Annotated in this window: 95 protein-coding genes, 2 pseudogenes and 1 riboswitch (1 of these 98 only partly in view); of the genes and pseudogenes, 41 read left to right on the top strand and 56 right to left on the bottom strand. The window is 73.5% G+C overall.

The genetic code is table 11. The features are described from left to right. On the bottom strand, nt 1-251 hold the 5' portion of the coding sequence (locus AB0K65_RS08755; RefSeq protein ID WP_365715040.1) for a VTT domain-containing protein. Its footprint begins 520 nt before the window's first position; only the first 251 of its 771 coding nucleotides appear in the window; it begins with the start codon at nt 249-251; its stop codon lies beyond the left edge, outside the window. A 68-nt stretch (nt 252-319) separates the two neighbouring features. Between AB0K65_RS08755 and AB0K65_RS08750 the strand changes: the two genes are divergently transcribed. From AB0K65_RS08750 to AB0K65_RS08730, 5 genes are all read left to right on the top strand, one after another. Next, on the top strand, nt 320-1018 hold the full coding sequence (locus AB0K65_RS08750) for a DNA alkylation repair protein (RefSeq protein ID WP_365715039.1): 699 nt from the start codon (nt 320-322) through the stop codon (nt 1016-1018). Nucleotides 1019-1103: 85 nt separating this feature from the next. Continuing rightward, nucleotides 1104-1277 carry a hypothetical protein gene (locus tag AB0K65_RS08745; protein ID WP_365715038.1) on the top strand — a complete coding sequence of 58 codons (174 nt, stop codon included), beginning with the start codon at nt 1104-1106 and terminating at the stop codon, nt 1275-1277. Nucleotides 1278-1370: 93 nt separating this feature from the next. Further along, a complete protein-coding gene (gene tuf / locus AB0K65_RS08740) occupies nt 1371-2549 on the top strand; it encodes an elongation factor Tu (RefSeq protein WP_365715037.1) in 1179 nt (392 codons plus the stop codon). A gap of 378 nt (nt 2550-2927) precedes the next feature. Next, on the top strand, nt 2928-3776 hold the full coding sequence (locus tag AB0K65_RS08735) for a patatin-like phospholipase family protein (protein ID WP_365715036.1): 849 nt from the start codon (nt 2928-2930) through the stop codon (nt 3774-3776). A 70-nt stretch (nt 3777-3846) separates the two neighbouring features. Next, nucleotides 3847-4638: a fused MFS/spermidine synthase gene (locus AB0K65_RS08730; protein ID WP_365715069.1), complete on the top strand. Its 792-nt coding sequence runs from the start codon at nt 3847-3849 to the stop codon at nt 4636-4638. Between the two features lie 47 nt (nt 4639-4685). Here the strand turns inward: AB0K65_RS08730 and AB0K65_RS08725 are convergent, their stop codons facing one another. Both AB0K65_RS08725 and AB0K65_RS08720 read right to left on the bottom strand, forming a co-directional pair. Continuing rightward, nucleotides 4686-6086, bottom strand: a complete 1401-nt coding sequence (locus AB0K65_RS08725) for an MFS transporter (protein WP_365715035.1) — start codon at nt 6084-6086, stop codon at nt 4686-4688. A gap of 87 nt (nt 6087-6173) precedes the next feature. Beyond that, nucleotides 6174-7265: a hypothetical protein gene (locus AB0K65_RS08720; protein ID WP_365715034.1), complete on the bottom strand. Its 1092-nt coding sequence runs from the start codon at nt 7263-7265 to the stop codon at nt 6174-6176. Between the two features lie 106 nt (nt 7266-7371). Here AB0K65_RS08720 and AB0K65_RS08715 point away from each other — a divergent pair, with 106 nt between their 5' ends. The 3 genes from AB0K65_RS08715 to AB0K65_RS08705 all read left to right on the top strand — a co-directional run bounded on the left by AB0K65_RS08715 (nt 7372) and on the right by AB0K65_RS08705 (nt 11701). Beyond that, nucleotides 7372-7824, top strand: a complete 453-nt coding sequence (locus AB0K65_RS08715; RefSeq protein WP_365715033.1) for a DUF4442 domain-containing protein — start codon at nt 7372-7374, stop codon at nt 7822-7824. A 197-nt stretch (nt 7825-8021) separates the two neighbouring features. Next, nucleotides 8022-10910, top strand: a complete 2889-nt coding sequence (locus AB0K65_RS08710; RefSeq protein ID WP_365715032.1) for a glycoside hydrolase family 3 N-terminal domain-containing protein — start codon at nt 8022-8024, stop codon at nt 10908-10910. Between the two features lie 107 nt (nt 10911-11017). Continuing rightward, nucleotides 11018-11701, top strand: a complete 684-nt coding sequence (locus AB0K65_RS08705; protein WP_365715031.1) for a DedA family protein — start codon at nt 11018-11020, stop codon at nt 11699-11701. 205 nt (nt 11702-11906) lie between these two features. Here the strand turns inward: AB0K65_RS08705 and AB0K65_RS08700 are convergent, their stop codons facing one another. Beyond that, the gene (locus tag AB0K65_RS08700; RefSeq protein WP_365715030.1) at nt 11907-12446 is read right to left on the bottom strand and encodes a gamma carbonic anhydrase family protein; all 540 of its coding nucleotides are present in this window, start codon (nt 12444-12446) and stop codon (nt 11907-11909) included. Nucleotides 12447-12643: 197 nt separating this feature from the next. On the opposite strand from AB0K65_RS08700, the gene AB0K65_RS08695 reads away from it, so the two are divergent. After that, nucleotides 12644-13483, top strand: a complete 840-nt coding sequence (locus AB0K65_RS08695; protein ID WP_365715029.1) for an acyltransferase — start codon at nt 12644-12646, stop codon at nt 13481-13483. Between the two features lie 104 nt (nt 13484-13587). On the opposite strand, the gene AB0K65_RS08690 is transcribed toward AB0K65_RS08695, so the two are convergent. Continuing rightward, complete coding sequence (locus AB0K65_RS08690; protein ID WP_365715028.1) at nt 13588-14457, bottom strand: DMT family transporter; 870 nt, start codon at nt 14455-14457, stop codon at nt 13588-13590. Nucleotides 14458-14574: 117 nt separating this feature from the next. Here AB0K65_RS08690 and AB0K65_RS08685 point away from each other — a divergent pair, with 117 nt between their 5' ends. Continuing rightward, nucleotides 14575-15147, top strand: coding sequence for an XRE family transcriptional regulator (locus tag AB0K65_RS08685; protein WP_365715027.1), 573 nt, complete (start codon nt 14575-14577; stop codon nt 15145-15147). A gap of 44 nt (nt 15148-15191) precedes the next feature. Continuing rightward, nucleotides 15192-15755 (top strand): YbaK/EbsC family protein, encoded by a 564-nt coding sequence (locus AB0K65_RS08680; protein ID WP_365715026.1) that lies wholly within the window; start codon nt 15192-15194, stop codon nt 15753-15755. A gap of 6 nt (nt 15756-15761) precedes the next feature. Here the strand turns inward: AB0K65_RS08680 and AB0K65_RS08675 are convergent, their stop codons facing one another. After that, nucleotides 15762-16184, bottom strand: a complete 423-nt coding sequence (locus AB0K65_RS08675; protein ID WP_365715025.1) for a CoA-binding protein — start codon at nt 16182-16184, stop codon at nt 15762-15764. Between the two features lie 204 nt (nt 16185-16388). On the opposite strand from AB0K65_RS08675, the gene AB0K65_RS08670 reads away from it, so the two are divergent. From AB0K65_RS08670 to AB0K65_RS08660, 3 genes are all read left to right on the top strand, one after another. Then, a complete protein-coding gene (locus AB0K65_RS08670; RefSeq protein ID WP_365715024.1) occupies nt 16389-17015 on the top strand; it encodes a YigZ family protein in 627 nt (208 codons plus the stop codon). Between the two features lie 275 nt (nt 17016-17290). Further along, a complete protein-coding gene (locus tag AB0K65_RS08665) occupies nt 17291-18460 on the top strand; it encodes an exonuclease SbcCD subunit D (protein ID WP_365715023.1) in 1170 nt (389 codons plus the stop codon). Then, the gene (locus AB0K65_RS08660) at nt 18457-21744 is read left to right on the top strand and encodes an SMC family ATPase (RefSeq protein WP_365715022.1); all 3288 of its coding nucleotides are present in this window, start codon (nt 18457-18459) and stop codon (nt 21742-21744) included. Before AB0K65_RS08665 ends, AB0K65_RS08660 begins: the two co-directional genes overlap by 4 nt. A 290-nt stretch (nt 21745-22034) precedes the next feature. Here the strand turns inward: AB0K65_RS08660 and AB0K65_RS08655 are convergent, their stop codons facing one another. From AB0K65_RS08655 to AB0K65_RS08645, 3 genes are all read right to left on the bottom strand, one after another. After that, nucleotides 22035-22481, bottom strand: coding sequence for an Lrp/AsnC family transcriptional regulator (locus tag AB0K65_RS08655; RefSeq protein ID WP_365715021.1), 447 nt, complete (start codon nt 22479-22481; stop codon nt 22035-22037). A gap of 147 nt (nt 22482-22628) precedes the next feature. Continuing rightward, nucleotides 22629-24332 carry a DUF885 domain-containing protein gene (locus AB0K65_RS08650; protein WP_365715020.1) on the bottom strand — a complete coding sequence of 568 codons (1704 nt, stop codon included), beginning with the start codon at nt 24330-24332 and terminating at the stop codon, nt 22629-22631. A gap of 48 nt (nt 24333-24380) precedes the next feature. Further along, complete coding sequence (locus AB0K65_RS08645; RefSeq protein WP_365715019.1) at nt 24381-24878, bottom strand: Lrp/AsnC family transcriptional regulator; 498 nt, start codon at nt 24876-24878, stop codon at nt 24381-24383. Between the two features lie 60 nt (nt 24879-24938). Between AB0K65_RS08645 and AB0K65_RS08640 the strand changes: the two genes are divergently transcribed. Continuing rightward, nucleotides 24939-26156 carry a PLP-dependent transferase gene (locus AB0K65_RS08640; RefSeq protein WP_365715018.1) on the top strand — a complete coding sequence of 406 codons (1218 nt, stop codon included), beginning with the start codon at nt 24939-24941 and terminating at the stop codon, nt 26154-26156. On the opposite strand, the gene AB0K65_RS08635 is transcribed toward AB0K65_RS08640, so the two are convergent. The 5 genes from AB0K65_RS08635 to AB0K65_RS08615 all read right to left on the bottom strand — a co-directional run bounded on the left by AB0K65_RS08635 (nt 26068) and on the right by AB0K65_RS08615 (nt 35037). After that, entirely contained in the window at nt 26068-27492 is a 1425-nt protein-coding gene (locus AB0K65_RS08635; protein WP_365715017.1) for a GNAT family N-acetyltransferase, read from the bottom strand. The two genes, AB0K65_RS08640 and AB0K65_RS08635, sit on opposite strands and share 89 nt — an antisense overlap. Nucleotides 27493-27568: 76 nt before the next feature. Continuing rightward, nucleotides 27569-30316, bottom strand: a complete 2748-nt coding sequence (locus tag AB0K65_RS08630; protein ID WP_365715016.1) for a DUF6493 family protein — start codon at nt 30314-30316, stop codon at nt 27569-27571. Continuing rightward, nucleotides 30313-31683 carry an SWIM zinc finger family protein gene (locus AB0K65_RS08625; protein WP_365715015.1) on the bottom strand — a complete coding sequence of 457 codons (1371 nt, stop codon included), beginning with the start codon at nt 31681-31683 and terminating at the stop codon, nt 30313-30315. The genes AB0K65_RS08630 and AB0K65_RS08625 overlap by 4 nt, the downstream gene beginning before the upstream one ends. A gap of 174 nt (nt 31684-31857) precedes the next feature. Continuing rightward, complete coding sequence (locus AB0K65_RS08620) at nt 31858-33453, bottom strand: alkaline phosphatase D family protein (protein ID WP_365715014.1); 1596 nt, start codon at nt 33451-33453, stop codon at nt 31858-31860. A 216-nt stretch (nt 33454-33669) separates the two neighbouring features. Continuing rightward, nucleotides 33670-35037 carry a PLP-dependent aminotransferase family protein gene (locus tag AB0K65_RS08615; RefSeq protein WP_365715013.1) on the bottom strand — a complete coding sequence of 456 codons (1368 nt, stop codon included), beginning with the start codon at nt 35035-35037 and terminating at the stop codon, nt 33670-33672. Nucleotides 35038-35499: 462 nt separating this feature from the next. Here AB0K65_RS08615 and AB0K65_RS08610 point away from each other — a divergent pair. Then, nucleotides 35500-36336 (top strand): annotated as a pseudogene (locus AB0K65_RS08610) (DMT family transporter); the annotation flags it as partial. A gap of 60 nt (nt 36337-36396) precedes the next feature. Here the strand turns inward: AB0K65_RS08610 and AB0K65_RS08605 are convergent. Continuing rightward, nucleotides 36397-37227 (bottom strand): alpha/beta fold hydrolase, encoded by an 831-nt coding sequence (locus tag AB0K65_RS08605; RefSeq protein WP_365715012.1) that lies wholly within the window; start codon nt 37225-37227, stop codon nt 36397-36399. A gap of 126 nt (nt 37228-37353) precedes the next feature. Between AB0K65_RS08605 and sigJ the strand changes: the two genes are divergently transcribed. Next, on the top strand, nt 37354-38238 hold the full coding sequence (gene sigJ, locus AB0K65_RS08600; protein ID WP_365715011.1) for an RNA polymerase sigma factor SigJ: 885 nt from the start codon (nt 37354-37356) through the stop codon (nt 38236-38238). Nucleotides 38239-38516: 278 nt separating this feature from the next. Then, nucleotides 38517-39257, top strand: coding sequence for a GntR family transcriptional regulator (locus AB0K65_RS08595; RefSeq protein ID WP_365715010.1), 741 nt, complete (start codon nt 38517-38519; stop codon nt 39255-39257). A 212-nt stretch (nt 39258-39469) separates the two neighbouring features. On the opposite strand, the gene AB0K65_RS08590 is transcribed toward AB0K65_RS08595, so the two are convergent. Continuing rightward, nucleotides 39470-40627: an ROK family transcriptional regulator gene (locus tag AB0K65_RS08590; RefSeq protein WP_365715009.1), complete on the bottom strand. Its 1158-nt coding sequence runs from the start codon at nt 40625-40627 to the stop codon at nt 39470-39472. Between the two features lie 300 nt (nt 40628-40927). Between AB0K65_RS08590 and AB0K65_RS08585 the strand changes: the two genes are divergently transcribed. Continuing rightward, nucleotides 40928-41359 carry a hypothetical protein gene (locus AB0K65_RS08585; RefSeq protein ID WP_365715008.1) on the top strand — a complete coding sequence of 144 codons (432 nt, stop codon included), beginning with the start codon at nt 40928-40930 and terminating at the stop codon, nt 41357-41359. Here the strand turns inward: AB0K65_RS08585 and mug are convergent, their stop codons facing one another. From mug to bioB, 14 genes and pseudogenes are all read right to left on the bottom strand, one after another. Next, complete coding sequence (mug, locus tag AB0K65_RS08580; RefSeq protein ID WP_365715067.1) at nt 41360-41920, bottom strand: G/U mismatch-specific DNA glycosylase; 561 nt, start codon at nt 41918-41920, stop codon at nt 41360-41362. Further along, nucleotides 41917-43356 (bottom strand): adenylosuccinate lyase, encoded by a 1440-nt coding sequence (gene purB, locus AB0K65_RS08575; protein WP_365715007.1) that lies wholly within the window; start codon nt 43354-43356, stop codon nt 41917-41919. The genes mug and purB overlap by 4 nt, the downstream gene beginning before the upstream one ends. A 435-nt stretch (nt 43357-43791) precedes the next feature. Next, entirely contained in the window at nt 43792-43941 is a 150-nt protein-coding gene (locus AB0K65_RS08570) for a hypothetical protein (RefSeq protein WP_365715006.1), read from the bottom strand. Nucleotides 43942-44456: 515 nt separating this feature from the next. Further along, nucleotides 44457-46076: a cation acetate symporter gene (locus AB0K65_RS08565; protein WP_365715005.1), complete on the bottom strand. Its 1620-nt coding sequence runs from the start codon at nt 46074-46076 to the stop codon at nt 44457-44459. Continuing rightward, nucleotides 46073-46471 carry a DUF485 domain-containing protein gene (locus AB0K65_RS08560; protein WP_365715004.1) on the bottom strand — a complete coding sequence of 133 codons (399 nt, stop codon included), beginning with the start codon at nt 46469-46471 and terminating at the stop codon, nt 46073-46075. Before AB0K65_RS08560 ends, AB0K65_RS08565 begins: the two co-directional genes overlap by 4 nt. 935 nt (nt 46472-47406) lie before the next feature. Next, nucleotides 47407-48222, bottom strand: a complete 816-nt coding sequence (locus tag AB0K65_RS08555) for an SGNH/GDSL hydrolase family protein (RefSeq protein ID WP_365715003.1) — start codon at nt 48220-48222, stop codon at nt 47407-47409. A gap of 183 nt (nt 48223-48405) precedes the next feature. Continuing rightward, nucleotides 48406-49422 (bottom strand): hemolysin family protein, encoded by a 1017-nt coding sequence (locus tag AB0K65_RS08550; protein ID WP_365715002.1) that lies wholly within the window; start codon nt 49420-49422, stop codon nt 48406-48408. After that, entirely contained in the window at nt 49419-50759 is a 1341-nt protein-coding gene (locus AB0K65_RS08545) for a hemolysin family protein (protein WP_365715001.1), read from the bottom strand. The genes AB0K65_RS08550 and AB0K65_RS08545 overlap by 4 nt, the downstream gene beginning before the upstream one ends. 282 nt (nt 50760-51041) lie before the next feature. Continuing rightward, a pseudogene (locus AB0K65_RS08540) lies at nt 51042-51458 on the bottom strand (GNAT family N-acetyltransferase); the annotation flags it as partial. Between the two features lie 113 nt (nt 51459-51571). Next, nucleotides 51572-52237, bottom strand: a complete 666-nt coding sequence (locus tag AB0K65_RS08535) for a class I SAM-dependent methyltransferase (RefSeq protein ID WP_365715000.1) — start codon at nt 52235-52237, stop codon at nt 51572-51574. Nucleotides 52238-52304: 67 nt separating this feature from the next. Further along, nucleotides 52305-52649, bottom strand: coding sequence for a VOC family protein (locus tag AB0K65_RS08530; protein ID WP_365714999.1), 345 nt, complete (start codon nt 52647-52649; stop codon nt 52305-52307). An 18-nt stretch (nt 52650-52667) separates the two neighbouring features. After that, nucleotides 52668-53384, bottom strand: coding sequence for a dethiobiotin synthase (gene bioD / locus AB0K65_RS08525; protein ID WP_365714998.1), 717 nt, complete (start codon nt 53382-53384; stop codon nt 52668-52670). A gap of 51 nt (nt 53385-53435) precedes the next feature. Next, complete coding sequence (locus tag AB0K65_RS08520; protein ID WP_365714997.1) at nt 53436-54716, bottom strand: adenosylmethionine--8-amino-7-oxononanoate transaminase; 1281 nt, start codon at nt 54714-54716, stop codon at nt 53436-53438. Continuing rightward, nucleotides 54709-55980, bottom strand: a complete 1272-nt coding sequence (gene bioB / locus AB0K65_RS08515; RefSeq protein WP_365714996.1) for a biotin synthase BioB — start codon at nt 55978-55980, stop codon at nt 54709-54711. Before bioB ends, AB0K65_RS08520 begins: the two co-directional genes overlap by 8 nt. Nucleotides 55981-56124: 144 nt before the next feature. On the opposite strand from bioB, the gene AB0K65_RS08510 reads away from it, so the two are divergent. Continuing rightward, nucleotides 56125-57306, top strand: coding sequence for an 8-amino-7-oxononanoate synthase (locus AB0K65_RS08510; RefSeq protein WP_365714995.1), 1182 nt, complete (start codon nt 56125-56127; stop codon nt 57304-57306). A 213-nt stretch (nt 57307-57519) separates the two neighbouring features. After that, on the top strand, nt 57520-57972 hold the full coding sequence (locus AB0K65_RS08505) for an ATP-binding protein (protein ID WP_365714994.1): 453 nt from the start codon (nt 57520-57522) through the stop codon (nt 57970-57972). A gap of 177 nt (nt 57973-58149) precedes the next feature. Here the strand turns inward: AB0K65_RS08505 and AB0K65_RS08500 are convergent, their stop codons facing one another. Together AB0K65_RS08500 and AB0K65_RS08495 are read right to left on the bottom strand one after the other, a co-directional pair. Next, the gene (locus tag AB0K65_RS08500; protein ID WP_365714993.1) at nt 58150-58626 is read right to left on the bottom strand and encodes a C40 family peptidase; all 477 of its coding nucleotides are present in this window, start codon (nt 58624-58626) and stop codon (nt 58150-58152) included. A 3-nt stretch (nt 58627-58629) separates the two neighbouring features. Further along, a riboswitch (cyclic di-AMP (ydaO/yuaA leader) is annotated at nt 58630-58802 on the bottom strand. A 513-nt stretch (nt 58803-59315) separates the two neighbouring features. Continuing rightward, the gene (locus AB0K65_RS08495; RefSeq protein ID WP_365714992.1) at nt 59316-60305 is read right to left on the bottom strand and encodes an ABC transporter permease; all 990 of its coding nucleotides are present in this window, start codon (nt 60303-60305) and stop codon (nt 59316-59318) included. A 107-nt stretch (nt 60306-60412) separates the two neighbouring features. Between AB0K65_RS08495 and AB0K65_RS08490 the strand changes: the two genes are divergently transcribed. The 8 genes from AB0K65_RS08490 to AB0K65_RS08455 all read left to right on the top strand — a co-directional run bounded on the left by AB0K65_RS08490 (nt 60413) and on the right by AB0K65_RS08455 (nt 67386). Further along, nucleotides 60413-61033, top strand: coding sequence for a helix-turn-helix domain-containing protein (locus tag AB0K65_RS08490; RefSeq protein WP_365714991.1), 621 nt, complete (start codon nt 60413-60415; stop codon nt 61031-61033). A gap of 140 nt (nt 61034-61173) precedes the next feature. Beyond that, nucleotides 61174-61476, top strand: a complete 303-nt coding sequence (locus AB0K65_RS08485) for an urease subunit gamma (protein ID WP_365714990.1) — start codon at nt 61174-61176, stop codon at nt 61474-61476. A gap of 16 nt (nt 61477-61492) precedes the next feature. Next, nucleotides 61493-61822, top strand: a complete 330-nt coding sequence (locus tag AB0K65_RS08480; RefSeq protein WP_365714989.1) for an urease subunit beta — start codon at nt 61493-61495, stop codon at nt 61820-61822. Beyond that, nucleotides 61815-63536, top strand: a complete 1722-nt coding sequence (locus AB0K65_RS08475) for an urease subunit alpha (protein WP_365714988.1) — start codon at nt 61815-61817, stop codon at nt 63534-63536. Before AB0K65_RS08480 ends, AB0K65_RS08475 begins: the two co-directional genes overlap by 8 nt. A gap of 10 nt (nt 63537-63546) precedes the next feature. Next, complete coding sequence (locus tag AB0K65_RS08470) at nt 63547-64209, top strand: urease accessory UreF family protein (RefSeq protein WP_365714986.1); 663 nt, start codon at nt 63547-63549, stop codon at nt 64207-64209. 16 nt (nt 64210-64225) lie between these two features. Continuing rightward, on the top strand, nt 64226-64912 hold the full coding sequence (gene ureG / locus AB0K65_RS08465; RefSeq protein WP_365714985.1) for an urease accessory protein UreG: 687 nt from the start codon (nt 64226-64228) through the stop codon (nt 64910-64912). Next, a complete protein-coding gene (locus tag AB0K65_RS08460; RefSeq protein WP_365714983.1) occupies nt 64909-65652 on the top strand; it encodes an urease accessory protein UreD in 744 nt (247 codons plus the stop codon). The genes ureG and AB0K65_RS08460 overlap by 4 nt, the downstream gene beginning before the upstream one ends. 198 nt (nt 65653-65850) lie before the next feature. Further along, nucleotides 65851-67386, top strand: coding sequence for an alpha/beta hydrolase (locus AB0K65_RS08455; protein ID WP_365715066.1), 1536 nt, complete (start codon nt 65851-65853; stop codon nt 67384-67386). Between the two features lie 55 nt (nt 67387-67441). Here AB0K65_RS08455 and AB0K65_RS08450 read toward each other — a convergent pair whose 3' ends face one another. Then, nucleotides 67442-68479, bottom strand: coding sequence for an NAD-dependent epimerase/dehydratase family protein (locus AB0K65_RS08450; RefSeq protein ID WP_365714982.1), 1038 nt, complete (start codon nt 68477-68479; stop codon nt 67442-67444). Between the two features lie 63 nt (nt 68480-68542). Beyond that, nucleotides 68543-69265 (bottom strand): lysophospholipid acyltransferase family protein, encoded by a 723-nt coding sequence (locus tag AB0K65_RS08445; RefSeq protein WP_365714981.1) that lies wholly within the window; start codon nt 69263-69265, stop codon nt 68543-68545. 148 nt (nt 69266-69413) lie between these two features. On the opposite strand from AB0K65_RS08445, the gene AB0K65_RS08440 reads away from it, so the two are divergent. After that, complete coding sequence (locus AB0K65_RS08440; protein WP_365714980.1) at nt 69414-70346, top strand: DUF3048 domain-containing protein; 933 nt, start codon at nt 69414-69416, stop codon at nt 70344-70346. Nucleotides 70347-70361: 15 nt separating this feature from the next. On the opposite strand, the gene AB0K65_RS08435 is transcribed toward AB0K65_RS08440, so the two are convergent. The 5 genes from AB0K65_RS08435 to AB0K65_RS08415 form a co-directional block, all read right to left on the bottom strand. Beyond that, nucleotides 70362-70568, bottom strand: coding sequence for a hypothetical protein (locus tag AB0K65_RS08435; RefSeq protein ID WP_365715072.1), 207 nt, complete (start codon nt 70566-70568; stop codon nt 70362-70364). A 105-nt stretch (nt 70569-70673) separates the two neighbouring features. Next, nucleotides 70674-71624, bottom strand: coding sequence for a cytochrome c oxidase assembly protein (locus AB0K65_RS08430; protein ID WP_365714979.1), 951 nt, complete (start codon nt 71622-71624; stop codon nt 70674-70676). 128 nt (nt 71625-71752) lie between these two features. Further along, nucleotides 71753-72778 carry a 6-phosphofructokinase gene (locus tag AB0K65_RS08425; protein ID WP_365714978.1) on the bottom strand — a complete coding sequence of 342 codons (1026 nt, stop codon included), beginning with the start codon at nt 72776-72778 and terminating at the stop codon, nt 71753-71755. Between the two features lie 177 nt (nt 72779-72955). Then, nucleotides 72956-73684 (bottom strand): glutamine amidotransferase, encoded by a 729-nt coding sequence (locus AB0K65_RS08420; RefSeq protein WP_365714977.1) that lies wholly within the window; start codon nt 73682-73684, stop codon nt 72956-72958. Nucleotides 73685-73703: 19 nt separating this feature from the next. Further along, nucleotides 73704-74951 carry a MurT ligase domain-containing protein gene (locus tag AB0K65_RS08415; RefSeq protein ID WP_365714976.1) on the bottom strand — a complete coding sequence of 416 codons (1248 nt, stop codon included), beginning with the start codon at nt 74949-74951 and terminating at the stop codon, nt 73704-73706. Nucleotides 74952-75077: 126 nt separating this feature from the next. Between AB0K65_RS08415 and def the strand changes: the two genes are divergently transcribed. Beyond that, nucleotides 75078-75644 (top strand): peptide deformylase, encoded by a 567-nt coding sequence (gene def, locus AB0K65_RS08410; RefSeq protein WP_365714975.1) that lies wholly within the window; start codon nt 75078-75080, stop codon nt 75642-75644. A 116-nt stretch (nt 75645-75760) separates the two neighbouring features. On the opposite strand, the gene AB0K65_RS08405 is transcribed toward def, so the two are convergent. Further along, on the bottom strand, nt 75761-76408 hold the full coding sequence (locus tag AB0K65_RS08405) for a TetR family transcriptional regulator (protein WP_365714974.1): 648 nt from the start codon (nt 76406-76408) through the stop codon (nt 75761-75763). A 163-nt stretch (nt 76409-76571) separates the two neighbouring features. On the opposite strand from AB0K65_RS08405, the gene AB0K65_RS08400 reads away from it, so the two are divergent. Then, nucleotides 76572-77801, top strand: a complete 1230-nt coding sequence (locus tag AB0K65_RS08400) for an acyl-CoA dehydrogenase family protein (RefSeq protein ID WP_365714973.1) — start codon at nt 76572-76574, stop codon at nt 77799-77801. Nucleotides 77802-77896: 95 nt separating this feature from the next. Here the strand turns inward: AB0K65_RS08400 and AB0K65_RS08395 are convergent, their stop codons facing one another. Then, a complete protein-coding gene (locus AB0K65_RS08395) occupies nt 77897-78364 on the bottom strand; it encodes a VOC family protein (RefSeq protein WP_365714972.1) in 468 nt (155 codons plus the stop codon). Between the two features lie 171 nt (nt 78365-78535). Between AB0K65_RS08395 and AB0K65_RS08390 the strand changes: the two genes are divergently transcribed. Beyond that, nucleotides 78536-79900 (top strand): cytochrome P450, encoded by a 1365-nt coding sequence (locus AB0K65_RS08390; RefSeq protein WP_365714971.1) that lies wholly within the window; start codon nt 78536-78538, stop codon nt 79898-79900. A 147-nt stretch (nt 79901-80047) separates the two neighbouring features. On the opposite strand, the gene AB0K65_RS08385 is transcribed toward AB0K65_RS08390, so the two are convergent. The 4 genes from AB0K65_RS08385 to AB0K65_RS08370 all read right to left on the bottom strand — a co-directional run bounded on the left by AB0K65_RS08385 (nt 80048) and on the right by AB0K65_RS08370 (nt 84952). Then, nucleotides 80048-80836 (bottom strand): putative protein N(5)-glutamine methyltransferase, encoded by a 789-nt coding sequence (locus tag AB0K65_RS08385; RefSeq protein ID WP_365714970.1) that lies wholly within the window; start codon nt 80834-80836, stop codon nt 80048-80050. 182 nt (nt 80837-81018) lie between these two features. Next, nucleotides 81019-81504 carry a glutathione peroxidase gene (locus AB0K65_RS08380; protein WP_365714969.1) on the bottom strand — a complete coding sequence of 162 codons (486 nt, stop codon included), beginning with the start codon at nt 81502-81504 and terminating at the stop codon, nt 81019-81021. A gap of 58 nt (nt 81505-81562) precedes the next feature. Further along, nucleotides 81563-82426 (bottom strand): acyl-CoA thioesterase II, encoded by an 864-nt coding sequence (locus AB0K65_RS08375; RefSeq protein ID WP_365714968.1) that lies wholly within the window; start codon nt 82424-82426, stop codon nt 81563-81565. A 12-nt stretch (nt 82427-82438) separates the two neighbouring features. Next, complete coding sequence (locus AB0K65_RS08370) at nt 82439-84952, bottom strand: DUF3516 domain-containing protein (protein ID WP_365714967.1); 2514 nt, start codon at nt 84950-84952, stop codon at nt 82439-82441. 131 nt (nt 84953-85083) lie between these two features. Here AB0K65_RS08370 and AB0K65_RS08365 point away from each other — a divergent pair, with 131 nt between their 5' ends. Then, a complete protein-coding gene (locus tag AB0K65_RS08365; protein ID WP_365714966.1) occupies nt 85084-85875 on the top strand; it encodes a metal-dependent hydrolase in 792 nt (263 codons plus the stop codon). Nucleotides 85876-86281: 406 nt separating this feature from the next. Beyond that, the gene (locus AB0K65_RS08360; RefSeq protein ID WP_365714965.1) at nt 86282-87373 is read left to right on the top strand and encodes a hypothetical protein; all 1092 of its coding nucleotides are present in this window, start codon (nt 86282-86284) and stop codon (nt 87371-87373) included. Nucleotides 87374-87608: 235 nt separating this feature from the next. Here the strand turns inward: AB0K65_RS08360 and AB0K65_RS08355 are convergent, their stop codons facing one another. The 5 genes from AB0K65_RS08355 to AB0K65_RS08335 all read right to left on the bottom strand — a co-directional run bounded on the left by AB0K65_RS08355 (nt 87609) and on the right by AB0K65_RS08335 (nt 96903). Next, entirely contained in the window at nt 87609-89390 is a 1782-nt protein-coding gene (locus tag AB0K65_RS08355) for an ABC transporter ATP-binding protein (RefSeq protein ID WP_365714964.1), read from the bottom strand. Next, nucleotides 89387-91282, bottom strand: coding sequence for an ABC transporter ATP-binding protein (locus AB0K65_RS08350; protein ID WP_365714963.1), 1896 nt, complete (start codon nt 91280-91282; stop codon nt 89387-89389). Before AB0K65_RS08350 ends, AB0K65_RS08355 begins: the two co-directional genes overlap by 4 nt. A gap of 496 nt (nt 91283-91778) precedes the next feature. Then, nucleotides 91779-93200 (bottom strand): Gfo/Idh/MocA family oxidoreductase, encoded by a 1422-nt coding sequence (locus tag AB0K65_RS08345; RefSeq protein ID WP_365714962.1) that lies wholly within the window; start codon nt 93198-93200, stop codon nt 91779-91781. Nucleotides 93201-93423: 223 nt separating this feature from the next. Further along, nucleotides 93424-96363: an FAD-binding and (Fe-S)-binding domain-containing protein gene (locus AB0K65_RS08340; protein WP_365714961.1), complete on the bottom strand. Its 2940-nt coding sequence runs from the start codon at nt 96361-96363 to the stop codon at nt 93424-93426. A 63-nt stretch (nt 96364-96426) separates the two neighbouring features. Then, entirely contained in the window at nt 96427-96903 is a 477-nt protein-coding gene (locus AB0K65_RS08335; protein WP_365714960.1) for a MarR family transcriptional regulator, read from the bottom strand. A gap of 94 nt (nt 96904-96997) precedes the next feature. Here AB0K65_RS08335 and AB0K65_RS08330 point away from each other — a divergent pair, with 94 nt between their 5' ends. Both AB0K65_RS08330 and mltG read left to right on the top strand, forming a co-directional pair. Continuing rightward, entirely contained in the window at nt 96998-98890 is a 1893-nt protein-coding gene (locus AB0K65_RS08330) for an ABC transporter ATP-binding protein (RefSeq protein WP_365714959.1), read from the top strand. A 286-nt stretch (nt 98891-99176) separates the two neighbouring features. After that, entirely contained in the window at nt 99177-100034 is an 858-nt protein-coding gene (mltG, locus tag AB0K65_RS08325; protein WP_365714958.1) for an endolytic transglycosylase MltG, read from the top strand. A 198-nt stretch (nt 100035-100232) separates the two neighbouring features. Here mltG and AB0K65_RS08320 read toward each other — a convergent pair whose 3' ends face one another. Further along, on the bottom strand, nt 100233-101324 hold the full coding sequence (locus AB0K65_RS08320) for an NAD(P)-binding domain-containing protein (protein WP_365714957.1): 1092 nt from the start codon (nt 101322-101324) through the stop codon (nt 100233-100235). A 215-nt stretch (nt 101325-101539) separates the two neighbouring features. Between AB0K65_RS08320 and AB0K65_RS08315 the strand changes: the two genes are divergently transcribed. Then, nucleotides 101540-101962, top strand: a complete 423-nt coding sequence (locus AB0K65_RS08315) for a YjbQ family protein (protein ID WP_365714956.1) — start codon at nt 101540-101542, stop codon at nt 101960-101962. A 71-nt stretch (nt 101963-102033) separates the two neighbouring features. On the opposite strand, the gene AB0K65_RS08310 is transcribed toward AB0K65_RS08315, so the two are convergent. Then, complete coding sequence (locus AB0K65_RS08310; RefSeq protein ID WP_365714955.1) at nt 102034-103278, bottom strand: metallophosphoesterase; 1245 nt, start codon at nt 103276-103278, stop codon at nt 102034-102036. Between the two features lie 204 nt (nt 103279-103482). On the opposite strand from AB0K65_RS08310, the gene AB0K65_RS08305 reads away from it, so the two are divergent. Then, a complete protein-coding gene (locus AB0K65_RS08305; protein WP_365714954.1) occupies nt 103483-105444 on the top strand; it encodes an acyl-CoA dehydrogenase family protein in 1962 nt (653 codons plus the stop codon). Between the two features lie 38 nt (nt 105445-105482). Here AB0K65_RS08305 and AB0K65_RS08300 read toward each other — a convergent pair whose 3' ends face one another. The 4 genes from AB0K65_RS08300 to AB0K65_RS08285 form a co-directional block, all read right to left on the bottom strand. Next, entirely contained in the window at nt 105483-106136 is a 654-nt protein-coding gene (locus AB0K65_RS08300) for a DUF4232 domain-containing protein (protein ID WP_365714953.1), read from the bottom strand. Nucleotides 106137-106428: 292 nt separating this feature from the next. Then, nucleotides 106429-107988, bottom strand: coding sequence for a mucoidy inhibitor MuiA family protein (locus tag AB0K65_RS08295; protein WP_365714952.1), 1560 nt, complete (start codon nt 107986-107988; stop codon nt 106429-106431). A 6-nt stretch (nt 107989-107994) separates the two neighbouring features. Then, the gene (locus tag AB0K65_RS08290; RefSeq protein WP_365714950.1) at nt 107995-110094 is read right to left on the bottom strand and encodes a DUF4139 domain-containing protein; all 2100 of its coding nucleotides are present in this window, start codon (nt 110092-110094) and stop codon (nt 107995-107997) included. Between the two features lie 247 nt (nt 110095-110341). After that, nucleotides 110342-111601 (bottom strand): FAD-binding protein, encoded by a 1260-nt coding sequence (locus tag AB0K65_RS08285; RefSeq protein WP_365714949.1) that lies wholly within the window; start codon nt 111599-111601, stop codon nt 110342-110344. Nucleotides 111602-111837: 236 nt separating this feature from the next. On the opposite strand from AB0K65_RS08285, the gene AB0K65_RS08280 reads away from it, so the two are divergent. Both AB0K65_RS08280 and araB read left to right on the top strand, forming a co-directional pair. Then, complete coding sequence (locus tag AB0K65_RS08280; RefSeq protein WP_365714948.1) at nt 111838-112920, top strand: aldose epimerase family protein; 1083 nt, start codon at nt 111838-111840, stop codon at nt 112918-112920. 570 nt (nt 112921-113490) lie between these two features. Then, nucleotides 113491-115197 carry a ribulokinase gene (araB, locus tag AB0K65_RS08275; protein ID WP_365714947.1) on the top strand — a complete coding sequence of 569 codons (1707 nt, stop codon included), beginning with the start codon at nt 113491-113493 and terminating at the stop codon, nt 115195-115197. The last annotated feature ends 146 nt before the right edge of the window (nt 115198-115343 follow it).

The raw sequence follows: 115343 nt of genomic DNA, 5'->3' as shown, positions 1-115343 counted from the left end.
AGGATCGGCCGCGGCACGAACGCCGCCGTGCACAGCCCGTACGCCAGGCCGAACAGCACCGCGGCCCCCGCGCCGCTCACCTGCGGCGGCCACCCCTCGGCGAGGAGCCGCTGCGGCTCGTACAGCACCACCGCCGTCGCCGCGCTGACGAGCACCACGGCGAGCAGGGAGAGACGCGACCAGGGGGAGAGGAGAGCCCGGGAACAGCGAAGCGCGAGAGAGCCCGGCGGCCGGGTGACGGGGGCGAGCATCCGGGGAGCGTAACCGACGAGCCCTTGTGATCGCCGTGATGTCCGTCATCCGCCGTAGGGTGAGACGCATGACCATCGCCGTGCCCGACAGCGCCCTCGCCGACGCCGTGCTGGCCCGTCTGACGGAGATCTACCCCACCGCCGCGAACCCCTTCCGGGCGCAGGAGCAGATCGCGTACATGAAGGGGGTCGCGCCCTTCCTCGGTCTGCGCACCCCCGAGCGGCGCGCCCTGTCCCGCACCGTGCTGGACGGTCTCGCACGCCCCGACGAGCAGGACTGCACGGCCGTCGCCCTGCGCTGCTTCGCCCTCGCCGAGCGCGAGTACCACTATTTCGCCGTCGACTATCTGCGCCGGTACGTCAAGAGCTGCTCCTCGGACTTCCTGCCGGTCGCCCGCCAGCTCGTCACGACCGTCTCCTGGTGGGACACCGTCGACCCCCTCGCCGCCCACGTCGTCGGCGGGCTCGTGGCCGCCGACCCGGCGCTCGCGGACCGCATGGACGAGTGGATCGACGACGACGACCTGTGGGTCGCGCGGGCGGCCCTTCTGCACCAACTCCGGTTCAGGGACGCCACCGACGCCCGGCGCCTCTTCGCCTACTGCATCCGCCGGTCCTGGAACACCGACTTCTTCATCCGCAAGGCGATCGGCTGGGCCCTGCGGGAGTACGCCAAGAGCGCCCCCGGCGAGGTGCGCGCCTTCGTCGAGGAGCACCGGATACGGCTCTCGCCCCTCTCCGTACGCGAAGCCCTCAAGAACCTCTGACAGCAGGCTCCTCGGCGGTCACGTCGGTCCCCGGCGACGCGAAAATCGTTCGACGCCGACCGCCCGTCCGGCCATGATCGTGGACATGTCCCGGTACGCCTTCCTCGCAGCACGGCCCGCAGTCGCGGCCGCGCCGAAGGCTGCCGTCGTTCCCCTCGCCTTCTTCGCTCCTGACGCGCTCTTCGCGCTCTTCGCGCCCTTCGCGTTCGTCGCGTTCTTCGCGCACTCCGCCGCGGCGCTCGACGGCGCCCGAGGCTGACCCTCCCCGGATCGTCCGGCGGACCCCGCAGGGGGAGGGTCGGTCCGGCCCCGGGGTCCCCTCACGCTTCGAGCTCAAGGAATGAGCGAAACCATGTCCAAGACGGCATACGTGCGCACCAAGCCGCACCTCAACATCGGCACCATGGGCCACGTCGACCACGGCAAGACCACCCTGACCGCCGCCATCACCAAGGTGCTCAGCGAGCGCGGGACCGACAGTCCCACGGCCTACGTCTCCTTCGACCGCATCGACCGCGCGCCCGAGGAGGCTCAGCGCGGCATCACCATCAACATCGCGCACGTCGAGTACGAGACCGACACCCGTCACTACGCCCATGTCGACATGCCGGGCCATGCCGACTACGTCAAGAACATGGTCACCGGCGCGGCCCAGCTCGACGGGGCGATCCTCGTCGTCTCGGCGCTCGACGGGATCATGCCGCAGACCGCGGAGCACGTCCTGCTGGCCCGTCAGGTCGGCGTCGATCACATCGTCGTGGCCCTCAACAAGGCCGACGCCGGGGACGACGAGCTGACCGACCTGGTGGAGCTGGAGGTGCGGGAGCTGCTGACCGCCCACGGCTACGGCGGCGACTCCGTCCCCGTCGTGCGCGTCTCCGGCCTCCGCGCCCTGGAGGGCGACCCGCGGTGGACGGGGGCGATCGAGGCGCTGCTGGACGCGGTGGACACCTATGTGCCCATGCCCGTGCGCTACGTGGAGGCGCCGTTCCTGATGTCCGTCGAGAACGTCCTCACCATCACCGGCCGCGGCACCGTGGTCACGGGCGCGGTCGAGCGCGGCACGGTCCGCGTCGGCGACCGCGTGGAGGTCCTGGGCGCGGACACCGAGACCGTCGTCACCGGCGTCGAGACCTTCGGCAAGCCCATGGAGTCCGCGGAGGCGGGGGACAACGTGGCCCTGCTGCTGCGCGGCGTCCCACGGGACGCGGTCCGCCGCGGCCATGTGGTGGCGGCGCCGGGCAGCGTCGTGCCGAACCGGCGCTTCGCCGCCCAGGTGTACGTCCTGTCGGCCAGGGAAGGCGGCCGCGCCACCCCGGTCTCCACCGGCTACCGGCCGCAGTTCTACATCCGCACGGCGGACGTGGTCGGCGAGGTCGACCTCGGCGGGACGGCGGTCGCACGCCCGGGCGACACGGTCACCATGACCGTCGAACTGGGCCGCGCGGTGCCGCTGGAGCCCGGTCTGGGCTTCGCCGTCCGCGAAGGCGGCCGCACGGTCGGCGCCGGTACGGTCACGTCCGTCGGCTGACGGGGGCCGGCGGGCCGCCGGCCCCGCCGGCCCCGCCGGCCTGACCCGCCCGCCCGCCGAACCGGTCCGCCGGCCTGACCCGCCCGCCGACCGGGGCCGTTCGGCTCGCTGTCGGGGGCCGTGAGGCACGGCCCCCGACGACGAGGCCCGTGGGGCGGGTGGATCGCTCCTCGGGGGCGCGCCCCGGTCCTGTCGCCGGAAATGGATCGTCGGCCGGGATCCGGCCCCGGTCCCTTCCGCCGGGCGAATCCCGCCCGCCGGCCGGTCGACCGCCGCTCGGCCGGGGCGGGTTCGGGAGGATCCCCCCGGTCGGTGACGGGGACGCCCGCCTTCCTACCCCGCGGGAGGCGGGCCCGATCGCTGCGCCAGACTTGGATCATGACGCAGACAGCATTGGTACTGGGCGCGGGCGGACTCACGGGCGCGGGCTGGGAGACAGGCGTTCTGTACGGTCTCGCCGAGGCCGGGGTCGACCTGTCCACGGCCGATCTGATAGTCGGCAGCTCGGCGGGGTCCGTCGTCGGAGCCCTGCTCGGCTCCGGGGCGTTCACCCCTGCCGAGCTCTACGAGGGCCGCCTCGACGGTGCTCCCGGCGAGCCGGCCGCCCGTCTCGGCGCCGGAACGATCCTGCGCTACGCGCTCGCCATGCTGACCTCCCGTACCCCCGAGGCGTACGGCCGGAAGCTCGGCCGACTGGCCCTCGCCGCCGCCACCGTGGACGCGGCCACCCGGCGCGAGACCGTCGCCCGCCGCCTCGGCCCGGTGGCGCGGTGGCCCGAGGGCGGCCGGCTCCTCGTCACCGCGGTCGACGCGCTGAGCGGCGAACTCACCGTGTACGGACCTGACAGCGGCGTCGACCTCGTGGACGCCGTCACGGCGAGCTGCGCGATCCCGGGGCTCTGGCCCCCGGCCATCGTCGAGGGACGCCGCCTGATCGACGGGGGCGTCCACTCCACCGCCAACGCCCATCTCGCCGCCGGTCACGACCGGGTCGTCGTCCTCGCCCCCAACGCCTCCGGGAACGGGACCATCGCCTCGCCCGCCCGGCAGGGCGCCGCCCTGGCCGCGGCCGGCGCGCGCGTCGAGGTCGTCACCCCGGACGCCGCCTCCCGGCAGGCCATCGGCCGGGGCGGGCTCGACCCCGCCCGCCGGGAGCACGCCGCCCGGGCGGGACGGGCGCAGGCCGCCGCCCACGCACCGGCCGTGGCCGCGCTGTGGGCACAATGAGGGCGTGAACGAGAGCGCCGACGAGCAGATCCCCGTCATCCGTGACGTCGACCAGGGCACCGCACGGCTGATGCCCGACATCGACCGGCGCCGGGCCTGGCTGCTCACCGTCGACGGCGCGCCCCAGTCGTACGTCGACCTCGACGAACCGACCCACCTGGAGTTCGAGTACGCCCGGCGGCTCGCCCATGTCCTCGACACCGCCGCCGACGAGGCCGCTCCGCTCGACGTCCTGCACCTCGGCGGCGGAGCGCTCACCCTGCCCCGCTACGTCGCCGCGACCCGTCCCGGCTCCCGCCAGGACGTGGTCGAGGCCGACCGGGGACTGCTCGCCCTGGTCGCCGAGCACCTCCCGCTGCCGGAAGGCTCGGGCGTCACCGTGCACGGTGCGGACGCCCGTGCCTGGCTGGAGACCGCCCCGGCCGCGTCGGCGGACGTGCTGATCGCCGACGTCTTCGGCGGCTCACGGGTCCCCGCCCACCTGACCTCGGCCGAGTACGCGCGAGCGGCCCGCAGGGTGCTGCGGCCGGACGGGGTCTACGTCGCCAATCTCGCCGACGGCGCGCCCTTCCCCTTCCTCCGGTCGCAACTCGCCACGTTCGCCGCCGTCTTCCCCGAGCTGGCGCTGATCGCCGAACCGGCCGTGCTGCGGGGCCGCCGTTTCGGCAACGCCGTGCTCGTCGCCTCCGGAGCGGAGATCGACACGGCCCGCCTGGCACGGCGTGCGGCCGGGGACGCCTTCCCGGCGCGGGTGGAGGCCGGTGCCTCACTCGTCCGCCTCACCGGGGACGCCCGCCCGGTCCACGACGAGGACGCGGTGCCCTCTCCCGTACCGCCGGACGGCGCCTTCGGTATCGGATGAGGGGCGCGGCCACGCCGCGGCTCCGCCCCCCGGGCCTCCGTGGCCGTCTACGCCCGAGGCTCGGAAGCGGGTGCGGTCTCGGGCGCCGGTGCCGGTGAGGGCGCGGGCTGGGGTGCGTGTGCGGGCTGGGGTGCGTGTGCGGCGACGGGCACGGGAGCCACGGCTCCGTCGAGCCCGTGACCCGGGGCGGTGACCTGCTTCGTACGGCGCGTCAGGTTCCGTACGTCCGGGACGAGCAGCACCAGGCCCGTCACGACCACGATCAGCGTGGCCGAGCCCAACAGGGCCTCGCTCCGTCCGAAGAGGCTCTCCGCCGGACCCGCGAGCGCCGTCGACAGCGGAAGCATGGCGGTCGAGCCGAACCAGTCGTACGCCGAGACCCGGGACAGCTTGTCCTCCGGGATCTCCTGGTGGAGCGTCGTCATCCAGGCGACACCGAACACCTCGATGGCCACACCGCTGACGAACATGGCCGCGGAGAGCCCGACCACGTCGAGCGGCACCGCGAGCGCGGCCGAGGGCAGCGCGATCGGGAAGACCCCCAGCGTGCCGACGAGCAGCATCCGCCGGGGCTTCCACCGCATCATCAGCAGCGCGCCGACGAGTGTGCCCACCCCGAACGCGGCGAGCGCGAGTCCCCAGGGCCGTGCCCCGCCCAGGTGGTCGCGGGCGACCAGCGGTCCGTAGACCGACTCGGCGGCGCCGATCAGGGCCACCACGATCGAGAACTGGGCCACGATCGACCACAGCCACGGGCGCCCGACGAACTCCTGCCAGCCCTCCCGCAGATCGGAGAGGAGACCGCCGCCCGGTTTCCGTTCGGCGATGTGACCGACGTCGAGGAAGGCGCGCAGCGCACCGGCGACGGCGAAGGCCGCCGCGTCGATGGCGAGGACCCACCCGGGGCCGATGGCGGCGATCATGGCGCCGCCCAGCGCGGCCCCGCCGATGCCGGCGCCGTGCATGGCCATCCGGAAGAGGGCGAACGCCCGGCTGACCTGTTCGCCGCTGACGCTGGACATCAGCATGCCCTCGGCGGCGGGGCTGAAGAAGGCCTGGCCCGTGCCGCAGAGCGCGGTGAGCAGCATCATCTGCCACAGCTCGGGGTCGCCCGTCAGGACGAGGAAGGCGAACACCGCCTGCGAGACGCAGTTGAGGGCGTTGGCGGCGACCATGACGCGGTGGCGGGGTATGCGGTCGGCCACCGCGCCGCCGATGAGCAGGAAGAGCACGAGCGGGAGGGTGCGGGCCGCCGCCACCAGTCCCACGTCGCCGCCGTCGCCACCGGACTGGAGGACGGCGAAGGCCGCCGCGATCAGCGCACCATGGGTACCGAGGTTGGTGATGATCGCGGCGGCGGTCAGCAGCAGGTAGTTGCGCCCGGCCCACTCGGGGCGGCGCGAGCGCGACGGCGTGGGGGGAGGCGGAGAGGCGGCGGGAGTACTCACTCCCGGACTATCCCTGGCGCCACCCCCTCCTGCCAAACCGATATCGCGCGCCCGCGGGCGGCCGCCCGGGACGACGTCGGTGGCGGGTCAGGAGGACGTGGGTGCCAGGCGCACGGTGGAGAGGATCTGCTGGATCACGGCGTCCGACAGCTCGTCCTTGACGTTGTCCGCGGCGTAGAGCACCCACGACGAGAAGTCGCCCTGGGAGTTCTTGAAGGAGAACGCGATGGACTTGCCGTCCGACTCGCACTTGTTCCGCTTCTTGATGCCGGGAGCGGTGGCCGTCGACATGCTGCCCGTGAGTCCGGACTTCGTCGTGTACGGCACGGCCTTGGCGATCTTGATGGTGCCCTTGGGCATGTGCTGGGCGTAGCCCGCCCACACCCAGTTGCCCGCCTCGTTGAAGGCCGCCTCGTCGGTGTTCTTGGCGCCCTGGCCGCCCTTGGTGCCGACGCTGCTCAGGCCCCAGGTCTCCTCGGTGCCGTTCTTGTCGGTGTCGAACGCGCACCACTTGCTCTTGTAGCGGGCGGGCGCCGACATCGTGACGACGGGGCTGCCGTCGTTCTTCTTCTCGTCCTCGAAGAACGTGACCGACCCCGGCTTCAGCAGCTCCCACTCGGGCGGTACGTCGAACAGCGTGCCGTACTTGGGGTTGTGGACGACCTTCCAGCCGGGGATCGTCGGCTGGAGCTCGGCGTCGTCGCGCGGGTTGTCGATCGCGGGGGAGGACGGAGACGCGGTCTGGGAGGCCGGCGCGGACGGCTTGGGGTCGCCTCCGGCGGTGGTCTTCTCGTCGTCGCCGAGGACGAGGAATCCGGTGACTCCCGCGGCGATCACCACGGCGGTCGCGGCGACGACGGCGATGAGTGTCGTCTGCTTCTTCTTGCCGCCGTCGGGGCCGCCCGGCTGGGCGGGGCCCGGCATGCCGTACTGCGTCGTCTGCTGGTACGGGTTCGGCTGCGGGTAGCCGGGCCGGCCCGCCTGCTGGGGATAGCCCTGCGGCGGCTGCTGCGGATACCCCGGCTGCCCCGCGGGCGGCTGCTGCGGATACCCGGGCTGCCCCGTGGGCGGCTGCTGGTACGGGTTCGGCTGCTGCGGGTAACCCGGCTGCTGGTACGGGTTCTGGTTCTGGTCCTGCGGGTTCTGCTCGCCCCCGGGCGGCTGCTGTCCTGGCCACATGGCCAGTAACCATAGAGGTGCGGCGGGGACGCGGCTACGCCCGCCCCCGCCCAGGCCTGCGCGTGCGGGGATGGCCATCGCTACTACTCGTGGGTAACATCGCCGCATGAGCGCAGACCAGATGTCCGTCGGCGAGATGCTCGCCGCCACGGTTCCCATGGCCAGGACCCTCAACCTCGAGTTCCTGGAGACCACTTCCGAGCGTGCCGTCGTCCGCATGCCGGACCAGGCCGCCTACCACAACCACGTCGGCGGCCCGCACGCCGGAGCCATGTTCACGCTGGCCGAGTCCGCCAGCGGGGCCATCGTCCTCGCCGCGTTCGGAGCCCAGCTGAGCCGTGCGGTCCCGCTCGCCGTCAAGGCGGAGATCGGCTACAAGAAGCTCGCCATGGGCGTCGTGACCGCCACGGCGACCCTGGGCCGCCCGGCCGCCGAGGTCGTGGCCGAACTCGACGCCGGCGAGCGCCCCGAGTTCCCGGTCCACATCGCGATCACCCGCGAGGACGGTGCCGTGACGGGCGAGATGACCGTCGTCTGGACCCTGCGCCCGAACTCCTGACCCGGGGGCGCCCCGGGTCCCCGCCGCCGGACCCGGTGGCGCCGGGCTCTCGTTCGCGTCGTCACGGCCGCCCCCGCACCTCTTCGGGTGCGGGGGCGGCCGTGTCCCGGGGCACCGCCCCGGAATCCGACGGGCCGTCACGCATAGTGCGCAGAAGAGCCACACGGCATCCGCGCCCGCGCCGAGGAGAAGCCACCTTGTCCGACGTCCCGCCCCGTTCGCGTCCCCTTCCGAGCCCCCTTCCGCGCCTGCCCCTGCCGTGGCCGCCGCCCCCGCCGAGCGGCGCCCCGGCCGACCCCGCCCGGACCGTCTCCCGCGCCCCGGAGGGACCGGTCGGCGCCCCCGATCCCGTCGCGGAACCCTCCCGGGCCGAGGGCGCGGACACCGCGGATGCCGACGACACGGGCACGGAGGCCGCCGCGGGCCGGACCGCCCCGCCATGTGACGTGCCCGGGGCGGCGGACGGACGCGGCCCGGCCGGTGAGCGGCGCACGGCGGAGCGGGGCCTGCCGCGGCGCGGACTGCTGCTCCTCCTCGGCGGCGCCGCCGCGCTGGCGGCCGTCACCGGGACGACGGCCGCGGCCGCCGCCCCCGCCCGCCGCGCCCCCGGCGACGACCCGGCGGCCGCTCCGGCAACCGAACCGGTCACCGACCGCGTCGCGGACCTCCTCGCCCGGCTCACCCTCGACGAGAAGATCTCCCTGCTCCACGGCGCGACGGACCCCCAGCGCCTCGGCCAGGCCGGATACGTGCCCGGCGTCCCCCGGCTCGGCATCCCCGAACTGCGGCTCGCCGACGGTCCCGCGGGCGTCCGCGTCCAGCGCACCGCCACCGCGCTGCCCGCCCCCGTCATGCTCGCCGCCGCCTTCGATCCCGCGCTCGCCCGCGCCTACGGCCAGGTCCTCGGCCGCGAGGGCCGCGCCCTCGGCCAGGACGTGATGCTCTCCCCGATGGTCAACCTCATCCGCACCCCTTACGCGGGGCGGAACTTCGAGACCTTCTCCGAAGATCCCCTCCTCACCGCCGACCTCGCCGCCGAGCAGGTCCGGGGCATCCAGGCCGAGGGCCTGGTCGCCACGGTCAAGCACCTCGCCCTCAACAACCAGGAGAAGGACCGGATGACCGTCGACGTCCGGGCCGGGGAGCAGGCCCTCCACGAGACGGAACTGCGCCCCTTCGAGGCCGCCGTCGCCGCCGGGGCCGGTGCGGTGATGGCCGCGTACAACAAGGTCGACGGCCTCCACGCCACCGAGAGCCGGACGCTGCTGACCGACATCCTGCGCGATCGCTGGGGCTTCGACGGCTGGGTGATGAGCGACTGGGGCGCGGTCCACTCCACCGCCGCCGCCCTCACCGCCGGCCTCGACATGGAGATGCCCGGCGGGCGGTACTTCGGCGCGCCCCTGCGCACCGCCGTGCGCGACGGCCGGGTCGCCGAGGAGGACGTGGACCGGGCGGTGCGCCGCCTGCTCACCGTGCGGGAACGGTACGGACTGCTCGACGCGACGAGCGCGGCTTCGGGGACGGGCGGGACTGCGGGACCGACCGGGAGGCCCGGGCGGGCCGAAGGGGTCGAGGGGACGCGCCCCGCGCGGAACGCCCCCGCCGGGGCGGCGTTCGCGCTGCGGGTCGCCACCGCCGGGGCGACCCTCCTGCGCAACGAGTACGGCGCCCTGCCGCTGACCGGAACCGCCGCCCGCTCGATCGCCGTCATCGGGCCGACCGGCGCCGTCCCGTTCGTCAGCGGGGGCGGGAGCGCCCACGTCGTCCCCGACGCGGCGACCAGCCCTCTCGACGCGATCACGGCCCGGGCGGGCGAGGGGGCCACCGTCGCCTACGCCATCGGCGAGGACGTCTACGGCACGGCCCTGCCGGCTCTCTCACCCGCGACCGACCTGGAGCACGTCGCCGTCGGCCCCGGTGAGACCTGGACCTACGAAGGCACCCTCACGGTCACCACCCCTGAGGACTGGACCTTCCTCGTCCACCACGACGGGACGCGTCCCACCGTCACCCTCGACGGGATCGAGCTCTTCCCCGCAGCCCCGGCCCCCGGCCAGGTCCACGCCGGCGGGATCGCGGGCCGCGCCCCCGACGGCCTGACCGTCCGGCGGACCGCCCGAGCCCTCACCGCCGGACCCCACCGTCTGAAGGTCACCGCCCAGGGCGGTGCGCGGGGGCAGGTCTTCCGGCTCCGCGCCAAGACCGAGACCGGCCGCGCGGCCGACGTGGCGGAGGCCGTCCGGGTCGCCTCGGCCGCCGAGAGCGTGGTGCTCTTCGCGTACGAGGAGGCCACCGAGGGCCGGGACCGTACGAGCCTCGCCCTGCCCGGCCGGCAGCAGGCCCTCGTCGAGGCGGTGACCGGCGCCCACCCCCGTACGGCCGTCGTCCTCAACACCTCGTCCGCGATCACCATGCCGTGGCTGGACCGGACGGCCGCCGTCCTGCAGATGTACTACCCCGGCCAGGAGGGCGCGGCCGCCACGGCCGCCGTCCTGTTCGGCGACGCCGATCCCGGCGGCCGGCTGACCCAGACCTTCCCCGCCGCCGAGGACCGCCACCCCACGGCGGGCGACCCGCGCCGCTATCCCGGGCAGGACGGCGTCGCGGAGTACTCCGAGGGCGTGCACGTCGGGCACCGCTGGTACGACGCCGAAGAAGTGGAGCCTCTGTTCCCGTTCGGGCACGGTCTGTCGTACACCACCTTCACCTACCAGCGTCTGGTCGTGGCACCCGTCCCACCGGCCGCGTCCGGCGGGGGCGGGGGGCTCTCGGTCACCTTCACCGTCCGCAACACGGGCCGACGGGCCGGCACGGAGGTCGCCCAGGTCTATCTGGGCCCGTCGCCCGACCTCGCCGCCCTCGGCATCGACCAGCCCCGCCAGTGCCTCGCCGGCTATCTCCGGCTGGAGCTCGCGGCCGGCGAACGACGCAAGGTGACCGTGCCCGTCACCGCGCGCACCCTGTCCTCCTGGGACGTGGCACGGCACGACTGGGTCCTCGGCACCGGGCGCCGTACGGTCCGCGTGGGCTCCTCGTCCCGCGCCCTCAGGCTCCGTACCGAAGTCAGGGTCCCTTCCCCGTGACCAGGTAGGCTTCCCCGGCGTGCGCGACGCCGCGCACGCCGCGCACGCCGTGACCCAGGGCCGACAGGCGGGCCCGGCGTCCACGGTCCACACGGGAGGAACTCGCCTTGCACGTCCAGGAATGGCTGGAGACGATCCCCGCGGTCGCCATCTACGCGTTGGTGGGCGGGGTGATCGGGCTGGAGAGCCTGGGCATCCCCCTGCCCGGCGAGATCGTCCTCGTCAGCTCGGCCCTGCTCGCCTCGCAGCACGGCGACATCAACCCGTACGTCCTCGGCGCCTGCGCCACGGCCGGCGCGATCATCGGCGACTCGATCGGCTACGCCATCGGGCGCAGGGGCGGCCGGCCGCTGCTCGCCTGGCTGGGGAAGAAGTTCCCCAAGCACTTCAGCGAGGGCAACATCGCCGTGGCGGAGCGATCCTTCGAGAAGTGGGGCATGTGGGCGGTCTTCTTCGGCCGCTTCGTCGCCCTGCTGCGGATCTTCGCCGGACCGCTGGCGGGCGTGCTGCGCATGCCGTACTGGAAGTTCCTCATCGCCAACGTCTTCGGCGGCATCCTCTGGGCCGGCGGGACCACGGCGGTCGTCTACTCGGTGGGCGTGGTCGCCGAGGCGTGGCTGAAGCGATTCTCGTGGCTGGGCCTGGTCTTCGCCGTGCTGGTCGGCCTCACCTCGATGCTCGTCCTGAAGAACCGCGCGAAGAAGGCGGCGGCCCAGGCGGAGGCGGAGCGGGCGACGGCGGAGACGTCCCCGGCGCCGGCGGCCCAGGTGACCGTGCCGGTCGGGGACTGACCGGCCGGGAGATGCCGGACGGGCCGCGTGGGCGCCAGGCCGGCCGCCGTGGGGCGCCGGGCTGATCGCCACGGGTGCCGGATGGCCGCCGTCGGCGGTCCGGCGGACGGCCGACGGCGGTTCCCGAGACGGCCGGCGGCCCCCGGACCGTACGGAGAGTGTGACGAGGGGCGCGGTGCCGTGGGGCCACCGCGCCCCTCGCGCGTCACGCCTGCGGGTCCGCGTAGATCTCGGCGTGGGCCTTCGCCAGGTGCAGGTACATCTCCGCGTTGAGACGGATGCCCTGCCGCTCCTCCTCCGTCAGTTCGCGCCGGACCTTCGCCGGGACGCCCGCCACGAGCGAGCCGGGCGGGACCTGCATCCCCTGCGGGACGAGCGCCTGTGCGGCGACGAGGGAGCCGGCGCCGATGCGGGCGCCGTTGAGGATCGTGGCTCCCATGCCCACCAGGACGTCGTCCTCGACGGTGCAGCCGTGGACCGTGGCGTTGTGGCCGACGGTGACCCGGGCGCCGATCGTGACCGGGAAGCCGGGGTCGACGTGCACGGTGCAGTTGTCCTGGACGTTGGAGTCCTCGCCGATCTCGATCGGCCCGCAGTCCGCGCGCAGCACGGCGTGGTACCAGATGCCGGCGCGGGCGCCGAGGGTGACGTCGCCGAGCACCACGGAGGTCGGGGCCGTGAAAGCGGTGGGATCGATCCGCGGCTCCTTGCCGCCCACACCCTTGATCAACGCCTGCTCGGTCATCGTCCGCTCCTGATCGTTCGCTGTTCGGTCGCGCCTGGGGGAACCCTACGAGACGCCCCTCCCGGGCCCGCCGCCCCCGTCCGGCCGTCGCTCCGCGGGCGGCGGCCGGGCTCGCGGTCGCCACCCGCCCGTACCCGTAACCGACATCACAGCGCGCGGCGCAGGTCCGGTACGACGGGGGCGACTACCGTGGGCGGGTGCCCAAGAACAGAAACACGTTCTCGTCTCTCGCCGACCGGCGGCGTCGTGTCGTCGCCCGTGTGGTGCGGGCCGGCTGGCGCTGGGCGCAGGAGGCGGGCGCCGTGACCGCCGCGTCGCCCGGGCGGCTGCGCTTCCGGCGCCTCGGCGTGGGCACCCGCCTCGCCTTCCCGCAGGGCACGGTCTTCGGGGAACGCTGGATCGAGATCGGCGAGCACTGCATCATCGCCGAACAGGTCACGCTCACCGCGGGCATGATGCCCGGCCTCGACCTGGGTCCGGACCCGATCCTGACCCTCGCCGACGGTGTGGTCCTGGGGCGCGGCAGCCACGTCATCGCCGACACGACGGTGACGATCGGCTCCGAGACGTACTGCGGACCGTACGTCTACATCACGTCGACCAATCACAGTTACGACGATCCGCACGTGCCGATCGGCAGGCAGTGGCCCCGCTCCGCACCCGTGGAGATCGGCCCCGGCTGCTGGCTGGGCACGGGCGCGGTGATCCTGCCGGGGGCGAGGATCGGCCGCAACGTGGTCGTCGCGGCGGGCGCCGTCGTCCGCGGAGAGGTGCCGGACCACTCGGTGGTGGCCGGGGCCCCGGCCCGCGTGGTGCGCCGCTGGGACCCGGAGCAGGGCTGGCAGCCGCCGATCCGCACACCGGCGCCGGTGCCCATCCCGGACGGTGTGACGCCCGAACAGCTCGCCGCGCTCGCGGAGCTGGAACTCGCCGAGACGGTCGAGGGCGAACGGAAGGGCGGACTCGGGCCGAGGGACGGGCTGAAAGGTGAGCGGGAGCTTGAGGGCGAGCTGGAGGGCCAGCTGAAGGACGCCTGACCGCACTGTGGCCGGGCCGAGCCGGGCCCGGCTCGGCCCGCAGCCTGACCGCACCCTGGCCGGGCCGCCCCGCCGTCGGGCCGTTCGCGGGGGACAGGGCTCCTTCAGCCGGTCGCGAGCAGGACCGTGCCCACCAGGGCGAGGCCCGCGCCCGCCGCCTGGACGGCGCGCAGCCGTTCCTTGAGGACCCCGCGCGCCGCGAGCGCCGTCACGACCGGATACAGGTTGGCGAGGACGGCGGCGATGGTGACGGGGCCGTTCTGTGCCGCGATCGAGTACGTGCCGTTGGCGGCCACGTCGGCGAGGCCGACGAACGCGAGGGCCGGGAGGGCGGTCCAGACGACCCGCATGCCGTCCCCGCCTTCCGGCAGCGCCCGTCCGCCCCGCTTCACGGAGACGTAGAGCGCGCCGCCGCCCACCAGGACGTTGGTGACGCGCTGGACGAACAGCGCGAGGAAGAGGCCGGTCAGGGTCGAGGAGGCTTCGGCGATCAGGGCCATCACCGAGCCGAATCCGAAGGCGGCGAGGAGCGTGAGCAGCACCGCCTGGCGCTGGACGGGCGCGCCGCGCAGCTCCGGGCCGCCGGCCAGGACGATGCCGACCACGGCCACGCCGATCCCGGCGAACTGGAGCAGGCCCGGCCGGTCGCCGATCAGCAGGCCCACCGAGACCGGTACGACGACGCCGAGCGAGCCGAGCGGGGAGACCACGCCCATCGGGCCGAGGGCGAGCGCCTTGTAGAAGGCGAGCATCGCCACGGGGCCGACCACGCCGGCCCCGACGGCGTACCAGAGATCCGGCCCCAGCTCGCTCCAGCCGCCCGTGGCGAGCACGATCGCGCCGAGCACGACGACCGCGACCGACTGCGAGGCGACGACGACGGTCAGGGCCGGCATGCGCCGGGTGAGCAGTCCGCCTCCGAAGTCGGCCAGGCCCCAGAGGAGGGCGGTGGCCAGGGCGAACAGCGCGGTCATGGAATCCTCGCAGGGTGGGGTCTCGCAGTACAGTGCGGTGTACAGCCGAGTACACCGCGGTACACCCCATCGTAGTTCAATACATTGAACTCTGTCATCCAAAATATTGGACGGAATGTGTCGGACCTCGATCAGCTCACGCAGTCGCTCGCCCGCAATCTGAAGCGGTGGCGCAACGATCGCGGCTTCACGCTGGACGCGCTGGCCGCGCGGGCCGGAGTCAGCCGCGGCATGATCATCCAGATCGAGCAGGCCCGCACGAACCCCAGCGTCGGCACCACGGTGAAACTGGCCGACGCCCTCGGAGTCTCCATCACCACGCTCCTCGACTACGACCAGGAGCCCCAGGTCCGCCTCGTCCCGCCCGAGCAGGCCGTGCGCATGTGGTCGACCTCCACCGGCAGCCACACCACCCTCCTCGCCGGCACCGAGGCCCGCGGCCCGCTGGAGCTCTGGTCCTGGACGCTGATGCCCGGCGACGGCAGCGCCTCCGACCCCCACCCCGACGGCACGACCGAGCTGCTGCACGTCACCCGGGGCGTGCTGACCCTCGTCGTCGAGGGCGCGGAGCACTCCCTCCCGGCCGGCACCTCCGCCGTCTTCGAGGCCAACGTCCCGCATGCCTACCGCAACGACGGCGACGAGCGGGTGGAGATGACGATGGCCGTCTCCATCCCGCCCGTACGGTGAGACGCCCAAACCCCGGCAGGACACGCCTTGTTAGCGTGGCGGGCATGCGCGCCCCCATCGGAGACTTCGACGACGTCCGACCCGCCCCCGACTGCCTGGACCTGCTGACGGAGCCGGTCGCCGCCGCCGTGCGCGCCTGGCAGGGCGCCGTGCCGGCCGACCAGCTGCTGTACGTGGACACGGATCCGGCGATCGCCGACACGGCCGTCTTCGTCGAGCACTACGGTCAGCGGCTGCTCGACGAGTCGGCGAACTGCGTGATCGTCGCAGGGAAGCGCGGCGAGGTGACGACCCTGGCCGCCTGCGTGGTGCGTTCGGCGGCCCGCGTCGACGTCAACGGGGTCGTCCGCAAGCACCTGGGCTCGCGCAAGGTGCGGTTCGCGCCGATGGACACCGCGACCGGCGACTCCGGCATGGAGTACGGCGGCATCACGCCGGTCGGGCTCCCCGCCGACTGGCCGGTCCTCGTCGACGCCGCCGTGGTGGACACCGCCTGGGTACTGATCGGCAGCGGCCGGCGGCGGGGCAAGCTGATCGTGCCGGGCAAGGCCTTCGCCCAGCTGCCCGGCGCCGTCGTCCTGGAGGGCCTGGGCGTCACCGCCGGCTGAGGCGCGTCAGCCCAGGCGCGGGATCTCGATCGCGGGGCAGCGGTCCATGACCATGTCGAGTCCCGCCTCGCGGGTCCTCGCGTACGCCGCCTCGTCGAGCACCCCGAGCTGGAACCAGACCGCCTTCGCACCGACGGCCACCGCCTCGTCCGCGACCTGTCCGGCGTGCTCGCTGTTGACGAACACGTCGACCACGTCCACGGGGAAGGGGATGTCGGCGAGCGAGGCGTAGCCCGTTTCGCCGTGGACCGTCTCGGCCTTCGGGTGGACGGGGACGATCCGCTTGCCGAAGCGCTGCAGGACGGCCGCGACGCCGTACGCCGCGCGCGCCTCGTTCGACGACAGCCCCACGACCGCCCAGGTGTCGCCCGCGTCGGTGAGGATCCTGCGCACCGTGTCCGACTCGGTCGTCGTGGTCTCGCCGCTCATCCGCTGCCTCCCGTGGCTCGTTCGTTCCCCTCCTGAACGAGCCCGGCCCGCCCATGATTCCCGGGCGGCCGCCGGAGCGGCTCGCGTGCTTCCCGGACGAGGTCCGCCCGCCGCCCGGGAGTGGCCCGCGTGCGTCTCCAGCGGTTCCGGCCGCGGAGGAGGGCGGCGCCGCCCTCCTCCGCGGCGGGCGCATAGGGTGGCGGGATGCACGAGCAGTACCGCACGGTGGCCCGCGAGGGCGTGCACGAGACCGAGATCAACCGCTCGCGCTTCCTGTGCGCGCTGGCGCCCGTCGCCACCGAGCAGGAGGCGCAGGCCTTCGTCGCACGCGTCCGCAAGGAGCACCCCACCGCCACGCACAACTGCTTCGCGTACGTCGTCGGTGCCGACGCCTCCGTCCAGAAGGCCAGCGACGACGGGGAGCCGGGCGGCACCGCCGGCGTCCCGATGCTCCAGATGCTGATGCGGCGCGACATGCGGTATGTCGCGGCCGTCGTCACCCGCTACTACGGAGGCGTCAAGCTCGGCGCGGGCGGTCTGATCAGGGCGTACGGCGGTGTGGTCGGCGAGGCCCTGGACGCGCTCGGCACCCTCACCCGGCAGCGCTTCCGCCTCGCCACCGTCACCGTGGACCACCAGCGGGCGGGGAAGCTGGAGAACGATCTCCGGTCGACGGGGCGCTCGGTGCGCGAGGTGCGGTACGGCGAGGCCGTCGCGATCGGGATCGGCCTGCCGGACGCCGACGTGGAGGCCTTCCGCGCCTGGCTCGCCGATGTGACGGCCGGCACGGCGACCCTGGAGCTGGGCGGCGAGGCGTACGGCGACGCCTGAGCGCCCCGGCCCCCGGGACACAGCCGCCCCAGGGCCCCGGGCCGGGCGCGGGAGAGCGCCCGGACAGGTGCCCCGGCGGCCGGACCGGCCACCCCCGGCGGCCGCCCGTAAGGGTCTCGATCGGTGGTCCGTGCGAAACGAGGTGCTCGGGCGCGCTAGCGTGGTCGCTGCTCCTCGACGGCGCCCGTGCGGGTGCCGTGGCGGCCGGGGGCGGACAGCGGAACACATGCGGGGCGGAGCGGCACGGTGAGGATCATGCGGGGCGGGGCGGGACGTTGAGGATTCTGCACACGTCGGACTGGCACCTGGGCCGCTCCTTCCACCGGGTCGGCCTGCTCGACGCCCAGGCCGCCTTCCTCGACCACCTGGTGAGGACGGTGCGCGAGCGCGAGGTGGACGCCGTCCTCGTGGCCGGAGACGTCTACGACCGGGCCGTGCCCCCGCTGCCCGCCGTCGAGCTCTTCGACACCGCCCTGCACCGGCTCGCCGAGGCCGGCGTCCCGACCGTGATGATCTCCGGCAACCACGACTCGGCCCGCCGCCTCGGAGTGGGCGCCGGGCTCATCGGGCGCGCCGGGATCCACCTCCGTACCGACCCGGACGGCGTCGGCACCCCCGTCGTCCTCACCGACAGCCACGGAGACGTGGCCCTCTACGGCCTGCCCTACCTCGAGCCCGCCCTGGTCCGCGAGCGGCTCGGAGCCGCCAGGGCCGGACACGAGGCGGTGCTCACCGCCGCCATGGAACGGGTGCGCGCCGACCTCGCCGCACGACCGGCCGGAACCCGGTCCGTGGTCCTGGCGCACGCCTTCGTCGCGGGCGGCGAGCCGAGCGACAGCGAGCGCGACATCACGGTCGGCGGGGTCGCGGCCGTGCCCGCCGGCGTCTTCGACGGCGTCGACTACGTCGCCCTCGGGCATCTGCACGGCAGCCAGACGGTCACCCCGCGCGTGCGCTACTCCGGTTCCCCCCTCGCCTACTCCTTCTCCGAAGCCGGCCACCGCAAGACGATGTGGCTGATCGACCTCGGCCCGGGCGGCGAGATCGACGCCGCCGAACGGATCGACTGCCCGGTCCCGCGGGCACTCGCCCGCATCCGGGGCCGGCTCGACGACCTGCTCGCCGACCCCGCCCACGCGCGCCACGAGGACGCCTGGGTCGAGGCGACGCTCACCGATCCCGTACGCCCCGCCGAGCCGATGGCCCGGCTCGTCGAACGCTTCCCGCACACCCTCAGCCTGTCCTTCGAGCCGGAGCCCACCGAGGGCGACCCGCACGGCTCCTACGCGCAGCGGCTGCGCGACCGCAGCGACCAGCAGATCGCGGTGGACTTCGTGGCCCACGTCCGCGGCGGCGCGGGGCCGGACGGATCCGAACGGGCCGTCCTGTACGGCGCCTTCGACGACGTACGCGTCGACGCCGAGCGGCGCGAGGTGGGCCGGTGAGACTCCACCGCCTCTCCGTCACGGCGTTCGGGCCCTTCGGTACCACCCAGGAGATCGACTTCGACGCCTTGTCCTCCGCCGGGCTGTTCCTGCTCCACGGACCCACCGGCGCGGGCAAGACCTCCGTCCTCGACGCCGTCTGCTACGCCCTGTACGGCGCCGTGCCCGGTGCGCGGCAGACCCCGGGGGCCTCGCTGCGCAGCGACCACGCGCCGGCCGGGACGGCCACCGAGGTCGCACTGGAGCTGACCGTGGGCGAGCGACGGCTGGAGATCACCCGCCGCCCGGCCCAGCCGCGGCCCAAGAAGCGCGGCGGCGGCTTCACCACCGAGAAGGCACAGAGCCTGCTGCGGGAGTACGACGCCACGACTGGTGAGTGGAACGGGCTGAGCCGCTCCCACCAGGAGATCGGCGAGGAGATCACCCAGCTCGTCGGCATGAGCCGGGAGCAGTTCTGCCAAGTCGTCCTGCTGCCCCAGGGCGACTTCGCGCGCTTCCTCCGGGCCGACGCCGAAGCTCGCGGCAAGCTCCTCGGCCGGCTCTTCGACACCCGGCGGTTCGCGGCCGTCGAAGAGCGGCTCGCCGATCTGCGGCGCGCTTGCGAACAGCGCGTACGGGAGGGGGACGAGCGGCTCCTCGCCCTCGGCCACCGGATGGCCCAGGCCGCGGGGAGCAGCGCGGTCGCCGAGCGGCCGGGCGAGCCGGGGCTGGCCCACGCCGTGCAGACCCGGGCCGCCGTGGCGCGCTCGGAGGCGCGGGAGGCGCTCGACATCGCGGAGGTGCGGGTCGCGGCCGCCGAAGGCCGGCAGTCCGCCGCCCGGCGCGCGCTGGACGCGGAACGGGACCTGGCCGCCCGGCAGGCGCGCCACGCCGAGGCCACGCGCAGGCGGCGAGAGCTGGAGGCGAGCAGGTCCGAACGGGACGGCTGGGAGGCCACACTGGACCGGGCCCGCAAGGCCGGGCTCGTGGCGCCCGCGCTGAGCCTGCGTGCCGACGCCGAGCGCGACCACGCGGCGGCGAGCGCGGCGCGGGAGAGGTCGCGTGGGCTGCTGCCGGCCGACCTCACCGACGCCGGAGCCGAGCAGCTCTCCGCCCTGGAACGGCGGCTGCGCCAGGAGCTGGGCGGCCTGGAGTCCGCGCGGCGGGCCGAGCGGCGCGCCGTCGAGATCACCCGGGAGCGCGACGTCCTGGAGCGGCAGGCCCGCGCGGACGACGAGGTCCTGCAGGAAGCGGCCGCCTGGCTGGCCGGCTGGGGGCCTCGGCGCGTCGAGCTGGCGGCCCGTATCGAGTCCGCGCAGGAGGCGGCCGCCCGCGCCGAGCACCTCGCCGGCCGGCTCGAGCCCGCCCGCCGCCGCCTCGCGGCGGCGCGCCGCCGCGACGATCTGGCCCGCCGGACGGCCGACGCCGAGGACCGGCTGACGGCCGCCCGCGAGCAGCGCAACGACGCCCACGAGGCATGGCTCGACGTCAAGTCCCGCCGTCTGAGGGGCATCGCGGCCGAACTGGCCGCCGGCCTGACCGACGGCGACCCCTGTCAGGTCTGCGGCTCCGCCGAGCACCCGGCCCCCGCCCGCACCGGCGCCGACCACGTCGACCGCGCGACGGAGGAGGCCGCCTACGCCGCCTTCGCCCGGGCCGACGAGGACCGTGCCGCCGCGGAACGCGACCTGGCCGTCACCCGGGAGGCCTGGGCGGCCGCCCGCGCCGATGTCCTGACGGGCCTGGCGGACGGCCCGCACGCGGCCGCCGTCGCCGCGGTCCGTACGGGGGCCGCGGACGCGACCGCCGGGCACTCCGGCCACGAGAGCCACCCCGGCGCGAGCCGCACGAGCCACCTCTCCACCGGGCCCGGCACGTCCGGTGCCTCCGGCGTCGGGGGCGAGGCCGGCTCCGGGACGGTGGAGAGCGCGCAGCCGGCACGCGACACCGTCCCCGGGCAGCGCGCGCCGGAGGCGGGACCGGGGAGTCCCGCCGACCGTGCGGGATCCGACTCCGGCACGCCGCCCGACCCGGACGTCGCCGACCTCGCCCGCGAGGTCGAGGAGCTGACGCGCCGTCATGCCGAGGCGCACGCACTGGCCGGACAGACGCACGGCGCCAGGGAAGCCCTCGCACGGGCCGAGCGTGAGTACGAGGAGAGGGTCGCCGCGCAGCGCGAGGCCGAGCGGCGGGTCGCCGCGCGGACCTCCCAGCGCGAGGCGCTCGACCGCGAACAGAGCGACCTGGACGCGGAAGTGGCCCGTGGCCGGGGCGAGTCCGGCTCCGTCGCCGAGCACGCCTCACGCCTGGAGCGCCGGATCGGCATCCTGCTCGACGCCGCCGAGACCGTACGCTCCGCTGAACTCACCGCGGAGCGACTGAAGGAGGCCGACGACCGGCTCGCCGACGCCGCCTTCCGCGCCGGGTTCGACACCCCGGCCGCCGCCCGCGCCGCTCTGCTGGGCGAGGGCGAGCACCGGGACCTCCAGCGCCGTCTCGACGCCTGGCACGCCGAGGCCGCCGCCGTCGCCGACCGGCTCGCCGAGCCGGGGACGCAGGCCGCCGCGGAGCGTCCGCCCGCCGACCCGACGGGCGCCGAGGCCGCCCACTCCGCCGCCGAGCGGGCCCTGCGCGACGCCACCTCGGTGCTCGCCGCCCAGCGTGACCGGTGCGCCGAACTCGCCCGGCTCTCCCGCGAAGCCGACGCGGAGGTCCGCCGTCTCGGCCCGCTCCGTGAGGAGTACGACCGTGTCGCCCGGCTCGCCGGCCTCACCGCGGGCACCTCGGCCGAGAACGAGCGCAGGATGCGGCTGGAGTCGTACGTCCTCGCCGCCCGCCTCGAACAGGTCGCCGCCGCCGCGACCGCCCGCCTGCTGCGCATGTCCTCCGGCCGCTACACCCTCGTCCACTCCGACGCGCGTTCCGGTGGCAGGCGTGCGGGGCTCGGACTCCATGTCGTCGACGCCTGGACCGGACACGAGCGCGACACCGCCACCCTCTCCGGCGGGGAGACCTTCTTCGCCTCCCTGGCCCTCGCCCTGGGCCTCGCCGACGTCGTCACCGACGAGGCGGGCGGTGTCCGGCTCGACACCCTCTTCATCGACGAGGGCTTCGGAAGCCTGGACGACCAGACCCTCGACGAGGTCCTCGACGTCCTGGACTCCCTGCGCGAGCGTGACCGCAGCGTCGGCATCGTCAGCCACGTCGGCGACCTGCGCCGCCGGATCCCGGCCCAGCTGGAGGTGGTGAAGGAGCGCCACGGCTCGGCCGTGAGGCTCCGTACCGGAGGCGGGCCCGGCGGCTGACCGCACTCCCGGGCCGTGGGACGGCGGGCTCGGCGGCCGACCGGGGCTTCGTAAGCCTCAGGCGGGCTCCGCGGTCGACCGGGGCTTCGTGGCCCTCAGGCGGCATCGGCGGTCGACCGGGGGCCTCGTGGGGCGGGCTCGGGCGGTCGATCCGGGCGCCCAGGGGCGCGAGGCCGGCTCAGGGGCCGATGGTTCGTGGAGGCTCTGAGACGGGCTCAGCGGCTCATCGAGCGCCGGGGCCGTGAGGCGGGCTCAGCGGCTGATCGAGCGCCCGGGGCCGTAAGGCGGGCTCAGCGGCTGATCGAGCGCCGGGGGAGCGGTGAGGAGTAGACGACGCTCGTCGTCACCGAGCCGAGCGTCATGACCTTGCCGGAGATCTCCTCCAGATGCCGCATCGACCGTGCGGCCACCTTCAGGACGAAACAGTCGTCGCCGGTGACGTGGTGCGCCTCGAGGATCTCGGGTGTCGCCTCGATCAGGTCGTGGAAGGGCTTGTAGTTCCCGTGCGGATAGCGCAGCCGGACGAAGGCGAGGACCGGCAGCCCGAGCCGCTCCGGATCGATCACGGCGGTGTAGCCCGCGATCACGCCCGTCTCCTCCAGCCGCCGCACCCGCTCCGTCACGGCAGACGCGGACATCGACACGGTCCTGGCCAGATCGGCGAAGCTGGCGCGGCCCTGGCTTTGCAGGGCCTCGATGAGGCGCCAGTCGGTGGCATCCGGTGTGTATCCGCTCATGCGCGACAGATAGCAGGCGATTCCCCGGCCGATCAAGCGAGCCCGGCTGCTTCTCACGGCTCGGACGCCTCGTCGCGGGGGCACCCGGGCGGGCACGAGGCCGGGGCGGCGGCGGACCCGCCGCCGCCCCGGGGCGGCCCGGCGAGGTCAGAGACGGGAGATCTCGTCCACCAGGTCGTCCAGGCCCAGCGGCCCCTGCGACAGGGCCGCCATGTGCCATGCCTTCGCGTCGAACGCGTCACCGTGCGCCGCCTTCGCGTTGGCCCGCCCCAGCAGCCAGGCGCGCTCGCCGAGCTTGTAGCCGATGGCCTGCCCCGGCATCGACAGATAGCGGGTCATCTCGCTCTCGACGAACGACGGCGGCCGGCTGCTGTGCTGCTGGAAGAACTCCTGGGCGAGCTCCGGCGTCCATCGCTCACCCGGGTGGAAGGGCGAGTCGGAGGGGATCTTCAGCCGCAGGTGCATGCCGATGTCGACGATCACCCGGCAGGCGCGCATCATCTGCCCGTCCAGGTACCCCAGCCGGCGCTCGGCGTCCGGCAGGAAGCCCAGCTCGTCCATCAGCCGCTCCGCGTACAGCGCCCAGCCCTCCGCGTTGGCGCTGACCCCGCCGATGGTGGCCTGGTAGCGGGAGAGCCGGTCGGCGACGTGCACCCACTGGGCGATCTGCAGGTGATGGCCGGGCACCCCCTCGTGGTACCAGGTCGACACCAGGTCGTAGACGGGGAAGCGGGTCTCGCCGTCGACCGGCAGCCAGGTGCGGCCGGGACGGGAGAAGTCCTCGGACGGGCCGGTGTAGTAGGGCGCTGCGGCGCCGCCCGGCGGGGCGATCCGGGACTCCACCTTCCGTACCCGCTCGGCGAGTTCGAAGTGCGTGCCGTCGAGGGCCTCGATCGCCTCGTCCATCAGGTTCTGCAGCCAGACACGGACCTCCTCCACCCCCTCGATGTGGGTGCCGTGGACATCGAGGTGGGCCAGCGCCTCCCACGGACCGGAGCCGGGAAGGATGCGCTCCGCCTCGGTCCGCATCTCGCCGAGCAGCCGGTGGTACTCCGACCAGCCGTACGCGTAGGCCTGGTCGAGGTCCAGGTCGGTGCCGTTGAAATAGCGCGACCAGCGCTGGTAGCGCTCACGGCCCACGGTGTCCGGCGCGCCGGCGACCGCGGGGGCGTACACATCGCGCATCCAGTCCCGCAGCGAGGCGACGGCGTCGTTCGCGACCCGGCCGGCGGCGGCCAGTTCCGTCAGCAGATCGGCGTCGAGGGAGTCGGGCCGCGCGGCGGCGAACTCCTCGAACCAGCCCGGCCCGTCGGAATCGGCGCCCGACCACTCGGTCAACTGGTCCACGAAGGTGGCTGTCGGCCGGGGGCCGCCCAGCAGCTTGCGCTCCAGGCCCAGGGCGAGCGAGGCGCGGTAGCCCTCGAGCGCCGTGGGGACCGCCCGCAGCCGCTCGGCGACGGCCTTCCAGTCGTCCGGCGTCTCGGTCGGCATCACGGTGAAGACCATGCGCACGCTGTGGGCGGGCGAGCGCATGTTGCTGACCGCGCACAGGCCCTCGTCCGCGTCGTGCACGGCGAGTTCGGCCGTCAGGCGCTCCCTCAGCAGTCGGCCGCACCGGCGTTCGGCGTCCGTGTCAGCGCCCGGCTGCCGCTCGGCCTCGTCGAGCGACGCCAGGGTGCGGCGGGCGAGTTCGGCCACCGCCTCCTGTCCGGCGGGGGAGAAGTCGGGAAGCAGGCCCGCGCTCTCCTTGACTCCCAGGTATGTACCGGTGATCGGGTCGAGTGCGATGAGTGCGTCGACGTAGGTGTCGGCGACCTGGCGGGGCAGCGCGCTGCTGGAAGTCTCTGGCATGGGGTTCATCCTCGTGCCTCCACGGTCCCCGCGTCATCTCAATCGATCTCAGTCGGCTGACAAATGAGCGCCCTGGCCGGGCGGCAGGAGGGGACCGCACTCCCATTGCTGGAAGATGAGGCGGGTCTCGACGCGGGCCACCTCACGGCGGGAGGTGAATTCGTCCAGAACGAGTCGTTGCAGGTCGGCCGGGTCGGCGACGGCCACGTGCACCAGGTAGTCGTCCGGGCCCGTCAGATGGAACAGCGCCCGGGACTCCGGGAGCGCCCGGATCCGCTCCACGAACGGACCGATCAGTTCGCGCCGGTGGGGGCGCACCTGGACGAGAAGAAGCGCTTCGAGCCCACGGCCGAGTTTGGCCGGATCCAGTCGTAGCTGGTGCCCGAGGATCACCCCGGTGCGGCGCAGTCTGGCGACCCGGTCCAGGCAGGTGGAGGGCGCCACGCCGACCTCGGCGGCGAGCTCGCGGTAGGTGGTCCGTGCGTCGTTCTGCAGGAGGCGAAGAATGTGCAGATCGACCGGGTCCAGTACGACAGAATCGGCCATGCGGCGAACGTAACACGGAGAATCGGCACTACCCTCCGGTATTCGTTCACAGTGCCGCCCATGGACTACGACGCCTCGACCACCCCCAGGGCTCTGGCCACCGAAGCCGTGCACGCCGGCCGCGAGGACCTCGCCGGCCTGGGCCTGCACGCCCCGCCGCTCGACCTGTCGACCACCTACCCGTCGTACGACACGCGGGCCGAGGCCGCGCGGATCGACGAGTTCGCCGCCACGGGAGCCCGGCTGGACGGTCCGCCCGTCTACGCGCGCCTCGACAACCCCACCACCGCCCGCTTCGAGTCGGCTCTCGCCCGGCTGGAGGGCACCGACTCCGCGGTCGCCTTCGCCAGCGGCATGGCGGCGCTGACCGCCGTCCTGATGGTGCGGGCGAGCATGGGCCTGCGGCACGTGGTCGCCGTCCGGCCCTTGTACGGCTGCAGCGACCATCTGCTGAACGCCGGACTCCTCGGCACCGAGGTGACCTGGACCGATCCGGCCGGGATAGCGGACGCCATCCGTCCGGACACCGGCCTGGTGATGGTGGAGACGCCGGCGAACCCGACCCTGGCGGAGGTCGACATCCGGGCCGTCGCCCACGCCTGCGGCTCCGTGCCGCTCCTGGTGGACAACACCTTCGCGACCCCGGTGCTCCAGCGGCCGGCCGAGCACGGCGCCCGGATCGTGCTGCACAGCGCGACCAAGTACCTGGGCGGCCACGGAGACGTCATGGGCGGTGTCGTCGCCTGCGACGAGGAGTTCGCCCGCTCACTGCGCCAGGTGCGGTTCGCGACCGGCGGCGTGCTGCACCCGCTGGCCGGATATCTGCTGCTGCGGGGGCTCTCCACCCTGCCCGTACGGGTGCGGGCGGCGTCGACGACGGCCGCGGAGCTGGTCCGCCGGCTCGCCACCGATCCCCGCATCGCCCGGGTCCACTACCCGCGGGTGGGAGGGGCGATGGTCTCCTTCGAGGTGTACGGAGACCCGCACGACGTGATCGCCGGGGTACGGCTGATCACGCCGGCGGTCAGTCTCGGCAGCGTCGACACCCTGATCCAGCACCCGGCCTCCATCAGCCACCGGATCGTGGCCGAGGGAGACCGGCGCTCGGCGGGCGTCAGCGACCGGCTGCTGCGGATGTCGGTCGGCCTCGAGGACGTCGAGGACCTGTGGCGGGACCTGACCCAGGCCCTCAGTGCCTCCCCTGCCGAGGCGAGCCGCTCGGGACTTCACCGTACGCAGGACGGTTCGCCGGGCGAGCCGCTGCGAGCCGAGCGGTGATGACCAGGGTGCCCTCCTCGATCTGGTAGTCCAAGGGGAGGTTCAGCGCCCGCATCGCGGCGACCATCCCGGTGTTGGAGGACTGCGTCACGGCGTAGACGCTCTCGCAGCCCGCCTCCACGGCCATGGCGACCAGCCGCCCGAGCAGTTCGGAGCCGATGCCCCGGCGCTGCCAGGCGTCCTCGACCATCAGGGCGACCTCCGTCTCGTCGCCGTCCCAGAGCAGGTGGCCGAGGGCGACGAGACGGCCCGAGGACGACTGCGCCGTGAGCGTGCGCCCGAAGCGGGGGCTGAGGAGATGGTTCAGATAGCGGTCGGCATCGCCCACCGGCCCGTGGTAGCGCAGGCCGAGCGTGCGCGCGGAGCAGCGGTCGTGCATCGCCCGTGCCGCGACGACGTCGCGCTGGTCGGCCCGGCGGACGGTGATCTCGCTGCCCTCGGGGAGGGTCAGCACGTCCTGGCCGCGCGGCATGCGCGGCCCGAGCCGCGCGTCGAGCTCCACGAGGGCGCGGGCGCGGGCGAACTCGGTCGGGGTGAACGGCAGATAGGGCCGCTCGATGGTGATGGCCCCGCCGTTCGGGTCGCGCAGCCGCATCACCGTCTCCTCGAGGACGCCTTCTACGGGGGCGGTCTCCCCGGTGGGGCGCCCCGACAGGGAGACGGCCGGCAGTGAGTGGATGGTGCAGCGGCCCAGGAGCTGGCGCAGGGCGAGGGGGAGTTCGGCGGCGTCCAGGGCGGTACGGGTGGCGAGGCCGAGCAGCCGGGTCGGCGTGTCCACGAGGTCGTGGGCGTCGGCCCGTTCGATCCAGGTGCCGCTGCCGCCGGCCGCGGCGATCTCCCGGGTGAGGTGACCGGCCTCGACGGTGGCGGGGGCGCGCAGCAGGAACTCGTCCACCGTGCCCTCGGCCAGCGGATGGGTCTGGAGGGTGAGGATGTCCACGTCGTGGCGGGCCAAGGCGGTGCACAGCGCGGCGAGGCTGCCGGGGGTGTCGCGGACCGTGGTCCGCATCCTCCAGAGCACGGTCGCGACGGGCTCGGCGGGCCCGTCCGTCCCGGCGTCCTCGCTGCGGGCCGGCGGCGGGGTCGTCCCGCCGCCGGTATGGGCGACGGGCGGCGCATGGCTGTGGCGCCGTTCCCACCACGTGTGGAAGGCGGCGGTCGCGATCAGCGCGATCGCCGAGAACACCAGCATGAACGGACCTTCGGCGCCACGGACGACGGTCTTGGCGATCGTGTCCGCCACCACCACGGCCGTGAACAGCGCGGCCAGTTCGATGAGGTCACGCCGCCAGTGGTGGGGGCGGCGGGCGCTCTTCCCGGAAGTCACATCAGTCATGACCTCACTGTGACCCAGCGGTGTTGCGCGATCACGAACGATGTGTGACTGATGGGTTAAGCGCCAATCTGGGAGCTTAGTGACTGTTTTCAACCACTTGTGTCCCCGGCTGATCGGCCGTGTGTCGGACCCTGTCACCCCCGGCCGTCAGGGCCTTCTGGAGACGCCTCGCCTGCACGACGAGCTGCGAGGAACCGCGTCTCGCCGCCACCGCGTCGAGCCCCGGTATCTCCTGGGCCGCCCCGCACCGCTCGGCGCACTCGGCGGCCACGGCGAGCAGTTCGCCGAGCGCGCGCACCGGCTTCTCGGCCGCCAGCAGCGTGGGCAGCGCGCCGGCCAGCACCCCCCACACCGTGGCGTACGCGCCGGTCGCGGCGGCCGTCCGGCAGGACTCCGCGAGCCGGTTGGGCTTGACCTCGCCCTCGCTCACGAGCCCGGCCAGCTGCGCTCCGAGCCCCTGTCCGTCCAGCTCCTTCCGCGCGGCCAGCACGAGGAGCGCGTCCACGGCCGTCAGCCGGTCCTCCGCATGCCGGGCTCCCAACCCGATCGCCAGGGCGAGACGCACCGCCGGGCCGACCGGCCCCTCCGACTCGGCCAGCGCCGTCAGTCCCCGGCTCACCCCCCGCCCGTCCCACGCCGCGGCGCCGGCCAGGGACGGAAGCAGCCAGGCGGCCAGGGTCTCCCGGTCGTCCGGCAGCACCGCCGCCCAGTTCTGCTGCCCGTCCGACCAGTGGTAGCAGCGCCGGACGCCCTCCGAGACCCGCCCGCCCAGCCACTGGAACGCCGGAGGGAACTCGTCGCGTACGGCCCGGCGCTCACGGATCCTCAGCACGAGACGGTCCGCGAGCCACCACCGGCCCGGCGACTGGTCCCGACGTCGCGCGAGGAACCGCACGCCCGGCGCCAGGGAGGCGTCCGACTCCAGCCAGTCGGCGAGCCGCTCGGCGGCCCGGCCCCCGAGCGCCGCCGCCTCCGCCGCGGCCTCCCGCGCGGTCGGATCGGCCTTGCGCAACCGCAGCAGGGCCTGTGCGAGATCCGCGGGCGCCGGCTCGACGCCCGCGGCCCGGTAGGCGCGCAGCCGGGCGACCAACGCCATCGGCGCTATGGCCCCGGTGTGCCATGTCGGGACGGCGAGCAGGAAGGGGAGCCGACCGGTGGTGATCAGGTCGGCGACCTCCCAGAGCCGCGCGTCGACGACGCCGTCGAACGCCAGGTGCGTGCAGGACGTCGTGCCGTGCCGGCGGCCCCGTCCGGCGTCGATGGCCGACTGCTCCACGGCGCCCAGGAGGGCGGCCAGCACGACGTCGATGCCATGGGTGGTCCGCTGGAAGTGGTCCGTCCCCCGGCCGGCGTGGTGCTGCCCCAGCCAGAAGCTGTCGGCGAAGGCCGTCGCCACCGCCGCCGTGAGCGCCTCCCGGTCCCGGTGGGCGTGCCGGACGAGCCCGTCCAGCGCCCGCTCGAACTCCTCCGCCGCCTTCGTGCGCCCCTTGGAGAGCGCCACCAGGTCCTCGACCAGCTCGGCGACCGACTCCGCCGGGGGCGCCACCGGGCGCGCCACGGGAGCGGGCGGCAGGACCTCCTCGTACGGAGCCTCTCCGGCCTCCCCGTCCTGCATGCCGCCGAACAGCTCCTCGGCCGTCCGCCGGTGCCCCGGGTCCAGCCGCCCCGCCGCGTGGCCCAGTTCCTGCCGCACCCGCTCGTCCACCCAGCGCAGATGGCGGCCCACCAGCTTCAGCGCCCGCTCCTGTATGCCGTGGTCCTCGTGCCCGAAGGCGTCCGCCACGACCGGAAGGAGTTCCGCCGCCGCGGCGGGATCCCGCCTGAGCACCTTGCCCACGAGGGTCAACTGCGCCCGCACGAGCGTCTTCTCGGTGCGGAAGAGCACCGGACCGGTCATCTCGGCCAACTCCCGCACCGAAAGGTCGCCCTGTGTCGCGAGCTCAGCGAGGATCTGCTGGGCGTAGCCCGCGACGGGCGACGGAGCGTCGGCCGCCATTCCGGTCCACTCCGCGACCCGGCCGCTCCGCTCCCGCGCCGTCGGGCCGAGGAGCTGGAGCAGGGCAAGAGGAAAGCGCAGGTCACGCAGCCGCCCGCCGCGCAGGAGACGTGCGACGCAGCCCTCCACCAGGGTCCCGCGATCGAGCAGCCCTTCCGCCGCCAGCGTCGCGAGTGCCGTCGGCCAATGGCCCGCGCCCTGTCCGTCGGACGGCCAGGTGAGGGGGTCCGGAGTCTCGGGCAGCTCGAAGAAGCGGGGCACCAGCACCGGCGTCTGGGGGTCGGCGCGCAGCCGGTCGAGCAGACCGGGGCCTGCCACCGCCCGCGTCCAGCCCAGGATGTAGGCGTCCGTCGTCGGCACCGGACTCCCGGAGAGCACCACCAGGTCATGGACGAGGTCATAGCCGTTCTCCACCACGGCGGGCCGCTCGGCCAGGCGCTGCGCCACGTCCGCGACCCAGGCCGGCTCCCGGTCGGCGAGCACCGCGAGCACCAGGGAGCCGTCGCGCGTCCCCCAGTCCATGAGGTCGCGGCCCCCGATCCAGGCGGCGGCCGCCGCCGCCCCCGTGTGGCACCCGGCACCCGCGACCCGCAGGGGGCGCCGGATTCTGCCCGCCTCGGACCAGCGGCTCCAGTCCCAGCCGCGCACCTCCCCGCGCAGCAGTTTCAGCTCCGCCAGCGCGGCCTTGCGCGCGGCCGCGTCGAGCGGCTTCAACAGGCCCGGGACGTCCTCGACCCGCCCCTGACGCACCGCGTCCAGCAGCCGCTCGACCCCCGTGGCCCCGTCCCGCGTCCCCGTCATCTCCGTCGTACCCCGTGTCGTCGTCATCGCCCGCCCCCGGCGACCGTCTCGCCCAGCCTCACCATCCGCACCGCCAACGCGTGCTTGCACGGCCCGCGCCGGCCTCGGTAGTCCGCCCACCACTGGCACGTGCAGCTCAGGGCTCCCCCCGACTCCCGGACCTGGTAGCGCCGTTCGCCCGAGGTGACGGCGGCGAGCGCACCGTCGAGCGCGACCGCGCCCTCGGCGACCAGGGCACGGGCGGCCACCAGCCGCGGATTGTGACGCTCGGCGCGCTCCGCGTCGTACGGCAGCTCGCGGTGGAAGTACGCCGCGTCGGCCACGTCGTACCCCACCCGGCCCGCCGTGCCGAGCCGGGTCAGGGCCGCGCGCACCCGGTCCGGCGTGAGCCCCGCCTCCGCGGCCAGTTCCGCCGGGTCGATCCTCGGCTCCCAGGCCAGCAGCACCGACACCAGCTCCGCGTCCCGCTCCGCCTCCGGCGTCGCCAGCGCCTCCAGGACACCGCCCTCGCCGGAGAAGCCCCGCGAGGCGTCCGGCGAGAGGGTGAGCGTCAGGCGCATCCCCGGAAGCGCCAGCTCCCAGGCGCTCGACGTCGCGACCCCGTCGGGCACCGGTCCGTACACCCGCAGCGCCGTCGCGTGCCGCAGCACCCGCTCCAGGGCCGCAAGCCGGTCGGGCCCCGGCAGGCAGACCGCGCCCGCCACCGGCCGAGTCGTGGGCCGCAGCGACCTGCCGGACCGGACCACCCACAGCGGCCCCCGGCCCCGGGCCTGCGAGCGCGGCAGCGACCGCAGGAACCGGACGGCCTCGGCGCCGGTCAGCTCGGCCCGCAGATCGAACCCGGAGGAGACCACCTGCGCCTCGGCGAAACCGCGCAGCCAGCGGTCCGGGAGCGGCACCTTCTTCTCCACGACCGCGCCCTCCAGCGTGGTCACCGCCAATTCCTCCGGGCCCACGCGGAGATGGAGCGGATCGTCACCCGTCATACGGGACAGCGCCTCGCGCAGCGGGTTGTTGACGTCGACATTGGTGGTGCCGTGCCCGGTCTCCGCTCCGTCCAGCCCTTCGCTCAGCACGTCCAGCCGGGCGTACACCCCGCCGCAGCCGGAGAACGACTCGAACCGCAGCCGGTCGCCGTTCCCCGTCACGACCGGGTCGAGCGACCCCGGCCGTATCCGCTGGTGGTAGCGGGCGGCCGCCACGTCCGCGACCGCCAGCAGGCCGCGCGCGGCGATCTGCGGAGACGTCAGGAACCCGGAGAAGAAGCGGGGGTGCGCCTCGGCCCCGGCGGGGGTGAGCCCGCCGGAGGTCTCCAGGCCGAGCTGCCGTCCGCACGCGCGGGACTGAAGGGCGGACGGGCGTGAATAGGCGAGCGCCTGTACGGATCGCGTCATGCGAAAGACGTTAGGACCCGCCACTGACAATCGACCTCGACCACGGCCGGGGGGCCCGCTGCCACACGGCTCGGCGCCCGCCCCGGCGCCCCGCCCCGGCCCCCGGCGCCATTTCCCGCACCGCCCCGAGGCCCTCCGGCACCCGTGCGGGCGCGAACTCCGCCCGGCCCTGTGTCACTGCCCGACGCGCCCCGGCTGGAGCACCTTGCTGAACAGGACCGACTCGCCCTCCGCGCGCAGCCGGACCGTCAGCTCGCCGCTGTCGCCGTCGATGTCGACCTCACCGAAGTACTGCGGGCTCTCCATCGGCGAGAGGTTCGCCCGCTCCGGCGCCCGGACGAAGACCCGTTCAGGCCCGAAGGTGGCGTCCAGCCGGCTGGCCGGGAAGCCGCCCGCGGCCAGCGGTCCCGAGACGAACTCCCAGAAGGGCGCGAAGTCCTGGAAGGCCGCCCGCTCCGGCACGTAGTGCTGCGCCGAGGTGTGGTGCACGTCGGCGGTGAGCCACAGCGTGCCGGTGATCCTCCGGTGCTTGACGAACCGCAGCAGCTCGGCGATCTGCAGCTCCCGGCCCAGCGGGGCGCCCGGATCGCCCTGGGCGATCGCCTCGATGTCCGTCGCGCCGTCGGGGACGACGAGCCCCAGGGGCATGTCGGCCGCGAGGACCTTCCACACGGCCCGCGAGCGGCTCAGCTCCCGCTTGAGCCAGGCGAGCTGCTCCGCGCCCAGGATGCCGGTGGTGTCGTCCGCCTGCCTGCCGGGGGAGTTGGCGTTGCGGTACGAGCGCATGTCGAGGACGAACACGTCGAGCAGCGGGCCGTGGCGTACCACCCGGTGCATCCGGCCCTCCGCCGTGCCGGCGCGGGTGGTGGCGGGCGAGAGCGGGACGTACTCCCCGAAGGCGCGCGCGGCGCGGGCCGCGAGCACGTCCACGTCCTTCTCCGTGTAGCGAGGGTCGTCCAGGATCTGGCCGGGATACCAGTTGTTCCGCACCTCGTGGTCGTCCCACTGCACGATGGACGGAACCTGGGCGTTGAAGGCGCGGACGTTGTGGTCGAGCAGGTTGTAGCGGAAGTTCCCCCGGTACTCGTCCAGGGTCTCGGCGACCTTCGACTTCTCCGGTGTGGTGACGTTCCGCCAGATCCGGCCGTCGGGCAGCGTCACCGTCGGCTGGATCGGCCCGTCGGCGTAGATCGAGTCGCCGCTGCACAGGAAGAAGTCCGGGTCCAGCCGGCGCATCTCCTCGTAGACGCGGAAGCCGCCGATGTCGGGGTTGATGCCCCAGCCCTGTCCGGCGATGTCCCCCGACCACAGGAAGCGCACCCCGTCGCGTCGCCGCGCAGGAGCCGTACGGAACGTGCCGGCGACGGGTTCGCTCGTACGGCGCGGGTCGTCCGGGTCCGCGAGGGTGACGCGGTAGTGGATCTGCTCACCGGCCGGCAGTCCGCGCAGCGCGTGCGTCCCGGTGAAGTCGCCGCCCGCGCCGAGAAGGGGTCCGAAGTGGCGGCGCGGGCGCCGGAACGAGGCGTCGGCCGAGGTCTCCACCAGCATGCGGGCCGGGCGGTCCGAGCGAACCCAGACCAGGCCGGAGGAGGCGGTGACGCCGCCGGTCTGCACGCCCCACCCGGCCCGGGGCCGTCCCGACAGGGCGAGGGCCGGGGCCGACGCGGCGCCGCCCAGGGTGAGCGCCGCGGAGACGGCGACCGAACCGCGCAGCACGCTGCGGCGGGCGGGGGACGGACCGAGGGGCGGGCCGGGGGTGAGGTCTGACATCGGGGTGCCTCCAGAGCCTGTTCCGGGTGGGGTGTCAGGTGTCGCCCCATGCCTAAGGGACGGGAGCGGCGCGGACGCGAACCACGCGTGAACAAACCGGAGGCGCCGCCTGACTCCGTCCGCGCCCGACTCCGGCCTTCTCCACCCGCGGCCGACTCCGGCCTCCGGCGTGCTCGTGGATCCTGCCGGCGTCGGGGTGCGAGCGGCCTCCTCGGCCTACCGCGCCCGCGCGGCCAGCCTGATGCCCCGGGCGATCTCGGACGGCGCCAGGTGCGCGTACCCGATGACGAGACGGACGGCGCCGTCCGCCGGCCGCGCCGTGCCGTATTCCTCGAGCGGGTGCAGGGCCACCCCTGCGGAGGCCGCCCGCTCCAGGAAGCGCGAGGTCGGGCCGTAGCGCTCCGGCACGCGCGCGATGACGTGCAGTCCGGCGGCGATCCCGCTCACCCGCGTCCCCGGGAAGTGTTCCTCCAGCGCCGCCAGCAGGGCGTTCCGCCGTTCCCGGTACGCGCGTTGGCAGCGGCGCAGCTGGCGGTCGTACCCGCCGCTCGTCACGAACTCGGCCAGCAGCGCCTGGTCCAGGGCGGGATTGCCGAGGTCCATCGTCCGCTTGCGCTCCACGACCTCCGCGACCATGCCCCGCGGCACCAGCATCCAGCCGAGCCGCAGCCCGGGAGCCAGGGACTTGCTCACCGAGCCGGTGTACACCACGCGTTCCGGATCGAGTCCCTGGAGCGCGCCGACCGGCGCGCGGTCGTAACGGAAGTCCCCGTCGTAGTCGTCCTCCAGGACGCAGCCGTCCACCTCGCGCGCCCAGGCGAGGAGTTCGGCCCGGCGAGTCGCCGAATAGGCGATCCCGGAGGGGAACTGGTGCGAGGGCGTGGTCACCACCGCACGGACCCCCGACGCGGCGAGGGGGCCCGGCAGCAGGCCCTCCTCGTCCATCGGAAGCCACCGCGTGTCCATGCCGGTGGAGGCGAACAGCCGCCCGTGTTCCGGGCTGCCCGGGTCCTCGATCCCGACCGTCCGCTGTCCGCGCGCCCGCAGGACGAAGCCGACCAGCGTCGACGCCTGCGCGACCCCCGAGCAGACGACGAGCCGTTCCGGGTCCGCCACCACGCCGCGCCGGCGGGCCAGCAGGCCGGCGAGGGCCGTACGCAGCTCCGGCAGCCCCCGCGGATCGGGGTACCCGAGTGCCCCGTGAGGCAGCCGGGACAGGACGGACCGGTGGGCCGCCGCCCACGCGGACCGGGGGAACAGCGCGAGATCCGGCGTCCCCGGACGGAAGTCGACCGTGCCGCCTCGCGCGCCCGGCGTGTGCGGCGCGAGATCCCGCGCCCCGTGGGACGGGGCCGCCCGTGCCGCGTCGCCCACCCAGGTCCCCGAGCCGCGGCCGCTGCGCAGATACCCCTCGGCCGTGAGCTGTTCGTACGCCTCGGTCACGAGGCCCCGCGAGACCCCGAGGTCGGCCGCCAGCTCACGGCTGGAGGGCAGTCGGGTGCCCGCTGTCAGGCGGCCCGTACGGACGGCCTCCCGCAGGGCCTCCCGCAACGCCCGTCCGCGCCGCCGGGCCGGAGCGGCCACGGCCGGGAGCAGCACCTCCCAGGCGGGCCCGCCCGGGACCGCCGCGAAGGAGCGGGCTTCCGCGCCGGACCGGTATCCGGAAGGTTCCCCTCCGGCGTAGGGTGACGGGCTTCCCGGCGCTGTCCCGGGCGGGCCCGAGGCGCTGCTGTCCGCCGGTCTTGCTTCCGTGCCGTCCACGGACGACGAGTATGACGTCCTGCGAGGGGCGGTCGGGCGGCGGGGAGGACGGCTTCCGGCGACGGGCCCGGCAGGCCGGACCACCGGAGCGACTGAGCGACCGGCTTCTGCGGCGGCGCGTCTCCGTCCCCGCGCGCCCCGGGAGGCGCGGGAAGCGGTCGCTGCGCGCCCCGGGAGGCACGGGAAGTGGTCGCCGCGCGTTTCGGCGGCAACGGGAAGTGGTCCCCGAAAACGCCGGGGAAGTGGACCTCCAACCGGACCGCCGCACTTCCTAACGTCGGTGCCATGAACGCCAACTCCCTGCGCGGGGCGCTCCTGGTGACCCTCGCCTACGCCCTCGTCGGTGCCTCCTTCACCGCCAACAGCCTCCTCGGCGACTATCCGTACGCGGGTGGCCAGGCCCTGCGCTACGGCGCCGCCTGCCTGCTCCTGCTGCCCCTCCTCGGCCCGGGCGGCCCGGCTGCGCTCCGGGCGCTGACGGCCCGCCAGTGGGTCCGGCTCGCCCTGCTCGCGGCCGTGGGCATGGTCGGTTTCAACCTCGCGGTCCTCGCGGCGGAACGTACCGCCGAACCGGCCGTGCCCGGTGTGCTCGTCGGCTGCGCGCCCGTGGTCGTCGCCGTCCTCGTGCCGCTCCTGGACGGACGCCGGCCCAGCCGCCCGGTCGTCCTCGGGGCGCTGCTCGTGGCGGCCGGGGCCTTCACCGTCCAGGGCTGGGGCCGTTCCGACCTGGCCGGCGTCCTCTACTCCGTCGGCGCCCTGGCGGGCGAGGTCGGCTTCACCGTCCTCGCCGTGCCCGTCCTGCGCCCGCTCGGCCCGAAACTGCTCACGGCCGTCGTCTGCGGGATCGCCGCCGTCGAATCGGCCCTGCTCGGCCTCCTCGTGGACGGCACGGCGTTCCTGAGGCTGCCGACGGCGGTCGAGACGGGAGCCCTGGTGTGGCAGGCCGCCCTGGCCACCGTCGTCGGATTCGTTCTGTTCTACATGGGCGTCCAGCGGGTCGGGATGGAGCGGGCCACCCTCTTCACCGGGGCGATCCCCGTCGCCGCGGCCCTGACCGCGGTCCTCGTCTCGACCGGCGGCTTCGGGCCCGCGCAGGCCGTCGGCAGCGTGCTGGTGGGCGCCGGTGCGGCGCTGGGCACCGGACTGTTCACGCGCGACGTGCTCACGCGCCGGGGGCGGCGGTCAGCGGCTCCCGTCCAGGATCACCCGGGCGACGAGGGCGGGATCGTCGTTCATCGGGACGTGTCCGCAGCCCGGCAGGCGGACCAGCCGGGCGCCCGGGACGGTGCGCTTGGCGCGTACGCCCTGGCGGCGCAGCAGCAGCCGGTCGCGGGTGCCCCACGCGACGGTGACGGGCACCGCGGGCACGTCGTCGCCGAACAGCACGCTCCGGCCGGCGGCCAGCGTCTGGTGGAAACCGGTGGCGCCCCGCAGGGCGAGCGTCTCGGCGACCACCGCGTCGGGTGAACGCCGCCCGGGCCGCGCGTAGATGGTGCTCGTGAGGGCGGTCCGGCCGGCCGCGCTGCGGGAGAGGCGCTCGATCACCGGCACCGGCATCGACAGGGCGGCGGCCCGCATGGCGCGCAGGGTCCCGAAGGCGTACCGCCGCTCGCTCTGCGACCAGAACCCCGCCGGGGAGAGGGCCGTCACCGAGCGCACCAGCTTCTCCCGGCCGAGCTCCAGCGACAGGAGCCCGCCGAGCGAGTTCCCCGCGACGTGCGGCCGGTCGAGGCCGAGAGCCTCGCAGAACGCGCCGAGCACGGGCACGACGGTCGAGAGGTCGTAGGCGTACCCCTCCGGCAGCGCGGGAGAGGAGCCGAACCCCGGCAGGTCGACGGCGACGACGTCCCGTTCGGCAGCGAGGATGTCGAGAACCGGCTCCCACGCCTGCCAGTGGTGGCCGATGCCGTGGAGCAGCAGCAGCGGCTCGCCCGCGCCCCTGCGCTCGTACGTCAGGGAGACCGTGCGAGGACCCCCGGAGGATCCGGCCGTGAACGAGATCTGTGCGGACATGCGCCTGCTCCCTGTCGTCGACATCTCTTAGACGCCCTGTCAGCAAGAATTACCGGTCAGTAGCCACGAGTTCAAGGGGCCGGACCGAACTGGACAGGCACGGCCCCGTTCGGCTGGGATGGGGGAGTGGCGACCGAGACACCGACCGACGTTTTCGAAGAGCACCGGCCGACGCTGACCGGCGTCGCCTACCGCATGCTCGGTCGGGCCGCCGACGCCGAGGACGTCGTCCAGGAGGCCTGGCTGCGCTGGTCGGCCGCGGACCGCGCCGACATCCGGGAACCACGCGCCTATCTCGTACGCGTCACCACCCGCCTCGCCCTCGACCGGCTGCGCCGCGTCCAGGCGCGCCGCGAGTCCTACGTCGGCCCCTGGCTCCCCGAACCGATCGTCACGGACTTCGGCCCGGCCGTCCCCGACACCGCCGAGCGCGCGCTGCTCGCCGAGTCCGTCTCCTTCGCCGTCCTCGTCGTCCTGGAATCGCTCTCGCCGCTGGAACGCGCCGTCTTCGTGCTCCGCGAGGCCTTCGGCTTCCCCTTCGCGGAGATCGCGACCACGCTGGACCGCTCCGAGGCCGCCGTCCGCCAGCTCGCCGGGCGGGCCCGGCGCCATGTCGACGAGCGCAGGCCGCGCTACGACGTCGACCCGGCCGAGCGCCGCGACGTCACCGAACGCTTCCTCGCCGCCGCGGCCGGCGGCGATCTCGCACAGCTCCTCGCCCTGCTCGCCCCGGACGTCCGCCTCGTCGGCGACAGCGGCGGCAAGTCCAAGGCGCCGCGGCGGATCGTGGAGAGCGCGGACAAGGTCGGCCGCTTCCTCCTCGCCGCCGCCCGGGACGCCGAAGCGCTCTACGAGTTCCGCCTCCTGGAGGTCAACGGCGCTCCCGCGCTGCTGGCCCTGGCCGACGGCGCCCCGGACGCCCTCTTCCAGGTGGAGGTACGGGACGGGCGCGTCGAGTGCGTCTACATCGTCCGCAACCCCGACAAGCTCCGGGCGCTCGCGGCCGGCTGAGCGGCCGGGCCCGCGCTCGCGCGCCTGTTCACGTACCTGACCGCGGGCGCTGCCTCGCGGCGCTTCCTCACGCCGTCTTCTCGCCGCGCCGCCTCACGCGAGCGCGAACGTCCTGTGAACGATCTACGTCAAAGGACCCTTTTACCGGTCATCGGGCGGAGCATTGGTCTTGACCAAGGGGGTGGGCCGCCTTATGGTCGCAGAGTTAGTGCAGGAACCTTTAATAAACAAGGGCGCGGAAAACCGCCGCGGGACACGGCGAATTGCGGAGGATCAGGGTGGGGACCACGCAGCTGGAATCGGTGCCGGAGCCTAAGTACTGGCACCTCAAGACCGTGATCGGCGAAGCGCTCGACTCCGACTTCGCGGTCGGGGAGATCCTGCCCAACGAGCGGGAGCTGGCCGCGCGCTTCGGCGTCGCCCGGGCCACGCTCCGCCAGGCTCTGGAGCAGCTGGAGCTCGAAGGCCGCCTGCAGCGCCGCCGCGGCGTCGGCACGACCGTCGCCCCGCCCCGCGTGGGCGTGGACGTCTCCACCACCCAGCACACCTGGCCCGGCGTCGCCGAGGAGACCTGGCAGTCGATGGACTGCGCCCTCACCCCGGCGCCCGCCGCCGTGGCCAGGCTCCTGGACATCGAGCCGGAGGAGCAGGTGCACGTCGTGCGCCGGCTCCGCGTCACGCACGGCCAGCCCGTCGCGGCGGAGCTCCTGTACGTCCCGTCGGCTTCGGTCCCCGACCTGGGCGTGGACGGCGACCCGACGGGCCCCGCCCGCGCGCGTGTCGTCCTGCGCGAACTCCAGCGCCTCGTCCTGGACGGCCAGGACCGCTCCGTGGAACTGGGTTCGGCACGCGCCGACGACGCCAAGGAGCTGGACCGCCTGCCGGGCGCCCCCGTCCTCCTCGTGACGACCCGCTACCTCTCCGAGGGGCGCACCGCCGCCGTCTCCGTCGCCACCTACCGCGCCGACACCTGCCGCCTCACCTTCGGCGACTCCGTCGACCTGGTCATGGCCTCCTGACGGAGTCCTCTTCCGCTCCACAGGCCGCGACCCGAGCCCGAGCCCGTGAGGGCGCCGCACCGACGGCGCCCGCGCGGGCTCGCGCCGTCCGCGCCCGCCGGACGCCCGGTCCGCATCCGCAGCCCGCGCCCGCCGTCCGGCCGACGCCGTACGCGGCGGTCGCACGGCGGCCCGCCGTCACCCCACCGGGGGAGCGCCCGGGCCCCGGCCGCTCAGCGGCGGGCCGTGGCCGTGCCCTCCACGGCGAAGAGCTGTTCCTCCACATGGTCCAGGGCCAGCCGGAGCGCACCCGTGCCGACCGCCGAATCGCCGAGCAGCGACAGGGCCACCCGTGGCGGGCGCAGACAGAACCGTGCCAGTTCGTCCCTGAGCGGCTGCAGCACGCCGTCCAGGCCCGCGGCCCAGCCGCCGATCACCACCAGCTCCGGGTCGAGCGCCAGGACCAGCGCCGCCACGTCGTGGACCAGCCGCTGCGTGAAGCGCTCCACCGCCGCCTGCGCCCGGGTGTCACCCCGGCGAGCGAGCGTGAACACCTCGGCGACGGCCTGTTCGTCCAGCGGGTGCAGCGGCTCGTCCGTGGTCGACAGCAGGTGCTCCGGAGTGACCCCCCGGCCGAGCAGGTGCAACGCCCCGATCTCTCCGGCCGCCCCGCCGTACCCGCGGTGCAGCCGCCCGCCGATCAGGGATCCCGCGCCCGGGCTCAGCCCGGCCAGCACGAAGACGATGTCGTCGGAGTCCGTCGCCGCGCCCTTCCAGTGCTCGGCGACCGCGGCCGCGTTGGCGTCGTTCTCCACGAGCACCGGACAGCGGAAGGAACGCCGGAGCCGTTCGCCGAGCGCGAGACCCGTCCAGCCGGGCAGCGCGGTGCCCAGTCGCACCGTGCCGTCCGCCTCGACGATCCCGGGCGTCCCGACGCCGACCGCCCGCAGACTCGAACGGGGCACCCCGGCCCTGCGCAGGACGTCGGCGACGACCATCCGGACCCGCTCCAGGCGCTCGTCCTCCGGAGCCGTCTCCGACACCTCCCGGGCACCGGCGCCGATGATGCGGCCGTCCAGCCCGGAGATCAGCGCGGCGACCCGGTGCGAGCCGATCTCGATGCCGAGCAGATGCCCCGCCTCCGCACGGAACCGGAACCTCCGGGCCGGCCGACCCTGACGCCTCGCCTCGCCCTCCTCGGCCGCCGCCTCGACGACGAGCCCCGTCACGATGAGTCCTTCGACCACGCCCTCGACGGTGGGGCGCGACAGGCCCGTGATCCGGGTCAGATCGGTCAGCGTGAGCGCGTCGGCGCCCCGCAGAGCATGGAGTACCACCGCGGAGTTGATCCGCCGCAGCAGCGACGGATCCCCGCCGGTCAGCCGCCCCACCGTGTGTCCTTCCAGCTCGTACGCATGTCTGCCGGATGGTACTCAATGGACCGGAGGGCGGCGAGCGCCGCCCGGCCCGGCTCCTGACGGTCGCCTCCTCGCGCGCACGGCCCCCCACCCGGATCGCCACCCTGCCCGCGCGCGGCCCCGCGACCGGATCGTCACCCGCACCCTGCCCGCGCGTGCGGCCCCGCGACCGGACCGGCACGAGACCTGAGCGCGGACCGTACGGGACCGGCCGGGCGCGGACGCGCCCCTGACGGAGCACCAGCTGTCAGACCCCGGCGCTTTACTGGAGCCATGACGCTCGCACAGCACCTCGCCGCCCTCGACCTGCTGCGCGCCCGCGCCCTGCCCCAGGAGGGTTACCACCTGGCGGAGTTAGCCGTCGACGGCCCCTCCGCGGACGACCTCCACGACCCGTCCCATGATCTGTACGAGGACCGGCACGACGACCTGCACGAGGAACAGGCACGGGCCGAGTGGGACGCGCTCGCGCTGGTCCTCACCGGCCGCTGGGGCCCGCCCCGCGTCGTCGAGTTGTCCCCGCTGCTCGGCCGGTACGCCGCGGGGGACGCGATACCCGGCCCGTGGGACCTGCTCTGCACCTCGGTCCCCGACGTCCGGCTGTGGCGGGCGGAGGACCGGTGGGTCGCGCTCGGCCTCGTGCGGGGCGGCGACGGCGCCGGCTTCCGGCTGGTCGCGTGTCTCATGGTGACCGACCCGCCCTGACTACGACCGCCGGTCGGGAACCCCCGCCGCCTCCCGAAGCCTGGCGAACTCCTCCGCCATCGTCCGGGCGGTCCAGTGGGCGTTCAGCCCGCTCGGATTGGGCAGCGCCCAGATCCTGGTCTCGCCGATCGTCCGCTCCTGCGGCCCGATGACCGCCTTGCGCTCCCCGAACGCCGTGCGGTACGCCGTGATGCCGACGACGGCCAGCCAGCGCGGGCGCAGCCGCTCCACCCGCTCGGTCAGCAGCCGGCCGCCCTCCCGGAACTCCTCGTCGCCGACCTCGTCGGCCCGCGCGCTCGCGCGGGCCACCACGTTCGTGATCCCGAGACCGTACGCGAGCAACTGCTGCTGCTCCGACGGCTTCAGCACGCGCGGGGTGAAGCCGGACAGATGGAGCACCGGCCAGAACCGGTTGCCCGGGCGGGCGAAGTGGTGGCCCGTCGCCGCCGACATCAGCCCCGGGTTGATCCCGCAGAAGAGCACGGAGAGGCCGCCCGCGGCCACGTCGGGAACGACGCGGTCACGAGCGGCCTGCAGCTCCTGCGGGGTGAAGCCGGTCAGAGGATCGACCCGGGGGTGTACCCGGCGGCCTCCGGGTGCTGCTTGACGATCTCCTCGATGCGGGAGACCACGGCACCGACCTGGTCGGCGGCGGCGCCGGTGAAGGACAGCTTGTCGGCCATCAGCGCGTCGAGCTGGTCCCGGTCCAGCGGGATCCGCTCGTCGGCGGCCAGCTTGTCGAGGAGCTCGTTGCGCTCGGCGCCCTGCTCCCGCATGGCGAGGGCGGAGGCGACGGCGTTCTCCTTGATGGCCTCGTGGGCGACCTCGCGGCCCACGCCGGCGCGCACGGCGCCCATGAGGACCTTGGTGGTGGCCAGGAAGGGGAGGTACCGGTCCAGCTCGCGGGCGACGACGGCGGGGAAGGCGCCGAACTCGTCCATCACCGTCAGGAAGGTCTCCAGAAGGCCGTCGAACGCGAAGAAGGCGTCCGGCAGGGCCACCCGGCGGACCACCGAGCAGGAGACGTCGCCCTCGTTCCACTGGTCGCCGGCCAGCTCGCCGGTCATCGACGCGTAGCCGCGCAGGATGACCATGAGGCCGTTGACGCGCTCGCAGGAGCGGGTGTTCATCTTGTGCGGCATCGCGGAGGAGCCGACCTGGCCGGGCTTGAAGCCCTCGGTGACCAGCTCGTGGCCCGCCATCAGGCGGATCGTCTTGGCGACCGAGGACGGGGCGGCGGCCAGCTGCACGAGCGCGGTGACCACGTCGTAGTCCAGCGAGCGGGGGTAGACCTGTCCGACCGAGGTGAAGGCCTGCGCGAAGCCCAGGTGGTGGGCGATGCGCTGCTCCAGCACCGCCAGCTTGGCCGCGTCGCCGCCCAGCAGGTCGAGCATGTCCTGGGCCGTGCCGACCGGGCCCTTGATGCCGCGCAGCGGGTAGCGGCCGAGGAGGTCCTCCAGGCGGCCGTAGGCCACCAGGAGCTCGTCGGCGGCGGTGGCGAAACGCTTGCCGAGGGTGGTCGCCTGGGCGGCCACGTTGTGCGAGCGGCCGGCCATGACCAGCTCGGCGTACTCGCCGGAGAGCTTGCCGAGGCGCGCCAGGACGGCGACCGTACGGTCGCGCATCAGCTCCAGCGAGAGCCGGATCTGCAGCTGCTCGACGTTCTCCGTGAGGTCACGGGAGGTCATGCCCTTGTGGACCTGCTCGTGTCCGGCGAGGGCGTTGAACTCCTCGATCCGGGCCTTCACGTCGTGCCGGGTGACCTTCTCGCGCTCGGCGATGGAGGCGAGGTCGACCTGGTCGAGGACGCGCTCGTAGTCGGCGAGGGCCGCGTCCGGTACCTCGACCCCGAGGTCCTTCTGGGCACGCAGCACCGCGAGCCACAGCCGGCGCTCCAGCTTCACCTTCTGCTCGGGGGACCAGAGGACGGCAAGCTCCGCCGAGGCGTAGCGGCCGGCCAGGACATTGGGGATGCGGGGCTTCGCAGCAGCAGTCACGTGAGCAGATTCTACTGGCGGTTTGTGCAGGCCAGCGCCAGGGTCCGTGCTGTGCGTTGCTACGAACGCGCGAGGGAGGCCCGGGTCGGGCGCGTTCGCCCGCGGGGCGGCCTCCCGCGGGGGCGAGCAGGGAGAAGCCCCGCCGGGCCGGGCCTGGCGGGGCTTCCACCGTCTGCGACGCACTCGCCTCGCGGGAGTCGGCGAACCGGGTCTACGACCGGTAGACCCTGTTCCCCACGAGGGGGCCGGGCTGCGGAGACTCCTCGAGCAGAGGGCCCCGATCGCCGGGGCAGACGTTCACCTCGGCCCGGGCCAGACACCCCGCGACCACGCGGTCGTACGGGGCGGCAGCGTCGTCGCCGCCCGGGAGCCCACGGAGCGGGACCTTGCCGGGGCCCACCTCGATAGCCCACGGCTTGAAGGTCCCCGGAAGCCTCAGGGGAAGGTCTCCACCGACCAGCTCGTACGTCCCTTCTTCAGTTCCACCTTCGTCCAGTCCTCTCGGCGCCGATTCCAACGATAGAAGTCGACGGAGTCCATGAGCCCGGCCTGGTGTACCCGCAGCAGTTCCCACTGTGTCCACATGAGCGGCTTGGGATCCGTCTCCTGGGCGATCTTCAGCGCCCTGGCCGGCCCCTGGCCGGCGCCGGGGAGGCCGTCCAGCAGGAACGAGATCCTCGCCTCGCCCTGCGCGGCTCGCTATCAAGGTCGCCGCCAACTCCCGCGAGGGTCTGGACACCTCGTACGGCACCGACTGGACGACCGCCAGCGTCTCCGCCGTCATCGGCATCCCGGACGTCGACGGCGACCGGATCCCGGACCTCTGGGTCCGCTTCGCCGCGGACGGGCACATCAGCGTCCGCCACCCCTCCACCACCAACACCGACGGGCCGGTCAAGACCGTCCTGTCGGTCAACCGGAACGGCATCAAGTCCTTCGGGTGACCGGCTGAGCGATCCGACCGCATGAACACTTGGGGGCCGTCCCGGAGCGATCCGGGGCGGCCCCTCCCTCGTGTCACGACCGGCCGACCGCCTTGCCTCGACAAAGGTGCCCGGCCCGGGACCCTCAGGCCGGGCGCCCTTGCCGGGGCGGGCGCGTCAGGGCGCGGGGGCGCTGTTCGCCGCGGGTGCGCCGGCCAGGATCGTCTCCTCCACCGCTTCGTACCGCAGGCGCTGGTCGTCCGGGTCACGTTCGTGGAGCACCGTGCCGAGCCAGCCCGCGAGGAAGCCCAGCGGGGCCGAGAGGATGCCCGACGTGGTGAACGGGAACCAGTTGAAGTCCTGGTCCGGGAAGATCGCATGGGGCGATCCGGACACCAGGTTGCTGCCGGTCATGAGGACGATCGCGGAGACGCTGCCCACGATGAGGGTGCAGAGCAGTCCCGTACGGGAGTAGCGGCGCCAGAAGAGGCTGTAGATGAGGGCCGGTGCGACGGCGGACGCGCCGATGCAGAACGACAGGGTGAGCAGTGCCTGAAGGTTCAGGTGCCGTGCACCGGCGGCGATCGCGATCGCGACGAGCCCGACGCCCGCCGCGGCGGTCCGGGCGATGGCCATCTCCGCGGAGTCCTTCAGTTGCGCCTTGCGGCGCAGCCCGTGGGTGACGAGGTCGTGCGCCAGGGTGTTCGCGCAGGCGAGCGTGATACCGGCGACCGAGGCCAGCAGGGTGAGGAAGACGGCTGTGGCCACGGCCGTGAACAGCAGTGTCTCGACGGTCGTCTGGTCCGCGCCCATGACGGCCTGGCTGACCATGAGGAACGCCGTCTTGCCCTGGGGGTCGCCGGCGACGATCCCCTGGTGGCCGACGATCGCCGCCGCGCCGAAGCCGATGACGGCGATCAGCAGGCAGGTCACGACGACGGTCGACACGGCCCAGGACATCGAGCGCCGCACGGCTGCCGCGCTGCGCGCGGTGAACATGCGCATGGTGATCTGCGGCAGCACCGCGGCGCCGAGCACGACCGTCAACTGCGTGCTGATCATGTCGAGTTCGTCGCCGCCGAACTGCAGACCGGAGGCGAGGTAGGCGTCTCCCGCCCCGCTGCCGCGCTTGGCGGCGTCCAGCAGCGAGGGCAGGCTGAAGTCGAAGCGGTCGAGGATGAGCGCGGCGATCGCGAGGGACGCGCCGAGCAGGGCGACGGTCTTGACGATCTGGATGAAGGCGGTGCCCTTCATGCCGCCGATCGCCGCGTACGCGATCATCAGCAGGCCCAGGAACACGATCGCCCCGGTCTTGAAGCCGTCGGCGTCGAAGCCGAGGACCACGGAGAGGAGATCGCCGGCGCCCGCGAGCTGGAAGATCACCAGCGGCAGCAGCGCGGTCAGGGTGACCGCGGCCGTGGTGATCCGCACGGCTGGGCCGGGCTGACGCCGGGTGAAGACGTCGCCGATCGTGAACCGGCCGGCGTTGCGGAGCGGTTCGGCGAGCAGGAACATCATCAGGACCAGCGAGAGCACGGTGCTCAGGGCGAGCGTGACGCCGTCGTAGCCGACGAGCGCGATGATGCCGATGGTGCCGAGCACGGTGCCGGCGGAGATGTAGTCGCCGGCGATCGCGAGGCCGCTCTGCATGGGGGAGAGCGATCGGTAGCCGGTGTAGAAGTCGCCCAGGTCGTCACGATCGGGGCCGGTCATCACACACAGCAGCAGCGTGACGGTGATGACCGCGATGAACGCCATCAGCGACATCGTCTGGGCCTCGGAGCTGAAGCTCGTCATGCGCGCGCACCTCCGGATGGCTGCTGCCACGCGGGACGGCCGGAGCGGCTCTGGCGCTCCTGCCCGGGCCCGGCTGCCGCGGCGGCCTGCTCGGCGCGTTCGCGGATCGCCGCGGCGAGCGGGTCGACGCTCTTGCGCGCGATCCGCTCGTACAGCGCGATGGCGGCCAGCGCCACGGGCAGCTGGAGGAGCCCCAGGACCAGACCGGTGGTGAGACCACCGGCGAGGGTGCCGGTCATCAGCGAGGGGGCGTACCCGGACAGGAGCAGGAAGACGACGAAGTAGCCGAGCGCGGTGAAGGTGGCGACGCGGCGGAGCCTGCGGTAGGCCGATCCGAGCCGGTGCAGATCATCACGACCGTCGGTGGCGGCGGGCGGTCGCTGCTGCGGAGACATGTCCCAGGGCTGCTGCGCGACGTCCCGGCCTTGTGGCGAGGAGTCCCACGCTCGCGGGGACGCGTCCCAGGCCGCCTGTGGATCGGAGTCCCAGGACGGCGATCCACCCTCCCAGGACCGCGACGCGCCCTCGTGGCGGTGGCGCCCGGCGTTCCGGTGCTGCGGTGGGGGCGGTGGGCCGGGGAAAGGCTGGTGATACGACATCGATCTTGCTCCTTGCCGCCCCGGGGAACGGGCGGATGGCGCCGGTGGTCCGCGTACGTTACTCATGGGTATAGCCCTTGCGTAAGGACTTTCCGACCGCTCGGTATGTCGGTTCGGTGACGATCCTGTGCGCATGGCGACGGAACCGGCGGTAACCCCCTCGTGGATCTTTCCGCAGGTCATAGGCGGGTCTCGGGCCACCCCTGGGGCCGGGCGGACCACTCGGCACGACCGGCCCGGCGCGTGCGCCGGTCCGGCCGGTGATGCGGTCGGGCGGATCCCCTCGACTGCCCCGTCGGACCGCCCTGCTGTCGAGGACGGCTACGCCTCGGCCGGCCCCCGCCCGTCGGCGGCACCGGCCGACACCCCGCGGCCTCGTCGTGTGCGGCTTCGCGCTCGCCTGGGTCGGCCTGGTCGTGTGCGGCTTCGCGCTCGCGGCGGTCGGCCTGGTCGTGCGGGGCGTGCTCGCCTCGGTCGGCCCAGGGCTCCCGGCCGGCATCGAGGCCGGCTCCTGCGGCACTCATCGGCTGCCCGGCGGCCTCGTCGTCGCCTTCGGCCGCGCTTCTCGCCTTCACGCCGCTCTTCGCCACCGCGACCGGAGGCACCGCCCCGCGGGGCTCCCGGCTGACCTCCTCGTCCTGCCGGGGCCGGTTCGTTCGGACGTGCCGGGCGATCCGGCCTGATCTCCGCGGAAGACCCGGGCGTCACCTGACGGACACGCCCTCGGTCGGCTACGCCCCCGGCGGCTCGGACGGGGTCCCGTAAGCGGTCCCGTACGGGGTCTCGTACGGCAGCAGGTCCGGCCGCTTGGCGGGGAGGCCGTCCCCGGAGGAGCGGCCGGTCAGGCGGCGGCCGATCCACGGGCCGAGGTGCTCCCTGGCGAAACGGGCGTCCGCGGCGCGCCGGGTCATCCAGCCAGGGCGCACGGCCGGGGGCAGCGGCGCCCGCCAGTCGTCCTCGGGGTCGAGACCCAGCGCCTGCCACACGGCCTCTGCCACCCGTCGGTGCCCCTCGCCGGTCAGATGCAGGCGGTCCACGTCCCACAGACGCTGGTCACCGAGCGCGGGCACGCCGTACAGGTCGACCACCAGGGCGCCGTGCCGGGCGGCGAGCGCCTCGATGTGCTCGAAGAGCTCTTCCATGCGGGGCCGGAACCGCTGCATGACGGGCCCCTGGCGGCCGGGGCTGCGCATCAGGACCAGCCGGCCGCAGGACGGCGCCAGCCGCTCGACCGCCTCGGTGAGCAACCCCCGCACCCGCCCCATGTCGCACTTCGGCCGCAAGGTGTCGTTCAGGCCGCCGACCAGCGTCACCACGTCCGCCTTCATGGCGGCGGCCACATCCACCTGCTCGTCGAGGATCTGGCCCATGAGCTTTCCGCGTACGGCGAGGTTGGCGTAGCGGAAGTCGGGGGTGCGGGCGGCCAGCCGGGTCGCGAGGAGGTCCGCCCATCCTCGGTACGTCCCGTCGGGCAGTCGGTCCGACATGCCCTCGGTGAAGCTGTCACCGACGGCGACCAGACTGGTGTAGGTGGCATTCAATTCCATGGCGGGACGATCATACCGTGCGGTATGGGGTGCCCGCGGGTCGCCCGGCGAGACCGCCCCGGACGCGCTCCTGGACCCGTCGGCGCCGCGACGGCCCGGGCGCGTCCGCCCGCCCACGGCCCGGGGCCGGGAGTGCGTGTGCGCTCCCGGCCCCGGCCCTCGTGACCGTCGTCACCGGCGGGACTACGCCGCCGGGCGCCCCACCAGCTCCCGGAGCACGTCCTCCATCGTGACGAGACCGGCCAGCTTGCCGTCGTCGCCCAGCACCGCCGCCAGGTGGGTGCGGCTGCGGCGCATCGCCGTCAGGACGTCGTCCATCGGGGTCGCCGCCCGGACCCGGGCGATCGGCCGCATCGCGGAGACAGGGAACGGCAGGTCGCGCGGAACGGCGTCCAGGGCGTCCTTCACATGGAGGTAGCCGAGGATTCCGCGCCCCGCGTCGACCACGGGGAAGCGGGAGAAGCCCGACTCCGCGGCGAGCGCCTCCAGCTCCTCGGGCGTGGTGCCCACCGCCGCGTACACGACCTTCTCCACCGGCATGACGACGTCCCGCACCGGGCGCCGTCCCAGCTCCAGGGCGTCGTGCAGCCTCTCGGCGGCACGGTCGTCCAGGAGTCCGGCGACACCGGCGTCCGTCACCATCCGGGCCAGCTCGTCGTCCGAGAACGTCGCCGAGACCTCGTCCTTCGTCTCCACCCGCAGCAGCTTCAGGATGCCGTTCGCGAAGGCGTTGATCGCGAAGATGACCGGTCGCAGCCCCCGGGCGATCGCCACCAGCGGCGGGCCGAGGAGAAGCGCCGAGCGGGTCGGCTCGGCCAGCGCGATGTTCTTGGGGACCATCTCGCCGAGCAGCATGTGGAGGTAGGTCGCCACGGACAGCGCGATCACGAACGAGATCGGGTGCACCAGGCCGTGCGGCACGCCGACCGCGTCGAAGAGCGGCTCCAGGAGGTGCGCGATGGCCGGCTCGGCGACGATGCCGAGTACCAGCGTGCACAGCGTGATGCCGAGCTGCGCCGCGGCGAGCAGCGCCGAGACGTGCTCCAGACCCCAGATGACGCTCCGGGCGCGCCGGTTCCCGGCCTCCGCCTCCGGCTCGATCTGACTGCGACGTACGGAGATCAGGGCGAACTCCGCGCCGACGAAGAAGGCGTTCGCGACCAGGGTCGCGAGGCCGATCAGCAACTGGATCGCGATCATCGGCCCGCCTCCCCGGTCTCCTCGGACAGGTGGGCCGGCGGCGCGTGCATCAGCACCCGGGCCGCCCGGCGCCCGGAGGCGTCCACGACGTCGAGGCGCCAGTGGGCCAGCTCGACCCGGTCACCGACGGTGGGGATCCGTCCCAGCTCCGTGGCGAGGATGCCCGCCAGCGTCTCGTAGGGGCCGTCCGGGACCCGCAGGCCGATCGCCTCCAGCTGGTCCGTGCGGGCCGCGCCGTCGGCGGACCACAGTTCGCGTCCGTCGGCGTCCACACCCGCCCGTGCCAGGTCGGGCGTCTCGTGCGGGTCGTGCTCGTCGCGCACCTCGCCGACGACCTCCTCGACGATGTCCTCCAGGGTCGCGACCCCGGCCGTGCCGCCGTACTCGTCGATGACGACGGCCATGGTCTGCTTGCCCGAGAGCCGGTCGAGCAGCCGGTCGACCGTGAGCGTCTCCGGGACGAGCAGCGGCTCGCGCAGCATGTCCCCGATCCCGCGGCGGCGGCGCTCGTCGGCCGGTATGGCCAGGACGTCCTTGATGTGGGCGATGCCCACCACGGAGTCGAGGCTGCCGCGGTAGACGGGGAAACGGGACAGGCCGGTCGCGCGGGTCGCGTTGGCGACGTCCTCGGCGGTGGCCTGCACCTCCAGGGCGGTGACCTGGACGCGCGGCGTCATCACGTTCTCCGCCGTCAGCTCGGCGAGGTTGAGGGTCCGTACGAACAGCTCGGCGGTGTCCGCCTCGAGCGCGCCCTCCTTGGCGGAGTGGCGGGCCAGCGCCACCAGCTCCTGCGGGGAACGGGCGGAGGCCAGCTCCTCGGCCGGCTCCAGCCCGAGCCGGCGCACGATCCGGTTGGCCGTGTTGTTGAGGTGGCTGATCAGCGGTTTGAAGGCGGCGGTGAAGACCCGCTGGGGGGTGGCCACCCGCTTGGCGATCGCCAGCGGCGAGGAGATCGCCCAGTTCTTCGGGACCAGCTCGCCGACGACCATCAGGACGACGGTCGACAGGGCGGTGCCGATGACCAGGGCCACCGAGGAGGCCACCGAGGCCGAGAGGCCGAGGTCCTGGAGCGGGCCGCGGATCAGCTTGGAGATCGACGGCTCGGAGAGCATGCCGACGATCAGGTTGGTGACGGTGATGCCGAGCTGTGCGCCGGAGAGCTGGAAGGTGAGCGACTTGACGGCCTTGAGCGTGCTCGCGGCCCCGCGCTCGCCCCGCTCGACGGCCGCTTCCAGCTCGCCGCGCTCGACCGTGGTCAGCGAGAACTCGGCAGCGACGAAGGCGCCGCACGCGAGGGAGAGCAGCAGCGCCACCCCGAGCAGAAGCACTTCGGTCATCGGTTCACCTCCGTCCCATGATCGGCCAGGGACGGAAGGATCGCGCGATGTCGGGTCTCGCGCTGACTGCTACTGGGAGGCTCGCCCATGGGCGGACGCTCACACCTTTCGGTCGAAGGGGAAGGAAACACTCATGGTAAAGGACGGGCAAAGGAGAGGGTGTGATCACCCCCGCCGGGTGTCCGGCGAAGACCCACCCCCGGACCCGTACCCGGACCCGGAGCTCGCATCCCGGCCCGTGCCGGATCCCGCGTCCGAGCCCAGGCCGGCGCCCGAGCCGGGCAGCGGCTTGACCCACCGCGTCCACCGCTCGTCCGGCTCGTACCGCGCCGCACGCCAGGCACGTCTCCCCAGCTCGTTGTGGTCCAGCACCATAGCGTCCGCCCGCCGGCCGCCGAGCGCGGCGAACCGCTCCTCGGCGGCCATGAGCAACGCGGCCCCGACGCCGCGACGCCGGTGGCCGGGGTGGACGGCGAGCCGGTAGAGGTGGCACCGCCAGCCGTCGAAACCCGCGATGACCGTGCCGGCCAGTTCACCGCCGCGTTCCGCGAGGATCAGCGCCTCCGGGTCACGGGCCAGGAGCCGTTCGACCCCGTCACGGTCGTCGCTGATGCTCGTGCCCTCGGCTGCCACCTTCCAAAAGGCCAGCACGGTGTCGATGTCGGCCGCCGAGGCGGTCCGGATACTCGGCTCGTCCATGATCGGCATCCCACCACCGGCCGCCGGAGGACGTCGAGCGCGTTTCGCCATCCGGTCCGACACGCCCGCGGCTCACCGACCCGTCCGTCCGCCGGGCGGCCCGGACCGGTGGGTCAGACACGCCGTGCCGAACCCAGCACACAGAAGGAGGACGGCAGCCGCGGCCCCTCCTGCGGAACGGTGAGGGACCGGTATGTGATCAGTTCGAACCCCGCCGCCTCGATCGCGGCCAGGGGATCGCGCGCCGTGTGGCAGCCGCCGAAGAGCAACGGCCAGACCGTCCGGTCGAGCGCCCGCTGGGTGCGCGCCATCCCGCGCCCGGGCGCCACCCCGTGCTCGAAGAAGCGCAGCTCACCGCCCGGACGCACCACCCGGTACAGCTCCGCGAGCGTGCGCGGCACGTCCCGTACGGTGCACAGCACCAAGGAGGCCACCGCCGCGTCGAACGCCTCGCTCTTGACCGGCAGCGCCTCCGCCGCGCCCGGTGCCACATCCACGGGCACGTCCGCGCGCAGCGCGGCATCGGCCGCCAACTGACGTAGATGCCGCTCCGGTTCGATCGCCACGACCTCCGCGACGGTCCCGGGATAGTGCGCGAAGTTCAGCCCGTTCCCCGCCCCGATCTCGATGACCCGGCCCGACAGACCGGTCAGCAACTCCGTGCGAAGGGCGCCGATCCCGGCCTTCGTATCGGCGGAGACGCTGAACCGGGCGTAGAAGCGGGCGAAGAAGGGGTGGTGAACGGCGTCCCGGGGGACCCGGGTGGAACGCGATGACATCGCGGACCTCCTCCGACGCTCGGCACAGCGGACGTGGACGGGGGGATTCTTCCCCGTCCCGCGCCACTCAGCCCGTCACGAAACAGAACTCGTTGCCCTCCGGGTCGCGCATCACCTGGAAGTCGCCGTGGTCGTCGGTGACGATCCCGGCGACCCGCTCCGCCCCCAGGGCGATCGCGGCCTCGGCCGCCGCGTCCAGCCCGTCCCCCCGCAGGTCCAGGTGGAGCCGGTTCTTGGCGGCCTTGCCCTCGGGGACCCGCTGGAAGGCGATCCGGACGAAGCCCGGCGGGTCGACGTACGACCAGTCGGGGCTCCGGTCGACCGGAGCCCCGCCGAGGAGCCCTGCCCAGAACCGCACCAGACCCGCCGGGTCGGCGCAGTCGAAGACGATTTCCTGAACGGTTGCACGCATGGGTTCAGCCTACGGAGATCACGGCCGGTGCGCCGAGGCGAACCGCTCCGCGTCCCACACCCCGCCCAGCACGGGAGCGAGCCAGCCGGCCGCCTCCGCCCGGAACCGGTCGGGGTCCAGCGCCCCGGCGCCCTCCGGTACGGCCCCGATCAGCGGCGCGCCGGCCGCCTCCGGAAGATCCTCCAGATTGCAGCGCGCAGCCAGGTCCGGGGACGCCGGCCAGCTGCCCACGACCACACCCAGCTGGCTGAGGCCGCGCGCCCGCAGCGCCTCGGCCGTCAGGGCGGTGGCGTTCAGGGTGCCCAGACCGGCCGGGGTCACCACCAGGACCGGAGCGCCGAGGAGGCGGGCGGCGTCGGCGAGCGTGCCGCCCGCCTCGTCGAAGCGGACCAGAAGACCGCCCGCGCCCTCCACGAGCACCAGGTCGTGCGAGGCGGCCAGCTTCGCCGCCGCCTCGGCCACCCGGTGCGGCCCCACCGGTGTCATGCCCGCCCGCCGGGCGGAGGTGGCCGGGGCCAACGGCTCGGGGAACCGGCCCAGTTCGGTCGCGGTCCCGGCCCCGGAGAGCCGGACGACCTCGTCCGCGTCCCCCCGCTCGTGCGGAGCGAGGCCCGTCTGCGCGGGCTTGAGCACGGCCACCGAACGCCCCTGGCCGGTCGCCACCGCGGCCAGCGCCGCGGTCACGATCGTCTTGCCGATCTCGGTGCCCGTACCGCTGACGACGATGACGGTCATGGTCTGTGCTGTCCTTTCGGAGATGGTGCCGGAGCGCGGGGCCGGGGCCGGTCAGCCCGCCGCGGCCGCCGCGCGCACCGCGTCGCAGATACGGGTCAGATCCTCGTCGCCGGTCACGAACGGCGGCATCACGTAGATCAGGTCACGGAAGGGGCGCACCCACACGCCCGCCCGGACCGCCGCCTCCGTGGCCGCCGCCATGTCGACGTCGTGACCGAGCTGGACGACCCCGATGGCGCCGAGCACCCGCACGTCCCGGACGCCCGGCTGAGCGGCGGCGTCGGCCAGGCCCTCGCGCAGCCCGGCCTCGATCCTCTTGACCTCCACCGCCCAGTCCTGCGCCAGCAGCAGGTCGATCGAGGCGCCGGCCACCGCGGCCGCCAGCGGATTGCCCATGAACGTCGGGCCGTGCGCGAGGACCGGGACCTCGCCCCGCGAGATCCCGTCGGCGACCCGCGCCGTGCACAGCGTCGCCGCCATCGACAGATAGCCGCCGGTCAGCGCCTTGCCCACGCACATCACATCGGGGGACACCCCCGCGTGGTCCGCGGCGAACAGCTCGCCCGTACGCCCGAAGCCGGTCGCGATCTCGTCGAAGACCAGCAGGACGTCGTGCTCGTCGCACGCCTCCCGCAGCACCCGGAGGTACTCCGGCGCGTGGAAGCGCATGCCGCCCGCGCCCTGCACCACCGGCTCCACGATCACCGCGGCGACCTCGTCCGCGTGGCGGCCGATCTCCTCCCGCAGCAGCTCCGCGTACGACTCCTCGTACGCGGCCGGCGGCGCGCCGACGAAGACCTGGCGCTGCAGCACGCCCGACCACAGCTCGTGCATCCCGCCCTCGGGGTCGCACACCGACATCGGGGTCCAGGTATCGCCGTGGTAGCCCCCGCGCCAGGTGAGCAGCCGCTGCTTGCCCGGCCGTCCGATCGAGCGCCAGTACTGCAGGCACATCTTGGCGGCGACCTCGACGGCGACCGAGCCCGAGTCGCTGAGGAAGACGTGCCGTAGCGGCTCAGGGGTGATCTCCACCAGCCGGGTCGCGAGCCGTACCGCCGGCTCGTGGGTGAGGCCGCCGAACATGACATGGCTCATCCGGTCCAGCTGGTGACGCACCGCGTCGTTGAGCACCGGGTGGTTGTAGCCGTGGATCGCGGACCACCACGACGACATGCCGTCGATCAGCTCGGTCCTGCCGTGCACCGGTTCCGCGAGCCGCAGCCGCACCCCGGACGCGGACGCGACGACCAGCGGGTCCGTACGGCCCGGCATGGGGCCGTACGGATGCCAGACGTGCGCCCGGTCCAGGGCCAGCAGCTCGCTGTCACGCATTGGGCGCGAGGTCCGTGCCGGCCCCCCGGCGACGGACCGCCACCAGGTCGGTACGGGCGTTCGGCACCTCGGCGCTCGCGGCCTCGGCGGCCTGCGCCGCCTCCGGCGCGGGACCGCCGCACGGACCGCAGCCGCCACCGGCCTCGGCGTGCGAGCCGCAACCGCCCCCGGCACCGGCCTCGGCGTGCGAGCCGCAGCCCCCGCCGGTCTCGGCGCCCGCGTGCGAGCCGCAGCCGCCCATCGCCGCGGCGAGCGCGTCGGCCCGGTGCTCGGGCAGCGTCGTCGTGCCGGCGCCCTCCACCTCGAAGCCCGCGTCCGCGATCATGTCGAGGTCCGCCTTGCCGGCCTGGCCCTCGCTCGTGAGGTAGTCGCCGAGGAAGATCGAGTTGGCGAGGTGCAGTGCCAGCGGCTGCATCGAGCGCAGGTGCACCTCACGCCCGCCCGCGATCCGGACCTCCACGTCCGGGCAGACGAACCGGACCATCGCCAGGATCCGCAGGCACCGCTGCGGGGACAGGTTCCACTCCTTGGCCAGCGGCGTGCCCTCGAAGGGGATCAGGAAGTTCACCGGCACCGAGTCCGGGTCCAGCTCCCGCAGCGCGTAGACGACGTCGACCAGGTCCTCGTCGCTCTCGCCCATGCCCGCGATCAGACCCGAGCAGGCCGACAGACCGGCGTCGTGCGCCTTCCGCACGGTGTCGACCCGGTCCTGGTAGGTGTGGGTGGTCGTGATCTCCCCGTACGTCCCCTCGGACGTGTTCAGGTTGTGGTTGTACGCGTCGGCTCCCGCGGCCCGCAGCCGCTCCGCCTGGCCGTCCGAGAGGAGGCCGAGGCACGCGCAGACCTCGACGCCCTCGTTCTGCTCCTTGATCGCCTCGATGGTCTTGCCCACCCGGTCCACGTCGCGGTCCGTCGGGCCGCGGCCGCTCGCCACCAGGCAGACCCGCTTGGCGCCGCCGGCCACTCCGGCGGCGGCCGCCTGGGACGCCTCGTCGGGCTTCAGCCAGGTGTACTTCAGGATCCCGGCGGTCGAGCCGAGCCGCTGCGAACAGTACGAACAGTCCTCCGGGCACAGACCGGACTTCAGATTGACCAGATAGTTGAGCTTCACCCGGCGCCCGAACCACTGGCGGCGCACCTTGCCGGCCGCGGCCACCACATCGAGCAGTTCGTCGTCGGAGGTCGCCAGCACGGCGAGCGCTTCTTCACGGGTCGGCAGCTCGCGCCGCAGCCCCTTGTCCACCAGCGTGTTCAGCAGGTCCATAAGGGCTGATCCTGGCCTACGGCACACCCCCCGGCCAAGGAGGAACCGAACAACAGCGCCTGTTTGAGGTGTGTGGATGGCCACACTCTGACCTCGGCCACGGGCCGCTAGGGTCTGTGCGCTGCCTACAAAAGGATCTGCCCCATGCACCGGGACGCGCACATGCCGGACGAGGACACGCACCGTACCCCGTTCGACTGGACGGACACCGAGGCACGCCGCCGCGCGGAGGCCGGTCTCGTCCGCACGCTGCGGCCGCGCGCCGCCGAGGCGGAGCCGCTCGACCTGGCGGGCAACGACTACCTCGGCCTCACCCGGCACCCCGAGATCACCGAGGCCGCCGCCGAGGCCGCCCGGCGCTGGGGCGCCGGCTCCACCGGTTCCCGGCTGGTCACCGGCACCACCCGGCTGCACTCCCGGCTCGAACGCGAACTCGCCGACTTCTGCGGCTTCGAGGCGGCCCTGGTCTTCTCCTCCGGCTACACCGCCAACCTGGCCGCCCTCACCGCGCTCAGCGCCCGTGACTCGCTGATCGTCTCGGACGCCGGAAACCACGCCTCGATCGTGGACGGCTGCCGGCTGTCCCGCGCGGAGACGGCCGTGGTCCCGCACGCGGACCCCGAGGCCGTCCGCAAGACACTCCACGCCCACGGCGGCCGACGGGCCCTCGTGGTGACCGACTCGGTCTTCTCGGTGGACGGGGACAGGGCGCCCCTGACCGAACTCGCCGCCGCCTGCCGCGCCCACGGCGCCGCCCTCGTCGTCGACGACGCCCACGGTCTCGGCGTCCTCGGCGAGGGGGGCCGCGGCGCGCTGAACGCCGCCGGGCTCGCGGGCGACGCGGACGTGGTCGCCACCCTGACCCTCTCCAAGTCGCTCGGCAGCCAGGGTGGCGCCGTCCTCGGCCCGGCCCGGGTCATCGAGCACCTGATCAACGCGGCCCGGACGTTCATCTTCGACACGGGGCTCGCTCCGGCCGCCGTGGGCGCCGCCCTCGCCGCTCTGCGCCTGATCAAGGGCGACCCGGCCCTGGCCGGTCGCGCGAGGACGGTCGCGACCACCCTGCACCGGCTCCTCACCGACGCCGGGCTGACCGCGGCGCGCCCGGACGCGGCCGTGGTCTCGGTGCGCGCCCCGTCGCCGGAGGCGGCACTGCGGTGGGCGGCGGACTGCCGCGCACAGGGCCTCGCGGTGGGCTGTTTCCGGCCGCCGTCGGTTCCGGACGGGATCTCCCGGCTGCGGCTCACCGCGCGCGCGGATCTGAGCGACAGCCAGATCGCCGAGGCGGTGGCCACGATCGTCCGGACGGCTCCGCGCCTGGCCTGAGGCCGTCCGGGGCGCCCGCGCGCACCCCTCCGCCCGCCCCGGGCGGGGCGACGCGGGCACCTCCTGTCCACCCGGGACGGGGCGGAGTTCACCGCTTCGGGCGACAGATGTCTGCATATCTTGGTGGATCGACCCCTATGGCGGCCCGATCGGTGGCACCCTGACGCGAAGTGCAGTCCGGGGCGGGGCCCCGATGGGAAGGACAGCGTCGCCATGGCAGACCACCAGGAAGCATCCGTCACGCTGCCGAGCGATCCCGCCTCGGTGTCCACCGCCCGGAGATATGTCGACGACGTCCTCAGGGAATGGGGGCTCGAGGCCGGCAGCGACACGGCCGACTCGGTGCGGCTGATCGTCTCGGAGCTGGCCACCAACGCCGTCCAGCACACTTTCGGGCAGTCGCCCACGTTCACCGTCGACGTCCGGCTGGAGCGCGGGGAGCGGCTGTGCGTGGGCGTCACCGACAGCCACCCCCGCTGGCCCCGGCGACTCCCGGCCGCGGTGCAGCAGGACAACGGCCGAGGGATGGTGATCATCCGTTTCCTCGCGGCGGAGGCGGGCGGCCGGCTCACGGTCGCCCCGACCGCCGACGGGGGCAAGACGGTCTGGATCAACCTGCCCTGGACGGCGCGGCGCCCCGTGTCGGCCCCGCTCGGGGGCGCCTGACGCGGTGTGAGCCACCTCGAGGCCGGCGGCGCCACCGCGCCCCCTTCGGCACCGCGCCCCCTTCGGCACCGCGCCCGTCCGTCACCGCGCACCCGTCCGACGCTGCGTCAGCCGTCGCGGGCCCGACGGCATCCGTCGGACACCGGCCGCGCGCGGCGGGCGTCCGGCGGCCGCGCGTCAGCGGACGCGGCCGTAGTACACCTTCGAGGACCAGATCTTGTCGAGCTTCACCCAGGAACCGGTCTTGGGGGAGTGCCAGATCCTGTTCTGACCGGCGTAGATGCCGACGTGATAGACCCTTCCGCCGGAGTGGAAGAAGACCAGATCCCCCTGCTGCCTGCTGGAGGCGGAGATGTGCTTGGTCTTGTTGTACTGCTGCTGCGCGGTACGGGGCAGCGACTTGCCCGCCTTCTTGTACGAGTAGAGCGTGAGCCCCGAGCAGTCGAACCGGCTCGGCCCGGCCGCTCCGTACTTGTAGGGCGATCCCTTCTTCGAGGCCGCGATGCTCAGCGCCTTGCCGGCGTGGGACGTCGCGGCCTGGGCCTCCGGTGCGGCACCTGGTGCCAGCAGCGTGCCGCCGACGGCGGCGAGGGTGAGAGCCGAGACGGCTCCGGCCCGGGACAGCAGGGACGGGACATGAATCTGCGCAGTCATGCGCAACCCTTCGTCAGCCGCCTGTGAAGGATGACCTGTCGGGTTCGGGCAGGCGAAGATGCCCGGCCGCGGCTGCGGCTTCACCCCAAGGAACGGCCCACCTGCTCGGTCGTCCCGTGTTGCTCGGGTCCTCCACTCCTGCCGATCCACCTCTGTCGACCAGACGTCCGGGACAGCGGCAGGACTCGGCGTCCGCCCGGACCGCCCCGCCGTGGTGGCGGGGGCTTGTCGTCGTCAGGGATCTTGACCCACATCCGGGGTGAAATCCGAGTTGAAACGGCGATATGTGAGGCTCCTCACCACTGATCCGTTCGGGTGGACAAGTAGGTTTCGTGATCTTCGGAGGTTTGCCCGACGAGCCCCGTACCAGGGGTGGGACGCCCGATTCAGCCAGATGTGTACAGCTGCGCTGCAACCCGCCCCGGCCATATGTAGATTCGTCGACTACGCCGAAAGGGGGAGGCTTTCTGCGCCCTCCGTGGGCCGAGTGGACCTCGACACGACACGCGACAATGTCAACTCGCCGGGGTCCTCGGAAGAGTGACCCGGTCCGCCCGGGCGCTCTCCGTCGAACACGCGGAGCGTGCGGGCCGGGATGTCGGCGTGTACCTCGCTCTCGCCCCGGCGCGCATGCGGAAGCCGCGTGCCCCCGTCCGCTACAGCGGAGGCACGCGGCGGTAGGCGGGGCGTCAGCCCACCGGTGCGGGCCGCGGGGCCGGGGCGGGGCCCGGCTCGGCGGCGGCCCGGGTGCGGCGCCCGCCCAGGGCCACCGCGGCGAGGCCGAGCGCCACCCACACGCCCAGCACCAGCAGCGGTGAGCCCGCGCCGGCGCCGTCGAAGAAGGCCACGGACCGCAGGGCCGAGCCGCCCGCACCCGGCGGCAGCAGCTGGCCGAGCGCGCCCGCGGGGGCCGGCAGCAGTTCGGGCGCGCTCGCCACGCCGGAGAAGGGGTTGCCGAACAGGACCATCAGAGGTGCCCCGAGGGCGAAGCCCGCCCGGCCGAGCAGCGCGGCGAGCCCCGCGAGCGCCGAGCCGATGGCGAGGACGGTGAGCGCGAGGACGCCGGCCTCGGCCCACCAGTCGCCGGTGAGCGCCCCGAGCCAGGTGTGGGCGAGTCCGGCGCCGACGATGCCGGCGAGCGCGGCGGCGCCGCACAGGGCGAGGACCGCCCGTCCGCGCCGCAGGCCCATGACCGTGATGACGATGCCCGCGGCCGTGCCGGCCAGGACGAGGGGGAAGAGGCTCGACCCGAACGCGCTGCCGCGCGGGTCGCCCGCGGGCGTGGATACGACGTCGACGACCTCGACCTGCGTGCCGGCGGGGACCTGGGCGGTGACGGCCTCCCGCAGGAGCCCCGCGACGACGGGGCTCGCGGCGGACGCGGTCAGCAGCCGCGGACCTTGCGGGGTGACGACCACGGCGCCGTATACGACCCGGTCCTCGATCGCCGTGCGGGCGGCTGCCTCGGAGTCGAAGCGGTGGACCTCGAAGGCGCCGTCGCGCTCGGCGAGGCGCTCTTCCAGCGGGGCGGCGGCGGCAGCGGGCCCGGCGACGCCGATCGGCAGGTCGTGCGGCGCGACCCGGGCGGCGGGCCAGGCGAACGCCCACAGGGCAAGGGCCGCGACGACCGGGATCAACACCATCACCGCGAGGGTCTTGCGGGTGCCGTTGGCAGGCATGGCGACTCCCATACAAAGAGAAGGATCGTTCGTTTTACGGCGGTGGAGTCACTGTCCCGCCGGAGTGGCCGCTTGTCAAGAATGAATGTTCGTTTTACATTCGGCCCATGGCTCGCGTCTCCCAGGAACACCTCGACGCCCGCCGCCGTCAGATCCTCGACGGCGCCGCGCGCTGCTTCGCCCGCAACGGCTTCCACGCCACCTCCATGCAGGACGTCCTCGGTGAGGTGGGCCTCTCGGCCGGCGCCGTCTACCGCTACTTCCGCGGCAAGGAGGAGCTGATCGCCGCCATCGCCGCGGAAGCGTTCGCCGGCATCCGCAGCGCGTTCGAGGACGCCTCGCGTTCCACCCCGCCGCCCACCCCCGACGTCCTGCTCGGCTCGGTCCTGCGGCTCTTCCTGGACAAGCGGATCGAGGGCGCTGACCGCCAGGCGTACGCCCGGCTCATCCTCCAGGTCTGGTCCGAGACGCTGCGCGACGAGCATCTCTACGCGACCCTCTCCGAGGGGTACCGCGCCATGCGCGAGGTGTGGTCGACGCTGGTCGACGCCTACCGAGCGAACGGGCTCATGGCGGCCGACGTCCCCGCCGACCGGGTCGCGCGCACCCTCATCGCCACCGCCCAGGGCTTCATCGCACAGCAAGCCCTCTTCGGCGACGTGGAGGTCGAGGTCCTGGAGGACGGGCTGCGCGGACTGATGTCCATGGAGACGCAAAGCCCGAGTTAACGCGTCGGAAAAACTTCCGCCCTAACGTGCAATGTCCGGCCCCGCAGCGCGTCTTTGCAGCTCAACAGAGTGTTGAAGATCGGTAAGGTCCGCTGCTGTCCGGGAGGGAACCGCCCGGTGGACGACGATGAGGTGGAAGCGTGCAACTGACCCCGCACGAACAGGAACGACTGCTGATCCACGTGGCCGCCGACGTGGCCGAGAAACGCAGAGCGCGCGGAGTGAGACTCAACCACCCCGAAGCCGTCGCCCTCATCACCTCGCACATCCTCGAGGGCGCCCGCGACGGCCGTACGGTCGCCGAACTCATGGCCTCCGGCCGCACGGTGCTCTCCCGCGACGACGTCATGGCCGGGATCCCGGAGATGATCCACGACGTCCAGGTCGAGGCCACCTTCCCGGACGGCACCAAGCTCGTCACCGTCCACGACCCCATCGTGTGACCGGGGAGCGACGCCGATGATCCCCGGAGAGATCCTCTACGCGGACGAGCCGGTCACCCTCAACGAAGGGCGTCCCGTCACCCGCCTCACCGTCCTCAACGCCGCCGACCGGCCCGTCCAGGTCGGCTCCCACTACCACTTCGCCGAGGCCAACCCCGGCCTCGACTTCGACCGCGCCGTCGCGCGCGGGCAGCGGCTGCACATCGCCGCCGGCACCGCCGTGCGCTTCGAGCCCGGCATCCCCGTCGAGGTCGAACTCGTACCGCTCGCGGGCCGGCGGGTCGTCCCCGGTCTGCGTGGCGAGACGGCGGGCCCGCTCGACCCGAAGGACGCCGACCATGCCTGAGCTCCACCGCGCCGCCTACGCCGACCTGTTCGGCCCCACCACCGGCGACCGCATCCGGCTCGCCGACACCGACCTGCTCGTCGAGATCGAGGAGGACCGCTCCGGCGGCCCGGGTCGCGCGGGGGACGAGGCCGTCTTCGGCGGCGGCAAGGTCATCCGCGAGTCCATGGGACAGGCCCGGACCACCCGCGCCGAGGGCGCGCCCGACACCGTCGTCACCGGCGCCGTCATCGTCGACCACTGGGGCGTGGTCAAGGCCGACATCGGCATCCGGGACGGACGGATCACCGGCATCGGCAAGGCCGGCAACCCCGACACCATGGACGGCGTCCACCCCGACCTCGTGATCGGCCCGGAGACCGAGATCATCGCGGGCAACGGGAAGATCGTCACGGCCGGCGCCGTCGACGCCCACGTCCACTTCATCTCGCCCACCCTCGTCGACCAGGCGCTCGCCGGCGGCATCACCACCCTCGTCGGCGGCGGAACGGGACCGGCGGAAGGCACCAAGGCCACCACCGTCACGCCCGGCCCCTGGCACCTGGCCCGGATGTTCGAGGCTCTCGACACCTTCCCGGTCAACATCGGCCTGCTCGGCAAGGGCAACACCATGTCGCGGGAGGCCATGCACTCCCAGCTGCGCGGCGGGGCGCTCGGATTCAAGATCCACGAGGACTGGGGGGCGACGCCCGCCGTCATCGACGCCTGTCTGAGCGTCTGCGACGAGACCGGCGCCCAGCTGGCCATCCACACCGACACGTTGAACGAAGCGGGCTTCGTCGGTGACACGCTGGCCGCCATCGCGGGCCGCACCATCCACGCGTACCACACCGAGGGGGCGGGGGGCGGCCACGCGCCCGACATCATCAGCGTCGTCTCCGAGCCGTACGTCCTGCCCAGCTCCACCAACCCGACGCGGCCGCACACCCTCAACACCGTCGAGGAACACCTCGACATGCTGATGGTCTGCCACCACCTCAACCCCGCCGTCCCCGAGGACCTCGCCTTCGCCGAGTCGCGTATCCGGCCCTCGACCATCGCCGCCGAGGACGTCCTGCACGACCTCGGCGCCATCTCGATCATCTCCTCCGACTCCCAGGCCATGGGCCGCATCGGCGAAGTGATCCTGCGCACCTGGCAGACCGCCCACGTGATGAAGAAGCGCCGCGGCGCCCTTCCCGGCGACAGCCGTGCCGACAACCACCGGGTCCGCCGCTACGTCGCCAAGTACACGATCAACCCGGCCGTCGCCCAGGGCATGGACCACCTCATCGGATCGGTCGAGACCGGGAAGCTCGCCGATCTGGTCCTCTGGGACCCGGCCTTCTTCGGCGTGAAGCCGCAGACCGTCCTCAAGGGCGGCCAGATCGCCTACGCGCAGATGGGCGACGCCAACGCCTCCATCCCCACCCCGCAGCCCGTCCTGCCCCGCCCGATGTTCGGGGCGCTCGGCAAGGCGGCAGCCGCCGGATCGGTCAACTTCACCGCCCAGGCGGCCCTCGAGGACGACCTGCCCCGACGGCTCGGCGTCCACAAGGAGTTCGTGGCGATCGGCAGCACCCGGCGGGTCACCAAGGCCGACATGCGCGAGAACGACGCCCTGCCCCGCGTCGAGGTCGACGCGGACACCTTCACGGTGACGATCGACGGGGAGCCCGTCGAGCCGGCGCCCGCCGCCGAACTGCCCATGGCCCAGCGCTACTTCCTCTTCTGACGGGCCCGTGATGAGCCGTTCCGCACTCCTCGTGCTCGCCGACGGGCGTTTCCCCGCCGGCGGGCACGCCCACTCCGGCGGCGCCGAAGCCGCCGTCAAGGCCGGCCGGATCACCGACGCCGCCGACCTCGCCGCGTTCTGCCGGGGCCGGCTGCACACCACCGGCCTCACCTCGGCGGGCATCGCCGCCGCGGCGGCGCTCGGCCACGACCCGTACGAGCTCGACGCGGCCGCCGACGCCCGTACGCCCTCGCCCGCCCTGCGCGCCGCGGCCCGCAGGCTCGGCCGGCAGATGATGCGGGCGGCGCGGTCCGTCTGGCCCTGCGCCGACCTCGACGCGCTGGCCGCCGCCTTCCCGCGCGGCGCCCACCAGCCCGTCGTGCTCGGCGTCGCGGCCCGCGCCGCGGGCCTCGGGCCCGAGGACGCCGCGCACTGTGCCGCCTACGAGGCGGTCAGCGGCCCCGCCACGGCCGTGGTCCGCCTCCTCGGCCTCGACCCCTTCCAGGCCACCGCCGTCCTCGCCCGTCTGGCGCCCGAGCTCGACCGGGTCGCCGAGCGGGCCGCGGCGGCCGCCCACGCGGGCGTCGACGCCCTGCCCGCCGCCTCCGCGCCGCTCCTCGACATCACCGCCGAGCAGCACGCCGCCTGGCCCGTCCGCCTGTTCGCCTCCTAACCCCACCGGGAGAACCATGCACCTCGACCACTCCCACGCCGGTCCGTCCGCCGTGTCCGCCGACGCCCGCCGGCCCGACGGCACCCGGCGCGCCCTGCGCGTCGGACTCGGCGGCCCCGTCGGCTCCGGGAAGACGGCCACCGTCGCCGCGCTGTGCCGCGCCCTGCGCGACCAGCTCTCCATCGCCGTCGTCACCAACGACATCTACACGCGCGAGGACGCCGAGTTCCTGCTCCGCAACGCCGTGCTGCCCCCCGAGCGCATCCAGGCCGTCGAGACGGGGGCCTGCCCGCACACCGCCATCCGCGACGACATCTCCGCCAACCTCGAGGCCGTCGAGGAGCTGGAGGACACCGTCGGTCCCCTCGACCTGATCCTGGTCGAATCGGGTGGCGACAACCTCACCGCGACCTTCTCCAAGGGTCTGGTCGACGCCCAGATCTTCGTGATCGACGTGGCGGGCGGGGACGACATCCCCCGCAAGGGCGGGCCCGGCGTCACCACCGCCGACCTGCTCGTCGTCAACAAGACCGACCTCGCCCCGTACGTCGGCTCCGACCTGGAGCGCATGGCCCGCGACGCCAGGGAACAGCGCGGCGAGCTGCCCGTCGCCTTCACCTCGCTCACCGGCCCCGACGGAGTGGCCCCCGTGGCCGGCTGGATCCGCGAACGGCTCGACGCGTGGGCGGCGCGGGTCGCATGAGCCTGAGCGCCACCGCCCGGATCGTCGCGGAGGCCGACGGCCGGCTCCCGCTCCTGGAGAGCGGCGGCCCCTTCGCCGTGCGCCGCACCCGCGCCACCGGCACCTACACCCGGGTCACCGTCGTCGGCGCCATGAGCGCGCCGCTCGGCGGCGACCGGCTGGCGATCGAGGCCGACGTACGCCCCGGGGCCTGGCTCCTGGTCGACTCCGCCGCCGCGACCGTGGCCCTGCCCGGCCGCACCACCGGAGCCGCCACGTACGACGTCCGGATCACCGTCGGCGAAGGAGCCGTCCTGCGCTGGCTGCCCGAGCAGCTGATCTCCGCCGCCGGCTCCGACCTGCGGATGCGCACGACCGTGGAACTCGCCGCCGGCGCACGGCTGGTGCTCCGTGAGGAGCAGATCCTCGGCCGCCACGGAGAGGAGCCCGGCACGCTCACCACCCGTCTCACCGTCCGCCGCGCCGGACGCCCGCTGCTCGACCAGGAGCTGGCCTACGGTCCGGGCGCCCCCGGCGGATGGGACGGCGGCGCGGTCCTCGGCGGACACCGCGCGACCGGACAGCTCCTCGTCGTCGAACCGGAGTTCGCCGACAAGCCCGTCGAGCCGAGGCCGCTCGCGGAGAACGCCGTCCTCACCCCGCTGGCGGGGCCCGCCGCCCTGGTCACCGCCGTCGCCCCCGACGCGCTCCGGCTGCGCCGCACGCTCGACGAGGCCCTCCGGGAACTCGCCCCCCTCTGAACCACGGCCCGGGGGACACCGCTCAGCGGTCCACGCTCACCGGTTATGCGTTCGGCAAAGAAACGCCCGTACGGCCTTTCGTCGCGCGCCCCGGTGACGAAAGGATCTCCGACAGACCGTCACACCCACAGGGGGAGAGACCACGTGAGAAGCGCAACCGCGCTCGTTTCCGCCGGAACGCTCATAGCCGGCACGCTCATGGCGGGCGCGCTGGCGGCCCCGGCCGCCGCCGCCGAGAGCGCGACCCACGACACCCGCCGGGCGAACCCGGAGAGGTACGGAGTCGCGGTCGCCGCGAACCGGGCCGCCCAGCAGGGCATCGACTGGCAGGACTGCCCCGCCGACTGGGGCCTGGAGAAGCCCATCACCTGCGGCTGGGTCAGCGTCCCGGTCGACTACGCCAAGCCGTACGGCAAGCAGATCAAGCTGGCCGTCGACAGGATCGGCGCCACCGGCACCGCCGCCGAGCGCCAGGGCGCGCTCCTCTACAACCCCGGCGGCCCCGGCGGCTCCGGCCTGCGCTTCCCGCGCCGGGTCACCACGAAGAACGCGATCTGGTCGGGCGCGGCCAAGGCCTACGACTTCGTCGGCTTCGACCCGCGCGGCGTCGGCCGCTCCGCCCCCATCTCCTGCGTGGACCCGACCGAGTTCGTCAAGGGCCCCAAGCCCGACCCGGTCCCGGACAGCGAGGCCGACAAGCTGGCGCTGCGCAAGCTCGCCGCCGAGTACGCCGCGGGCTGCGCCGAGCGGAGCGGCGACCTGCTGCCGCACCTGCACACGCTCAACACCGCCCGCGACCTCGACGTCATCCGGGCCGCACTCGGCGAGAAGAAGCTCAACTTCGTCGGCGTCTCCTACGGCACCTACCTCGGCGCGGTCTACGGAACCCTGTTCCCCACCCATGTGCGCCGCATGGTCCTCGACAGCGTCGTCAACCCGTCGACCCGCAAGATCTGGTACGAGGTCAACCTCGACCAGGACGTCGCCTTCGAAGGGCGGCTCGTGGACTGGATGACCTGGGTCGCCCGCCACGACGCTGTCTACCACCTCGGCGACACCTACGCCGAGGTGCGCGGGCAGTGGGACACCCTGCGCGCCGCAGCCAAGAAGGATCCGCTCGGCGGGAAGGTCGGTCCGGCCGAACTCATCGGCTTCTTCCAGAACGCGCCCTACTACGACTCCATGTGGGCCCCGGTCGCCGAGGCCTGGAGCGCCTACGCGGCCGGCGACCCGCAGCCGCTGATCGACGCGGCCGCCGCGGACCTGACCGACACGGCCGGAAACATCGCGGCGGAGAACGGCAACGCCGTCTACACCGCCGTCGAATGCGCCGACGCCCCCTGGCCGACCAGCTGGCGCACGTGGGACCGCGACAACAGCCGACTCCACGCGCGCTACCCGTTCATGACCTGGTCCAACGCCTGGATGAACCTGCCCTGCGCCACCTGGTCCGGCCCGCGTCAGCGCCCCACCGAGGTCCGTACGGGCAAGGGCCTGCCGCCCGTGCTCATCACCCAGGCCGAGCGCGACGCCGCCACCCCGTACGCCGGGGCGGTCGAGCTGCACAAGCGGTTCAAGGGCTCGCGTCTGATCACCGAGCGGGACGCCGGATCCCACGGCATCACCAACCTCGCCAACCCCTGCCTCAACTCCCGTGTCGAGGCCTATCTGGTGCGCGGCACGCTGGACCGCCGGGACGTGACGTGCGCACCGCACGCCACGCCCCAGCCGTAACCCCTGCCGCACGGTGACGGGGGAGGGGGCGGCCGCCCGCGCGGCCGCCCCCGCCTCACGCGCGGGAGGCGAGCCAGGCGTCCTCGGCCGCGTAGTCGAACCAGTCCACCCGGTACTTCACCAGACCCGGGAACGCCTCCCGCCAGTCCCGCAGGGCCAGCCGCGAGGTCAGCCACTCGACCGTCGCCGGCAGCGACCGCGCGTACGAGACCACCGGCCGGTACCCCAGCTCCCGCTCCGCCGCCGTCATGTCGTACACGATCGGCTGAGGGCCCCCGGTCCACGGGGTGAGCCCCACCGTGCCCTCCGGCGGCCCGTCGAAGCGCACCGTCTCGCTCCCGACCCCCATCACCGCGTCGATCGACGCACCGATCTCCGCCACCGTCGGCGCCTGCGGGTCGGCCGCGTTGAGGACCCGGCTGCCCGGGTTGGCGGCCGCGAGGCGGACCAGCTCTGCGAGGTTGTCCACGTGCACCGGGTGGAACCGCGACGAGCCGCCGTACGAGAGGATCCGCACCGGCCGGCGGTCGAGCGCCCGCTTGACGAACCACAGCTCACGCGGCCCGGGACAGTACGGCCCGTGGATGGCGCCCGCCCGCAGCAACGTGGTCGGCAGCGCCGCGCCCGCGGCGAGCAACTCCCGCTCCAACGCCACCTTCCGCGTGCTGTACGAGCTGTCGCCCGGTACGACCGTCCCGCACGTCTCGGGGATCGGCAGAGGATAGACGGGGAAGCCGCCCGGCTCGTGCTGGGTGTCGAAGCCGCGCCCCTGGCCGTCCTCGTAGACCGCGCCGCTGGAGATCACCACCGCCGAACCGATCCGGTCGGCGAGCCCGGTCAACTGCCGTCCGTGTCCGCCGTCGTAGGCGACGATGTCCACCAGTACGTCGACGCCGTCGCCGAGGGCCGCGGCGAGCGCCCCCTCCTCGCCGCGGTCGAACGCCACCGACCGGACCTCCCCCGGCCATCTCTCGTCGCGGCCGCCGCCCCGCGAGGCCGCCGTCACCACCCACCCGTCGGCGACGAGCGCTCTCACGGCCGCCCGCCCCACCTGTCCCGTCGCCCCGACTACCAGTGCGTGTCCCTGTGTCATGGCAGCGACGCTACGACGCGGGGGGCGCCGCCCCGGAGCGGTTCGCCGTGCGCGGATCCGCCCTCAGCGTCCCCGGCGCGGGAACTTCCGCGTCCCCCTGGCGTTCCGCTCCTCCTCCGCCGCCTTCACCGCTGCCGCGTAGTCGTCGACGTACTCCTGGCCGGACAGCGCCAGGATCTCGTACATGATCTCGTCCGTGACGGCGCGGATCGCGGCCTTCTCGCCCTCCATCCCCGCATACCGCGAGAAGTCCAGCGGCGCCCCGAAGCGGATGGTGACCCGCTTGACCTTCGGCACCACCTTCCCCGGCGGCTGGATCTCGAAGGTCCCGACCATGGCGCACGGAACCACGGGGACCCCGGCCGTGATCGCCATGACCGCGACCCCGACCTTGCCCTTGTACAGCCGTCCGTCGTGCGAACGGGTCCCTTCGGGATAGATGCCCAGCAGCTCGCCCTTGGACAGCACCCCGAGCCCCTCGCGGATCGCCGCCCGCCCGGCCTCCTTGCCGGAGCGGTCGACGGGGATCTGCCCCGCGCTCCGGAAGAACGCGGCGGTCAGCCGGCCCTTGATCCCCGGACCGGTGAAGTACTCCTGTTTGGCGAGGAAGGTGATCCGCCGCTTCAGCACGACCGGCATCAAAAAGTGATCGGAGAACGACAGGTGGTTGCCGGCGATGATCGCCGCTCCGTCCTCCGGAACGTGCTCCAGCCCCTCGATGCGGGGCCGGAAGGCCAGCCGCAGCAGGGGACCGAGCAGGACGTACTTCAGTACGTGGTAGAACACCGGCGGCCCCGATTCGGTAGTGCCAACGCTCCTTTGTAACCACTCGCGCGACCGTGGTCCACACTGGAGACGGAGGGATGGACCGTTGCCAGCCGCGCGTCGACGCAGACGATCCGGCGCAGCCGTCACCGCCGCACTGTGCGCGGTGATGACCGCCGGGCTGTACGGCTGCGCGGAATCCGGCTCCGACCCCGCCCCGACGAGGCCCCCCGCCACGCCCGGCCAGGCCCGCTCGCCGTTCACCGGCCTGCCCGCCAGGACCGATGCCCCGGTCCTCGCCGTGAAGATCGACAACGTGGTCCCGGCCCGGCCGCACACCGGCCTCGGCGCGGCCGATCTCGTCTACGTCGAGCAGGTCGAGGGCGGCCAGACCCGGCTGCTGGCCGTCTACTCCTCGCGGATACCGGACAGGGTCGGGCCCGTCCGCAGCGCCCGCGAGTCCGACATCGAGCTGCTCCGGCAGTTCGGCAACCCGGCACTGGCCTACTCCGGGTCGCATTCCGGCCTGAAACCGCTCCTCGCCGGCGCCCCGCTCGACCTGCTGACCCCCGCGAGCGTCCCCGGCGCCTACACCCGCGGTGACGACCGGCCCGCCCCGCACAATCTGTACCTGCTGCCCGACCGGGCCCTGGACGCCGTCCCCGAGGCGCAGCACCCCGAGGACATCGGCTTCCGGTTCGGCCCCGCTCCCGCCGGCGGCGAGCCGGTGAACAAGCTCACGGAGCGTTTCCCGGCGGCCCGCTACACCTTCACCTGGTCCGCCGCCGACCGCGGCTGGCGGGTGGCGATGGACGGGACGCCCGCGCGGACCACCGACGGCGGCCCGCTGACGGCGACCAACGTCGTGGTGCAGCAGGTCACCGTCCGGCCGTCGCGGTTCGAGGACTTCCTGGGGAGCGTCTCGCCGTACACCGAGACCGTCGGCAGCGGCCCCGCCCGCGTGCTGCGCGACGGCCGCGCTCACGACGCACGCTGGAGCCGCCCGGACGCGGCGTCCGGCACGACCCTCACCACTCCCGACGGGGCTCCGCTGAACCTCGCGCCGGGACGGACCTGGATCGTCCTCGTCCCCCGCGGATAGCGGCAGCGGCGCGGGTCAGGGCTGCGGGCCCGGCCTGCCGGGCCCGGGTCCGCGCGCCGGGGACGCGGCGCCGTCCGCCGCCGCCATGCCGATCGTGACCACGCCGAGCACCACCCAGCCGAACCAGAGCCAGCCGCTGCTGCCGAGCGCCACGGTGTACGCCGTCGTCAGCACCAGGGCCGCGACGGTGATCACGCTCATCGCCTTCGTGGGACCGGACATGTGTCCGCCTCCTCAGGACGGGGCCGTCCCGTTCATCGTGAACCCTGGAGCGGCCCGAGCGCTACTCCCGCGCGCCCCCTGCCGTCCCCGGGCGCAGAGGCCGTCCTACTGCCCGCGGGTCTGGAGGGAGGCGAGATACGCGTTGTACGCCTCCAGCTCCTTGTCGCCGTCCCGGTCGGCGGCCCGGTCCTTGCGCACGGCCTGACGCTGCTCGGAGTGGTACCACTGGTACACGAGCGCGATCAGCACCAGCACGGACGGGATCTCGCTGAACGCCCAGGCGATGCCGCCCGCCGCGTTCTGGTCCGAGAGGGCGTCGATGCCCAGCGAGGCGGGAGGGTGGGCGTACGCCTTGACCATCGGTTCGCTCGCCATCATGAGGGCGATGCCGAAGAAGGCGTGGAACGGCATGCCGGCGAAGAGCTCCAGCATCCGCATCACGTAGCCGGGGCGGTGCGGGCCGGGGTCGACACCCATGATCGGCCAGAAGAACACCAGTCCGACCGCGAGGAAGTGCACCATCATCGCGATGTGGCCGATCCTCGACCCCATCAGCGTGTCGAAGATCGGCGTGAAGTAGAAGCCATAGAGGCTCGCGATGAACAGCGGGATCGTGAACGCCGGGTGCGTGATGATCCGCATGTAGCGGCTGTGCAGCAGCATCAGCAGCCACTCGCGCGGCCCCTTGCTTCCGCGCGCCGCCACCGGCAGCGCGCGCAGCGCCAGCGTCACGGGCGCACCGAGCAGCAGCAGGATGGGGGAGAGCATGGAGACGACCATGTGCTGCACCATGTGCACGCTGAACATGACCATGCCGTAGTCGTTCAGCTTGGTGCACATCACCAGAGCCACGCTCAGCACGCCGGCCGCGAAGAACACCGTCCGGCTCACCGGCCAGGCGTCCCCGCGCCCGCGCAGCCGGGCCACGCCCCAGCCGTACAGCGCGAGCCCCACAAGGCAGGCGACGAGGAAGAACGGGTCCGCGGAGAACTCCAGCCCCCGCCCCAGCGTGAACGGCGGCAGATCCATGGACGTGCCGTGCCCGCTGTGATCCATCTGTGTACTCCTGGAGCCCGATTCGCGCTTGTTGTCCGCACCAGACTAGAACCGCCCCCGTTCGCGTTCGCGACCGGGGGCGGTTCTAGTCTGGTGCGGGATCCGCGCGGATCCGTGCGGCGGGAGCCTCAGAGCACGGTCTCCGCCTCGGCGTACCGGTCGGCCGGCACCGTCTTGAGGGTCTCCACGGCCTGGGCCAGCGGAACCATGGTGATCTCCGTGCCGCGCAGCGCGGTCAGCATGCCGAACTCGCCGCGGTGCGCCGCCTCCACCGCGTGCCAGCCGAACCGGGTGGCCAGCACGCGGTCGTACGCGGTCGGCGTGCCGCCGCGCTGGACGTGACCGAGGATGACCGGGCGGGCCTCCTTGCCCAGACGGCGCTCCAGCTCGACCGAGAGCTGGTTGGCGATCCCGGTGAAGCGCTCGTGGCCGTACTGGTCCTTGGCGCCGACCTCGAAGCTCATCGACCCCTCGCGCGGCTTGGCGCCCTCGGCGACGACCACGATCGCGAACCGCTTGCCCGCCTCGAAGCGCTCCCCGACCCGGGCGGTCAGCTCGTCGATGTCGAAGGGGCGCTCGGGCACGACGATGGCGTGCGCTCCGGCGGCCATGCCGGAGTGCAGGGCGATCCAGCCGGTGTGCCGGCCCATGACCTCGACGATCAGCACCCGCTGGTGGGACTCGGCGGTGGTCTTCAGCCGGTCGAGGGCCTCGGTGGCGACACCGACGGCGGTGTCGAAGCCGAAGGTGACATCGGTCGAGGCGATGTCGTTGTCGATGGTCTTGGGGACGCCGACGATCGGCAGACCGGCCTCGGAGAGGAGGTTGGCCGCCTTCAGCGTGCCCTCGCCGCCGATCGGGATGATCGCGTCGAGGCCCAGCTCGGCGACGTGGCCGCGGGCGCGCTCGACACCGTCGACCAGGTGCGCGGGCTGGACCCGGGAGGAGCCGAGGATCGTGCCGCCCCGGGCCAGGATGCCGCCCACCGCGTCGAGGTCGAGCTTGCGGTAGTCGGCCTCCAGGAGGCCCTTCCACCCGTCGTGGAAGCCGATGACCTCATCGCCGTGGTCGACGACGGCGCGGTGCACGACGGAACGGATGACGGCGTTCAGACCGGGGCAGTCGCCGCCGGAGGTGAGCACACCAATGCGCATAGCCCGAGATACCTTTGCAACGTGGGCCGACTCCCGGACCACGTCGTCCGGTTGGATCCCCGCCACCCTATCGGTGCCGGGTGGCGGGGCCGAACCGGATGTCCGCAGATTGGACAACGTATTTACTTACGAATCCAATGGGCGTAGGGCTGCTCAGACGTGCAGCCCGCCGGGCGGTCAGGCGGGGCGGGTCGCCGCCGCGATGCGCTCGTCGCGCAGCGCCTCGTACCACCGGTCGTCGGTCGGCGGCAGCGCGTTCACGTCGAGGGCCAGCTTCAGCAGCAGGTCCGCGATCTGCGGGTTGCGGGCCATGACCGGGCCGTGCATGTACGTACCGAAGACGGTGTCGTTGTACGCGCCCTCGGTGCCGTCGCCCGTGCCGTTGCCCTTGCCCAGGATGGTGCGGGCGAACGGGCGGGCCGTCGGGCCGAGGTGGGTGATGCCCTGGTGGTTCTCGAACCCGGTGAGCTGGGGGAGGCCGAGCCGGGGGTCGATGTCCGCCAGCACGTCGCCGACGCACCGCTCGCCCTCGCCACGCGTGGAGATGACGTCGATCAGGCCCAGGCCGGGCTCGCGCTCGCCGAGGTCGTTGATGAACTCGTGGCCCAGGATCTGGTAGCCGGCGCAGACCGAGAAGATGATCGCGCCGTTCGAGGCCGCGCGGGACAGGCCGCCGTCGCGGCGCAGCCGCTCGGCCGCGAGCCGCTGCGGACGGTCCTCGCCGCCGCCGATCAGATAGATGTCGCCGGAGGTCGGCACCGGCTGGTCGCTGCGGACGTCGACGCGCTGGACGTCCAGGCCGCGCTGGCGGGCGCGGCGCTCGACGACGAGGGCGTTGCCCTGGTCGCCGTAGGTGCTGAGCAGGTCCGGGTAGACCCAGACCAGGCGCAGGCTGCTGTCACTCATGCTGCAAGTCCTCTACGGGTCAGTTGCCGACGCGGCGGCGGACGTCCTGGAACGCGGTGTAGTTGGCGATCAGCTCGATCTGGCCGGGCGGGGCCTGCCGGACGGCCTCGTCGATCGTCTCGCACACCCGGAAGTCCACGCCCGCGACCTCCAGGCGGACCGCGAGGTCCAGCTTGCGGTCGCCGATGACCATGATCGGGTGCCCGGCCAGCCGGCCGTAGTCCACGTCCCACAGCCACGAGGTGTCCGTGCCGTCGGCGCCGCGCGCGTTGACGGAGAGGATCACCGGGGTCGGCGGCTGGTCGATGAGGGAAAACGTTTCGAGCCAGCCCGCCGGGTTCTTGGCGAGCAGCAGCCGCAGCTCGCGCCCCTGGAAGGTGACGACGTCGTAGCGGCCGGCGACGGCCTGCACCTGGTACATCCGCTCCAGGGCGACCTGCGGCGGCACACCGAAGACGGCGGCGACGGCGGCGGAGGTGGCGGCGTTGGCCTTGTTGGCGCGGCCGGGCAGCTGGAGGTGGATGGGCCACGCGGAACCGTGCGGGTCGAGCACGTGGTCGCCGTTGAGCGCCCAGCTCGGCGCGGGGCGGCGGAAGCCGCACTCGCCGCAGAACCAGTCGTCGCCGGGGCGCTGCATCACACCGCCGCAGGAGGGGCACGACCAGGCGTCGTCCTTCCACTCCTGGCCGGCGGCGACCCACACCACGTTGGGGGAGGAGGAGGCGGCCCACACGATCAGCGGGTCGTCGGCGTTGGCGATGACCACGGCCTTGGTGCCGGAGAGGCCCTCGCGCCACTTCTCGGCGAGCATCCGGGTCTCCGCGGCGCGGTCGAGCTGGTCGCGGGAGAGGTTGAGCAGGGCGATCGCCTTGGGGGTGGTGTCCCGGGCGACTCCGGCGAGGTACTTCTCGTCGACCTCGATCACGCCGTACTTGGCGTCCGAGCCGCCGGCCAGCGCCGAGGTGATGCCCGCGGGCATGTTGGCGCCGAGCGCGTTGGAGACGACGGGACCACTGGCGCGCAGCGCCTCGGCGATCAGCCGGGTCGTGGTGGTCTTGCCGTTGGTCGCGGACACCAGGACGACGTCCAGATGCTGTGCGAGCCGACCCAGCAGGTCCGGGTCGAGCTTCAGCGCCACCTTGCCGCCGATCACCGATCCGCTGCCGCGTCCCGCTGCTCGCGACACCGCGGCCGCGGCCTTGCCCGCCGTCACGGCCAGCTTGGCGCGCGGCGACAGCGGCTCTGGATTACCGGGGTGTCCTGACATCTTCCTTGTTCCTCCTTGCGTCGGTCCGGCCTCAGCCTATCGAGATCAGGCCAGCGACCCGAACCGCGGCACCACGGGGACGCCTGCCGAAACAGCGAGGTCACAGCGGACCGTACCCTTACGTCCATGCGAAACCGGCCGATCCCCGGCAGTTCCGGCCACGTCCGAGGCATGAGCCTGCTCGGCGACCCGGTCCTGCACGCCCCCTGCGAACCCGTCACCGACTTCGGCCCGGGGCTCGGCCGGCTGGTCGAGGACATGTTCGCCACGATGTACGCGGCCAACGGTGTGGGGCTCGCGGCCAATCAGGTGGGGGTGGGCCTGCGGGTCTTCGTGTACGACTGCCCCGACGACGACGAGGTCCGGCACCTGGGGCACCTGGTGAACCCGCGTCTGGTGGAGGCGGACGGGGACGTGATCCGGGGCCCGGAGGGATGTCTGTCGCTGCCCGGTCTGGAGGCGCCGACCCCGCGCTTCGACCGCGCGGTCGTCGAGGGCGTCCGGACCGACGGCACTCCGGTCCGGGTGGAGGGGACGGGCTTCTTCGCCCGCTGCCTCCAGCACGAGTGCGACCACCTGGACGGCGGGGTCTACGCGGACCACGTCACCGGGTGGCGCAGATCACGCCTGCTCCGGGCGATCCGCAAGGAGCCCTGGGGGTCGGGCGTGGGGGCGCTCGGCCAGAAGGCCTGATCGGCAGGACATCCCCGGATCCGGTCGTCCGGAGCGGGCCGGGACCGCTGGGCCGTGTCGCGAAAGCCCCGCCCGCCCCGCGCTTCGGGCGGACGGCGCTCCCCTCGCGACACTCCCTAGAAGCCCGGTCCGTCCGTGCGGTCGGCGGCCTCCGCGAGGCGGCCCCACAGCAGATCGGCCATGCACCGCACCAACTCGGTCCGCGAGCACGGTCTTTCGCCGAGCCACCAGTCGCCCGCCGCGTGCATCATGCCGACGATGCCGTGGCCCCAGATCCGGGCCTGCGCCTCGCCGCCGGGCCCGAGGTCGATCCGTTCGGCGATGACCTGGCCGAGTTCCTCCCCCATGCGCCGCAGCAGCGGCGCGGAGTGGCGGCCCACGTCGAAGCCCTGCTCGGCCTGCTGGGACTCCTCCGCCGGGTGCATCAGGAAGCGGTAGACCTGGGGCATCGCCTCGATCGATGCGAGATACGTGTCGAGGGTCGCCTCGACGCGGTCGCGCCGGCCGGCCGGCGCGTCGAGCGCCGCCCGCAGCGCCGCGAGCAGGGCGTCGGTGTGCCGGGTGGCCAGGGCGCGGTAGAGGCCGCCCTTGTCGCCGAAGTGGCGGTAGAGGATCGGCTTGGTGATTCCGGCCTCCGCCGCGATCGCGTTCATCGAGGCCTTGGGGCCGTCCCGGAGCACCACCCGGTCCGCCGCCTCCAGCAGTTCACGGCGCCGTTGGTCGGCCGGCTTCTGCTGGTCGGTGGTCCGGTGTGTGGTCTCCATAGCGCGTCTCCCCGCCCGTGCGAATTCCGTGAGGCTGTCGCAACGTAACACCAGTGTGGTGCCCCGTGTCGGCCGGGCCGGGCCGCTTCTCCGCAGGTTGACAGCTCCTACTTGCCGGTAACACACTGCTGTTACCGGAAGTAACGTAGTGCTGGGAGGGAACATGGCCGAGTTCACGCTCGAACTCAACGACGACCAGAAGCAGGTCCGTGACTGGTTGCACGGATTCGCCGAGGACGTGATGCGCCCCGCCGCCGCCGAGTGGGACGAGCGTGAGGAGACTCCCTGGCCGATCATCCAGGAAGCCGCCAAGATCGGCATCTATTCGCTCGATTTCTATGCCCAGCAGTTCTTCGACCCGACCGGTCTCGGCATCCCGATGGCCATGGAGGAACTCTTCTGGGGCGACGCCGGTATCGCCCTCTCCATCGTCGGCACGGGCCTCGCCGCCGTGGGTGTCCTCGCCAACGGTACCGAGGAGCAGATCGGCACCTGGATCCCGCAGATGTACGGCGACGTCGACGACGTGAAGGTCGCCGCCTTCTGCTCCTCCGAGCCCGACGCGGGCTCGGACGTCGCCTCGATGCGCACCCGGGCCGTCTACGACGAGGCCAAGGACGAGTGGGTGCTCGACGGCACCAAGACCTGGGCGACCAACGGCGGCATCGCCAACGTCCACGTCGTGGTCGCCGCCGTCGACCCGGCGCTCGGCTCCAAGGGCCACGCCTCCTTCATCGTGCCGCCGGACACCCCCGGCCTCTCCCAGGGCCAGAAGTTCCAGAAGCACGGCATCCGCGCCTCGCACACCGCCGAGGTCGTCCTGGAGAACGTCCGCGTCCCGGGCCACTGCCTGCTCGGCGGCAAGGAGAAGCTCGACGAGCGCCTGGCACGAGCCCGCGAGAAGGCGAAGGCGGGCGGTGGCGAGAGGGTCAAGAACGCTGCCATGGCCACCTTCGAGGCGTCCCGCCCCGCCGTCGGCGCCATGGCCGTCGGCACCGCCCGCGCCGCCTACGAGGTCGCCCTCGACTACGCGAAGACCCGCGAGCAGTTCGGCCGCCCGATCATCGACAACCAGGGCGTCGCCTTCCAGCTCGCCGACATGCGCACCCAGATCGACGCCGCCCGGCTCCTCGTCTGGCGCGCCTCCTGGATGGCGACGGCCGGCAAGCCGTTCACCTCGGCCGAGGGCTCGATGTCCAAGCTGTACGCCAGCGAGGTCGCCAAGAAGGTCACCGGCCAGGCCATCCAGATCCTCGGCGGCAACGGCTACACGCGTGAGTACCCGGTCGAGCGCATGCACCGCGACGCCGCCATCTACACGATCTTCGAGGGCACGAGCGAGATCCAGCGCCTGGTGATCGCCCGGACCCTCTCGGGCATGCCGATCCGCTGACGCACGGCCCCTGGGCCCCCGGGCGCCCCGGATCCGCGCGGCCCCCCTCCGGTCGCGCGGATCCGGGGCGCCGGCGCGCCCGGGTCCCGGGTCCGTCACACCACGCAGAACTCGTTCCCCTCCGGGTCCTGGAGCACCACCGCGTAATAGTCCATCCCCTGCGGCTCGTCCATCGTGTACAGCACCGACGCGCCCACGGCGGTCAGCCGTGCCACCTCCGCGTCCACCCGCTCCCGGCGCAGCGCGAGCGGCACCGCCCGCCCGCCGCCCACCTTCAGGTCCAGGTGCACCCGGTTCTTCACCGTCTTCGGCTCCGGGACCTGCTGGAACCACACCCGCGGCCCGACCCCCAGCGGGTCCACGATCGACTCGGGCAGCTCCCCGGCCCCGTCCGTCAGCTCCTCCTCGGGCACCCCGGTCGCCTGCCAGTACGCCCGCCAGCTCTCGTGCCCGGCCGGCGGCGGCTCCGGCACGTAGCGCAGCGCCTCCGCCCAGAACAGCACGAGCCGCCTGGGCTCGGCGCAGTCGATGGTGAGCTGCAGGGTCATCTCGGTCGGTTCCATGACGCGAGCCTCTCAGACACCACTGACAACGCCCCGGACGACGGGTCCGGCCACGCCGTCGCCGGTCAGGCCAACGGGGCGGTCGCGGGCGGGTGTTCGGGCCCACGCCCGGCAGGCTACGTTGGGCGGGAGAACCACCAGGCCGGTGACCATCCAGGGGGCAACGTACACATGGCGACCACCACCGATATTCCCGGACCCGCGGGGCTTCCGCTGCTCGGGTCGATGTTCGACCTCAAGAACGACTCGCTCGGCACCTTCCTGCGCGCCCGGAGCGAACACGGGGACGTCGTCCGCATCACCGCGGGCCCGCCCGGCATGCGCGCCAGCGTCTACGGCGTCTTCTCGGCCGAAGGCGTCCAGCAGGTCCTGGCCACCGACTCCGCCAACTTCCGCAAGGACAACCACTTCTACCAGGAGCTCCGCGAGTCCTTCGGCAACGGGCTGCTGACCAGCCAGGACGAGGACTACCTCCGTCAGCGCCGGCTCGTCCAGCCGCTCTTCACCCGTCGCCGCGTCGACGGCTACGCCGAGGCGGTCGCCGCCGAGGTCAGGGCCGTCACCGACACCTGGGCGACGGCCCCGGACGCCACCGTCGACGTCCTCGACGAGATGACCCGGCTCGCCCTGCGCGCCGTCTCCCGCATCCTCTTCGGCACCGACGTCGACGCCGCCGTGGAGATCGTCGAGCGGGCCTTCCCCGTGATGAACGACTACGTCTTCCGCCGCGGCTTCTCGCCCGTGAACCTCCCGCGCGACTGGCCCACCCCCGGCAACCGCCGTGCCGCCGCCGCCCACGAGGAGCTGTACGCGGTCTGCGACCGGATCATCGCCGAGCGCCGGGCGGCCGGCACGGCCGAGGGCGGCCAGGACCTGCTGACCCTGCTCGCCGAGGCCGAGAGCGCCGAGGACGGCAGCTTCGACGCCGCCGAACTGCGCGAGCAGGTCCTGGTCTTCCTGCTGGCCGGACACGAGACGACGGCCACCTCCCTCGGCTTCGCGCTGCACCTCCTCGCCCTCCACCCCGAGGAGCAGAAGCGGGCCCACGAGGAGATCGACCGCGTCCTGGCCGGCCGCACGCCCGGCGCGGCCGACCTCGACGCCCTGCCGCATCTCACCCGGGTGCTCAAGGAGGCCATGCGGCTCTTCCCGGCCGCCCCCGCCGTCGGCCGCCGTGCCGTCGTCGACACCCGGATCGGCGACCACACCATCCCGGCCGGCGCCGACGTGATCGTCTCCGCCTGGGTCACCCACCGGCACCCCGCCTACTGGGAGGACCCGGAACGCTTCGACCCCGACCGCTTCACGCCCGAGGCCGAGGCGGCCCGGCCGCGCTACGCCTGGTTCCCCTTCGGCGGCGGCCCGCGCGCCTGCATCGGCCAGCACTTCTCCATGCTGGAGTCGGTGATCGCCCTCGCCATGATCCTCCAGGACTACGGCCTCGAAGCCGTCGACACGGCGGTGCCGGTCACCTCCGCGATCACCCTCCGGTCGACCGGCCCGGCACGCGTCCGCCTGCGCGCGCGCAAGGACTGACCACGCCCGGGGGCCGCCGCTCGCGGCACGATCGACGGCCACTGGACCGTGTCCGTGGAGTCCCGCCCAGGCGGGACTCCACGGACACGACCTAGGCGAGCGTGCGTGCCAGGCGTCGCGGGGCAGGCGGGACTTTCGAAACGCGCCCTAGAGACGCGTCGAGACCAGGACGGTCGCGTAGCGCTCCTCGCACGAGACCACCCGCGGCGTCAGGCCGTGCCCCGCGACCGCGTCGACGGCCCGGGCGGCCTGGCGCTCGCTCGTCTCGACCAGCAGCGTCCCGCCCGGCGCCAGCCAGTCGGCGGCCTCCGCCGCCACTCGGCGCAGCACCTCCAGTCCGTCCGCGCCGCCGTCGAGCGCCACCAGCGGCTCGTGGTCACGCGCCTCGGGCGGCAGCAGGCCGACCTCCTCGGTCGGGACGTACGGCACGTTGGCGACCAGGACCTCGACCCGGCCGCGCAGCGCGCCCGGCAACGCGGCGAAGAGATCGCCCTCGTGGACGCGGCCGCCGAGGGGTTCGAGGTTGTTCCGCGCGCAGCGCACGGCCGCCGGATCGATGTCGGAGGCGTACACCTCCACGTCCTCCACGGCGGAGAGCAGCACCGCCCCCGCCGCGCCGGAACCGCAGCACAGATCGACGCACACGGAGCCGGGCGCGGCCAGCCCCACGGCCTGCTCGACCAGGAACTCCGTACGCCGCCGGGGCACGAACACCCCGGGGTCGACGGCGATCCGGAGGCCGGAGAACTCCGCCCAGCCCACGACGTGCTCGAGGGGCAGACCGGCGGCGCGCCGGCCGACCATCGCGTCGAGTTCGTCGGCGTCACGCGCCGCGGAGAGGAGAAGCTCCGCCTCGTCCTCGGCGAACACGCAGCCCGCGGCGCGGAGACGAAAGACGGTGGTGGAACGAAGGGAGAACGAGGTATCGAGCGACATGAAACCTTCCGGGAAGCCGTGGGGCGCTCCCGTGGTCACCCGTGTCGGGCCGACCGTCCGGTCATCGAGGGGGAGCACCCTGCCTGCGTGGCGTGAATGGGTCCCACCTCCTCGTCCGTCCGCTGCTTGAGCCGCTCACATTACATGATCGACGTCATCGGGACGGTCGGCTCCTCCCCGGCTCAGGCGGAGACGTGCGCCTCGATCGCCGCGAGGACCTCGGGCGCGTCGGGCTCGGTGCGCGGCCGGAACCGGGTCACCTCGCCGTCGCGGCCGATCAGGAACTTCTCGAAGTTCCACTGGACGTCCCCGGCCTGACCCTCGGCGTCCGCGACCCGCGTCAGCTCGGTGTAGAGGGGGTGGCGGCCCTCGCCGTTCACGTCCGTCTTCTCCAGCAGCGGGAACGTCACGCCGTACGTCGCCGAGCAGAAGGTCTGGATCTCGTCCGCGGTCCCCGGCTCCTGGCCCGCGAACTGGTTGCACGGCACGCCGAGCACCGTGAAGCCGCGCTCCCCGTACTCCTTCTGCAGCCGCTCCAGACCGGCGTACTGCGGCGTCAGACCGCACTTGGAGGCCACGTTCACCACGAGAACCGCCTGGTCGCGGTAGTCCGCCAGCGAGATCGGCTCGCCGGTCAGGGTGCGCAGCGGAATGTCGTACAGGCTCATCAAGGTCTCCTCATCGAAACGGCAAGGCCTCCACCGTACCCAGACCCGCCGACATGCCCTAGAGCTTCCGGAACAGGCCCTCCTGCACCACCGAGACGAGAAGCCGGCCCTCGCGGTCGTAGATCCGGCCGCGCGCCAGGCCGCGGCCCCCCGTGGCGATCGGGGACTCCTGGTCGTAGAGGAACCACTCGTCCGCCCGGAAGGGGCGGTGGAACCACATCGCGTGGTCCAGCGACGCCATGTCGAAGCCGCGCGGACCCCACAGCGGCTCCACCGGGATGCGCACCGCGTCCAGAAGCGTCATGTCCGAGGCGTAGGTCAGCGCGCACGTGTGCACCAGGGGGTCGTCGCCCAGCGGGCCCACCGCGCGCATCCACACCGCGCTGCGCGGGTCCGCGCCCTCGACCTCTTCCTTCGTCCAGCGCAACCGGTCCACGTAGCGGATGTCGAACGGCTGGCGCCGCGCCATCCGCTCCAGCGCCTCCGGCAGCGCGCCCAGGTGGTCGCGGATCTCGTCCGCCAGCTTCGGCAGGGTGTCCGGGTCCGTCATGTGCCGAGGCGGCAGCTGGTGCTCGAACCCGGCCTCCTCCGGCAGGTGGAAGGAGGCCGTCAGGTTGAAGATCGTGCGGCCCTGCTGGATCGCCGTCACCCGGCGCGTGGTGAACGACCGGCCGTCCCGCACCCGCTCCACCTGGTAGACGATCGGGACCCCGGGGCGCCCCGGGCGCAGGAAGTACGCGTGCAGCGAATGGACCGGACGGTCGCCCTCCGTGGTGCGGCCGGCCGCGACCAGCGCCTGACCGGCGACCTGACCGCCGAAGACCCGCTGCAACGACTCCTGCGGGCTGCGGCCACGGAAGATGTCGACCTCGATCCGCTCCAGGTCGAGAAGATCGACGAGGCTCTCGGCGGGATTGGTCACGACTGCGCTCCTCTACAGCTGTCCGACGGACGTCACGCGGACGATCGCGCGGCCCTCCTCGTCGGAGGCAGCGAGATCCACCTCCGCGCTGATGCCCCAGTCATGGTCGCCGTTCGGGTCGGCGAAGGTCTGACGGACGCGCCACAGACCGTGCGCCGTGTCCTCCTCGATCGACAGCAGCTTCGGACCGCGGGCGTCCGGACCCGTGCCCAGATCGTCGTACTCGTCCCAGTACGCGTCCATGGCCTCGCCCCACGCGTCCGCGTCCCAGCCGGCCTCCCCGTCCATCTCGCCCAGCGCGGACACGTTGTCGAGCGCCGCCAGCTCCACCCGGCGGAACATCGCGTTGCGCACCAGGACCCGGAAGGCGCGGGCGTTCGCCGTGACCGGCTTGACCTGGTCGGCCTTCTCCTGGGCCTCCTCGGCCGTCTCGACCTCCGGGTTGGCCAGCTGCTCCCACTCGTCCAGCAGCGAGGAGTCGACCTGGCGCACCATCTCGCCCAGCCACTCGATCAGATCGGTGAGGTCCTCGGTCTTCAGGTCGTCCGGGATGGTGTGGTCCAGCGCCTTGTACGCGCTCGCGAGATAGCGCAGCACGATGCCCTCGGTCCGCGCCAGCTCGTACCAGGAGGTGAACTCCGTGAAGGTCAGCGCCCGTTCGTACATGTCGCGGATGACGGACTTCGGCGAGACCGGGTGGTCGCCGACCCACGGGTGGGACTTGCGGTAGACGTCGTAGGCGTGCCAGAGCAGCTCGCCCAGCGGCTTCGGGTACGAGATGTCCTGGAGCCGCTCCATCCGCTCCTCGTACTCGACGCCGTCCGCCTTCATCTGCCCGACCGCCTCGCCGCGGGCCTTGTTCTGCATGGCGGCGAGGATCTGGCGCGGGTCGTCGAGCGTCGACTCGACCACCGACACCATGTCCAGGGCGTAGGACGGCGACTCCCGGTCGAGCAGGTCGAACGCGGCGAGCGCGAACGTCGACAGCGGCTGGTTGAGCGCGAAGTCCTGCTGCAGGTCGACCGTGAGCCGGATCGTGCGTCCCTCGGCGTCCGGCGTGTCCAGCCGCTCCACCACACCACCGTCGAGCAGGGAGCGGTAGATGGCGATGGCGCGCCGGATGTGCCGCAGCTGCGCCTTGCGCGGCTCGTGGTTGTCCTCCAGGAGCTTGCGCATCGCCTCGAAGGCGTCGCCCGGACGGGCGATCACCGAGAGCAGCATGATGTTGGTGACCTTGAAGCGGGAGGTCAGCGGCTCCGGCTCGGCGGCGATCAGCTTCTCGAACGTGGTGTCGCTCCACGCGACGAAGCCCTCCGGGGCCTTCTTGCGGACCACCTTGCGGCGCTTCTTCGGGTCGTCGCCCGCCTTGGCGAGCGCCTTCTCGTTCTCGATCACGTGCTCGGGCGCCTGGGCCACCACGAATCCGGCGGTGTCGAAGCCCGCGCGGCCGGCCCGTCCCGCGATCTGGTGGAACTCCCGGGCCCGCAGCGTCCGCACCCGGTTGCCGTCGTACTTCGTCAGCGCCGTGAACAGCACCGTGCGGATGGGCACGTTGACCCCGACACCGAGCGTGTCCGTGCCGCAGATGACCTTGAGCAGACCCGCCTGGGCCAGCTTCTCGACGAGGCGGCGGTACTTGGGCAGCATGCCCGCGTGGTGGACGCCGATGCCGTGGCGGACGTACCGGGAGAGGTTCTGGCCGAACTTGGTGGTGAAGCGGAAGTTGCCGATCAGCTCGGCGATCCTGTCCTTCTCCTCGCGCGTGCACATGTTGATGCTCATCAGCGACTGCGCCCGCTCCACGGCCTGCGCCTGGGTGAAGTGCACGATGTAGACCGGCGCCTGCTTGGTCTCGAGCAGCTCGGTCAGGGTGTCCGTGATGGGCGTGAGCCGGTACTCGTACGAGAGCGGCACCGGCCGGGTCGCCGAGCGGACCACGGAGGTCGGGCGGCCCGTGCGCCGGGTCAGGTCCTTCTCGAACATCGACATGTCACCGAGCGTGGCCGACATGAGGACGAACTGTGCCTGGGGGAGTTCCAGGAGCGGGATCTGCCAGGCCCAGCCGCGGTCCGGCTCCGCGTAGAAGTGGAACTCGTCCATGACCACCTGGCCGATGTCGGCGTACTTGCCGTCCCTCAGCGCGATGGACGCCAGCACCTCGGCCGTGCAGCAGATGACGGGCGCGTCGGCGTTCACCGACGCGTCGCCGGTCAGCATGCCCACGTTCTCGGTGCCGAAGAGCTTGCACAGGTCGAAGAACTTCTCCGACACCAGCGCCTTGATCGGCGCGGTGTAGAAGGTCACCTGGTCGTTGGCCAGTGCCGTGAAGTGCGCACCCGCCGCGACCAGCGACTTTCCGGATCCGGTGGGCGTGGACAGGATCACGTTGGCGCCGGAGACCACCTCGATCAGCGCCTCCTCCTGGGCCGGGTAGAGCGTGATGCCCCGGTCCTCCGCCCATGAGGAGAAAGCCTCGAAGAGGGCGTCGGGGTCGGCGTTCGGCGGCAGCTGATCGATAAGGGTCACGCCCCCATCTTGCCTGGGATCCGCCCGGATGAGGGAACCGGCCGCCGAGGGCAAGATCACGGACGATACGCTGGCCCGTCGACCGGCCGTCAACTCGGCGCCGGCGCCGGAGGAACGGGGCGGGAACAAGCATGATGGGACCGGCGCACTCGCTGTCCGGAGCGGCGGCCTGGCTGGGCGTCGGAGCCGCGGCGGCCGCCGCGGACCACCCGATGCCCTGGCCCGTCCTCGTCGTCGGAGCGCTCATCTGCGCAGGCGCGGCCCTCGCGCCGGACCTCGACCACAAGTCCGCGACCATCTCGCGGGCCTTCGGACCGATCTCCCGGGGCGTGTGCGAGATCGTCGACAAGCTCTCGTACGCCGTCTACAAGGCCACCCGCTCCGCCGCGGACCCCCGCAGGTCGGGCGGGCACCGCACCCTCACCCACACCTGGCTCTGGGCGGTCCTCACCGGCGTGGGCGCCTCGGCCCTGGCGATCAGCGGCGGGCGCTGGGCCGTCCTCGCCCTCCTCTTCGTCCACCTCGTCCTCGCCGTCGAGGGACTGCTGTGGCGTGCCGCCCGCATGTCCAGCGACGTCCTCGTCTGGCTGCTGGGCGCCACCAGCGCCTGGATCCTGGCGGGCGTCCTGGACCAGCCGGGCAACGGCTCCGACTGGCTGTTCACCGGCCCCGGCCAGGAGTACATGTGGCTGGGCCTGCCGATCGTCCTCGGGGCCCTGGTCCACGACGTCGGCGACGCGCTGACGGTCTCCGGCTGCCCGATCCTGTGGCCCGTCCCGGTGGGGCGCAAGCGGTGGTACCCGGTCGGCCCGCCGAAGTTCCTGCGCTTCCGCGCCGGCAGCTGGGTGGAGCTGAAGGTGCTCATGCCCGCGTTCATGCTCCTCGGCGGGCTCGGGGGGGCGGCGGCGCTCGGCTTCATCTAGGGCGTGTTGCGAAGGTCCCGCCTGCCCCGCGACGCCTGGCACGCACGCTCGCCGCGTTGTCGGGATCGTCCGAGCACGTCCAGCACAAGGGATACCCTCCGCCGTGCGATCGCACGCACCCGACGCCGCGGGGCCCGCCCGTCGGGCGGACGGCGCTCCTTTCGAAACACGCCCTGGGGACCGCTCAGCGGCCTCCTGGGGCCCGCGGGTGCCGTGGGTACCGTGGGGTCCGTCCCTCTCTCCGCCCAGCCGTGCGCCGTCTGGCGCGCCGCGCCGCGGCCGTCCATGATGTGGTGCGCCGACGAGCCGTCAGGTGTTCGCCGGCACCGCGCTGTTGGACTGGGGGGTCCGCATGGAGAGACAGCACGTACGACGCGTACGCGGGGCTCGACGGAGGACGGCGACGGTGACGGCCCTGGCCGGCCTCGCCCTGGCCCTCGCCGCACCGGGACACCCTTCCGCACAGGCCGCCGGTCCCCGGCCCTGCGCCCCGACGATCACGGTGCTCAGCACGGCGTTGCCCGGGGGCGGGGGGACGGTCACCGACCTCGGCAGGGGGAGGACGGCCGTCGGCAGGTCCGACGGGAGACCGGCGTACTGGCGGGGGACCGGCGTCCGCGCCGTGCCGCTGCCGGCCGGCTACACCGGCGGCACCGCGGAGGCGGTCAACCGTCACGGCCTCATGGTCGGCACCCTCACGGGCCCCGGCCGCGGGCCCGCTCCCTTCAGCTACCGCCTGGGGGCCCGTGCCGTCACGGTCCTGCCGGGCGGCGGATACGCCAAGGACGTCGACGACCACGGCCGGATCGTCGGCTACCGTCACCGCGCCGACGGCTGGGCCACGGGCGTCGAGTGGTCCGGCCGTACCGTCCGCCGCGAGCTGGCCGTGCCCGCACACGTCCGGGTCATGGAGGTCACCGGGATCAACAACGCGGGCCGGATCGTCGGCAGCGGTTACGGCGAGGGCGAGGATCACGCCGGCTACCACGTCGCCCTGCTGTGGTCCGCCGCCGCCTCCGCCCCGGCGCGCGAGCTGCCCCCGGTCCACCCCGGCGACACCTACTCCTCCTACGCACCGCGTGACATCGACGACCGGGGCCGGATGGCCGGCACGTTCGGCTACAGCAGGGCCATGGAGTCGTCCGGCCTGCGCTGGTCTCCGCCGTACACCGAGGAGCCGGAGAGAATCGCCCCGGCCGGAGGCCGGACCTCCGCGACCCTGGAGGACATCAGCGCGACCAGCGGGGTCTCCGTGGGTGTCGTCGGCGACTCGCCGATCACCGGTCCCTGGCCGCCGGACACCGCCCCGCCGGAGCAGGCCCAGTACCACCCCGGTCACGGTCCCGCGCTCGTCCTGCCGCGCCTGGCCACGGGCGGCGCCTCCGCCGCCTACGCGGTCACCGACGACGACCGCGTCGGCGGTCAGGCGGCGGACGCCTCCGGCCGCCTCCGCCCGGTGATCTGGACCTGCGCCTCGAAGCAGGCGTACCTGCCGTAGCCGGCGACCGGCCGGGCGCGGATGGCGTCGCCGCCCGGATGAGTGGGTACACGGCGGTGACGTGGCGGCCGAGGACGCGGCACCGGCCCCGTCACGGAGGCGACGGGGCCGGTGCGGCGAGTCGTCCCACGGGGCCGGTGGGGCGGGCGGACGCGGTGCGGTGGGCACTCCTCGGCGAGCCGGTGCCGGTCGCGAGCCGGTGCGGAACGACCGGTCGCCCCCGGGGCTGTCGGCGTCAGCCGTGCCAGGACCTCCACAGCGCCGCGTACGCCCCGTCCGCCGCCACCAGTTCCGCATGGCTTCCCAGTTCGCTGATGCGGCCCTCCTCGACCACCGCGATGACGTCCGCGTCGTGCGCGGTGTGCAGCCGGTGGGCGATCGCGACGACCGTGCGCCCCTCGAGGACCCGAGCCAGCGAGCGCTCCAGATGGCGGGCCGCCCGCGGGTCGAGGAGCGAGGTCGCCTCGTCCAGGACCAGCGTGTGCGGGTCCGCCAGCACCAGCCGGGCCAAGGCGATCTGCTGGGCCTGGGCCGGGGTGAGCGCGAGCCCGCCCGAGCCGACCTCGGTGTCCAGCCCTTCGTCGAGCCCCCGCGCCCAGCCGTCCGCGTCGACGGCCCCGAGCGCCGCCCACAGCTCGGCGTCCTCGGCCCCGGCCCTGGCCAGCCGCAGGTTGTCGCGCAAGGAGCCCACGAAGACGTGGTGCTCCTGGTTGACCAGGGCCACGTGCTCGCGGACCCGCTCGGCGGGCATCCTCGCCAGCTCCGCCGAGCCGAGGGTGACCGTGCCGGAACGCGGGGCGTAGATGCCCGCGAGCAGCCGGCCGAGCGTCGACTTGCCCGCCCCGGACGGCCCGACGAGCGCCAGCCGGGTGCCCGGCGGGACGTCCATCGACACCTGGTGCAGGACGTCCACGCCCTCGCGGTAGCCGAAGCGCACCTCGTCCGCCCGGACGGTACGCCCCTCGGGCCGCACCGCCTCGTCCCCGGCGGCGGGCTCGATGTCGCGGACGCCGACGAGCCGCGCCAACGACACCTGGGCCACTTGCAGTTCGTCGTACCAGCGCAGGATGATGCCGATGGGGTCCACCAGCATCTGGGCGAGCAGCGCGCCCGTCGTCAGCTGACCGACGTCCATCCAGCCCCGCAGCACGAACGTCCCGCCGAGCAGCAGCACGGAGGCCAGCACGATCGTGTGCGTGAGGTTGATGACCGGGAACAGGACCGAGCGCAGGAAGAGGGTGTACCGCTCCCACGCCGTCCATTCGGTGATCCGCCGGTCGGAGAGGGCGATCCGGCGGGCGCCGAGGCGGTGGGCCTCGACCGTGCGGCCGGCGTCGACGGTCTCGGCGAGCGCGCCCGCGACGGCGGCGTACCCCGCGGCCTCCGACCGGTAGGCCGACGGTGCCCGCCGGAAGTACCAGCGGCAGCCCACGATCAGCAGCGGCGCGGCGATCAGGATCGCGAGCGCCAGTGGCGGGGCGGTGACGGCGAGACCGCCGATCAGCAGCCCCGCCCAGACCACCCCGACGGCGAGCTGCGGCACGGCCTCGCGCATGGCGTTGGCCAGCCGGTCGATGTCGGTGGTGATGCGGGAGAGCAGGTCGCCGGTGCCGGCCCGCTCCAGGACGCCCGGTGGCAGGCCCACGGACCGCACGAGGAAGTCCTCGCGCAGATCGGCGAGCATCTCCTCACCGAGCGTCGCCCCTCGCAGCCGCACCAGCCGGACGAAGAGCGTCTGGACGACCAGCGCGGCCGCGAACAGGGCGACCGTCGGTCCGAGACGCAGCTCGCGCGCGCCGTCGGCGAGCCGTTCGACCACCGAGCCGAGGAGGTAGGGGCCGACCATCGAGGCGATCACGGCGACCGCGTTCACCCCGATGAGGAGCGCGAACGCCCGGCGGTGGCGGCTCAGCAGCTCGCGGACGTAGCCGCGGACGGTGGCCGCGGTGCCCACGGGCAGGGTCGTGGCCGACTGCGGGGCGGCCGGGTCGTACGCCGGGGGCGCGAGGCCGATCATGCCGACTCTCCTTCCAGCTCGTCGAGCTCGTCCAGCTCGTCGAGCTCGTCCAGCTCGCTGAGTTCTTCGAGCCCTTCGAGGGACCCGGCCTCCCGCTCGCCCCGGGCCCGGGGCGTGGCGGCGACCTCCTCGTCCGTCTCGCGTGTGACGACGGCCCGGTACAGCGGCTCGTCGCGCAGCAGTGCGCGGTGGCCTCCCACGGCCACCACCTGGTCCTCGTGGAGCAGGACGACCCGGTCGGCCAGGTCGAGCAGCAGCGGCGACGAGGCCAGGACCACGGTCGTGGAGCCTTCCCGCAGGCGTTTGACGCCTGCCGCCACACGGGCCTCGGTGTGCGAGTCGACCGCCGAGGTCGGCTCGTCGAGGACCAGCACCTCCGGGTCGGTGACCAGCGAGCGGGCCAGGGCCAGGCGCTGGCGCTGCCCTCCGGAGAGCGACCGGCCGCGCTCGGTGATCCGGGTTCTCATCGGGTCGCCGTCGCTGTCCACCGATGCCTGCGCGAGTGCGGCGAGGACGTCCCCGCACTGCGCCGCGGACAGGGCGTCGGCCGGCCGGACCGCGCCCGACGAGGGGACGTCGAGCAGCTCGTGCAGGGTGCCGGAGAGCAGGACCGGGTCCTTGTCCTGTACGAGGACGGCGGACCGGGCGGCGTCGAGCGTCAGCTCGTCGAGCGGGACGCCGCCGAGGAGGACGGAGGTGTGGCCCTCGCCCGGGTCGGCGGGATGCCCGCCGAGCCGGTCCGCGAGTCGTCCGGCCGCGTCCGGATCGCCACAGACGACCGCGGTGAAGAGGCCGGCGGGCGCGAGCAGACCCGTGACCGGGTCGTACAGCTCGCCGGACGCCCCGCCCTCGTCGTGACCCGCCGTCCGGGCCCGGCCCTCGTCCGTCGTCGTCGACGTGCGCGACAGCGACAGCACGCGCGCGGCCCGTCTGGCGGAGGGCCGGGAGAAGGAGAAGGCCATCGCGATCTCCTCGAAGTTGCGCAGCGGATGATGCGTCAGCATCACGGCGCCGTAGACCGTGACCAGCTCGCCGACGGCGATCCGCCCGTCGAGCGCGAGCCGTGCCCCGTACACCACCACGGCGATGAGCAGGACTCCCGGCAGCAGGACCTGGATCGCCGCGATCAGCGCCCACATGCGGGCGCTGCGCACGGCGGCCCGGCGCACCTCCTGGGAGGCCGCGCGGTAGCGGCCGAGGAAGAGCTCCTCGCCGCCGATGCCGCGCAGCACGCGCAGACCGGCCACGGTGTCGGAGGCGAGTTCGGTGGCCTTGCCGGCCTTCTCGCGCTGTTCGTCGGCCCGGCGGGTGGCGCGGGGCAGCAGCGGCAGGGCGGCGACGGCGAGGACCGGCACACCGACCGCGACCAGGACGCCGAGGGCGGGCTGGTAGACGACCAGGGCCACGCAGACGGCCATCAGGGTGACGGCCGCCGCCGCGAAGCGCGAGAGCGCCTCGACGAACCAGCCGATCTTCTCGACGTCGCCGGTGGAGACGGCGACCACCTCGCCCGCCGCGACGCGGCGGGTCAGGATCGATCCCAGCTCGGCGGTCTTGCGGGAGAGGAGCTGCTGCACGCGCGCGGCAGCGGTGATCCAGTTGGTGACGGCGGTGCGGTGCAGCATCGTGTCGCCGACCGCGATCGCCGCGCCCAGCCCGGCGAGCACACCGCCCGCGACCGCGAGCCGGCCGCCGTCGCGGTCGACGACGGCCTGGACGGCGAGTCCGACCGCGAGCGGCAGACCGGCGATGCCGAACTGGAGCAGGATCCCCCACAGCAGGCATCTGACCTGTCCGCCGAGCTGGTTGCGGCCGAGCCAGAGCAGGAACCGGGTGCCCGAACGGACATCGGGGACTCCTGGATCGGCATAGGGAAGTTCGCGAATCTGCATGGCGTTCCAGGGTCTTCCGGTGGTTCCCGCGGGCTGGTGGGCCCGATGACTCGTTCTGCTCGTGAGCCGCTTCCGGGCGGCGCGTGAGAGGCTCGGCGGCTGGTGGCCGGTGTTTCGAGCCGTGCAAGGTTCGCGCCCGGGGCATCCGGGCGGCAATCGATTTTCTCCCGCACGCGCACGGAACCCGCCATGATCGGGCCGATGCCCTCCGGACGCCCCACACGCCCCGCGCTTGACTCGCGTGCCCTGCCGGCGGCCCGGTGCCGTCCGTCGGCGCGTTGCCCGCCTCGCCCCGGGGCCGCTCCCGATGGGCGGTCCGCCGTCGTCCTGGCCCCCGCGCTCCCCGGCCGCCGCCCGACGGCGCCACCGCGTCCGCAGGGAAGGACGCCACCCGCCCCCGTGACACCCCTCAGCGCCGCCCACGGCCGGTCGGGTGACGCGTGGACGGCGGGGCCCGGCCGAATCCGGCCGGGCCCCGCGCGCGCCACCGGGTCCGCTACTGAGGCCTGGCCGAGTCCATGCCCTCCCTCGCCTTGCGCCACTCGCCCCGGGTGAAGTCCGGAATCGCCTGGGGTGCGCCCTTCGCCCTGATCGACGCGTCACTGAGCGGCACCGGAGCCGTCCAGGTCGCCGCGTCGTACACGTCGAAGTCCGGCACCAGCCCCAGCCGCATGCACTGCATCAGGCGGAAGACCATGAGGTAGTCCATCCCGCCGTGACCGCCCGGCGGGTTGGCGTGCTCCTTCCACAGCCAGTGGTCGAACTCCGCGGCGTACGCCGCGAAGTCGCCCCACTGGTGGCCCTTGTGGTCCGGCTCCAGATAGATCCGTGCCGGATAGTCCTCGAAGACGCCGCGCGTGCCGCCGAGGCTGTTGACACGGCTGTACGGGTGCGGGGTCGACACGTCGTGCTCCAGCCGGATCACCCGGCCCTTCGCCGTCTGCACCACGCTGATCGTCCGGTCGCTCCCGACGTACGTCTCCTTCCAGCTCGGGTCGCCCGGCGGCACCCTCTCGGCCCGGTACTCGGCGAGACCGAGCGCGGGAGTGCCGAAGCTGCTGATGCTGACCACCCGGTCGCCGCGGTTGACGTCCAGATAGCCGGCGACCGGGCCGAAGCCGTGGTTCGGATAGAGGTCGCCGCGAAGACGGGTGTGCCACAGCCGGCGCCACGGACCCTCGTAGTAGGTCGGCGAGAACATCAGCTCCCGCAGATCGTGGTTGTACGCGCCCGCCGCGTGCAGCAGGTCGCCGAACTTGCCCGCGTGCGCCATGCGGAGCACCCGCATCTCGTTGCGGCCGTAACAGCAGTTCTCCAGCTGCATGCAGTGGCGGCGGGTCCGCTCCGACAGGTCGACCAGCTGCCACAGCTCGTCGAGGCGCATCGCCACCGGACACTCGACTCCCACGTGCTTGCCGTGCAGCATCGCCGCCCGCGCCATCGGGAAGTGGAGGTCCCAGGGCGTGGCCACGTAGACGAAGTCGAGGTCGGAGCGGGCGCAGAGGTGCTCGTAGTCGTCCTCCCCGTGGGTGTACACGGCGGGGGAGGGCTGGCCGGCGGCGACGACCTTGGCGGCGGCCTGCTCCGTCTTGGCCTTCACCGGGTCGCAGAGGGCGATCACGCGGACCCCGGGAAGGGCGAGGAACAGGTCGATCATGCTTCCGCCCCGGTTTCCGAGGCCGATGATGCCGACCCGGACGGTGGAGCGGCGCTCGAAGGGAACGCCGGCCATGGTGGCGCCCTTGCGGGGCGGCGTCCCCGCCTCCTCCGGGAGGGGTGGGGCGGAGGCGTCGGCGGGGGTGGCGGCGTGGGCGGCCGGCCCGCCGAGGGCGCCCAGGCCGATTCCGGCTCCCGCCGCGCCGGCCGTGGTCCGGAGTACGGAACGGCGGCTCGGGGGCTGCGGTGCGTTGTCGTTCATCGAACCTCCGGGTGCTGTGTGCATGGCTGGTTCATGAATCCCGCACAGGACCCTGTCCGTTGAGGCCGAAGGCGCGCAAGGGAACGGTTTGGACTCTCGCGACGGGTGGTTGGACTCTTCGCCTCCGCTTGGTTGCGGGCGGCGACGGCGAAGGTCCCCCACCGCGTCGGTGGGGGACCTCGTCATGGCGCCCGCCGGCTTCCGGGCCGCTCTCGTGGGGCGTTCAGGGGCGGGTGGCGTGTTCCAGGGCGAGCAACGCCGACCTGTAACTCCGCCCGGTCGCCCGCTCCATGCCGATCTCGCACATCCGGTTCGCCGACAGGTGCGCGTCGAAGGCGCGGCTCGTCACCTCCGCCGCCTCGCGCGCGGTGGCGGAGGCCGTCAGCTCCGGGTGCAGCATGCCGCGGTCGCCCGCGAAGGCACAGCAGCCCGCGTCGTCCGGGACGACGACGTCGTCCGCGCAGGCCCGGGCGACGGCCGTCAGCCGGTCCTCGTGGCCCAGATGCCGCATGGAGCACGTCGGATGAACCACCGCCGAGCCGACCCGGCGCCGTACCTCCAGGCGGGGGAGCAGCTCGTCCGCCGCCCACTCCAGGGAGTCGAGCACGGTCAGTTCCGCGTGCAACTCCCGCTTGTCGGGAGCGAGATGCGGCACCACGTCGTGGGCGAGGCCGAGCGTGCAGGAGGACGCGTCGACGATCAGCGGCAGCCGCCCGCCGGCCGTCCAGCCCCAGGCGGCCTCCACGATGCGCTCGGCCATGAGCGCGTTGCCCCGTGCGTACCCCTTGGAGTGCCAGATCGTGGCACAGCACGTACCGGCCACGTCGTCCGGGATCCACACCGGCATCCCGGCGCGGGCCGAGAGCGCCACCACCGCCTCGGGGAGCGACGGCCCGTCCCGGGTCCCGTCCTCGGGGTCGCCGAAGATCCGGTTCACACAGGCCGGGTAGTAGACGGCGACCGCCGTGAGCCGGTCCGTGCGGGGCAGACGCCGGGCCGCCGCTCCGGGGATCTCGGGCAGCCACTCCGGTACGAGCTCGGGCCGCACCGCCCTGCGCAGGAGACCGGTGAGCGAGCCCAGGAAGCGGTCGTCGATCCGCGCGGCCGCGCCGAGCGCGAGCCGCGCCGAAGCCTCCACGGCCGCGAAGCCCCGCGCGGCCAGCGCGGCGATCCGCTCCTCCCGGGGGGAGTGCCGGGCGTGCCGGAACTCCCGCATCAGCGCCCCGGTGTCGATCCCCACCGGGCAGGCCAGCTTGCAGGTCGCATCGCCCGCGCAGGTGTCCACGGCGTCGTAGCCGTACGTGTCGAGGAGCCCGGTCTCGACCGGGGAGCCGTCGCTCTGCCGCATCATCTCCCGTCGCAGCGCGATGCGTTGGCGGGGAGTGGTCGTCAGGTCGATGCTGGGGCAGGTCGGTTCGCAGAAGCCGCACTCGATGCAGGCGTCCACGATCGCCTCGACCCTCGGGAGGGTCTTCAGACTGCGCAGGTGGGCCTGGGGGTCGCGGTCGAGGACGACCCGGGGGGCGAGCAGTCCGTCCGGGTCGAGGAGCTCCTTGGTCCGCCACATCAGCTCGGTGGCCTTCGGCCCCCACTCCAGCTCCAGGAACGGCGCCAGGTTGCGCCCGGTGGCGTGCTCGGCCTTGAGGGATCCGTCGAACCGCTCCACGGTCAGCTTGCAGAACGCGTCCATGAACGCCGCGTACCGCTCGACGTCGGAGGGGTCGGCCGCGTCGAAGGCGAGCAGGAAGTGCAGGTTGCCGTGGAGGGCGTGCCCCGCCACGGCGGCGTCGAAGCCGTGCCGCGCCTGAAGGTCGAGCAGCTCGGCGCATGCCTCCGCGAGCCGGTCCGGCGGCACCGCGAAGTCCTCGGTGATCAGCGTCGTACCGGAGGGGCGTGATCCGCCCACGGCGGTCACGAATGCCTTCCGCGCCTTCCAGTACCCGGCGATCGTCTCCGGGTCGCGGGTGAAGGCGTTGCCGGCCGCGGCCACGGAGGCGACCGGAGCGATCAGCTCCAGCTCCCCCAGGAGCCGGGCCGCCGCCTGCTCGTGCGCCTCCAGCGCGTCCGGGTCCGGTGCGCGGAACTCGACCAGCAGCGCGGCCGTCTCCCGGGGCAGGCCCGCCCAGTCGGCCGGGACCCCGGCGACGTTCACCGAGGCGCGCAGGGTGTTGCCGTCCATCAGCTCCACGGCGACGGCCCCGGCGTCCCCGAAGCGGGGCACGGCGGCGGCCGCGGCCGTCAGCGAGGGGAAGAAGAGCAGGGCGGTGGAGACCGCGCGGTCCAGCGGCAGGGTGTCGAAGACGACCTCGGCGATGAAGCCGAGCGTGCCCTGCGATCCGACCATCAGGCCGCGCAGGATCTCCACGGGGGTCGCGCCGTCGAGGAAGGCGTCCAGGCGGTAGCCGTGGGTGTTCTTCAGGGTGTGCTTGGCCCGGATGCGCGCGGTCAGTTCCGGGTCGGCCTCGATCTCGGCCTTGACGGCCAGGAGGCCCTCGCACAGGCGTGGTTCGGCGCGGGCGAGTTCCTCGTCGGCGGCCGGGTCGGCGGTGTCCACGACGGTGCCGCTCGGCAGGACGCAGGTGAGCGAGGAGACGGTGCGGTAGGAGTTGCGGGTCGTCCCGGCCGTCATGCCCGAGGCGTTGTTGGCGACGACCCCGCCGATGGTGCAGGCGACGGCGCTGGCCGGGTCGGGGCCGAGGACCCGGCCGTACCGCGCGAGGGCGGCGTTGGCCCGCAGCACGGTGGTGCCGGGCCGGATCCGGGCGCGGGCGCCGCCGTCTAGGACCTCGACGCCCGCCCAGTGCCTGCGCACGTCGACCAGGATGTCCTCGCCCTGCGCCTGGCCGTTGAGGCTGGTCCCGGCCGCGCGGAACACCACCTCACGGCCCCGGCCGTGGGCGTACGACAGGATCGCCGAGATGTCGTCGACGTCCTCGGCGACCAGCACCACCTGGGGCACGAAGCGGTAGGGACTGGCGTCGGAGGCGTACCGCACCAGGTCGGCGACGGTCGAGAGCACCTTCTCGGGGCCGATGAGCGCGGCGAGCTCCTCCCGCAGCCGCCGGGGCGTGCCGCGGGCCAGGAGATCGGGCACCCGGTCAGGGGCCGGAGTGCGCTTCCGTCCGGGACGCAGGGCCTGCGGCTTCGGCTCCAGCAGTGGCATGGCGCGGCTCCCCTCGGCGGGACGCCCGGTGCTGCCCCCGCCGCGGGCCGCGGCCGGTCGCGGTCAGCAGCGGCGCTCCGGCACGTGGTCGACCAGGGCGGACAGCAGACCTCCGAGCACCTCGCGCTGATCGACGGTCAATGGAGCCAGGATGTCCTCTGCGGCCGCCCGACGCGCGCTGCGCAACGCCCGCAGCGTCGCGCGTCCCGCGTCCGTGAGTTCGATTCGGATCACCCGGCGGTTGGTCGGATCGGCGACGCGGCGGACCCGGCCGGCCGCCTCCAGGCCGTCGACCAGACTGGTCACGGCGCGGGGCACGACCTCCAGGCGCTCTGCGAGATCGGCCATCCGCGGCGGATGGTCGTAATGCGCGACCGTCCGCAGCAGGCGAGACTGCGCGGGAGTGATGCCGACCGGCTCCAGGTGGAGCTTCTGGACGCGGTGCAGACGGCGGGTGAGGCGCAGCAGCTGCTCGGCGAGGAGCCCGTCGGCGTCCGGCGTGCGCACGCCCGGCGTGCTCGTGGCCTCGGGTGTGTTCATGGCGGGAACGATATCAGGACCCCGTTCATTGTGAGTATAGGTAACAATGAGCTACGCTCTGAAGGCCAGTGCCGTCACCCCCTCGTAGGAGCCCATGCACCCCGACGAACCGTCCTCCTGGACACCCCCCGCGCGCGACCCCGCGAAGCCGAAGGAGCCCGCCCAGGTGCGGCGCATCGTGCGGCTCTTCCGGCCCTACCGCGGCCGCCTCGCCGTCGTCGGCCTCCTCGTCTGCGCCTCGTCGCTGGTGTCGGTGGCCTCGCCGTTCATGCTCCGGGAGATCCTCGACACCGCCATCCCGCAGGGCCGCACGGGACTGCTCAGCCTGCTCGCCCTCGGCATGATCGTCACCGCCGTGATGAACAGCGTCTTCGGCGTGCTCCAGACCCTGATCTCCACCACCGTCGGCCAGCGCGTCATGCACGATCTGCGCACGGCGGTGTTCGGCCGGCTGCAGCGGATGCCGCTCGCCTTCTTCACGCGCACCCGCACCGGCGAGATCCAGTCCCGCATCGCCAACGACATCGGCGGCATGCAGGCGACGGTCACCTCGACCGCCACCTCCCTGGTCTCCAACCTCACCGCGGTCATCGCCACCATCGTCGCCATGCTCGCCCTCGACTGGCGGCTGACCGTCGTCTCGCTGCTCCTGCTGCCGGTCTTCGTCTGGATCAGCCGCCGCGTCGGGCGGGAGCGCAAGAAGATCACCACCCAGCGACAGAAGCAGATGGCCTCCATGGCGGCCACCGTCACCGAGTCGCTCTCCGTCAGCGGGATCCTGCTCGGCCGGACCATGGGCCGAGCCGACTCGCTCACCGCGTCCTTCGCCCGGGAGTCCGAGCGCCTCGTCGGCCTCGAAGTGCGCTCCTCCATGGCCGGACGCTGGCGCATGTCCACCATCGGCATCGTGATGGCCGCCATGCCGGCGCTGATCTACTGGTCCGCCGGCCTGGCCCTCCAGTCCGGCGGCCCCGCCATCTCGCTGGGTACGCTGGTCGCCTTCGTCTCGCTCCAGCAGGGCCTCTTCCGGCCGACCGTGAGCCTGCTCTCCACCGGCGTGCAGATGCAGACCTCCCTCGCCCTCTTCCAGCGGATCTTCGAATACCTGGACCTGCCGGTCGACATCACGGAGTCCCCTGACCCCGTGCGGCTGGAGAAGGTCGCCGGCGAGGTGACCTTCGAGAAGGTCGAGTTCCGGTACGACCGTGACGCGCCGGGCCGCCCCACACTCGCCGCCGTCGACGTGACCGTCCCGGCCGGCGGCAGCCTCGCCGTCGTCGGCCCCACCGGCTCCGGCAAGTCCACGCTCAGCTATCTCGTCCCCCGGCTGTACGACGTGACCGGGGGCCGGGTCCTGATCGACGGCGTCGACGTGCGCGACCTGTCCTTCGACACCCTCGCCCGGGCCGTGGGCGTGGTCTCCCAGGAGACCTACCTCTTCCACGCCTCCGTCGCCGACAACCTGCGCTTCGCCAAGCCGGACGCCACCGACGAGGAGATCGAGGCGGCCGCCCGGGCCGCGCAGATCCACGACCACATCGCCGCCCTGCCGGACGGCTACGACACCTTGGTCGGCGAGCGCGGATACCGGTTCTCCGGCGGCGAGAAGCAGCGCCTGGCGATCGCCCGCACCATCCTGCGCGACCCGCCCGTGCTCATCCTCGACGAGGCGACGAGCGCGCTGGACACCCGGACCGAACACGCCGTGCAGCAGGCCATCGACGCGCTCTCCGCCGGACGCACCACCCTCACGATCGCCCACCGCCTCTCCACCGTCCGCGACGCGGACCAGATCGTCGTCCTCGACGACGGCCGGATCGCCGAGCGCGGCACCCACGACGAACTCGTGGCGATGGACGGCCGGTACGCCGCCCTCGTGCGCAGGGACGCCGACGCGAAACCGGCCGTCTCCGCCCCGGACTCCGCCACCCCAGGGTCCGGCGGCGAACACACGAACGCGGGATCGGGTGTTCCCCAGAACGTGTGATCGCCACGGCTTTCGTTGCCCCGTACCCCTGCGACGCGTGAGGATGACGGTGCGCGATCAACGGGCTGCAGACCGTGACCGCGCGGTCCCACACCTGTACACGCACGAGGAGAAGCACCCCGATGAACGTGATCACCCACCTGCTCGCCGGCGTCGTCCACTTCCTGGGCTGGCTCGTCTGACGATCGCAGTGCCACGGCGCCGCCGGTACCCCGTCCCAGGGACCGGCGGCGCCGCCGCGTGTACGGTCCCCGGTTTCGCGGGGGCGCCGGGTTAGCGTGCGGCCATGACGCACAGGCAGCCCGACCGCCGCCGCCGCGCCCGGCTGACCCGGCGCGGCCGCATCGTCCTGCTCCTCGGCGCCGCCCTCGTCGTCGCCACGGCGGTCACCGTCCCCCTGCTCCTCTCACGCGACGAGCCGTCCCCGGCTCCGGTCGAGAAGGAGCGGACCCTGCTGATCCCCGAGGGCTGGCGGGCGACGCAGGTCTACCGCGCCGTGGACACCTCCCTCGGCCTCGCGGCGGGCACCACCGGCCGGATCGCCGGCGCCCCCGCCACCCGCCTGAGACTGCCCGCAGCCGCCGGGGGCAACCCGGAGGGCTATCTGTTCCCCGCGACGTATCCCGTGACGTCCGCGACGACCCCGCAAGGGCTGCTGCGCTACATGGTCGCCACGGCGGGCACGAGGTTCGGCACCGAGGCCATCACCGCCGGGGCGCAGCGCAACGGCGTCAGCGTGCACCAGACCGTGATCATCGCGAGCATCGTGCAGGCGGAGGCGGACACCCCCGATGACATGGGGAAGGTCGCCCGCGTCGTCTACAACCGCCTCGCGCGCGGCATGTCGCTCCAGATGGACTCGACCCTGAACTACGCCCTCGGACGCTCCACCGTGGACACCACGCACGCGGACACCAGGATCGACAGCCCGTACAACACCTACGAGCGGCAGGGCCTGCCGCCCACACCGATCGGCAACCCGGGCGAGCAGGCGATGAGCGCGGCGATCGCGCCGGCCGAGGGGGAGTGGCTCTACTTCGTGACGGTGAAGCCCGGGGACACGCGGTTCACGAGCGACTACGCCGCACACGAGGCGAACGTGGCGGAGTTCAACGCGAACCGGCGGACGGCGGCGACGGGCTGAGACGGCGCGCTGGGGGCGGCGGACGGCGGCGACGGTGGGCTGAGACGGCGCGCTGGGGGCGGCGGGCGGCGGGCGGCTACGGCGGTTCGAGGGACGGCGCGTCCGGGCGGCGGGCGGCGACGGCGGGTTCGGCTCGAAGCGGCGCGGTGCTTCGGCGGGCGGCGGCACCGGGTTGCGGCGCCGGGTCGGGGCGGCGGATCAGGGCCCGGCCAGGGCCACCCGCTCCCGGTCCAGCAGGCGGCGGATCTCCGTGACGGCGGCGCGGCCGGCCCGGTTGGCGCCGATCGTTGAGGCCGAGGGCCCGTACCCCACCAGATGGACGCGTTCGTCCCGCGCCGCACGCGTCCCCTCCACCCGGATGCCGCCACCCGGCTCGCGCAGCCGCAGGGGCGCGAGGTGGTCGATGGCGGCGCGGAACCCGGTCGCCCAGAGGATCACGTCCGCGTCGACGGTCCGGCCGTCGTCCCAGGCCACCCCGCTCGGCGTGACGCGGTCGAACATGGGCACGCGGTCCAGGACACCCCGCTCCCGCGCGCTCCTGATCGCGTCGTTCAGCGGGAGCCCGGTGACCGAGACCACGCTCTGCGGCGGAAGTCCCCTGCGGACCCGCTCCTCCACCAGCGCCACGGCCGCGCGCCCCTCCATCTCGCCGAACGGGCCCTCGCGGAAGACCGGCTCGCGCCGGGTCACCCAGGTGGTCTCCGCCGCGACCTCGGCGATCTCCATCAGATGCTGCGTCCCCGAGGCACCGCCACCGACCACGACGACCCGCAGGCCCGCGAACGCCTCGGGGCCCGGGTAGCCGGCGGTATGCAGCTGACGGCCGCGGAAGGTCTCCTGACCCGGATAGCGGGGCCAGAACGGCCGGTCCCAGGTGCCGGTGGCGTTGATCAGGGCGCGGGGGGCGTACGCCCCCTCCGAGGTCTCGACGAGCAGGCGGCCCCCCTCGCCGTCCCGGACCGCGTGGACCTCGACGGGCCGGTGGACCCGCAGGGCGAAGCGCTCCTCGTACGAGGCGAAGTACGCGCCGATCACCTCGGAGGACGGCCGCCCGCCGTCGGCCCCGGTCAGTTCCATCCCGGGAAGCGCGTGCATGCCGTGGACCTTGCCGTAGGTGAGCGAGGGCCAGCGGAACTGCCAGGCGCCGCCGGGCTTCGGAGCGTGGTCGAGCACGACGAAGTCCCGGTCCGGCTCCATACCGGTCCGCCGCAGGTGATACGCGGCCGAAAGCCCGGCCTGCCCGGCACCGACGACCACCACGTCCACGTCTCGTCCACCGAAGTCGTTCACGATTCCACCAACCACGGAGCGCCCCGGGATCTTCCCCCCTCCGGGGGAGCGGAACCTCCGGACCTGCGGACCTCCGGAGCCTCCGCGCCGGGGTGCCGAGTGTGACGTCGGCCCCGGTCGGCAGGGGCGCCCGTCGCGTGCCGGGGAAGGTCGTCGCCCTGGGGCCGTGCGCGTGGGGAGTGTGAGAGGACTGCTCCATCCGCCACCATGGAGCCATGAGCCACGGATTCGAGACCCGCACCCTGGACGTCACCACCGGTGCGTCAGAGACCGTCTACGACCTGACCCGGGACTGCGCCTCCTTCCTGGCAGAGGTCGCGCAAGGCCGGGATGGACTGCTGAACGTCTTCACGCCCCACGCGACCACGGGCGTGGCGCTGATCGAGACGGGAGCGGGCAGCGACGACGACCTGCTGACGGCCCTGCACCACCTGCTCCCGGCCGATGAGCGCTGGCAGCACCGCCACGGAAGCCGGGGGCACGGCCGCGACCACGTGATGCCGGCCATCGTCCCGCCCCATGCGACGCTTCCCGTGATCGGCGGCGAACTGGCGCTCGGGACCTGGCAGTCGGTCTGCCTGGTGGACACCAACAAGGACAATCCGCAACGCCAGGTCCGCCTCTCGTTCCTGGGGTGAGTCCGGGCTGAAGCGGCGCTGCGGGGCGGGCTCGGCCGCCCCCGTCCCGCCGCCGCGCAGTACCCTCCCGGTCACCGCGCCCCGGGTGAGGACCGCTGCGGGGAGCGGAGCACGAGCAGGGTGATCTCGCTGGGGGCGAAGACGCGGAAGGGCGGGCCCCAGAAGCCGGTGCCGCGGCTCGTGTAGAGGAGGGTCCGGGTGCCGTGGCGGCTGAGGCCGGCGACGGCCGGCTGGTCGAGGCGGAGCAAGTAGTGGAAGGGCCAGATCTGGCCGCCGTGGGTGTGGCCCGACAGCTGGAGATCGATGCCGTGGGCGGCCGCGCGGTCGACGAACGTGGGCTGGTGGGCGAGGAGGAGGACGGGAAGGCCGGGGTCCGCGCCGTTCAGGGCGCCGGCGAGGTGGGCGCGGTGGCCCGCCAGGCCGGAGGACTCTGCGGTGACGTCGTCGACACCGGCGACCACGAGGGTGTCACCGCCGCGTTCGAGCAGGAGATGGCGGTTGCGCAGCGGCTCCCACCCCAGCTCGTCCATCAGGTCGACCCAGCCCTGGGCCTCGCTGTAGTACTCGTGGTTGCCGGTGACGTAGACGCGGGCCCGGGTCGCCTGCACGGTGCCCAGCGGGGCGGCCTGGGCGCGACGGCGTTCGGCCGTGCCGTCCGCGATGTCGCCGGTGTGGCAGACCAGGTCGGCCTCCAGGGTGTTCACCGTCTCGCAGACCCGGGCCGACCAGCGGGCGCGGTCGAGCGGGCCGTAGTGGGTGTCGGTGATCAGGACGACGCGGGTGCCGTCCAGCCCGGCCCCCAGGCGCGGGAGTTCCACGTCGAGCCGGCGCACGCGTGGCACGCGTCGGGCCTCGGCGTAGCCCCAGGCGAGCAGCACGGCGGTCACGCCGACGGCGGCCCAGGTGACGATGCGCGCCCGGCCCTGTCCGTCACCGACGCCGGCCACGGCCAGAGCGAGCCGCAGCAGGACGCCGAGCAGCACGGACCAGGTGAACAGGACCCACACGCCCCCCAGCAGCGCGTCACCGATGATCGCCGCCCGGTCCTGCCGGCGCCGACCGTGGCCGCGCGCCATCGCGAGCGGCATGCCGATCAGGCCGAGGCCGGACAGCGTGGTGCCGGCCAGGGCGACGGGGAGCGGCCAGTGCTGGCCGGTGTACAGGAGCACCCAGCACGGCACGGCCCACAACAGGACGGGGGCGATCAGGGGGAGGTAGCGCATCACGCGCCGCAGTCGGCTCCGAGGCGCCACTTGTGCCCCTTGCGCCCCATGCGTTTCGTCGGCGGCGGATCGGGTGCTGCTGGTCTCGGTCACGCTTCCCCTCCTGAGGCTCTGTCCGGCGGATCGTGCCCGCAGCGGAGCCGGCCGGCGGCGACGCCGGAGTGTCGTCGTAGAAGCCCATTGTCCGCCGTCGCGGCCCCCGCACCCACCGGCTCCGCGGCATACGCCGGGCGGCCCGGGTGGCGGCACCGCTCCGCGGCCCTGGTTGATCGTTCCGGCGCGGGGTAGCGACAGGGCATGGCCTCCGACAACGCATCCCCTGCCACCAGCGGCCACGTCCGGCCCGAGATCGACGTCTGCGCGCTGACCGCGCTGCTCGACGGCGAGTACGCCGAGGTCCGCGACCTGGTCCGTGCCAATCTCACGACGCACGCCTCCGTGCTCGACGACGCCGACGAACTCGGTGTCGACGCGTTCCGGGAGCGGGTGCGCGAGATCGTGGTCGACATGGCCGCGACGGGTCAGACCGGCATGGGGTTCCCGCGCGCGCACGGCGGGGGCGGTGACGTCGGAGCTTCGATCGCCGCGTTCGAGACGCTGGCCTTCGGCGACCTGTCGGTGCTGGTGAAGGTCGGCGTCCAGTTCGGACTCTTCGGCGGCGCGATCCTGCACCTGGGCACCGAGCGCCATCACGACGCCTATCTGCCGGACCTGGTCACCGGGCGGCTGATGGGATGCTTCGCGATGACCGAGACCGGGCACGGCTCGAACGTGCAGGCGCTCGGCACCGTCGCGAGGTACGACGCCGCGAGCCAGGAGTTCGTCATCACCACCCAGGGCGACCAGGCGCGCAAGGACTACATCGGAAACGCGGCCCGTCACGCCGAACTGGCCGTCGTCTTCGCCCAGCTCGATGTGGGCGGCACCTCCCAGGGGGTGCACGCCTTCGTCGTGCCCGTCCGGGCCGGAGGCGAACCGGCGCCCGGCGTCCGGATCGAGGACGACGGCCGCAAGATGGGTCTCAACGGTGTCGACAACGGCCGTCTGTGGTTCGACGGAGTGCGCGTGCCGCGCGAGGCGCTGCTCAACCGGTTCGCCGACGTCACCTCCGAAGGCGTCTACACGAGCCCGATCGAGAACCCCAACCGGCGCTTCTTCACCATGCTCGGCACGCTGGTGCAGGGCCGGGTCAGCGTCGGCGGCGCCGGGGTCAACGTCGCCAAGGTCGCCCTGACCATCGCCACCAAGTACGCCGTGCGGCGCCGGCAGTTCGAAGCCACCGCCGACGCCGAGGAGCAACTGCTCCTCGACTACGGCCTGCACCAGCGCCGGCTGCTGCCCCTCATCGCGCGCACCTACGCCCTGCACTTCGCGCAGGACGTCGTGCGCACACAGCTCCACGACGTCTTCTCCGGCGCCGAGGACGATCCGCACGCGCGCCGCCGGCTGGAGTCACGGGCCGCGGGCACGAAGGCACTCGGTACCTGGCACGCCACCCGCGTCGTCCAGGAGTGCCGCGAGGCGTGCGGCGGCGCAGGCTATCTCGCCGTCAACCGGTTCGCCGCCCTCAAGAGCGACAGCGACGTCTTCACCACGTTCGAGGGCGACAACCACGTCCTGCTGCAGCTCGTGGCCAAGGGCCTGCTCACCGACCACGCCAGCGAGTTCGAGGACCTGGACCAGCTCGGCATGGTCCGCTACGTCACCGGCCTCGCCCTCGAGACGATCATCGAGAAGACCTCCGCCCACAAGCTGCTGGAGCGGGTACGCGACCTGCTGCCCGGCGGCGACGCGTGGGACCGCGAAGCCGGCCTGCTCGACTCGGAGTACCAGCTCGCCATGGTCCGCTACCGCGAGGAGCACATGCTCGCCGGCGTGGCCCGACGCCTCAAGCGCGGCATCGACCAGAAGCGCGACCCGGGAGCCGTCTTCTCCCAGGTGCAGGACCACGTCATCGCGCTCGCCCACGCGCACGTCGAGCGGCTGGTGCTGGAGGCGTTCGTCGACAGGGTGCGCGCGCAGCCCGAGGGCGGCAACAAGGTCGCGCTGGGGCTGCTGTGCGACCTGTTCGCCCTCTCGACGATCGAGGCGGACCGGGCCTGGTTCATGGAGCACGGGCGGCTGACCGTCCAGCGGTCCAAGGCGATCAGCCGCGAGGTGAACGACCTCTGCCGCAGGATCAGGCCTCTCGCGGTCGACCTCGTCGACGCGTGGGGCATCCCGCCCGAGATGCTGCGCGCCCCGGACCTGGTGGGCTGATCCGAGGCACGGCAGGGCGGGAGCGGCGGGCGGCGCGGCTACAGGCTGAGCGCGTCCTCCACGTTGTCCATCCAGGGCGTCACGGAGGTCTTGTCGGAGACGTACAGGCCGGGGGTCGAGGCCGTGAGCGGCGTCTGCTCCAGATCGGACTCGGTGTTCATCGTCATCGCGATCGTGTGGACGGTCCTGCCCGTCCCGTCCTTGGCGCCGCCCATCAGACCGGCGTACGCCGACGCGCCCGGCTCGAGCCTCAGTGCCTCCTCGATCCCGGGTGCCTCGCCCCGTGCCGTGGCCTGCCCGTCCAGATCGCCGAAGGTGACGACCGGATGCCCCAGGGCCCGGCACGCCTTGGACCCCTTGTTGGTGATCTTCAGCAGATAGCTGCCGGTCGTGGGCTCCGCCAGGGTGGCGGTGAACGTCACGTCGTGCGTGCTGCACGGGAAGACGTCGTAGTCGGCCGAGGAGCCGCCACCGCCTCCGGACGCGCTACCGCCGGGGGTCGCCGACGGCTTGGACGGCTTCGACGGCTTGGACGGCGTCACCGGCCTCGGCGGGGCGGCGGACGTCGACGGGCTCGCGGCCGGCCCCCCGGCCCCGCCCGACGCGCCGTCCTCGGTGGGCCCGCAGGCGGCCAGGGCCAGGGCGGTACCGGCGGCGGCGAGGACGACGGCGACTCTGCGTACGGTGCTCATGGTGTGGTCCCCCCGAATGAGAAGCGCGAAGTGCGCTGTGCTGAGCACCAGCGTCCCGCCGAAGGTTCACGAATTCGTGACGGTGTCTCGCCGAAACCACCACGGTATCGCGGCCGGAGCCGCGTCCCGCCGGGACGCTCGGCTCCTGCGGGACGGCCGGGGCGGGCCCGGCGCGTGGGGACGAAGGCCGGCCCCAGGGGCGCGCCCGGCCCCGGCTCGGTGGCGCGCTCGGCTCCGGCGGACGGGGCCCCGCCTCAGAGGCGCGTCCGGCCCCGGGCGGACGGGGCCCGCCTCAGAGGCCGGTGACCTTGGAGCTGGCCGAGAGTTCGTAGACCAGGGTCACCGTGCGGCGACCGCCCGGCGGGAGGGCGACGTCCCAGCGGACGATGCCCTCGGCGTCGACCGCGTCGGGCGCGGGGGAGCACGCCTCCTTGCGCAGCCGTACCTCGACCGCCGAGACCTCGGAGACCGGGATCCGCTCGCGGAGGGCGACCACCCGCTCGCCGCGCTCACCGGGCGCGGAGAAGCGGGACAGATGCAGCCGGACGGTGCGCGTGACCACGGTCCGCTGAGTGAGACCGGCCGTGTCCCGGGTCTCCTCGGTCTGGCGGACGACGCTGTGGTCGTCACGGCTGCCGAAGGCGAGCTCGACGGGTGCGCCGGGGGCGGTGAAGTCCAGCGTGCCGCGGCCGCCGAAGCCGCTGTCGCGGATCAGGTCCACGGGGCCGGCGAGCAGCGCGTGACCGGACAGGTTGTCGAACCGCACCACTTCGGTGACCAGGGCGGAGAGCTCCGGCGAGCAGGCGTACTCGCTGATCACGGCCGTCTCGAACGAGGAGAGCGGCACGCGGTGGGCGCGGCCGTCGCCGGGCACGGAGACGCGCGCGGGGGCGTGCAGCACCCGTGCCTCGCCGCCGTCGTCGACCCCGGGCAGGCCGAGTACGGGAGCCGGCCCGAGGTTCCCGATCTCCTCCTCGCGCAGCTCGACGTCGACCGTGCGGCGCTCCGCGGCGGTGCGGTCCTTGAGCGTCAGCCGGTCCTCGCCCAGCCGTGGCGGATCGGTGGCCAGCGCCGACCGGGCCGTCGACAGCGTCAGCCGTACGTCCGACCAGTCCTCGCCCGTACGCTGCCAGACCATCGCGTCGGTCTCCAGCGTCAGCGCGCCGCCGTTCAGCACGGCCCGATAGGCGGGCCGCCACAGGGCACAGGGCGTGAGGTGGCTCAGGCGCAGCTCGGCGGGCCCCGCGGCCTCGGCCTCCACGGTCAGTTCGATGTGGCCGACCAGCTCGGCGGGCTGGTCCTCGTAGAGAGCCATGGCCCGCTCGGCTTGCCCGAGTTCGGCGGCGACGGCGGCCAGCTCGGCCTCCACCGTACGCAGTCGCTCGGCGTACGTGTCGCGCTCGCCGTCCACGCGGTCCAGCTCGCGCTCCCACCGGTCCCGCTCGGTCTCGCCGTGGCCCGCTCCCTCGCCGATCTCCCGCAGCAGGTCGGCCGCGAGGCGGCCGAGCAGGTCGAGGCGGCCGCATGTCCGGTCGCGTCGCTGTTCCAGGGTCAGCCGCTGCTCTTCGAGGGCGTGAACGCGTCGGCGCAGGACGGAGTCGTCGGGGGAGGGCATCCCCCCGCGCGGGGTCCAGCTGCGGACGATCCGTACGTGGTGCACCGTCGCGGGACGGTCGGCGGTCACCTCGGCGTGGAGGGTCCGGTCGACGGCGAGCGCGCTGACCGGCCCCAGACGCAGCCGCTGCGCCCCGGCCTCCAGGTCGAGTACGACGGTGCGTTCGACGTGGGCGCGGTCCTCGAGGCACGTGACGGCGGTGACGGGGAGGGCGATCGGCTCGGGGTGCGTGGTCATGGCGGGTCAGCTCCTGCGGTTGCCGCCGACCAGGGCCTTGCCGGTCGGGATGCGGATCTCGTAGCCGCCGTCGAGGGCGGTCGTGGCGCCCGCGGGCAGCTCGAGCCGCCAGACGCGGGTGCCCGGAGTGTGGTGATCGGGTCCGGTGCCGTCCTCCGGCGTCGTCCAGTCGGCCCGTTCCTCGATCCGTACGTCCGGTTCGGAGGTCACCGGCACCCGTTCGCGGACCTCGACGGTGACGGGCCGGGCGAGCCGGTTCGCCAGCTCCACGTGGACGCGGTGGTCGAGCACGGTGGTGTTGTTGCGCAGGCCCGACGTCGACTCGTTCAGGTGCGTACGTCGGGTGACCTTGACGGCCTCGGCGGGGCCGAGGCCGACCCGGCGGACGGCGCCGGGCGCGAGGGTGGGCAGGGCGGCGGTCAGCAGGAACTCGTCGTCGACGGTGACCTCCACCGGGCCGGCCAGCAGTGCCTGGTCGGTGGCGTTGGAGAGGACGAGCGTGGCGTACACGGTCTGTTCCACGGACGGCACGCACAGGTACTCGGTGCGCAGGCCGACCGGGATCTCGCCGACGGTGACGGTGTGCCAGGTGCCGTCCGACGGGACGTCGGCGCGAGCGGCGGCGTCGAAGCGGTGATCGAAGGAGCCCGCCGACACGCGGGGCCGCACGGCGTGCCCGGGCAGCGGCAGCGCGGCCACGGCCTCGGCACGGCGGCGGTACTCGGTCGCCACCGGGTCGAAGGGGGAGCCGGGGAACAGGCGGCCGCGGCGGTCGCCCGGCTCGTCGGGGCCGCTCAGGACCAGGGCGGCGTAGTCGAGTTCGGCGCCGCTCGGCCGCGGCGGACCGGCGACCGGCGGCGGCACGGGCGCCGGCGGAGGCGGAGCGAAGGCCCGGCCCGGGGCCGCGGGCGCCATGGCGGGCGGCGCGCCGAGGGGACCGCCGCCCCCGGCCGGCCTGCCGGCGGGTCGCCCCGTGGCGGGTGGCGCGAGGTCGGGCATCGCGGCGAAGACCCCCGTGGAGGCGCTGTCCGCGCCACCCGGCGCCGGGGGCATGCCGCCGTAGCCCTGAGGTGCCGGCGGCGGGGGAGGAGGCAGTGGCGGCGCTGCACCGAACGGGGCGCCGCCCGCGGCGACCGGGAGCGCGGTAGACGCGGCCGGGCGGGGGCGGGGCCCGGCCGCTTCGTAGCCCGAGAACAGGTCGGTGAGGCCCGCCGGGGGCTCGCGCCAGCCGGACGGGGCGGGGGTGGGCTGACGGCGTCCGATCCTGGTCGAGCGAAGCCTCGGCAGGTCGGTGCGGCGCCGCAGGTCGGCGGTGGCCAGGCCGACGCGGACGCCGGTCCAGTCCTCGCCGGTCCGCTGGGCGACCGAGGCGCGGAGCACCAGCCGGCCGCCGCCGTCACCCTGACGGTGGGTGAGGCGGTAGGTCGGCACCCAGACGGCGCCCGGCACCCCGTATTCCAGCTCCACTTCCATCTCCGCTGCCGAAGCGCCTGAGGAGTCGGAGACGTCGAGGGTGAGAACCGCGCAGACCGTGGTCTCCACGCGTGCGGAGGGGGTGTCGGTGGAGGCGCGGGCGAGCCGGTCGGAGGCGACGGTGAACTCCCGCTCGGCCTCGCGCAGTGCCTCCTCCAGCTCGACGAGCCGGGCCTGCAGGGCCGTCAGCCGCTCGTCGACGAAGTCGCTGAGTTCCAGCCAGGCGTCGACCGGAGTGCGGCGGTGCGGATCGTCCCGCTTGCGGGCGGGCGGGACCGGGTGCAGCGCCCGGACCTCCTCGATCCGGCTCAGCTGCCGGTCCCTGCGGGCCCGCGCCGCCGTGTACGCGTCGCTCAGCCGCTCGACCTCGCGCCGCGAGACGCCGGGCGTGGCCGCGGACGCGGCGCGCGGTGCGGCCTCGACCTCCACACGGGCCTCGGTGACGCGTATCCCGGTGGCGTCGAGGACACGGGCCCGCAGCGAGTCGGGGTCCAGGGAGCGGGGCAGGCCGGTGACCCGTACCCGGCCGTCCGGCGGCACGCTGCCCCGGGCCAGGCGACGGCAGAGCGCGCCCTGTGCGTACACCACGACCGAATCGAGGCTCGATGTCCACCTGTGTGCCGCCGCCGCCATGTGCTCCCCCCCGCTGTTCCGTGCTGAGCGAAGACTACGCCCGGGCGGCCCCACGTCCAGGGGGAAGGCGTTCTCCTTCTGCTGCGTCCGGGCGGTCGGCCTTCCCGCCGTCGTCCGGCTTCGGGCACCCGGGGGAGCGGAGGTGACCATCCGACTCGCCCTCCCCGGCCCGGCCGTGCCGGGGAGGGCGGTCCGGACCGGGCCGGCGGCGCGGCGGCGGTCCTCTGGTCCCGTCCCGCGGTCCGGCTCAGAGGCGGAAGTGACGGCTGACGAAGTCGTTGCGGAACACGCCCGCGGGGTCCTTCGCCCTCATCAGCTCGGCGAAACGGCCGTAGTGGGGGTAGAGGCCGCGCAGGGCCTCCGGCTCCGTGACGAAGAGCTTGCCCCAGTGCGGGCGGGCGGCGAAGGGCGCCAGTGCCTCCTCGATCACCCGGAGGCTGCGCGTGACCGCCGCCGGGTCGGGCAGCCAGGTGAAGTGAAAGGCCACGGTGTCGCGCCGGTGGGCCGGGCTGAGCCAGAGGCCGTCCGCCGCCAGGCTCCGGATCTCACCGATCCGCAGGTGGGGCGCGAAGGCGTCGCGTACGGCGTGCAGGGCGTCGAACGCCGGTACGGCGTCCCGGCGTTCGACGAAGTACTCCGACTGCAGTTCGTCGCCGCTGCTGGGAATGTGCTCACGTCGGAAGTGCGGCAGCCTGAGATGAGAGGGGCCCGGCAGGCCCGCCTGCGGGGTGCAGGCGCCGGCCGCCATGCCGGGAACCGGGTGCCTCGGCCCGTCGGCCGGCACCGCGCCGAGCCAGCGCCGCGCCCCGGGCACCGGCCCCTTCTCGTCCACGCGCCGCTTGAGCCAGATCTGGTCGATCGGGCCGCCTTGCCAGCGGGTGAACAGGCTGACGCTGTAGGCAGCGGACATCACCTCGTCGAAGTCGTCCCTGAGGGTGGCGAGGGGAAGCCCTTCGTAGACCCACTGCTGGACGTCGAATGCCGGTACCACATCCAGCGTCAGGGCGGTGACGACGCCGAGCGCGCCGAGGGCGACGACGGACCCCGCGAAGTGTTCATCGCCTCGTTCGGTCCTCACCAGTTCGCCGGTGGCGGCCACGTACTCGACGGCCCGCACGGCCGAGGAGATGGTGGCGTTGCCGTCCCCTGAGCCGTGCGTGCCGGTGGCACAGGCGCCGGCGATCGACAGGTGGGGCAGGGAACCCAGATTGTGCAGTGCGTACCCGGCTTCGTGGAGGGTGCCGGTGATCTCGCCGAAGCGGGTTCCCCCGCTCACGGTCAGGGTGCGGTTCCGCCGGTCGATGTCGAGAACGCGCGGGAGGCGTGCCGTGGACACCAGGTCCCCGGCGGTGTCGGCTATCGCGTTGAACGAGTGGCCGGTGCCCAGGGCGCGGACGGCCCGGGATCCGGCCACCAGTTCCTGAAGCTCCCCGATCGAGGCGGGAGTTCGGAGGTCCTGCGCGCCGAAGGCGATGTTTCCGGCCCAGTTGGTGAGGGTGTGGCGCATCTCTGTCCTGTCGTGGAGAAGGGCTGTCGTGGAGGAGGGCTGAGCAGATCGGCGTGAGCGCTCACACCGTAGGCGTCCGAGGACGCCGCTGCGGAGCGCGACCGTGGCTGTTGTGAACCGCGAAGTGACCCCGGGTCAGGGGTGTGTCACGAATGCGTCACAGGAGTGCGACCTCTTGAAGAGTTGTCAAGTGAACGCTCACAATCGGTCGCGTGTTCATGCCTGAAGGGACTTCCATGACCCCCTCCCCGCCCCGCTTCGCCGGAGGTCCGCCCGTCTGCCGTTCCGGCACGGATTCCGGGCAGCGATGGACCTTCGGCGTTCCCGGCGTGCTCGTCGTGGAAGTGCACACCCGGGGTGCCCGCCTGCACCGCCTGTGGGTGCCGGACCGGCACGGCGACCTGGCCGACGTCGTCCTCGCTCCTCGCGACCCGGCGCGGACGGCCGACGCCGCCCGGTACTTCGGTGCCACGGTCGGGCGCTACGCCAACCGGATCGCACGCGGTCGGTTCACGCTCGACGGCACGCCGTACCGGCTCACCGCCCAGGACGACGGCCACTGCCTGCACGGCGGGACCGACGGTTTCGACAACCGGATCTGGGAAGCCGAGAGCGTGCACACCCCCGAGCGCACGGGCGTGCTCCTCCACCTGCGCAGTCCCGACGGCGACCAGGGGTTCCCGGGAAACCTGAGCGTGACCGTCGGCTGTCTGGTCGGCGCGAACGGCGAACTGGCGCTCTCCTACGCGGCGGTCACCGACGCCGCCACCCCGGTCAATCTGACCAACCACGCCTACTTCAACCTGGCGGGCGAGGGGAGCGGTGACGTCCTCGGCCACGAGCTGACCGTCGACGCCACCCACTACACGCCGGTCGACGAGGACCTCATTCCCCGCGGAGACCACCGGCCCGTCTCCGGCACGGCATTCGACCTCCGCCGACCGCGCACGATCGCCGAGGCGCTGACCGGCCCCGGCGGCCGGCTCCTCGCGGCGGGCGGCGGATACGACCACAACTTCGTCCTCGGCCCCCACCCGAGCGACACGCCGAGGCGCGCCGCCGTCCTCTATGCGCCTGCCACGGGCCGGTCCATGGAGGTGCTGACCACCGAGCCGGGACTCCAGGTCTACACCGCGGGGCAGTTCGACGGCACCGTGGTCGGAAAGAGCGGCATGCCCTATGGGGCGGGCGCCGGCATCGCGCTGGAGACCCAGCACTTTCCCGACTCCCCGAACCGCCCCGGCTACCCGTCCACCGTGCTGCGGCCCGGCGACGAGTACCGGTCGAAGACGGTCCTGCGGTTCGGCACCCGCGACTGACCCCGCCGGCGCCCACCGGCACGGCCCGTGCGCGCCGGCGGAGAGCGGGCCGCCTCGCGGAGGATCGTGGGCGGGGCGCCGCCGTGCGAACTTCGTATTCTCGCGCGGTCGGTGTCGCCCCCTGGCTCCTGAGTCCCTCGTCGTTCCGCCATGACGCCGTTTGTGAGCGTTAGCATCGTCCTGATACGCCCGCGGCGGATCGCCCCCTCCCGCGCGACGGCCGGTGCGCCCGGAGGAGCAGCCCAACGGCAACCGACGCCCGCGCATCGTGGGGGCGGGGGCGCGCCGTGCGCGAGCGCCGGATGCCGTTGCCCGCGGGATCGCTCCCGGCCTTTCGCGTGAGGGGTCGTTGCCCGCGAGTCCTCGGCAGATCCCGCGTCGAAGGCAGGTGTCGTCCCGCGGCGACGCGGAGCCGTGACGCTTCCTGTCACCCCTCGTGGAGCGAAGGGGTCGCTCGCCTCCCATCGTCACCGGCAAAAGTGCACTCAGGCCTTGCCGAATCCGATTGTGAGCGTTAACAATCAGCGGGGATGGACCGCCACCCCTCCACCAGACGAGAGAGACCGCATCGTGACCCCACACGCCTCTTCCGGCCCCGCCGACCGTCACCATCCCGATGCCTGCACGGTCGGGGTGGACTTCGGCACCCTCTCCGGGCGTGCCGTCGTGGTCAGGGTCCGGGACGGCGCCGAACTCGCTTCGGCGGTCCACGAATACAGCCATGCCGTCATCGAGGACCGCCTCCCCTCGACCGGGGCCCGGCTGCGCCCCGACTGGGCCTTGCAGCACCCCGAGGACTGGCGCGACGTCCTGCGCACCGCCGTCCCGGCGGCGCTCGCCGACGCCGCGGTCCACCCCTCCCGCGTCATCGGCATCGCCACCGACTTCACCGCCTGCACCGTCCTGCCCACCACGCCCGACGGCACCCCCCTCGCCCTGACGCCCGAGTGGGCCGACCACCCCCACGCCTGGCCCAAGTTGTGGAAGCACCACGCGGCCCAGGACCAGGCCGACCGCATCAACGCCCTCGCACACGCCCGGGGCGAGAAGTGGATCGCACGGTACGGCGGCAGGATCTCCTCCGAGTGGCAGTACGCCAAGGCCCTGCAGGTCCTGGAGGAGGATCCCGACGTCTACGCCGCCTGCGCGCGCTGGATCGAGGCGGCCGACTGGATCGTCTGGCAGCTGACCGGCAGCGAGTCGCGCAACACCTGCACCGCCGGTTACAAGGGCATGCACCAGGACGGCACCTACCCCTCGTCCGACTTCCTCGCCCGGCTCCACCCGGACTTCGCGGACTTCCCCGCCACGCGCCTGGAGCACCCGCTCTCGCCCCTGGGCTCCCGCGTCGGCACCCTGAGCGCCCGGGCCGCACTCTGGACCGGCCTGCCGGAAGGCACCGTCGTCGCCGCGGGCAACGTCGACGCCCACGTGGCCGCGCCCGCGGCAGGCGCCGTGGAGAACGGCCGCATGCTCGCCATCATGGGGACCTCCACCTGTCACGTCCTCAACGGCGCCGTCCTCGCCGAGGTCCCCGGCATCTGCGGAGTCGTCGACGGCGGAGTCGTCGAGGGCGCCTACGGCTACGAGGCCGGGCAGAGCGCGGTCGGTGACATCTTCGCCTGGTGGCTGCGTCAGGGTGTCCCGGACGACTACCGCGCCGAGGCCGCCGCAGCCGGTGAGGACCTGCACCAGTTGCTGTCCCGCAAGGCCGCCGACCAGGCGGTCGGCGCACACGGCCTGGTCGCCCTGGACTGGATGAACGGCAACCGTTCCACCCTGGTGGACCACCACCTCTCCGGAGTCGTCGCGGGACTCACCCTCGACACCCGGCCCGAAGACGTCTACCGGGCCCTGCTCGAATCCACGGCCTACGGCACCCGGATGATCGTCGAGGCCTTCGAAGGCGGTGGGGTCCCCGTCGAGGAGTTCATCGTGACCGGGGGCCTGAAGAAGAACGCCCTGCTCATGCGGATCTACGCCGACGTGCTCCGCCGCCCCGTCTCCCTGGGCACCTCCGAGCAGGGACCGGCGCTCGGCTCCGCCATCCATGCCGCCGTCGCCGCGGGCGCCTACCCCGACGTCCGCTCCGCGGCCTCCGCCATGGGAAGCGTCCAGCGGCACGCCTACGTGCCCGACCCGGCGCGGTCGGACGCCTACGACGCGCTGTTCGCGGAGTACCGCGCCCTGCACGACCACTTCGGCACCGGGGCTGACCTCCTCCTGCACCGCCTGAGGCGGATCCGCAACGCCGCCCGCACCGCCGCCACCGACTGACCGGCCGCCCCACCACCCGGATCCGCACTCCCACCGAGCCCGCCCGGCCCGGCCTCTTCGTTCCGGCACGAGCCCACCCGGACCCGCACCCCCACCGAGCCCGCCCGGCCCGGCCTCTTCGTTCCGGCACGAGCCCACCCGGACCC

Source organism: Streptomyces sp. NPDC053755, from assembly GCF_040677675.1.
GTDB lineage: Bacteria > Actinomycetota > Actinomycetes > Streptomycetales > Streptomycetaceae > Streptomyces.
Note: the sequence above shows the minus strand (reverse complement) of the source record. Positions and strands in the feature narration are given on the sequence as shown.

Coding starts and splice junctions, on each gene's coding strand:
- AB0K65_RS08530 (WP_365714999.1), bottom strand. CDS start 52,649: ATGCGTGCAACCGTTCAGGAAATCGTCTTCGACTGCGCCGACCCGGCG.
- AB0K65_RS08450 (WP_365714982.1), bottom strand. CDS start 68,479: ATGACACAGGGACACGCACTGGTAGTCGGGGCGACGGGACAGGTGGGG.
- AB0K65_RS08635 (WP_365715017.1), bottom strand. CDS start 27,492: ATGACTGATGTGACTTCCGGGAAGAGCGCCCGCCGCCCCCACCACTGG.
- bioD (WP_365714998.1), bottom strand. CDS start 53,384: ATGACCGTCATCGTCGTCAGCGGTACGGGCACCGAGATCGGCAAGACG.
- AB0K65_RS08380 (WP_365714969.1), bottom strand. CDS start 81,504: ATGAGCCTGTACGACATTCCGCTGCGCACCCTGACCGGCGAGCCGATC.
- AB0K65_RS08545 (WP_365715001.1), bottom strand. CDS start 50,759: ATGACCGAAGTGCTTCTGCTCGGGGTGGCGCTGCTGCTCTCCCTCGCG.
- AB0K65_RS08330 (WP_365714959.1), top strand. CDS start 96,998: ATGCACCCCGACGAACCGTCCTCCTGGACACCCCCCGCGCGCGACCCC.
- AB0K65_RS08300 (WP_365714953.1), bottom strand. CDS start 106,136: ATGAGCACCGTACGCAGAGTCGCCGTCGTCCTCGCCGCCGCCGGTACC.
- AB0K65_RS08295 (WP_365714952.1), bottom strand. CDS start 107,988: ATGACCACGCACCCCGAGCCGATCGCCCTCCCCGTCACCGCCGTCACG.
- AB0K65_RS08535 (WP_365715000.1), bottom strand. CDS start 52,237: ATGTCATCGCGTTCCACCCGGGTCCCCCGGGACGCCGTTCACCACCCC.
- ureG (WP_365714985.1), top strand. CDS start 64,226: ATGCACCTCGACCACTCCCACGCCGGTCCGTCCGCCGTGTCCGCCGAC.
- AB0K65_RS08430 (WP_365714979.1), bottom strand. CDS start 71,624: ATGGATCACAGCGGGCACGGCACGTCCATGGATCTGCCGCCGTTCACG.
- AB0K65_RS08495 (WP_365714992.1), bottom strand. CDS start 60,305: ATGCCTGCCAACGGCACCCGCAAGACCCTCGCGGTGATGGTGTTGATC.
- AB0K65_RS08650 (WP_365715020.1), bottom strand. CDS start 24,332: ATGCCAGAGACTTCCAGCAGCGCGCTGCCCCGCCAGGTCGCCGACACC.
- AB0K65_RS08385 (WP_365714970.1), bottom strand. CDS start 80,836: ATGTCGCTCGATACCTCGTTCTCCCTTCGTTCCACCACCGTCTTTCGT.
- AB0K65_RS08460 (WP_365714983.1), top strand. CDS start 64,909: ATGAGCCTGAGCGCCACCGCCCGGATCGTCGCGGAGGCCGACGGCCGG.
- AB0K65_RS08480 (WP_365714989.1), top strand. CDS start 61,493: ATGATCCCCGGAGAGATCCTCTACGCGGACGAGCCGGTCACCCTCAAC.
- AB0K65_RS08355 (WP_365714964.1), bottom strand. CDS start 89,390: ATGATCGGCCTCGCGCCCCCGGCGTACGACCCGGCCGCCCCGCAGTCG.
- AB0K65_RS08390 (WP_365714971.1), top strand. CDS start 78,536: ATGGCGACCACCACCGATATTCCCGGACCCGCGGGGCTTCCGCTGCTC.
- mltG (WP_365714958.1), top strand. CDS start 99,177: ATGACGCACAGGCAGCCCGACCGCCGCCGCCGCGCCCGGCTGACCCGG.
- AB0K65_RS08285 (WP_365714949.1), bottom strand. CDS start 111,601: ATGCGCCACACCCTCACCAACTGGGCCGGAAACATCGCCTTCGGCGCG.
- AB0K65_RS08305 (WP_365714954.1), top strand. CDS start 103,483: ATGGCCTCCGACAACGCATCCCCTGCCACCAGCGGCCACGTCCGGCCC.
- AB0K65_RS08700 (WP_365715030.1), bottom strand. CDS start 12,446: ATGACCGAGCAGGCGTTGATCAAGGGTGTGGGCGGCAAGGAGCCGCGG.
- AB0K65_RS08690 (WP_365715028.1), bottom strand. CDS start 14,457: ATGACCGCGCTGTTCGCCCTGGCCACCGCCCTCCTCTGGGGCCTGGCC.
- AB0K65_RS08435 (WP_365715072.1), bottom strand. CDS start 70,568: ATGTCCGGTCCCACGAAGGCGATGAGCGTGATCACCGTCGCGGCCCTG.
- AB0K65_RS08570 (WP_365715006.1), bottom strand. CDS start 43,941: ATGTGGACACAGTGGGAACTGCTGCGGGTACACCAGGCCGGGCTCATG.
- AB0K65_RS08560 (WP_365715004.1), bottom strand. CDS start 46,471: ATGTCTCCGCAGCAGCGACCGCCCGCCGCCACCGACGGTCGTGATGAT.
- AB0K65_RS08670 (WP_365715024.1), top strand. CDS start 16,389: ATGCACGAGCAGTACCGCACGGTGGCCCGCGAGGGCGTGCACGAGACC.
- AB0K65_RS08280 (WP_365714948.1), top strand. CDS start 111,838: ATGACCCCCTCCCCGCCCCGCTTCGCCGGAGGTCCGCCCGTCTGCCGT.
- AB0K65_RS08335 (WP_365714960.1), bottom strand. CDS start 96,903: ATGAACACACCCGAGGCCACGAGCACGCCGGGCGTGCGCACGCCGGAC.
- AB0K65_RS08630 (WP_365715016.1), bottom strand. CDS start 30,316: ATGACGACGACACGGGGTACGACGGAGATGACGGGGACGCGGGACGGG.
- AB0K65_RS08475 (WP_365714988.1), top strand. CDS start 61,815: ATGCCTGAGCTCCACCGCGCCGCCTACGCCGACCTGTTCGGCCCCACC.
- AB0K65_RS08510 (WP_365714995.1), top strand. CDS start 56,125: ATGCACCGGGACGCGCACATGCCGGACGAGGACACGCACCGTACCCCG.
- AB0K65_RS08715 (WP_365715033.1), top strand. CDS start 7,372: ATGAGCGCAGACCAGATGTCCGTCGGCGAGATGCTCGCCGCCACGGTT.
- AB0K65_RS08520 (WP_365714997.1), bottom strand. CDS start 54,716: ATGCGTGACAGCGAGCTGCTGGCCCTGGACCGGGCGCACGTCTGGCAT.
- AB0K65_RS08750 (WP_365715039.1), top strand. CDS start 320: ATGACCATCGCCGTGCCCGACAGCGCCCTCGCCGACGCCGTGCTGGCC.
- AB0K65_RS08470 (WP_365714986.1), top strand. CDS start 63,547: ATGAGCCGTTCCGCACTCCTCGTGCTCGCCGACGGGCGTTTCCCCGCC.
- AB0K65_RS08625 (WP_365715015.1), bottom strand. CDS start 31,683: ATGACGCGATCCGTACAGGCGCTCGCCTATTCACGCCCGTCCGCCCTT.
- tuf (WP_365715037.1), top strand. CDS start 1,371: ATGTCCAAGACGGCATACGTGCGCACCAAGCCGCACCTCAACATCGGC.
- AB0K65_RS08365 (WP_365714966.1), top strand. CDS start 85,084: ATGATGGGACCGGCGCACTCGCTGTCCGGAGCGGCGGCCTGGCTGGGC.
- AB0K65_RS08425 (WP_365714978.1), bottom strand. CDS start 72,778: ATGCGCATTGGTGTGCTCACCTCCGGCGGCGACTGCCCCGGTCTGAAC.
- AB0K65_RS08655 (WP_365715021.1), bottom strand. CDS start 22,481: ATGAGCGGATACACACCGGATGCCACCGACTGGCGCCTCATCGAGGCC.
- AB0K65_RS08730 (WP_365715069.1), top strand. CDS start 3,847: ATGCCCGACATCGACCGGCGCCGGGCCTGGCTGCTCACCGTCGACGGC.
- AB0K65_RS08745 (WP_365715038.1), top strand. CDS start 1,104: ATGTCCCGGTACGCCTTCCTCGCAGCACGGCCCGCAGTCGCGGCCGCG.
- AB0K65_RS08720 (WP_365715034.1), bottom strand. CDS start 7,265: ATGTGGCCAGGACAGCAGCCGCCCGGGGGCGAGCAGAACCCGCAGGAC.
- AB0K65_RS08680 (WP_365715026.1), top strand. CDS start 15,192: ATGCGCGCCCCCATCGGAGACTTCGACGACGTCCGACCCGCCCCCGAC.
- AB0K65_RS08550 (WP_365715002.1), bottom strand. CDS start 49,422: ATGATCGCGATCCAGTTGCTGATCGGCCTCGCGACCCTGGTCGCGAAC.
- AB0K65_RS08645 (WP_365715019.1), bottom strand. CDS start 24,878: ATGGCCGATTCTGTCGTACTGGACCCGGTCGATCTGCACATTCTTCGC.
- AB0K65_RS08640 (WP_365715018.1), top strand. CDS start 24,939: ATGGACTACGACGCCTCGACCACCCCCAGGGCTCTGGCCACCGAAGCC.
- AB0K65_RS08585 (WP_365715008.1), top strand. CDS start 40,928: ATGACGCTCGCACAGCACCTCGCCGCCCTCGACCTGCTGCGCGCCCGC.
- AB0K65_RS08490 (WP_365714991.1), top strand. CDS start 60,413: ATGGCTCGCGTCTCCCAGGAACACCTCGACGCCCGCCGCCGTCAGATC.
- AB0K65_RS08345 (WP_365714962.1), bottom strand. CDS start 93,200: ATGAACGACAACGCACCGCAGCCCCCGAGCCGCCGTTCCGTACTCCGG.
- AB0K65_RS08505 (WP_365714994.1), top strand. CDS start 57,520: ATGGCAGACCACCAGGAAGCATCCGTCACGCTGCCGAGCGATCCCGCC.
- AB0K65_RS08420 (WP_365714977.1), bottom strand. CDS start 73,684: ATGAGTGACAGCAGCCTGCGCCTGGTCTGGGTCTACCCGGACCTGCTC.
- AB0K65_RS08400 (WP_365714973.1), top strand. CDS start 76,572: ATGGCCGAGTTCACGCTCGAACTCAACGACGACCAGAAGCAGGTCCGT.
- AB0K65_RS08500 (WP_365714993.1), bottom strand. CDS start 58,626: ATGACTGCGCAGATTCATGTCCCGTCCCTGCTGTCCCGGGCCGGAGCC.
- AB0K65_RS08555 (WP_365715003.1), bottom strand. CDS start 48,222: ATGGAATTGAATGCCACCTACACCAGTCTGGTCGCCGTCGGTGACAGC.
- AB0K65_RS08405 (WP_365714974.1), bottom strand. CDS start 76,408: ATGGAGACCACACACCGGACCACCGACCAGCAGAAGCCGGCCGACCAA.
- AB0K65_RS08290 (WP_365714950.1), bottom strand. CDS start 110,094: ATGGCGGCGGCGGCACACAGGTGGACATCGAGCCTCGATTCGGTCGTG.
- AB0K65_RS08350 (WP_365714963.1), bottom strand. CDS start 91,282: ATGCAGATTCGCGAACTTCCCTATGCCGATCCAGGAGTCCCCGATGTC.
- AB0K65_RS08315 (WP_365714956.1), top strand. CDS start 101,540: ATGAGCCACGGATTCGAGACCCGCACCCTGGACGTCACCACCGGTGCG.
- AB0K65_RS08440 (WP_365714980.1), top strand. CDS start 69,414: ATGACCGCCGGGCTGTACGGCTGCGCGGAATCCGGCTCCGACCCCGCC.
- AB0K65_RS08565 (WP_365715005.1), bottom strand. CDS start 46,076: ATGACGAGCTTCAGCTCCGAGGCCCAGACGATGTCGCTGATGGCGTTC.
- AB0K65_RS08340 (WP_365714961.1), bottom strand. CDS start 96,363: ATGCCACTGCTGGAGCCGAAGCCGCAGGCCCTGCGTCCCGGACGGAAG.
- bioB (WP_365714996.1), bottom strand. CDS start 55,980: ATGGACCTGCTGAACACGCTGGTGGACAAGGGGCTGCGGCGCGAGCTG.
- AB0K65_RS08735 (WP_365715036.1), top strand. CDS start 2,928: ATGACGCAGACAGCATTGGTACTGGGCGCGGGCGGACTCACGGGCGCG.
- AB0K65_RS08620 (WP_365715014.1), bottom strand. CDS start 33,453: ATGTCAGACCTCACCCCCGGCCCGCCCCTCGGTCCGTCCCCCGCCCGC.
- AB0K65_RS08395 (WP_365714972.1), bottom strand. CDS start 78,364: ATGGAACCGACCGAGATGACCCTGCAGCTCACCATCGACTGCGCCGAG.
- AB0K65_RS08605 (WP_365715012.1), bottom strand. CDS start 37,227: ATGTCCGCACAGATCTCGTTCACGGCCGGATCCTCCGGGGGTCCTCGC.
- AB0K65_RS08455 (WP_365715066.1), top strand. CDS start 65,851: ATGGCGGGCGCGCTGGCGGCCCCGGCCGCCGCCGCCGAGAGCGCGACC.
- AB0K65_RS08415 (WP_365714976.1), bottom strand. CDS start 74,951: ATGTCAGGACACCCCGGTAATCCAGAGCCGCTGTCGCCGCGCGCCAAG.
- AB0K65_RS08675 (WP_365715025.1), bottom strand. CDS start 16,184: ATGAGCGGCGAGACCACGACGACCGAGTCGGACACGGTGCGCAGGATC.
- def (WP_365714975.1), top strand. CDS start 75,078: ATGCGAAACCGGCCGATCCCCGGCAGTTCCGGCCACGTCCGAGGCATG.